The organism is Bacillus coahuilensis m4-4, assembly GCF_000171615.1.
Lineage (GTDB): Bacteria > Bacillota > Bacilli > Bacillales > Bacillaceae_K > Bacillus_T > Bacillus_T coahuilensis.
Genome location: NZ_ABFU01000028.3, coordinates 1 through 115,343 on the forward strand (window position 1 = coordinate 1; position 115,343 = coordinate 115,343).

Consider the following 115,343-nt stretch of genomic DNA (forward strand, 5'->3'; position numbering starts at 1 on the left):
GGGAGGCAATTTGCCTCCCCTTTCCATATATGTTGTGTATTATAGTTTAACTACATTAGCTGCTTGGGGTCCACGGCTTCCTTCTACAATTTCAAATGAAACCTCTTGACCTTCTTCTAAAGATTTGTATCCTTCGCCCTCAATAGCAGAGAAATGAACAAATACATCTTCAGCTCCCTCAATTTCAATAAAACCAAAACCTTTTTCATTATTAAACCATTTTACTTTACCGTTTTGCATAGTCTCAAAATCCTCCTAAATCGTTAGAGCAAATGCTGCTCGGAAAAATAGTATTAAAGAACAAAAGCCTGTCCTTTAATGGTTTTAATATACAACTTTTACAATATAGAGTCAAGAAAGGGCTACCAATTTTTTGATTATAGTAAAAATTGAATTATTTACAAAAAGGATTGACTAAATATTAGATTAGGCTATAAAATTTGCATTAAGGAAACTTTTATTCATCAAAACAAAAGAGAGGGTGTCGAATTGATTTAGTTGACAGATTGTTTTCCTAGGCTTTAAAATTTGCACAAAGGAAACTTTTATTTATCTAGTCAAAAAAATATTTTGTTTTTTAATAGGACATTTCACCTTTTTAGAGCAAATTACATAGTAAAGTAAAGTAATGTTTCTCATATGAAACAATTTAGCCATAATAAAAGATTATAGGAGGGTTACACAGATGCAAATGAAACACTTGCGTAAGCTGTTTTTAATGATGATGATGTTGGTTGGAATGATAGTAGTAGCTGCATGTGGATCGGACGAAATTACAACGGATAATGGAGAAGAAAAAATTGTAGTAGTCACAACAATTGCTCAGATCGCTGACGGAGTTAAAAATATTGGTGGAGACCAAGTTGAAGTAGTCAGCTTAATGGGACCAGGAGTAGATCCTCATCTTTATAAGGCAACTCAAAGCGATATGAAGAAATTAGAACAAGCAGATATGATATTCTATAATGGTCTTCATTTAGAAGGAAAATGTTAGAAATCTTTGAGAAAATGAATGAAACAAAACCAACTTATGCAATTGCAGAAGGGATTGATCCCTCATTTTTACGAGATGATATGGCGGATGCAACGATTATTGATCCTCATATTTGGTTTAATATTGATATTTGGCAGGATGCGTTACACGAAATAACAGTAGGTTTAAGTGAATATGATTCTGAGAACAAAGAACTATATGAAGAGAATGAGAAAAAGTATTTTGCTGAATTAACAGAGTTAAAAGAATATGCGGCTTCAAAGATTCAAGAAGTTCCTGAAGAGTCTAGAGTTTTAGTGACAGCACATGATGCGTTTAACTATTTCGGTGCTGCCTATAATATGGAAGTAATGGGACTACAAGGGTTAAGTACAGATGCAGAATACGGGCTTGGAGATGTACAAGAGCTTGTTAACGTACTCGTTGAGCGTGAAATAGGAGCGGTATTTGTAGAAAGTAGTATTTCAGAAAAGTCAATCAATGCTGTTATTGAAGGTTCAAAAGATAAGGGTCACGAAGTTGTAATTGGAGGAGAATTGTTCTCTGATGCAATGGGAGAAGAAGGGACGGAAGAGGGAACATATATAGGCATGTATCGTCACAACGTAGATACTATTGTAGAAGCACTAAAGTAGGAGGTTTTATAAATGTCTGCAATCGATGTAAAAGACTTAACTGTAGCCTATCACAAAAAGCCCGTATTGATGGATGTTGCTTTCTCTACTCCTAAGGGGAAGCTAATGGGGATTGTAGGGCCAAATGGAGCGGGGAAATCTACTTTAATAAAAGCTGTTCTTGGATTGATTCCAAAAGCATCTGGTAACGTTAAGATTTTAGGTGAAGGCTACTCACCAAAAAATAAAAAAGTTGGGTATGTTCCACAAAGAGGAAGTGTGGATTGGGATTTTCCGACGAATGCTTTAGATGTAGTATTAATGGGGAGATACGGTCATGTCGGTTGGTTCAAAAGACCAAGTAAAAAGATGTTGAGATAGCTTTAGACTGCCTTGATAAAGTAGGGATGAAAGAATATAGCGATCGTCAAATTAGTCAATTATCTGGTGGACAACAGCAAAGAGTATTTCTAGCAAGAGCATTAGCTCAGGATGCAGAAGTTTATTTTATGGATGAACCTTTCGTTGGTGTTGATGCAGCAACTGAAAAAGCTATTATTGCATTATTAAACGAGCTTAAAGAAGCAGGGAAAACAGTTCTAGTTGTACATCATGATTTACAAACCGTAAAAGAATATTTTGATTGGTTACTTCTATTAAATAAAAAGACAATCGCAGTTGGTCCAACAGAAGAAGTCTTTACTTCTGAATTATTACAAAAAACATATGGTGGTAAGCTAACTTTCTTAGACCAATCCACCATTGTTACCCAATAAGGGGGAGAAACGATGCAGCAGATCATACAATCCGTATTGACTGATGCAAATACACAGTGGGTTCTTCTTAGTACTCTCCTATTAGGAATTGCAAGTGGAGTACTTGGAAGCTTTGCCCTATTAAGAAAACAAAGTCTAATTGGAGATGCGGTAGCACATGCCGCTCTTCCTGGTATTTGCATCGCTTTTTTATTAATAGGAGAGAAGGATTTTATCAGTTTACTAATCGGAGCCACATTCACCGGTCTATTAGCAGCCTATTTAATCCAATTTATTACAAGTCAATCTAGAATCAAAGAAGATACTTCTATTGGACTTGTCCTTTCTGTTTTCTTTGGTGCGGGGATTATGTTACTAACGAAAGTAGCTCAAAGTCCATCAGGAAATAAAAGCGGATTAGATGATTTTATATTCGGGCAAGCAGCATCCTTAGTCGGTTTGGATGTTCAAATTATGATGGTCACTGCCTTAGCCTTAATCGTTGTGACATTTGCACTATTTAAAGAGTTCAAGCTTTCAACGTTTGATCCGGAATTTGCAAGAGGGATTGGTTTACCAGTAGGTTTCTTAAACTTTCTATTCTTATCTCTTTTAGTAATAACTGTTGTGATAGGAATCCAAGCTGTTGGTGTTATTATGATGGCAGCTTTACTCATAACTCCTGCAATAGCGGCGAGATTTTGGACGGATTCTTTAGGAATAATGGTTATAGTTGCAGGATTAGTAGGTGCTTTTTCAGGTATAGCAGGAACAAGTATAAGCACACTTCAGCGAGGGTTATCAACCGGGCCCCTGATTGTACTAGTAGCAACTGTTGTGTTTGTATTATCCATGCTTTTTGCTCCTAAGCGAGGGCTTGTGTCTATATGGCTAAAAAGATGGAAAAATGATCAACTATTAACTGAAAAAGGTTTACTCATCAGAATGTATGAATTTGAATTAGAAAATAACCTATCAACTGAGAAGTTACATTCATCATCATCGTTAAGTGTTAAGAAAAGGGAAAAGTTAATACATGGATACGAGCTAAAAGGATGGATAGAATCTAATGATATTGGCTGGAATCTTACGGAGCAAGGAAAAGAAATTGCTATACAACAATTGGTGATTGACCGACTTGCAGAACTGAAAGAAATGTACCCGAATCAATTAACAGATGTTAATATTCAAGAGTACCTAGATCAACCATTAGATCTAGTCAATCAGAAAGATTCAAAATTTTTAATGAATCGATTATTAGATATTCAATCGCAATATGACCTTCAACCAATCTTTCGGGAAAGAGAGGGGGGTAACAAATGGGTTATGAAGCGTGGATTCTTATAACAGGTAGTTTAGTTGGAGTCACTTGTGGCGTTGTAGGTTCCTTTCTACTGCTTAGAAAAATGTCAATGCTTGCTGATGCCATTAGTCATTCAGTCCTCTTAGGGATTGTGTTGGCCTTTTTAATCTCACAATCACTAAACGGGCTATATATGCTGATAGGAGCTGCAATAGCAGGAATTGTTACGGCTTTCTTTGTTCAATTGTTTCAGTCTAAAGGGATACAGGAGGATGCGAGTATTGGAGTAGTGTTTACTTCTATGTTTGCTCTTGGTGTAATCTTAGTATCTTTGTATGCTTCTGATGTTCATTTAGATGTCGAACACGTTTTAATGGGAGAGATTGCATTTGTTCCGTGGAATACAGTTGACCTAGCGTTGTTTGGTGAAGTACCAAAATCATTTGTTCTTCTAGTTGTTGTGCTTTTACTTGATGCTTTGTTAATCTTTTTATTGTATAAGGAATTTAAGATTACAAGCTTTGACGAAAGTATGGCTGCAGCATTAGGGATACCTGTTCTATTCATTCATTATATATTAATGGGTATGGTCTCGATTACGACTGTAGCTGCATTTGATGCAGTAGGTGCGATTTTAGTCGTAGCCTTCCTCATTGCGCCAGGTGCTAGTGCTTATTTGTTAACCGATAAGTTTATTGTCATGCTTGTTTTAGCTGCCATTATTGGGTGTGTTGATGCTGTGACGGGGTATTACCTGGCATATTTCTTAGATGTCTCAATTGCAGGAGCGATGGCTGTAATGGCTGGAGTTATCTTTGCTCTATGCTTTATATTTGGCCCTCAACATGGATTATTGTCCAAGTGGTTACGAAAACGAAAGGTTGCCGAGTCAACGATATAGAAATCCTTGTTATATTACCGGCCGTATAGTAAACTTTTAGTAGAATTGAGTTTGGAGGGACCGGTATGCCAACACCTAGTATGGAAGACTATATTGAACAAATTTATCTCTTAATTGAGAATAAAGGATATGCAAGAGTATCTGATATCGCAGAATCTCTTTCCGTGCATCCCTCATCCGTTACGAAGATGGTACAAAAGCTTGATAAAGATAATTACTTAGTTTATGAACGATATAGAGGACTTAGCTTAACTGCTAAAGGTCAAAAAGTTGGTAAACGATTAGTTTATCGCCATGATTTATTAGAGCAATTCCTAAAGTTGATTGGAGTTAAAGATGAGCATATTTACGAAGATGTAGAGGGAATAGAGCATCATCTAAGTTGGGATGCGATCGACCGCATCGGTGATGTTGTTCAGTTCCTAGATGAGGATAAAACACGTTTAAAACGACTAAAGGAAATCCAAGAAGAAAATAACGGAGAAAATTAAAACCGCCACCGGCGGTTTTTTATTTTGGTATTAGTATAGAATATGGTTGATTTTTGTATATTTCCGGCTGTTTATTGAAGCAAAATGATAATGCCCCCGTAAGTACTAAAGCACGTTCTTCGTAGAGAGTCTGTTTAATAATTCTATTCTATATCATGAGTGGAATAGTATGAATATGCCGTATTTCATAATGACGAGTGGTGTTCAAAAGGCATTATACTTGAATGAAATTCCACATTTCCTGGAGAGAGGCTCCCTGCTTGAGTTTCATAAATAGCCTTTTTATAAGAAATAATCCTGCCATTGCTTGTTTCAATATTCATTATWCTTCCATCCGAATACGTATAGACTTTTTTCATTTCTTCCATATAATCACTCCTTTTTAACCATTATTTCCGATACAATAAATAATATAACAATGTCTAGGGGGACTTATGGAAAATTGGATTTCTTTGTCAAAAGTAAAATGGGATAAGCAAGCGGAAAATTGGCATCAGCGATCAAAATCTATGTGGAAGAATGGAAGTAGAAGTAAGATTATTCCGTTTTTTATGAAACATGTTTCAATAGGATCTACCATTGTAGATTTAGGATGCGGGGATGGTTATGGAACTTATCTACTCAGAAGTCAAGGATATGTTGCTACTGGAATGGACTTTTCAGATGAGATGATTATGATTGCTAAATCACAAGAGGGAGAAGGTCTGTCCTATCTTACAGGAGATTTGATGAACCTACCCCTTAAAAAAGGGGGAATTTCATGCGGCATTAACAGTCAACTCATTAGAGTGGACTCCTGACCCTCTTGTTGCTATAGGGAATGTACGTGAAATACTTAAAGACAATGGATACTACTTAGCGAGTATACTAGGACCAACTGCTTCACCTAGAAAAAATAGTTTTGATCGTCTGGTTGGGAAAACGGCTGTCTGTCATACCATGATGCCATGGGAATTTAGAGAACTAATGCAAATGAATGGGTTTACATTAATTGATCAAGATTATGTGTGGAAACAAGATTTTAATGAGAAATTATCCGTTTCATTGCCAGTAGACTTGAAGGAAGCCCTATCATTTTCAACGATTTATTTGTTTCAAAAATCTTAGAATTATTTAAAAGGAGAGGGAAGAATGGAAAGAAAGTATTCAATTGAGCAGTTTATAGAGAATACACAAGAGCGTGACAAAGGCCAGGGGTTATTTGAATTAGAAACAGAAAGACTACTTGAAATCAATTTAGAGGATGCTATTCTTGCTAAAGCAGGGGCAATGGTTGCTTATAAAGGACATGTAAAATTTGAACGTCAAGGGGTTTTAGAGCAAGGGATTGGAAAGCTATTCAAAAAGGCATTAACAGGAGAGGGAACTTCATTAATGTATGCTAGGGGACATGGAAAGCTATATTTAGCAGATCAAGGAAAAAAGATTTCTATCCTTGAGTTAAGTCAAGATTCATTATATGTTAATGGTAACGATATCTTGGCGTTCGAATCTAATATACAATGGGATATTAAGTTTATGAGAAAAGTGGCGGGTATATTATCAGGAGGATTGTTTCATGTGAAATTAGAGGGAAGTGGTTTGGTAGCGATTACTTCACATTACGAACCTCTAACGTTAAAGGTAACGCAAAATGAACCCGTATTTACAGACCCGAACGCTACAGTTGCATGGTCTGGAAACTTAACACCTGAGTTTGTTACCGATATTTCGTTAAAAACATTTATCGGAAGATCTAGTGGAGAGTCAGTTCAAATGAAATTTCAAGGGGACGGTTTTGTTGTTGTTCAACCCTTTGAAGAAGTATATATGAACCAACAAAATGGTTAAGTATAGAGCAGGATTCAACACTAAGATTAGGTTGGATAAAAAGAAGTGGGATTTATCCTCTTTACCAAGTTCTACGACGTTCATAATGGAGTGAAAAGGGCATAGTTGGATATCTGTGTTTCAAAGTAGTAGATGGTTAGAAGTCTACTATATCTATTAAACCACATAGAATTAAAGGCAGTGTGGACGTATTTGGTTTAAAATTACTTCGAATGATACGAAAGCGACAGACGCACTGAATGAAAACGAACAAGTTAGTCCACATCCTGATCTTGTAGTTTTTTTGTCTTCTATTTTGAATGAAGGTGACTCAAAAAGGTACGTTAAAAAACGATTTTTTGAGTCACCTCTTTTCTATTTCTTTATTTTAGAAATTTCACATCTGTTCATGTTGATTAAGTTGATTCTCGCTGCAAATGCGAGACTCCCTAGGGAAATAGCGGAAAAGGTGAGACCCCAAAGGGCTTAGCCCAAGGACACTGAATAGGCTTTCTCGTGTGTCACCGCCCAAATTAAATGCGTGGAATTTTATGAAGATGATCACCTCTGCCCCTGAGAATAGAGTACTTTTCGCGGAAATCAACGGAGTTATTTAAAGATAATCTTTTATTGAAAAGGATCTGTTAAAGAATAATGTTGATTTTTGCTGATTACTAGCTGTTGATTGGAGCTAAATGGCGAAGACTCCCGCGGAAAGCGAAGTCATTTGGAGGAAATCAACAGCGTTGTTTAACAGAGCCATTGAAAAAGAATATAGTGTACCCAATAAATTATACTTTTGGTACCCTCTTCTTTAAATTGATGATATCATCCTAACTCATTCCCTGAGCACATATCTTATCACAGTAAAAACTTTTCCTAATACTGAGAGGTATAGTATATGAACGCTATGAAAGGAGGAACGGAAGTGAATGAACGAAATCTAATCACACAAATGAAACAAGGTAATACAGATGCTTTTAAGATTCTATATGAAGAACATGTAGAATACGCACTAAGAATTGCTTCAACCATCATGAAAGATCATGCTGCTGCACCTGACGTTGTTCAAGAGTCATTTATTAAAGTGTATAAAAATATCCATCAATTTGAAGTGGATAGGCCATTTAAGCCTTGGTTTTATCAAATACTTCTGAATGAATGTAGGCGGCATATGAAGAAACATAAAAGAGTAATTCCAACAGAATTAAATGAAAATAGAGATTTACCCCAATGTATGGATCGGTACTATGTAGAAGAATATGAGAGTCTATATCAAGCGGTTCAACAACTTGCAGATCATCAAAGAATTCCCATTATTTTAAAATATATAGAAGACCTTACAGAAAAACAAATTGCTGAAATACTGGAGCTAAATATCAATACCATTAAATCTAGACTCTTTAAGGGAAGGAAGAAGTTAAAATATCTACTGTCACAAAGGAGGGATCATGATGAAACGCAATCTTTTTGATGAGGAAATTAGAAACCGTCTCAAAAGCGGTTCAGAAGTTACTAATTTTAATAAGCTAAAAGATGAGATGTGGAAAAACATTGAGGCAGAAATTCAGTCAGAACCTTCTTCTAAACCATATAGTACTTTTAAAGTGCGTAAAGTTTTTTTCCGTTAGTTCTATTGTTTTAGTTTCCATTGTTATACTTTTTTTCACTATTCATGACGAAGGTCAAGCACTTGTTTCAAAAGTGAAGGATTGGTTAGTACCAGAAAAAGAAGTAACAACAGAGTTAGAAGGTCAATCAGAACAGGGGATGGTTCAACTTCAAAAGTCAAATGAAGAGTACATTATATATTTTGATGAATCAAGATATAAATTATTAGAGGGTGAGGAAAAAGACCAAATTGTATTAAAAGAACCCTTACCTGATGAGTACCCTAAAGTACTAATGGAGATTCAAACAATGACTACTTCTCTTGAAGATACAATTGAAACTTTGTATGAAGAAGCAATAATCTCCTATGAGGAAGTATCCCCAATATCTGATATTGAGGAGCCTTAAAAGGAAAAGAATTTAGAAGTACTGGCGGATCAGGTGGTCAGGAATGGGATGATCCAGTCATAAAAAACAATTGTTGTACCAAACCCAAATGGTGGTACTTTTGTTTTTACTCAGTATTATTTTCTTGAAGCTGCAGAAGGACACGGTGCGCGCTTTACTCAAATGTTATCAGAATTTCAACCAGTTACTAGACCCTAATAAGGATACACACGTAAAAAGGCTCAGTAACTTACTGAGCTTTTTTGTATGGGGTGATTACTGTTACTATTCTTTGAACTAATTAACATCATTTCATTTAGTCTTTTTTTTATAATGAAATGGTGTATGAAACCATCCTGAATAACTAATAGGTTGTTGGCCATGTGGGAAATAGGTTAAACCCATAAAAGGGAAGAAACGCCCTTTTCTAAATCGAGTATCTATCCATCTTACTTCCCATCCGTTTTTTCTACTAACAAGCTGTGGCATAAACTTTGCACAACTGTTTAAAAAGTTTGAAATCTCCCCATGTTCTTTACTCAACATAAAATATTGAGAAGTTTCATGTTTTTTTATTGCAGTCACAATGATTAATCGATTAAATGAATATGATCCAAAAAGAAAATCATCTTCTGTTTCAATGGTTATCTTCCATGCCCATAACACTCTGCTAGGAAGTACATTTATATATTTTGAGTTAACGAAATGGCTTTCTAAATTGCTCAAAATACGACGATGAAAATAGAAACGAACAATATAATAAACAACAATAATAGGATATATAATGGCAAAAGGCTGCCAAACTGGAATAGTTGGAACTATAGAGAAACCAATCCCTATAATATGCAATAGAAAAATAAAACTATCAAATAAAGGAATGGCTTCTAAAGCAATCCACTTATTTGTGAAAGGCCTTAAAGCTTGGGTGCCATGAATATTAAATACATCTGAAACCACATGTATACAAACAGCTAATACAGTCCATAGAAATAAATGACTGGCAACTTGAAGCGTAGTAAAAGGAAGGAGACAAATAGTAATAAGTAAAGCCAATAAAGGTAACATTGGCAAAGAGTGAGTAAATCCTCGGTGAATAGAATAGAAAGCAGACTTTTTCTTTAATTTAGTAATATAATCAACGTCTGGAGCATTAGAACCTAAAATCGTTGCAGTATAGACTAAGGTAGCGCTGTCTGCAGCAGAAATGACAGGATCAATAAAGCTTAATGTTCCTAAGCCAATTCCTACAATGATGTGAGTACTTGTATCCACTCTATAAGCCTCCTCCAGTCAGAATCTGATTGGTCATCGTAATGTGGAGAATTTCTTCTACTATTCGGTCCTTTGACTTCGTTTTTGAGATACTCATTAAATTCTCCTTCATCTTATTTGATACTTCTGATGATAGGATGACCCGTTCTACTTGAGAAATGATTTCGGCTTCAGATTGGGCTAGTAAGGCAGCCCCTTTTTCGATAAAGTATTTTGCATTCTCTTTTTCTTGGCCAGGATTTGGCTTATAAATGACTAATGGAAGAGAAGTAGCAGCCGCTTCAGTAAGTGAAATAGCCCCAGGCTTAGATACTAAACAATCGCTAATCAAAAATAGCTCGTGAATGTCATCGATATATCCAACTAAGTGCACTTGGCCAGGGTATAAAAAGGCAAGAGGTCTCAGCATATCTTCCATCTCTTTATTCTTTCCACACACAATGACAAGTTGAATTTGTTTATTCTTTGATAGTTGATGTATAATATTCTTCATGTTTGGGAGGATTCCAAGCCCTCCGCCAACGAATAGAATGGTTTTTTTTCTAGGATGTAAACCATACTTCATTTTTAAACGATAGGAGAAATTGTGTTGATTAAACCCGTCACGAATAGGAATTCCGCTTACTGAAATGGAATGATGGTTTATTCCGTAATCCATTAATGCTTCTTTGACCTCATCAGTAGCAACAAAGTAGCGGTGGATCATAGGGTGTAACCATAGTGGGTGAACACAATAGTCAGTAATAACTGTATAGGTTGGAATATCTACCCGTTCTTTACTTTTCAAATACGGAGCTGCTTGTAAAGGAAAAGTTGTAAGTATAACTGTAGGACGATATAACTCAATTAATTCAATTAATCGTTTTTTTCCCGCATGCTGATAAAAATAGGCTAAGCCTTTCGACGATAATTTATCTGTTCCATAGTAAAACATTTTATATAAGGGAGCGCCAAACTTCGAAAAGCTTTTTCGTAAAAGCTCTTTTGCAAAAGCATCTATTCCTGGGTAGGCTTCTCCGTACAAATCACATATATATACTTGGTCTATGCCCTTTTGCAGAAAGCCAGTTTTTAGAGTTTGTGCCGTTTGATAATGACCGTTTCCATATTGTGCTGTTAATATGAGAACAGTAGGTTGTCTATTCACACACCTTCCCCCTTCATACTGATTAATATAAGAATACTGTTTAATTGTTAAATGGATTTTAACTATTTAAAGAAATTTTGTAAATATTTCTTTTTAGTGTACAGGACATTTGCTAGGAAGTTTGTAGCTTTCGAACTCTTTATTTCGACATAGCCTGAGTATTGATGCTGTATTCTGTGATTTTTTGTGGAATTTGATAGACTAAAAGAAGGAATGTGCTTGTAAAGGAGAGTATATATGTTTGATCCAACTGCCTTTGATAATTTGAAAGTTGTATTAGAAGGAGCTATTTACGAGGAAGATTTACTTGGGAGAATTCAGGTTGTAAACCGCCAAGATTTAATTGACCTAGCATCTTTAAATCGAACATATCGAATAGAAGTTCTATATGCATCGATCAGATTAACCATCACTCTTTCCTCTTCTTTAGAGCTACTAAGTAATGAAATATTAGAGGTAAATGGACCGACCGGGATATATTTAACGATACAATACCACTCACCTAACCACATGGCCCATATAGTGGAGGAACGGATTGTACATAATTGGTCAACAAGAAAATTCACGAAAAAAATTTGTATAGAAAATCAAAATACAGAAGTGACGTGGTCCTATTCATTCAAGGAAATCATAGAAGAACATATGAGTGATGAACTGATTAATATTTTTCACTTTTCTCTAGAAGTTGTGAAAATAAGATAGGAGTATATGATGGAAAAGTATCAACATATTTACCAAAACGTTAAGAACTATTTTGATGGAGAGGGAACTGGTCATGGCTTCGATCATATCGAACGAGTCAATCGGTTAGCTATAGAGATTTCAAAGCGAGAAGAAAGTGGAAATCTAAAAGTCATTTCATATGCTTCCCTTTTACATGATGTAACAGATGATAAAATTCGTAAGGAAGATAGTGAGAATTTTTTAAATCAATGTCTAGTAGAAAGTGATCTAACCAATGTTGAGATAAGAGTTGTAAGAGAAATCATCTCCAGTATCTCTTATAAAGGTGGAAATGGACCTAGTTTAAGGTCGATGGAAGCAATGATCGTACAAGACGCTGACAGATTAGATGCCATGGGAGCCATAGGAGTTGCACGGGCGTTCACATACGGTGGAAGTAAAGGAAGACCTCTTTTTAAAGAAGACGAAAGGCCAAGGGAGTATATGACACTAGAGGAGTATAGGAACGGAAATACATCCACCGTTCTACATTTTTATGAAAAGTTACTTTTATTAAAAAACAAGATGAATACAGAGACGGGTAAAAGGATGGCAGAGGAACGTCACCAGTTTATGGAACATTTTTTAAACGTATTTATTAGAGAATGGAAGGGCGAAGTATGAAAACAATTAGTATAGAGAACGTTTCTAAAACATATGGAGAAAAGCAGCTATTTCAGAAATTATCGTTAACAATCCAAGAAGGAGAAAAGATTGGCTTAATAGGTATAAATGGTACAGGAAAATCTACCTTGCTTAAAATTATCTCTGGTATTGAAGAGCCTGATGAAGGAACATTTGATCACTCAAAAGATTACCGGATAACTTATCTTTCCCAAAATCCATCTCTTGAACAGAATCTCACGATATTAGAACAGGTATATAAAAGTGATGCAGAAATCATGCGTGTGATTAGGGAGTATGAAAAATGCTTATTACAGCTTCAACAGATGCCAGAAAATGAAAGAGTACAAGAAACTCTTTTTACACTACAGCGTGATATGGACCGGTTGAATGCATGGGATGCTAATGCTACAGCAAAGACGGTTTTATCAAAACTAGGGATCTCAAATGTAACAACAAAAAATCAGTGAATTAAGTGGTGGACAAAAAAGAGGGTAGCTCTTGCTCAATGTCTGATAGAGAAGCCTGATTTGCTAATTCTTGATGAGCCTACCAATCACTTAGATTATGCTACTATAACATGGCTTCAAGAGTTTTTAATCCGTTATCAACAAAGCGTCTTATTTGTTACACATGACAGATATTTTCTTGATGCAGTAACGAATAGAATTATTGAACTAGATAAAGGAAGACTTTTCTCCTATAAAGGGAACTATGAAACGTTTATTGAATCGAAAACGATTCGTGAAGTAAATGAACAAGCTTCAATGGCCAAGGCTTATAATTTATATCGTAACGAACTAAAGTGGATGAGAAGGGGAGCAAAGGCAAGAACAACAAAGCAGAAAGCTAGGATTGATCGATTCCAAGACCTTGAAGGATCCCTTGATAACCGTACTGATGAAAATTTAGAACTAAATGTGAAAGGAGCAAGACTGGGAAAGAAAGTATTTGAATTACAAAGCGTTACAAAAAAATTCGACTCCAACATCATATTAGATGATTTTAGTTTCCTTTTTAAAAAAGGTGATAGAATTGGAATCGTAGGTGAAAATGGTGCTGGAAAAACTACTTTCCTAAATATATTAGCAGGCTTAGAAAAAGTGAATTCAGGTGAAATAGAACGTGGTCAAACAGTGAAATTAGCCTATTATACTCAAGAATCTGAGGAGATTCCTGGAGAAATGCGGATGATTGATTATTTGAGGGAAACTGCTGAGGTTGTTACTCTTGATAATGGGGATGTTGTTTCTGTTTCAAATATGCTTGAACGTTTTCTTTTTCCTATGTCAACTCATGGTACTTTGATAAGAAAGCTATCTGGTGGTGAAAGAAGAAGACTTTTTCTTTTAAAATTGTTAATGGAGAATCCCAATGTATTATTGTTAGATGAACCTACAAATGATTTAGATACACAAACCTTGACCATTTTAGAAGACTATCTACATGTGTTCCCAGGAGTTGTTATTACAGTTAGTCACGATCGATATTTCTTAGATAAAATCACCACCCAACTTTTCGTATTCAAAGGGATTGGGGCTGTAGCTTCTTATTATGGAACGTATTCGGAATTTCTTGAAAGTGAAAAAGATGAAGAAAAGCAAAAGCCAAAAGAACTAGAAATAGATCAATCCGTCACGGTAACACCTAATAAGGAACAAAAGAAAAAGATGACGTATAAAAGAAAAAATAAGAATGGGAAACCATTGAAGCAAAGATTGAAGAAGCTGAAGTGATGTTAAAGGAGAAAGAAGAAGAGTTAAACGGGGTGGGATCTGACTTTGAAAGAGCGAATACAGTAATGTCTGAGATTTCACAATTAAATGAAGAGTTGGAGGTATTAATGGAACGCTGGGAATATTTATCTGCATTTCAATAACGGATAATGGGATTACGTAAAGATGTAGAATCTTTTTCATATGTGTGGTCGTATGATAAACTTAATATGTAGCTATAGGAGGGGATCGGTTATGAAAATCGTGGCAATAGAACCAACACCAAGTCCAAATACGATGAAGGTGTTACTTGACCATGAACTCCCATCAGGAAATCGTAATAATTATACAAAGGACCAATCAGACGTAGCACCAGAAGAAATACAATCCATTTTAGCTATTGAAGGTATAAAAGGTGTGTATCATGTTTCTGATTTTTTAGCGGTAGAAAGAAATGCAAAATATGATTGGGAATCCTTGTTAATACAAGTTCGTAAAATTTTTGGAGAAGATACTCACGATAAAAGTACAAATACAAAAATAAATGATCATTTTGGCGAAGTCCAAGTTTTCGTTCAGCAGTTTAAAAACATACCGATGCAAATTAAATTAACCGATGGTATGACTGAGAAACGATATTCAATGCCAGATCGATTCCTAAAAGCCTTAAATGAAGCGCAATCAAGCCAGGATAATGTAGTTTTGCAGCGTGATTGGAAAGAGTACGGTATTCGTTACGGGGAATTTGATGAAGTAGCAGCTATTCTTATTGAAGAATTAGAGGCGACGTATTCTAAAGAGCAGCTTCAAGATATTGTTATTGGGAAACAAAAGAAAGACGAGAATATGGAAACCTATATAAATACAGAGCAATTTCTAGGTATGAGCTTTGAAGAAAGGTTTCGTTATTTAGAATCACTGAAAGAGATATCAGAAGAACACATACCATTATTAAATTCTGCTCTTGCAGATGATAAAGTTGCAATAAGAAGACTTGCTGTTGTTTATCTTGGAATGATAGAAGATGAGAAGGTGTTGCCCTATCTTTACAAAGCGTTAAAAGATAAAAATGGATCGGTTAGAAGAACGGCAGGTGACTGCTTATCAGATTTAGGTTTCTCTGCTGCTATGGTAGAAATGGCGGAGGCTTTAAAAGATCGCAACAAACTTGTAAGATGGAGAGCGGCGATGTTCTTATACGAGGAAGGTGACGAGAGCATACTCTCTCAGCTTAAAGAAGCCGAAAACGATCCTGAATTTGAAGTGAAAATGCAGGTGAAAATGGCCATTGAACGCATTGAAGGTGGAGTAGAAGCAAAAGGATCCGTTTGGAAACAAATGACCGAAGCACGTACAAAAGAAGGAGGAGTGTAAACATGTCAATGGCATATGAAGAATACATGAAACAAATCATCAAGCCAATGAGGACCGAACTAACAAGAGCAGGTTTTCAAGAATTTACATCAGAAGATCAGGTTGAGGAATTTTTTGAAAATGAAACAGATTATTCCTTTGTGGTAGTAAACTCTGTTTGTGGATGTGCAGCGGGTTTAGCTAGACCTGCGGCCACTCAAGCTGTACTTCAGACTGAAGAATCGCCGAAACATTTAATTACCGTATTTGCAGGTCAAGACAAAGAAGCAACCGCAAAGTTTAGAGAATATCTTTCGGATTTTGAACCATCATCGCCGTCTATGGCCATTTTGAAAGGGAAAGAAGTCGTTCATTTCATTCCACGAGAGCAAATAGAGGATCACACCATTGAAGAAATTATTCAAAACATACAAACTGGTTTTGAGAAAATGTAAACAAAGAGGACTTTAGTTCCTTCTTTTTTTTTAGATAAGGAGCAGTAATTATGTTAGTTACAACAGCAGGTAGAGTTAAGGATAGCACTATAAAGAATGCTTTACACCTATCTAAAGAGTTGGGGAGTACTTATATAAATAGAAATAAACAATCAGTAGAAAAACTTCATGAGTCTTACCAACAAGATATTCTTGTCGTCGGAATTGAGAGGATAGAACTTTACCCTTTAAAAGGGGACACTTATTTTTTCACCCTAATCTTGCCATGCTAAGAATAAAACGACTTCTTCAACAACATAAAGATGCTTTTTTGGAGGCAACACAACTAAATGCGGGTGACAGTTTCCTAGATTGTACTCTAGGACTAGGTTCAGATAGTATAGTAGCTAGCTATGCAACTACTGCTTCTGGAAAGTTGTTGCATTAGAAGTTGATAAAAGAATATCTACGGTGGTGGAGCATGGGTTAAATTATTGGGAGAGTTCTTTACCAGATTTAACTGAAGCGATGAGAAGAATTGAAGTAGTCAATGCACATCACCTGGCCTATTTAAAGAGTCAGCCCAGTAATGCTTTTGAAGTGATATACTTTGATCCAATGTTTGATGAAAGTATTTCTGGATCTAATGGTATCTCAGCTATTAAAATGCTGGCTCACTATGAGTCATTAGATTTAGAAACAATTAAAGAAGCAAGACGAGTAGCGAAAAAGCGTGTGGTATTGAAGGATCACTTTCGATCGTTACGTTTTAAATACTTAGGATTTACCCAACTAAAGAGAAAATCAGCTGAATTTCATTATGGATATATTGATCTAATTTGAACTTTTCTATTTTTATCTATAAAAAGAGGTGAATCATGAAAATTCACCTCTTACCTTTATGTACAGTAAGTTAGTCTGTAAACGTTAGAGAAGTCATATAAGCTAGTAGTAAAAGAAAACCAATTGATATCATCACATCCACTGACACGGGAACACCTCCATTTAGTATTCTTTACCTTTCATTAAAAAAATGAAACAAAGCCTCTAAATCTTTCTAAAATATAGTATACTATATTTTAGAAAGATAAGCATGGGAGAGAGTATTATGCCAACTTGGATGAAAAAATCACTAATTATATTGATTTCAATTGCAACATTTGGACTCGTTACCCCTTCAGACTTTAATTTTGACAAACTAACCGACAATTCATCTAAGGAAAAAAGTAGTATACAAGATGTTCAAAAAGATCTTCATGCTACCAATTTTGACACGTTTGAAAATCAACAAAGTGTAATAGAACCGGAAAAGGCAGTAGATGCTTTATTAGAACAAGGAATATCAACGGCTTACAATAAGTTTGGAGAAAAAATCTTACCAAAAATTGATCGAGAATTTCATGAAGTCATTTTACCAAAACTTGAAGAAGCTATTCAAGAAACCTTAAAGGATTTGCCGGCGGAGTCTATGACTACATTATCGGTATCAAACCTTTCGACTAATAAGCATTCTGAAAAAATCTTTCATATTTTTAACGAGGAAACGGGTGAAGATGTTATTCGTTTTCATGTACGAAAAGACCGTCCTCCATTAGATGGGTATTACTTTAACTTCCATTATCATACGTATCATGATCAGTTTCAAAGTCATCATGAATTAGGATCTATCTATTGGAGTAAAAATACCCCTCCAAACTGGAACACGATGTTATCTTAAATAAATATAGGTAATCTAGTAAAAGGATGCATTCAAGTGCATCCTTTTTGGTAGAATAGATGAGGTATAGGGAGGTTATTGAATGAAGCAGTATCTGCATTTATGTGAAGAAATACTTAAAAATGGTGTGAAAAAGGAAGACCGTACGGGAACAGGAACAATTAGTACGTTCGGATACCAAATGCGCTATAATTTACAAGATGGATTTCCTCTTGTGACCACAAAGAAACTACACATACGTTCGATCATTCATGAATTGTTATGGTTTCTAAAAGGAGACACAAATATTAAATACCTACAAGATAATGGAGTAAGAATTTGGAATGAATGGGCAGATGAAAATGGAGAATTAGGACCTGTTTATGGTCATCAATGGAGATCTTGGACAGGTTCCAATGGTGAGACAATTGATCAAATCTCACAATTGATAGATCAAATTAAACAGAATCCTAACTCAAGAAGGTTAATTGTCAGTGCCTGGAATGTTGCAGATGTAAATCATATGGCATTGCCACCATGTCACTGTTTATTCCAGTTTTATGTAGCTGAAGGAAAGTTATCTTGTCAGTTATACCAAAGATCTGCAGATGTATTTTTAGGTGTTCCATTTAATATTGCTTCTTACGCCTTATTAACGTTAATGATTGCACAAGTATGTGATTTGGAGCCGGGTGACTTTATTCATACACTAGGTGATGCTCATATATACTCTAACCATGTTGAACAAGTAGAATTACAGCTTACAAGAGAAGTGAAAGATCTACCTAAAATGAAATTGAACCCAGAAATTAAAGATATTTTTAACTTTACATTTGAGGATTTTAGTTTAGAAGGATATGATCCCCATCCACATATTAAAGGAATCGTCAGCGTATGATTACACTCATTTGGGCAATGGACGAGAACGGTTTAATTGGTAAGGATAATAGTATGCCATGGCATCTTCCGAAAGATCTCAAGCATTTTAAAACGAAGACCACAGGAAGAACCATCATAATGGGAAGAAAAACCTTTGAATCTTTAGGAAAACCCCTACCAAATCGAAAGAATATTGTACTTACAAGAAATCAACACAGTCATATAGAAGGATGCGAGACCGTTCATTCTATAGAAGACATCATAAGGATGAATCAACAATCTTCTGAAGAATACATGGTAATTGGAGGCTCACAAATTTATAAAGAGTTTTTACCTTTCGCTGATAAATTAGAGGTAACTCTTATCCATGATACGTTTGAAGGCGATACATATTTTCCTACCATTGATTGGGATATGTTTAAATTGATAGAACAAGTTCAGGGAGAGAGGGACAAACATAACCCTTACTCATTTGAATTTCGTACCTATATAACGAAATAAGGATAGAAACAGGAGGACCATAGGTGCCTATAGTACGAATCATATTATTTTTTCTTATATTTAAGTATTTCATTAATTTTAAGTACACCAACATTACGCAATGTGAAAAAATTAGACCACTCATTACCGGTGGCTGAATTGGATAGGAAAAGGCAAGAGTTACCTAAAAATTGGGCTAAGGGGTTTTACGTTCTGTTTCCGCAAAGGTCATGGTGGAAGGTGAAGAAAATATTCCTAGTGGTGGTGTTTTGTTTGTAAGTAACCACGTAGGTAATTTTGACATTCCTACTCTGATGGCAAGTATAGAAAAGCCATTTGGATTCCTTTCAAAAGTAGAAGTGAAAAAGCTACCGCTAATTCGTGATTGGATGGAAGAAATGAACTGTGTATTTATTGATAGGTCAGATAGAAGACAATCTGTAAAAGCAATAAGAGAATGTGGTGCGTTATTAAAAGATGGTCACTCCTTATTAATTTTTCCCGAAGGTACTAGAAGTAAAGGAAGAGACGTGGCTCCTTTTAAAGCGGGATCATTAAGATTAGCTAAAGATGGTCAGGTTCCCATCGTTCCAATAGCCATTACTGGAACAGCGGATTTGTTGGAAAAAAATAAATGGGGAATTAGACCAGGCACCGTTCAAGTACGTATTTTACCACACATACCTGTTTCAGAAGTATTAGAGTTAGAAAGTAAAGAATTAGCTGAATTGTTGCAGAAAAGGATTTCTTTAAATATCCAAAATATGACAACTGTTTGAAATACGTTTTAATTCTCCTTATTGTGGAATATACATAATATCTTACAAAAGAGGTGGATAAAATGGAACATAATATGACTAATCAAAACAGTAGAGTAGAAAACAAAGTGGAAGATCGTATGGAAAACTTATCAGAAAACAAAAAAGAAAGAAATCTTACAGAATTTCGATGAGTTTAAAAGCTATCTAGGTGATAAGGTTTCCAAAGCTGAAAAGTTAGGTCTTAATGAAGAGCAGCTTGCAAAATCCGCACAAAAAGTAGGAGATTATTTAGCAAAGCATGAAGAGCCTAAAAACAGAGAAGAAAAGTTACTGCAAGAACTATGGAAAGTAGGAAATGAAGAAGAAAAACATATGCTTTCTCATATGCTAGTTAAGCTAGTATCATAATCAAAAAAAGAGCCGAAAGGCTCTTTTTTATTATACATACAGTAAAATAACAAAAATACATAAAGCTACTTCCAGCGATAACAAATAGATGCCAAATGGCATGATTGTAAGGTAATTTTTCCCATATATAAAATATGGCCCCAAAAGAATAGAGGATTCCGCCGATCAGAAGTAATGTAAATCCGGTTCCAGTTATACTTTCGTACAATGGCTTTATAGCAATAATGATCATCCACCCCATTAAAATATAGAATAAAGTGGAGATTAAATTAAACCGATCAACGAATATAAATTTAAATACAATTCCTCCAATTGCAAGTCCCCATATAATTCCGAACAAAGTCCAGCCTAAAGCCCCGCGTATACTAACCAAAAGAAACGGTGTATAGGTCCCTGCTATTAGTAAATAGATAGCAGAATGATCTAGGATGGCAAAGAAACGCTTTGCTTTAGACGGTCTGAAACTATGAAGCATGGTGGAAAAAAAGTATAGAATGATCATCGTTGTTCCAAAAATAGTAAAACTTACAACATGCCAAGCAGTCCCTCTTTGTACCGCGAATAAGATAAGCAGTACTAATGCTGGAATACTTAGTAAAAAACCTATACCGTGGGTGATAGCATTAGCAATTTCTTTCTTTTTTGTCTATTTTATCGTAATGGGTCAACTACATTTCCTCCTTGAAGAAACTTCTACTGTAAGTTTAATCCGAAAAAGAAGGGATTTCAATGAGGATTAATAAATTTGATGTAAAGAAATCCAAAGTCGTTTATGATGATGGATCATTAAGCTGATTTGCTTCTGACAAAAAAGAATTAAATTGGTGTGGTTTTAAAAATTGATTTTTTTCATAATGACTTTGGAACCAAGCTACTAGTTCAGCAGAAGAATTAAAAACTTCTCCACTCGTATCCTCTTTCCTTACTGTATAAATTCCATTATCAGGATCTATTGTTATGGCAACGGGACTATTACTATCATTCGTATACAATTCATATTCCATGTTACTTCCTCCTTTATGGTCTATACTAATAATATAAACAAATGATGACTAGGAGATTACAAAATGTGTGGAAGATTTACGATGACACGATCAAAAGAGGATATTTCAGAATGGTTACCGATTACCAAGTGGGAATTGGATTTGTTACCAAATTATAATACAAGTCCAGGTGAGAAGGTTTACGGGGCTATTTTGGATCAGGGAAATTTTCGAGCCGGAGATATTCATTGGGGCATAAAACCTAGCTGGTCAAATTCTTTGTTAATTAACGCAAGAAGTGAAACCTTAGATAAGAAGAATACATTTAAAAAGCTACTTCATCGCAGAATGATAATATTTGCTGACAGTTTCTTTGAATGGAAAAAGACAAATGAAGGAAAATACCCTTTCGATTCCAATTAAAAAATGAACAACCTTTTGCCTTCCCAGCACTTTGGGATAAGGGTAATATTCATTCTGGAGCGATCATATTAACCACAGGAGCGAATTCTCTTGTTCAGGACGTTCATGAAAGAATGCCTGTCATGTTTACGAGTAAAGAAGAGATTGCCATGTGGTGTAATCCTAGTGAATACTCGTTTAATTCAGTTCAATCACTTTTAATTCCAATAAAAAGTAGCTTAATGAAGAGGTATCAAGTTTCAAGTAAAGTAAACTCTTCACGAAATAAGACGATTGAATGTATCAATAGTATATAAGGTAAAAAAATACCTGGCGGGCAACATTTCACTCAAAAATAAGGTATAATATAGAAAAAGGAATAAAAAAGAGGATTGATATCTTGATAACCAAAAGCCTAGAGTATACAACACATACTAAAAAACAGGTAAAGGTTTGCGACATTCCGGTGTTAGATAAAGATCATCCATTAAATTTTGTAGTTACAACGAGATTGCAGTTATTCTTATTAAAAATTGAGCGAGACTCTTGTTCTGGATCTTTTTCATTTAAAGAGTATTTAAAAAAGAATATGAAATGGAAAGATTATGAAGAATTATTTGAATTGAATCAATTGAAGTATAATGCATGAGCGTTTTGGCGCTCTTTTTTCCTTTCTTTTAATGCTTATCATTTAACCTTCGTGAAAAAATCGATATAATAATAGTGAAATGTAGGATAGGAAGTGTTTACATGACAAAAAATAAAAAATTGTGACGGATTCTACAGCTGATTTAACACAAAAAGAAATAGAATCCTACCAACTTAACGTTGTACCTCTTTCCATTTCAATAAATGGAGAAAATTATTTAGATGGACAAGACATAACTCCTGAAGAATTTATGACGGTAATGGCTAATTCAAATGAATTACCAAAAAGCTCACAACCGCCAGCTGGTACTTTTTTAGAGCTTTATGATGAATTAGGTAAGGATGGCAGTATCATTTTATCCATACATATGACAGGGAATATGAGCGGAACTGTTCGTTCGGCGGAAAGCGCAGCGGAAATGAGTAAAAGCAAAGTCTTTGTAGTAGATTCAAAGTTTATTTCAAGAGGACTTGCCTTCCAGGTTTTAGAGGCTGCTAAAATGGCTCATAACAATCAAAGTATAGAAGAAATCCTCACCCGTCTAAACGAAGTTCAAGAGTCGACTCGCTTATTTGTCGTAGTGAACACTCTTGATAATCTTGTAAAAGGCGGAAGAATTGGAAAAGGAAAGGCCTTAATTGGTTCTTTACTTAATATTAAGCCTATTGCGGATTTATCTGGTGGAGAATATACTCCTGTTGCAAATGTCCGAAGCCATTCTCAGGTGGTGAAGTTTTTGGTAAAAGAAATGTTGAAAGATACGGCAAATAAGACGATTAAATATGTTGGTCTTTCTGAGGCAGACGGTATGGAACTAGCGCAACGTTTAAAAGAGCAAGTAAGTAAACAAACTGGCTTTTCAGATTTCCACATTGGAGCAACAACGCCAATTGTTTCAACACATACAGGTCCTGGAGCGATAGGTTTTATGTACATGGCTGAATAATTGTTATGGAATAAAGGTTTGACTTTCTTATAAGTTGTTAATAGAAAGAATTATACTTTGTGTATTTTTCTACTAACTACTTAAGAAAGTCAATTTTTTTTGTATTATGATAATCGTCCAATTGTATTACATCATATAATACAATAAAACATGGTATAATGTATTTTTAACTGCATAGGCAGGGAGTGAATCAATGTGAAGAGTACAGCTGTCATTATACTTACATCTATCATTCTATTATTATCTGGTTGTTCAGATGAACTTGAAGGTCACACATCCGTAACATCTAGATCCATGACAATGTTAGAGCATCATGCGATTCCCAGTACCTTTTATCCAGAAGACATTATCATTGCTTCTATCGGCGATTCTTTAACCGAAGGAGTTGGCGATTCGAAGAACCAAGGAGGCTATATACCATATTTAGATAGCCAATTAGAGGAGTTACGCTCCATTGGGGATGTAACGTTTCATAATCTAGGAAAAAAAGGAAGAACGACTTCAAGCATGCTAAAAAAGCTTGATGATCAAGAATATATAGGAACTTTGTCCCAATCCCAATTAATCATTGTAACAGTAGGCGGCAACGATATGATGAAAGTTCTTGAGCGAAATTTTCAAAATTTATCTGTAGCAGTATTTCAAAGAGAAATTGACTTGTACAAGAACAACCTAGAAAAGAACATTGTAAGATTACGAGAAATTAATCCTGACGCAGGGATTGTGCTTGTGGGAATTTACAATCCTTTTCTATCTTTTATTACAAATATTCAAGAAGTGGACGAAGTACTTACCCTTTGGAATAAGGCAAGTGAGGATGTTATTTCTCAGTACGATAAAACATTGTTTGTTGATATATCTGAATTATTCATTGAGAATGGAGAGGAATCAATTCTAGCAGAAGATTATTTCCATCCTAATGATGTTGGATATGAGAGGATGGCAAACCAGTTATTTTTAGCATTAAATGAACAAGAGAAGTGGAAGGAATTAGCAATTTTTCCTTGAGAGGAGTTAAATAGATCCACATGAAAAAGAATAAATGGAAAGCTGCTTTTTTTACATTATTACTTACCGTTTTATCATTCTGTACCGTTTTTATTCTTCTTTTAACAGTCTCTTTTGATGAACCTGTAGAAAGAGAAATAGTACAGAGTTATGATGCTAAAATACCCGTAGAAATCCAATTAACCAAAGATAGTTTGAATCAAATTATTCAAAAATATTTAGAAGATGAAGGATTGACTGAGACGTTTCAGTATAATGTTTCTGTAGAAGATCAGTTACTACTTGAAGGTGATATTGCTATTTTATCTTCCACCATTCCGTTTCAATTAAAATTTGAACCCACTGTAACGGAAGATGGAGATATTCAGTTAATCAATCCTTCCATCATTGTAGGAAACATATCTTTACCAGAGGAATATGTATTAAGATTTATTGCGAGGTCTTATGATCTACCAGAGTTCGTGAATATTGATTATAAAAATGAGACCGTCAACTTGTATGTAACAAGCATGAATATTCAAAACAATATTTCGGTTAAAGCGAATCAATTTGACTTAGCCACGAATAATATTTCATTTACTTTATATTTGCCATCCGAAAATGAGTAAGATAGCATGAAAAAGGTCGCCTTTAATGGGCGACCTTTTTCTAATTTTTATCCTTTTAAAAGGATGGATTCTAGAATGGGCTCTTTTTCTAAAAAACCTACTGCTACAATGGTATAACTCTCATTTGGTTTAAAAGTTAAATTAGGTAACGGAAGGGCAACTTTCTTTGAACCAGCTATTCTAACTTCTAAATCCACTGTCATTGGAGAGAGAGGTAAATAATTTGTCGCTTGTTTATATGAAATAGTAGGGAATATAACATCTCCATTTTTAACGGCAATGTCTACTGTAGGGCTAGTGGGAGACAAATGAATAAATTTTACTTTGGTTTCATTCGCTGGAACAGAAGGTTGGTCCAAATATGCTTTTAATTGAAGAGTAGGGGTTTCTCCAATTGCAGCCAGTGTGTAAACCATTCCTGGTGTAGTGACGATTTTTTTTGAAATAACAGAATCTGTTTGATTACCTGTTGGATAGATATCAATATGATAAGACCCACCTGGTAGGGTGATATAATTACTAACTCCCTTATAGGGTACATTCGTTAAAACCTTCTGGCTATTGATAAACACGTCAACATTTGAAGTAGTGGGTGCGGCATGTAAAATACGTATATAAGCTGGCTGCTTGGCACGTTCATTTTCTGCCCATTTATCTTTCATCATTTGATGAATAGACTCTAAATGTTTTTGATAATAGAAAATATGTTTTGTCGGATCTGTGTATTTGTAATACTTTGCAAGTACATCATAATGGATAGCTAGCTGCAAAAAGTTTGATTCATTCATCATGATTCCTCCGATCATCTTTCACTCTTAGCTACCATATTCTTTGGACTAGTAAATGGTGATATGTCCTAATGAAAAACCCAAGAATGATCCTCTAAATGCCCGTTATTATTGATAGGGTAGCTTAGTATACAAATAAGTGTTTAGTATACATTAAGTTTAGGATATGGGGATTTGGGAATTGATTAGTGTAGTAGTTTTCAACTAAGGAATAGTGTATCTGGTAGGATGACTTCCAACTAGAACCAACATGATTGGTTTTTTTGAACCATTTGGTAAGAATTGTGCGAAGTTAATGGGAATACTCCTATATATTTAGTAAAGGATGATGAATATGTTTAAGAAGCTATTCGGTAAAGAGGAACCAGTTTCACCAACAGTAGAAGTTGTAGCTCCAATTACAGGGAAAATAGTTTCTTTAGAAGAAGTACCTGATCCAGTATTTTCTCAAAAAATGATGGGTGATGGTTTAGCCATTGAACCCACTGTTGGGAAAGTGAAATCCCCCATAAAAGGAGAGGTGATACAACTGTTTCCAACGAAGCATGCTGTTGGTCTAAGAGCATTAAATGGTGCTGAAATTTTAATACATATTGGGCTGGAAACAGTATCAATGGATGGAGAAGGATTTGAGAGTTATGTAAATCAAGGAGATAAAGTGGAAGTAGGTCAAGATTTAATTTCTTTCGATATCAATTTAATTAAAGAAAAAGCGAAGAGTACTCTTACTCCCATTATCGTGACTAATTCCGATGAGATGAACGAAATTGATCAGCAATTAAACGGTGAAGTAAATGGCGGTACGGATGTTGTGTTAAAAATTACTAAGCAGAATTAAAATTGAAAGATTGATTTAGGCGAATGCACAAAACATGACCAGGCTATCATCATATGGTGTAGAGAAAGAAAAACATTATATGAGGAGTGAAATGTTATGTATCACGGTGCAGACTATTGTTACTACGACCAACCAACATATGCATATCCAGCATACACTGGGTCTAATCCAAATACGTTCGCGTTAATTGTTGTGCTTTTTATCTTGTTAATCATAATTGGTGCAGTTTGTTATTACCCTCGCCCATGCTAATAAAATAGCTAATATGTAGTAGTTAAAAAAACAGAATGAGAAGACAGCGTCTTTTCATTCTTGTTTTTTCTTGTTACATATTAAAGTTTGAGATTAATTCTCGAAGTTGTTCAGCTTGTTTTGATAGCTCAGATGAAGACGCGGTAACTTGTTGCATTGCGGCAGAACCTTCTTCTGAAGCTGCTGCTGTCATTTCAGTGCTTTCAGCTGTGTGAATGGCAATTCGATTAATTAAATCAAATGACTCTTCGACAGTATTATTTAATTCAAAGGTAGATTCAATATGTTGTACCATTTCATCTATGACGTGTAATGTGTCAACAGAATTCGTTTGAATCTCTTTTAGGGAAGTAACGGTTTCCTTCGATATCTTTACACCATTATTTACCTCAATAACAGCTTCTTTTATTTTGATCCACTATTAATTGTACTTCTTCTTGAATCATGTAGACAATCGCGGCAATTTCTTTCGTTGCACCTTGAGATTGTTCAGCTAATTTCCTTACTTCATCAGCTACAACAGCAAAGCCTTTTCCGTGCTCACCAGCCCTAGCCGCTTCAATTGCTGCATTTAATGCTAGAAGATTGGTTTGTTCAGCAATATCGGTGATGGTTTTAATAATACTGGTAATATTCTCTGATTTTTTTCCTAAAGACTTAACGGTTTCGCTGGATTGTAAGATCGCTCTTTCAATATTATTCATTTTCTGCTCGGTTAGTTGAACAAATTCTGTGCCCTTATTTGTAACATTTAAGGTCGCTGATGCAGCATCTCTTACCTGTTTAGATTGAGTGGTAAGAGTGAGAGAGGAGTCTTTTAATTCCTTCATAAACGATAAGCTTTCATCCATTTTTTCCTTTCGTTTGCTCACTTCCTGCTGCAATTTCAGAGGAAGACTCGCTAATGGATACAATGGTTCGTGAAGTTTCTTCAGCTGATGCATATAATTGTTCGGAACTTGCTGATACACTTTCAGACATTAATGCAACTTGTCTCACAAGATTTGTGATACCATCCATTAATTTATTTGTATCAGCTGCAAGCATTCCAAGCTCATCTTTTGATTTAATTTGAATTCGTTTCGTTAAATCTCCACCTGCGTTAGCCATTTCAGTTAAAGATGAAGAAATTACTTTAACATTTCGTTTAATAGAGAAAATCATCATGAATCCAAATACTATGGCTAACAAAATGGCAACGGCAGATAAAGTAAAGATGATCATTCTAGAAATGGCTAAGTCCATTGATAGTGCTTCAATACGATTAGATGTTGACATGATTTGGTCTTCTTTCATCATTTGTACATATTCAGCAATACTATCCATATATTTTTTTCCGTAACCATCTGATTCAATTTGTTGAGCTCGTTCTACATCACCTTTATCTCTGGTTTCAACAATCCAGTCAATATTTTTAATCCAAAGGGCATAAGTTTGTTCAATTTTAATAAAGCGCTCAAGCTGTGTTTCATCTGTAGCGAGGAGAGTTTTTAATTCTGTAAAATACTGAGAAATTGACTCTTTTCCTGTCGTGTAAGAACTAAGAAAATCCTTGTTTCCTGTAATGACGTAACCTCTTTCTCCTGTTTCAATCATTAGTAATGCAGAATTCATTTCTTCAATAGTATTTCTTACTGCAAGCTCTTGATCAACTAAATAGTCAATTTCTTTTTGTAAATTACTAAATTCTTGATGTGCACTAAAAGCAATAAACAGAAGTACTAAAGAAAGAATGGAAAAAGAGAGAATGAGCTTTCCTCTAATCGTTTGGAATAGCTTCATTCCAGGAAATATTATTGAAGGGATGTTTATACGTTTTGGAACTCTCATCTTTGAAGCATTTTTTTTTCATCATTGTCCCCCTATTTAAAAAATTATGTAATATTAAAATTATTGTAACATTTAATTTAGATTATTCTACAAATTTCTGCATAATTAATGAAATATTTCGCAAATTCGAAAATATGGAAATATCTATAAAACTTACTTTATAACAAAATATGATAGAAAAATTTAAGAGCAGTTGGCATATATATTAAGAAGGTTGAAATTATTTAGGTAAGAAACATTCAATAAAAAGAATAAATAATATATAAAGCGCTTACAAAATTATAGCAGTTTGGAGGACCCCCTAATGTCCAATTCCTTTCTTATCAAGCCTTTATTAGGATACGATTACCCCACTATAGAATATGGAAAAGGTATTTTTCTTTACGATAGTGATGGAAAAGAGTATGTAGATGGTTGTTCAGGTGCAGTTACCGCCAATATAGGACATGGAATGGAAGGGATTATACAAAAAATGACGATACAAGGAGAGAGAATTTCCTTTGTGTATCGTTCACAATTTACAAACGAACCAGCCGAGGAATTAGCACAATATCTAGGGAATGAAGTGCCATATGCTCCTTGGTGCTTTTTTGTAAATAGCGGTTCTGAGGCTGTTGAAACGGCCATTAAGATTGCGATTCAATATTGGCAAGAGAAAAAAGAATGTCAAAAACAAATTATTCTTTCTAGATGGATAAGTTACCACGGCATTACATTAGGTGCTCTAGGTCTGTCTGGACACGGAGGTAGAAGAGAAAGGTTTGAACGTTCTCTATTAGATAGGCCTTTACTTGAACCTCCATATTGTTCATCTTGTCCTTTTGAAAAAACATATCCCTCTTGCCAATTATTATGTGCGAGACAATTGGAGACAGTTATTAAAAGGTTAGGAGCTGGAAATATTGCGGCTTTTATTGCAGAACCGATTATCGGTGCAGCAGGAGGGTGCATCGATGCCCTATAGGTTACTATGAAGAGATCAAAAGAATATGTGACAAATACGGAATATTATTCATTGCTGATGAAGTTATGACAGGCTGCGGAAGAACAGGAAGATTTTTAGCTCTAGAACATTGGGGAGTCAAGGCAGATATTATTACATTAGGTAAAGGACTAAGTGCTGGATACTCTCCTCTCGCCGCCACTCTAGTAAGTGAAAAAATTATACAAACAATTGAAAATGGATCAGGCGTGATTATGAGTGGTCATACGTATAGTGGGAATCCGCTTTCTTGCTCAGCCGCACTTGCAGTACAGAATTTTATAAAAGATAGAAATTTATTAGTCAATATCAGCACACTATCACCTATTCTGTTTGAAAAGCTAAACGAACTGGTATCTCTCTATCCTTTTATAAATGAGGTTAGAGGTAAGGGATATTTAATTGGAATAGAATGTACTCCTCCAGAGCAATCAAGTGCTGAAGCATTTACAAATTTAATGATCCAGTCATGTAAGGAGGAAGGTTTATTAGTTTATCCCGCAGGTAGTGGCATTGATGGTCGAAGCTTGTCTGCCATTATTATTGCTCCTCCCTTTACCATCACACTTGATGAAATTGACCTGTTACTAGAACGTTTAAAAAGGGCCTTAACCGTATAAAAGGAGAATAGTACGATGAATAGGTGGAAAAAGATTGTTCATGAAGATAGGATTATGAAGTTGTTCTTTGATGGGATGATACTCATGTACGGTGGATTTGGTGGTATTGGCACTCCACCAACATTAGTCTCGTTAGTCACAAAAAATAAACAATAAGGATTTAACATTGATTGGAAATGATGCTGGATTTCCAACGATTGGGATTGGACCTTTAATCGTTCAAAAAAGAAGTAAAAAAAATAATCACTTCACATATAGGTTCTAATCCAGTTGCGGGAAAACAAAAAGAAGAAGGGATAGTTGAAGTCGACCTTGTACCTCAAGGAATACTAGCAGAAAAAATTCGAGCTGGTGGTGTTGGTCTTGGGGGCTTTTTATCTGATATAGGAGTAGAGGATCCTTTAATTAATAAAGATAAAAGGATACTTGAATTAAATGAGAAATTGTATTTACTTGAAACATCATTAGTTAGCGACATTTCCATTGTTTATGCAAAAATAGCGGATGAATTTGGCAATGTTATATATGAAAAGAGTGCGAGAAATATAAACCCTTTAGTTGCAATGGCAGGGAAATTACTATTGTAGAGGCGGAACAAATCGTCAAAGCAGGTGAATTAAATCCGAATGACATTCATACGTCTGGGGTTTTCGTTGACTATATCCTTCAATCTAAAGGAGTTGATTGGAAGTGGGTATGGGAATGACATGGAAAGAGAAAATTGCCTATCGAGCTGCAAAGGAAATAAAGCAAGGAATGATTGTAAATTTAGGAATTGGAATCCCCTCACTTATCTCAAACTATGTTTCAAAAGAAGACCTCGTCACGTTTCATAGTGAAAACGGAATAATAGGGATGGGAGAGGCACCTCAAAGAGGAGAAGAGGACCCTCTCATATGTCATGCTGGTGGATACCCTGTTAGTACAGTACCTTGGACTTCTTATACGGATTCTACCACAGCATTTGCCATTATTAGAAAGGGTCTGATAGATATTACATTTTTAGGTGGACTTGAAGTTAATGTAAATGGTGATTTAGCTAATTGGATTATTCCAGGTAAAAGGTTACCAGGAATGGGTGGAGCTACTGAACTTGCAGCCAAAAGTAAAAATGTTATCGTATTAATGTCACAATTTGATAAAAATGGGAATTGCAAGCTTGTGAAAGAATGTACCATTCCCAAAACAGCTAGTGCTTGTGTTCAGCAAATTTTTACAGAGAGAGGAAAATTTTTAGTGAAAGATGATCATTTTCTATTTGTTGAGGCCTTTTCTAAAGAAGCATTAGAAGTAACATTACGTGAAAAAGTTGAATGCATTCGAGTATCTCATGATATATTCATCACAGAGTAAGGAGGGAAGATAGGTGGAGTTTTTAATCAACGAACTAATTCAAAAGAAAAGAGAAAAGACGATTGCTTTCTTACAGCGATTAATACGGGAAGACAGCACGAGAGGCAATGAATCTAACGCTCAGGCGATCATCATTGAGAAATGTAGAAAGCTAGGCTTACAGTTAGATATATTTGATATTGATCATGATTGTGTAAAACACCATCCTTTTTATTCTTGTGATAGAGAAAATTTTTCAGGAAACCCAAATGTAGTGGCGACACTAAAAGGGTATGGACAAAATGGTAGGAGTATTTTGCTCAATTCACATATTGATGTTGTCCCAACGGGTAATGAGAAAGAATGGACAATGGCTTCACCTTTTAGTGGAGAAAGAAAAAATGGAAAAGTATATGGAAGGGGTACTTCTGATATGAAAGGCGGTACCGTTTCCCTTTTATTAGCACTCGAGGTAATCAAGGAACTTCCCGTTACATTACTAGGAGATTGTGTATTTCAAAGTGTGATAGAAGAAGAAAGTGGAGGAACTGGAACCCTATCTTGTTTACTCAATGGATATACGGCAGATGCAGCCATTATTCCAGAACCGACTAATATGAAATTATTTCCCAAACAACAAGGTTCCATGTGGTTCAGGTTGACCGTTAATGGGAAAGGGGCTCATGGCGGCACCAGATACAATGGAAAGAATGCTATTCTCCTAAGCAGGAAAGTCATTGATTCTCTATTACTTCTAGAACAAATTCGTAATAACAGAATAGTAGACCCTTTATATGAGAGCGTTAACATTCCGATCCCCATTAATATAGGAAGAATAATAGGTGGGGATTGGCCTTCTTCTGTGCCTGATAAAGTCATAATGGAAGGAAGATATGGAGTGGCTCCGGAAGAATCGATGGAAGATGCTCAAAGAGAGCTACAACAACTAATTAGTAGACTAAACGACGCAGAGGAATGGTTTAATCAACACCCAATTAAATTAGAGTGGTTCGGTGGTAAATGGCAATCCAGCACTCTTTCATTAGATCATCCAATATTGTCTGTAATTAAACAAAAAGTAAAAGAAGTAAGTGGAAAGGAGGCTATACTTGAAGCTTCACCTTGGGGTACGGATGGTGGAATTCTTTCAAAAGGAGGAGATATTCCAGTAGTTATCTTTGGACCTGGAGAAACGAGTCTTGCTCATCAAGCAAATGAATGGATCTTAGAGGAGTCCATTTTTTCTCATTGTGAAATCATTGTTCGGACTATATTAGAATGGTGCGGGTATGTTAAAAAAGAATAAATCTGTTCTTAATGGAGGAGGAACTAAAACATGAAGCATTTATGGATCAATGGTCAAAGCGTTCCAACAGAACACTACCAAGTAATTACATCACCATTTTCAAATAATGAATTAGATAAAGTCTCGGAGGCAACTATTCAAGATGTTCATCACGCGATAAGCGTGGCGAAACAAGCTTTTTTAACATACAAAAAAACACCAGCACACAAACGGGCAGAAATATTAATGAATGTCGTTCACCTACTACGAGAGAATCATGAGGAATGCTCTAAACTCATAACTCTAGAATCTGGTAAAGCCATTAAAGATGCGAGAAAAGAAATGGACCGTACCATTATGACTTATACATTTGCTGCGGAAGAAGCACGGAGATTAACGGGTCAAACTATTCCTTTAGATGCTGCACCTGGAGGAGAGAACCGAGTGGCTTACACAGTTAGAGAACCATTAGGAGTAATAGGCGCTATTACACCCTTTAATTTCCCTATGAACTTAGTTGCCCATAAGGTTGGCCCTGCTATCGCGAGTGGCAACACGGTCGTATTAAAGCCAGCAAGCCAAACTCCTTTATCTTCATATAAATTAGCTGAACTTTTACAACAGGCTGGACTTCCAGACGGTGTCTTAAATGTTGTTACAGGTAAAGGGAATATTGTTGGGAATGCGTTAGTGGAATCCAAGGATGTGAAAATGATTACGTTTACAGGTAGTCCTTTAGTCGGTAAAGCGATTAGAGAAAAGGCTGGTCTTAAAAAAGTCACATTAGAACTTGGTTCAAATTCAGCTCTCATAATTGATAAAGATGTTTCTATTTCTCCAGTTATTAAACGAATTGTAACAGGAGCATTTAGTTATCAAGGTCAAGTTTGTATTTCTATTCAACAAATATTTGTTCACGAAAATGTTTATGAGGAATTCTTGAACCTATTTCAACTTGCTACAAAGGATTTGATACTAGGGGACCCATTGAATGAAGATACTGATTTAAGTTGTATGATTTCACCTGAAGAAACAGAGCGAATCCTTAATTGGGTTAGAGAGGCAGTAGGAGATGGAGCTACTATTGTTGCGGGTGGAGAGGTAATGGATGGAATAATGACTCCTACGATTTTAACAGATGTTCCTAGAAATGCTAAGATATCCTGTCAAGAAGCGTTTGCACCTGTTGTTGCGATATATAAAATTTCAGATTTAAATGAAGCAATAGATCGAGTAAATGAATCGCCATATGGTCTTCAGGCTGGGGTGTATACAAACAATCTGCAATCGAGTTTTAAAGCATGTCAGGAACTTCACGTAGGTGGAGTCATGATTAATGATATTCCAACCTTCAGAGTGGACCAAATGCCCTATGGAGGAGTCAAGGAAAGTGGTACAGGTAGAGAAGGAATTCCTTATAGTATAGAAGAGATGACTGAAATAAAATTAGTGACCTTTAACCTAAATTCATAAGGCTTTAATCGAAGTTTTTTGACTTAGGCTGATTAAAGTAATGATAGCAGCAAATAGGTTTAAGCCCCTTCGGTCGTTTAAAAACACCGGAGGGAAGCCTGGGGGATTTGAATAATCTTTCTTTTACCATTACCGTACCAAGGAAGAGAGCACCATCTCTCAAGGGGCGTTGGCAATGTTCCGTGTTAGGGACATAAATTTGCAATGGATTAATAAAGCCAAGAAGAGAGGAAAGCTGCTTATGGGGTATAAAGAAGTCTTATTAAAAGAGAATGCAACATTATATTGTGATCCGTATAATAAGCGAATCCGAGTAGATACCTATTCGAATTCCTTATCAGAACTATTTCCCACTCTATTAACGAAGGCTTCAAAAATAAATGCAGACAAAATCATCGTCAAAGCACGTACGGATCAAGTTAAGGATTGTTTGCGTTTAGGCTTCAATAACGAGGGGATTATCAATAACTATTTCAACGGAGAAGATGCATGGTTTTTTTCCTTATTTTTTAACACGAGAAAGGAGAGAATCTCACTTTCATATTGAAGAAACCACTATTTTACGAGACTTAGATACAGTACATGCTAAACCAATTTCTTCGCTTCCCACACAATATCAAATAAGAAAAGCTACCCTATCTGATAGTTCGTCCCTTGCAGTACTCTACCAAAATACCTTTCCAATATATCCAGTACCCATTCATCATGAACGTTACATTTCAGAATCCATGAAAGATACCGTCTATTATTGCATAGAGATAGAAGGAGACATGATTAGTGCTGCATCAGCAGAGATTAATAGAGTGGATTGTAACGCGGAGATTACGGATTGTGCTACCTTGAAGAAGTATCGTTCATTAGGACTCTTAAAAAACATTTTGAATGAACTTGAGGAAGAACTAAAGGGTATGAACATACCTGTCGTTTACAGCTTAGCAAGAGCTTTAAGTCTTGGTATGAACAAAAGTTTGAAACAGCTAGGGTATGAATACCATGGGAAGCTTGTTAATAATTGCTATATTTATGACAAGCTTGAAAGCATGAACATCTGGTCCAAGTGCTTATAGATTTCTATGAAATTGGGGGAATAATGATGAAGATGGACTTATATGAACCTAGTGTACATTGGAAGGACATTGTATTGTGGAAAGATGTGACGGAGGAGCAGTGGAATGATTGGTTATGGCAATTAACCAATACAATTCGAACGTTAGATGACTTAAAAAAGGTGATTAATTTAACACCAGAAGAGGAAGAAGGTGTAAAGATATCAACCAAAACAATTCCGTTAAACATTACCCCCTACTATGCCTGGTTGATGAATAAAAATGACCCAAGATGTCCTATACGAATGCAGTCAGTACCACTTGGACAAGAAATCCATAAAACTAAATACGATTTGGAAGACCCTTTGCATGAGGATGAAGATTCGCCTGTACCAGGTCTAACTCATCGTTATCCTGACCGAGTATTATTTTTAGTAACAAATCAATGCTCTATGTATTGTCGATATTGCACGAGAAGACGTTTCTCAGGTCAGATTGGAATGGGAGTACCTAAAAAGCAAATCGACAGAGCCATACAGTATATTAAAGACAATGATGGAATACGAGATGTGTTGTTATCAGGCGGTGACGCACTATTAATTAACGACCAAGTATTAGAATATATCATCAAATCATTAAGAGAAATTCCTCATATTGAAATCATAAGACTAGGAACAAGGGCTCCAGTTGTATTTCCTCAAAGAATAACAGATAAACTAGTGGGGATATTAAAAAAATATCATCCGGTATGGTTAAACACTCATTTTAATACTTCTATTGAAATAACAAAAGAAGCAAAAGAGGCTTGTGAAAAACTAGTAAATGCTGGTGTTCCAGTAGGGAATCAAGCAGTTATATTAGCAGGAATAAATGATTCAGTTTCCATAATGAAAAAGCTCATGCATGATTTAGTGAAAATACGCGTTCGTCCATATTATATTTATCAGTGTGATCTATCAGAAGGAATTGGTCATTTTAGAGCACCAATTTCTAAAGGTTTAGAGATTATAGAAGGATTAAGAGGACATACTTCTGGATACGCAGTACCAGCATTTGTCGTAGATGCTCCCGGTGGAGGAGGGAAAATTACTCTTCAACCTAATTATTTATTAGCACAAGGAAGTAAGCATGTAGTTCTTCGGAATTTTGAAGGTGTCATCACAACCTACCCAGAACCTGAACGGTATACTCCAGGTACAGGAGAAGATTATTTCTTCTCTATTTATAGCCGAACGAATGACTCATCGGATACTGTTGGAATATCTGCCCTCTTACAGGATAATGGGCGAACTATTACCCCTGAAAATTTATCAAGATATGAAAGGCGAGAAACGTATCAAGTAGATCCAAGTCATGAGTCTTTAAAGAACTTTAGAGAAAAACGAGATCAATTAAAAAGAAAAAAAAATAATCAAGCAGTTCTAAAAAAAATAGGAAACGGAAACGCCAGATGAAGAAGTGTGAATGGTGTAAAAACGGCCCACTTGCTGATATCTTTGAAACAGTATTTTGGGAGTTGCCAGATGGTTCAGGCGCCATTGAGATTAACTTAGTCCCTTCAACATACTGTCCCTATTGTTCTATGAAACAGCTCCAAGAGGCTACAACAAATGAGATAGAAGACCAATTACTTTTAATAGACAGGGAGAAACTATCTTCTCCCCTTTCGTTTGAAGAATTATTGAGCATACCAAGATTTTTAAAAAAGAATTATTTTAGATTTGACTAGAATAACTTTGTCTCTTACCATAAGAGTATCTTTTTGGTAAGGAGAATACTATGAGAAAATCCTTTTATCATTTTTTAATGAGATATAGAGGCGGACGTCCAGGGGATGACATCTCAGAGTTTGCAGAGGCCGCTTTTTTAGATCATGGCTTCCCAAAAGCTACTGAAGATTATCATGAGATTTGTCATTATCTTGAACTAAATGGCCATTATTTATCGAGTATGACTACGTTTGATAAAGTATATGAAGAATATTTAATTTGGGAGAAGTAGACTATCTAATTTGATAGTCTACTTTTTATACCTTTATACACTTGATTCAAATTGTCAGTGTGCGATTAAAGGCTTTAAAGAATAAAAATCAGAGAACCTATCAGGCATATTCCTGCATATAGTATAGAAAAGGGATAAGGAGATGGGAGGCTATGACAAAACCACAAAAACCAAAATTTAGAATCGGTGAGACCATTGTAATAGGTTTTTTAGGAACTGTCGGTAAAGTCACTGGAATTAAACGGTTAGAAGGCAAAATTTTATACGAAGTGAATAACCGTGAAGGATTATTTCAGGAGGATGCTCTCTTTTATATAGAAGAATTTGAAGGAAATATTACAAAATATGAAAAAGTAGAAATTGCTTACAAGTTCATGATTGGTGATATTGTAAAAGTTAGAGGATTTAAACATGATTTATTTAAAGTAATAGGATACCGTACTGAGATTTGGAGATATTATCAGGACGGTTGGGAAGAAACAGTTTATGAATTATATCGAATAAAAAGATGCTGAGTGGCTAGAAGCAGATGAGGAAGATTTAGAGTTAATCGGAGATGAAGGACATACAGCTCAGTCTGCCTCATATGAATTACAGTCTCCTGTCAGAAGGACAACCAAAAATAAACAAGAAAATAGAATGAATGAACTTCTCGATCGATACAACGATTATAAATATTTGTATTCAGAATTTAAGGATGCATATTAATAAAAAAAAGATGGATGAAACAGTAAAATTGTTAATGCAACTCCATCAAAACGAATCACAATAAGAACAAGGTGAATGAAAAAATAGAAATGCTTCCAATAAATAAAATAAACAGTAGTTTTAGGAAATGTTCAAGAGATGTAAGAATCCAACCTTCTTCACTAATTGCCTGATCAAACTTACTTTCCCACGTTACATTTTTCATAAAGAATACCCTCCTTTTTACTATAGTTCATCCTATGCTTGTCTAAAAAAAACATTCGAAGTTTTTGTTTAGTTTCTGCATATCAAGGTATAGAATTTCATAGATTTGTAACTAAAGGAGGGGATACCATGCGTGAGATGGAAGTAGTGATTGACACGGAAGAGATTGCAGAATTCTTCTATCATGAATTGGTTGCTAGAGGATATTATCCTGGGAAAGAAGAGCTAGAAGAAATCGCTGATATAACCTTCGAATACTTAATTTCTAAATGCATCATTGATGAGGAATTGGATCCAATTGATTAATACGAAAAATAAATAAAGAAGGTACGAATGGACAAGGGCGAGTAATTATCGCCCTATTTGTTTTGATAAAAATAGCGCTTGATGAAGAATTTTTAGCCCTTTAGTATAGTGAATTAAATATTTTGTTTGATCTACCCAGTCCATTTTATCCAGTTCAAATAAATGTTTGGATGGGGAATGTTTCGAATACCAGTCTAGTTTCACCGGATGGTGGTGATGATAATTGGACCAAGCCTCCACAAGTTTTGGAGAGTGCAACTTAGTGGAATCTTGGATAGTAGAATAGACCTCTGGCCAGTAATCATGACGTGAACCTGTATGGGGAGTAGAGTGTGCAAATCGAAGAAATGAGTTTGAATACTTGGATTGATATAAAAGGGAATATAAACTTTTTCCAATGTTCACTCGCTGCTGGGGCTCTTGAAAATGATGAAGGTTTATCCCATATAAAGGAGGGTGTTTCTTATTTGATACAGTTGGAAATATACAATAAGACAGCTTTATTCGATCTTGTAAAAAAATATAATCTTTTGGATGTTTGTAAAATAGTTAAATGGCTTAATCACATTTTCTTCTAACATAAGTTGTTCATTTTGAATTAACGCATACGTTATTCTTTTTGTAATTTTTTGTTTGATAAAAATGTTTCCACTGAGAAATCATAAAAGTTGAAACAGAAAATTCTTCTAATCTGTCAAAATAGTCTTTATTTAATTTTTTACATGTTTCATATAACAGTAATTGTGGGTATGCATCTTGAAAGATAAAATAGTTAGCTTGTTACTAAAAAAAGGTAAAATGGGAATACTTCCTTTTCAGTGACCAATTCCCTTATGAGAAAAGATTGAAGATCACACATCGTGTACCCACCATTTCTCGAAACCATATGAGCCAAAAAAGCCCAGTGGACTTCTGGGTGTTTCTTTACGAAGTTCAAATAGGCTGAAGTCCTCGTCACATTGTTCTTATTCGTCTTTTTTTGTTTTTGATAGGATAGAGGATAGTAGGTCTTCAGATCGTGATGTTTCCCTTGAAATTGGATTCATTTTTTCTCCTTTCTAATGAAACTTTTACTCAACAAGAACGTAAATAAACAAAGAATTATTTTGTTTAATTTGCACACTAAAACGGCATTACCACTCTATGATGGAGTAGTTGAATGTATGCCGTATGAAGAAAATATTATAGGTCAATGGAGGAATGAATATGTCAATCGTCAAGAAAGCATTAGCCACAATGGGTATTGGAGCAGCAACAGTTGATACGGTCCTTGATAAAACATCTTATCAAGCAGGTGAGAGAATTAATGGAGTGGTTTATATTAAAGGAGGAAAGGTGGAGCAATTTGTAGATGCCATTTACTTGGCTTTGCATACTTCCTTTATTAAGGTAAGTGATGATCGAAAGTATACAAACACAGCTACAATTGTCCAAGAAAGATTAAATGAACCATTTACTATTAAGGAAGGGGAAAAGATTGAACTCCCTTTTACCATTGTGATTCCACACGATGCACCATTAACTATTAGCAATACACGTGTTTGGGTGACAACAGGAATGGATATTAAGAATGCAGTGGACCCAACTGATTTGGACTATATAGAAGTACAACCTAACTCGCTTACGAATGCAATATTAACTTCTATTGAATCTCTAGGGTTTAGACTAAGAGAAGTAGAATGTGAAGCTGCTTCTAATGCATATGGACAAAGGTATCCATTTCTACAAGAGTTTGAATTTGTTCCAACTTCAGGTGAATTTAGAGGAAAGTTAGATGAACTAGAATTAACGTTTTTAAATCAAAATGAAACAAATGCGGAAATCTTATTCCAGGTTGATCGCAGTGCTCGCGGTTTAAGAGGATTGCTATCTGAAGCTTTAGAAATGGATGAATCCTTTATTCGAATGACGATAACTGAACATGATCGTCTAGTATTAGGAGAAAAGATAGGTACATTAATTCGAAGGTTCATATAAGTCTTATCGACAAAACTAGTGGTACTTCATCAAAGGAATCGACACTCGGTGTGTTGTAAGTAGTGGTAAACATAACGAGAGGTGATGAAGTGTTAAAAGTGATGTGGGAAAAGGTCGCGCAGAAAACATTCTTTGAATATGAACTAACCCTTTATCAAACAGAACAGTTTGGTGATAAAAAGGGCTATCAGCTTGTTCACCGAGATACTATTTTTGGTTCTACTCATGATTTTGCCCTTGAAGTATTGTATAAAATGTTAAATGTACAAGACTCAATACCAGTAGATTACAAAGGAAGATATGTTTCCACGGGTGATATTGTGCAAATTGATGAGGGACGAAAAGGTTCATCCTTTTATAGACTTGAAGTTGGCGGCTGGAATAGGATTAATCGTATTCATTTAAGATAACTGAAAAAATACAAGAGATTTAAAAAGAGGCTGTCTACAAAAGCGTAACTTTTGGACATCCTCTTTTTTTATCTATAAACGGATCATTACTCTATATGATTACCAGGACCATTTTTTCTTTTCTCCCCACTCCATTCTTTTGCATGGGCATTATGTTCACTTTCTAAAACATCTTTTGAAATATGATTATTTTTCTTTTGACCATTAATTCGATTACGATGTTTTTTTCCCAATTAAGAAACCCCCTTAATTTTATAAAATCTTTTGGTCACTTTTAGAAGAGTTAGGTTTTGTCTTCTTTTTTGAAGTGGGATTTGTTTCGTTTGCATGCTGCACGGCTTGCTGAATTTTTTTACTGTCGCCCATCATACCCCTCCTTTTTCATAAAGGTTAGTAGTAGTGTTTACGTTAAAAGGGTATAATACTCCATGAATAATGATTGAAACGAAGAAGTAAAACGTTTACAATGAAGTTAGAGGTCAGACCTTTATACCGAAATGGAGGATATGAATATGAGTATACATATTGGTGCAAAAGAAGGACAAATCGCAGAAACGGTGTTATTACCGGGAGATCCACTTCGAGCAAAATATATTGCTGAAACCTTTTTAGAAAATGCAGAATGTTACAATGAAGTACGTAATATGTTTGGGTACACTGGAACGTATAAGGGCAAACGAGTTTCTGTACAGGGAACAGGAATGGGAATCCCATCAATCTCCATTTATATTAATGAATTGATGCAATCTTATAATGTACAAAACTTAATTCGAGTAGGAACATGTGGAGCTATTCAAAAAGACGTAAAGGTTCGCGATGTGATCCTGGCAATGAGTTCTTCTACAGATTCTAGAATGAACCAAATTTTATTTGATGGAATTGATTTTGCTCCAACTGCTAACTTTGATTTATTAAAGAAAGCCTATGACGCAGGAGTTGAAAAAGGGTTAAACTTAAAAGTGGGAAATGTCTTTACAGCCGATATGTTCTATAATGACAAAGCAGATCATGAAAAATGGGCTCAGTACGGTATCCTAGCTTTAGAAATGGAAACAACAGCCCTTTATACACTTGCTTCTAAGTATGGTAGAAATGCACTTTCTGTACTAACTGTAAGTGATCATATTTTAACAGGTGAAGAAACAACAGCAGAAGAAAGACAGCTTACGTTTAACGATATGATTGAAGTCGCTTTGGAAGCGGCATTAACAGAAGAATAAAAGGTTTAATCGCTACTGACTGGTAGCGGTTTTTTGTACAACTTTTTAATGTTCATGCTACTTTTGCCTAGCTTGTACATATACATGTAGTAAATGGGTAAAAGTAGGTGTATAGAGTGATAAAGACAATTTTCCGGTTTCTTTTAGGGAGTATACTTGTAGGAATAGGTATAAATTTTTTCTTTTTTACCTCATCATCTATTGGATGGAGGCATGATAGGTATAGGACTCATTTCTTTTTTATTGGCTAGGTATTAAGCCAGGGCTCGCTATAATTGTTCTGAGCATACCGCTATATATCATTAGCTTCTTTCATAACAGGCAACTATTTTTTAATAGTATTCATGGTCTGTGGTTAACCTCTTTTTGTATCGATGTCTTCCATTTAGTTAATCTCCCTTTACATATTCCTGTCTGGATTAGCATCTTTTTAGGAGGAATAACGGTAGGTGGTGGCATTGGTTTTATTGATTCAAGAAAGGTCAGCAACTGGGGGTATTGATTTAATTGCCCAAGTTATTTGTGATTCTACTAAGTGGAATGTAGGTATTTTCATTTTAGTCATTGATATTGTCATCATATTAATAGGTGCATCCATCATTGAGGCAACTTCATTTTTATATTCTTTACTTGCCGTAGTGATTGTTGGATTAAGTGTTGCAGCCATGTCAAGGTCTAGGAATGATGAGGAAATTTATTAATTCTTTAATAATTTCTGCAAAACTGATAAAATAGAGAAAGTTATCACGGTGGGTAGTATAACAATAAAACAGTCATACATAAGATATGAAAGTGGTGGAAATGTAAGTGGAGGAACAGAATGAGAATAGAGGCTATTTCAAAATAAAAAAATTCCAACTAATAATATTAACCATTTTGCTCGTAGTATTTACAGCAGGTATTACGACGTTTGCTTTAACGTTTGGAGATGAAAAGGCAGTAGAGGTAGGTATACCTCCTAGACTTGAATTTGACAAGCTTTATGAAGCGTATGATCAGCTTCAAAATGAATACTATACAGATGTTAATCAAGAAGAATTAGTAAATGGCGCAATTAATGGAATGTTAGATGCTCTTGAAGACCCTTATTCTGATTATATGTCAGTTTCGGAAGCTGAACAGTTTAATCAAGTCATTTCTTCCTCATTTGAAGGAATAGGGGCAGAGATTCAAGAAAAAGATGGCTATATTATTGTTGTCTCTCCTATTAAAGGTTCACCAGCTGAACAAGCCGGTCTGCTACCTAACGATAAGATTCTAGAAGTAGATGGCGAAAGTATTCAAGGTATGAGTTCAACAGAAGCCGTCATGCTGATCCGCGGTGAAAAGGGTTCTGACGTTTCTTTAACCATTGAAAGACCAGGTACTTCTGAAAATCTTACAATTACAATTACGCGAGATGAAATCCCAATTCAAACAGTCTACTCTGAGATGAAGGATTCCACAGCGATTATTCAAATCACAAGCTTCTCAGAAAATACGTATAGTGAGTTACTTGAAGCTCTAGATCAAGCGGAATCTGAAGGAATGGAAAAGCTAATTATTGATGTTCGCCAAAATCCAGGAGGATTATTAGACCAAGCTATTGAAATTGCTAATTTGTTTATTCCAGAAGGCCAAAACATCTTGCAAATTGAAGATAGAGATGGTGTGAAACACCAGTTGTAGCAGAAGACGGTCGTAAAGTAACTGTGCCAACTGTTATGTTAATTGACGAAGGTAGTGCCTCTGCTTCTGAAATATTAGCTGGAGCAGCCAAAGAGTCTGGTGCTATCGAATTAGTAGGTGTCAAAACATTTGGTAAAGGAACGGTTCAAACAACAAAAGGCTTTAATGATGGAAGCAATATGAAATATACAACGTCTAAATGGCTAACACCTGATGGAAATTGGATACATGAAACAGGAATAGAACCAGACCATGTAGCTGAGTTACCTAATTATGCTTCGTTGTCTTATATTAACCCAGATGAAGTATTCAAAGAAGGTGACGTGGAAGAAGAAATTAAGGTGGCAGAAGAAGTTCTAACCATTCTAGGATATGAACCTGGAGATATTGATGGCTTATTCTCAGCTGAGACGACAGATAGCTTATTGAAGTTCCAGTCAGAAAACAGCCTTGAAGAAACTGGTGTGCTAGAAGGGGAAACTACTTATCAGTTAATGACAGCTCTTCGTAGTAAGTTAAAAGAAGATGACCCACAAATAAATAAAGCTAGAGAACTTTTGGGTGACACTGTTCAGTTTCCTGAACAAGAAAAGTCAGAAAACGAATAAAAGAGAGTTCAAAATGAGGAGAAATTTCCTTATTTTGAACTCTTTTTTGTTTTTATTTCGAAATGAACCTTTTAGCTGACAGTTTAATAAATTCTTGAATAGATTCAGAGTCACTGCATGTTTGAATAATATGCAACAATGCTTGTCCAGCTTCCATAAATGTTTTCCATTTATACCCTTTGTTTATAAGAGATAATGTTAGTTCTGGAGTAATTCCAACTAAATATGCTTCTGAACCAACAAGGCGTATTGTATCTACTAATTGATATAGATAGTGAATGGAAACTTCATCCATTGTATTGAGAGAGGATAAATCTAGCAATATATGTTCTGCCCTATCTTTTATAATTCGATTTAGTGCAACCTCTACTAACTTTTTTGACCGCTCTTCATTTAACGACCCGACAATGGGGAAGACTAATATCCCGTCCCAAAGCTTAAGGATAGGTGTAGAAAGCTCATCAATTAACTTCGTCTGCTTTTGTTTTTGATTTTCCTCTTTAGTAACATCCAAAAGCATGAGAATGTAGCCTTCAATAGTTGATGTATCGGAAATATAAATGGGAGAAATAACAGTCTCTGCAACATACTGTTCTTTTATAGTGATTCTTGTTCTGTAGGATGAAGAAAGTCTTTTCATAATCTCTTGTTGATTTGTAGGGTTACTATGAAAAAAGTTCATATGTAAACCAATTGCTTGATCAGCTGAATCTAAATTATATAAGGTGAAAAGTGGTTGCAGTTTTGTCTTTGCTGCATCATTTAACCAAATAATTTCAAAATCCTTGTTTGCAAGAATAATAGTTTCTGAAATATTTTTTAATACATCTTCGCATTGAAAGTTTTTTGGAATTGATCCTAACATAACATTTTCCTCCATTGTTTCTACGGATTGGTTTTAGTGTACAATTATTATTTTATAGAAAGTAATCGTATTAAGCAAAAATTTAGTGTATTGTGATTGTCGGTTGTTTGAGAAACTATTCTACAAACATAATATATTTGATGATATAGTTAAAAGGGCAGCTCTTAAGGATGGTGTTATTAGATGAAAAAAGAAGTATACATACTAGGTGGTTTTTTAGGTAGTGGTAAAACAACTTTATTAAAAAATTATTAATCCATTTAAAAGAAGCTGGTAAAAAACCTGCGGTATTAATGAATGAATTAGGAAAGGTCTCTATTGATTCTAGTGAAGTAGACAGTGATACTCCACTTAAAGAATTATTGGATGGCTGTATTTGTTGCACAATACAAGAGAAGCTAGAAGCTCAACTCCAAGAGCTATTATATGAAAAAGATTGGGATGTTCTTGTTATTGAAACAACGGGTGCTGCACACCCAGTTGAGGTAATGGACAGCGTTCTCAGTCCTTTATTTGCTGACCAGTTTCTTTTTAAAGGCATTATTACAACCGTTGATGCAAAAAGATGGCTAAATAGAAGCGAATTATCTCCACAGATTCTTCATTTATTAAGAGAACAAGTGAAGTATGCTTCTTTACTCGTTGTCAATAAAACTGATGAAATTAAGGAGTTGGACAAAGGGAATATTTCATATGAACTTTCAAGTTTGAATCCATCTGCAACCATTTTGTTAACAACATATTCCTCTGTCCCCAGTCATCTTATTACTGAACTTTCAACTAGTGAGGAAGGGATTAATCTCGCTCTAACTACAAGAGAAAGCACTTCATCTCCTCTTCGTTCTTACGTATATTCTTTCAAGGGGAGTATAAAAAGAGAGAAGTTCATGGCTTGGCTAGAATCATTGCCTTCATCTGTATTTAGAATTAAAGGGTTTGTTCCTTTCCAAGAAACAACGTATCCGGAGCTATTTCAATATTCATTTGGAATGCCAATTTTTCTTTCAGAAGACATGAGAATGCCAACCAATCTTGTTATTATTGGTCAAAATCTTTCTATAGAGGATATTTCAACACAGCTAAAGACAATAGATGAAGTAGATGGTTAAAGGGAAACAAAATAAACGTATAAAATTCAAAAATCGTTGTTTTTAATGAAGAGTCGTGAGGTTGATCTTCAAAATGATTGAATCGCATGATGATACGTTCATCGCACGAAGTTGTACGGAATACCAATTGCAAAAATCAACCCCACGATATTTATATGAATCTTTATCTTGTTGCAAATTTATGAAATATTCGTTCGTCTTCTATCAACCCACAAGCAGCACATTGAATTCGTATTGAAGGTCCAGAATACATCATATGAAAGGGATTTGTACATTTTGATCGTATTCCTCTACAATATCCCCTGTTTGTGGGTTAATTTTCACCCCATGGGAAATTTGTTCAATAATATTAAATCGACTTCTATTCGTTTTACAGCCTGGACAACAATATGGTTTGGACATAAGTGTCTTCCTTTCCGCTTTTTAATATAGTATTTCCGATAGGACGTGTTTTTATTGAAAGATTTACTGACTGCCTATTCATCACTGTGGAATGACCGGCATTATAATTCAAATGAAGATAACATTCTAAAGGAATTAATCAAAAGAGAATTACTAGATGAAAACTCTCATCCAAGAGTTAGAAAATCGCCACACCAAAAATTTTATTTGAGTATGATACGAATAAATGAATCTAAGTTGCCTTCTGATGTACAAACTAAGCTTATTAGCGAGTATATCTCTGTCATGAAAGAGCTTGCCTAAAAAGAGTGAAGCTTACACAAGTGGGAGGTCAAATATGGTTAGAATCGAAAGGAAAGAAGAGGATTTACCCGTAATATTAGAGATAGTGGAAGATACAGTTGCCATTATGGACTCTAATGGAAATGATCAGTGGACGGATGAATATCCTGTTGCAAAAGATTTTATTGATGATATCGAAAGTGAAAACCTATATGTAGCCGTTAATGAGCAGGATAAACCGATCGGAATGATAACGGTAGATCAAGAGCAAGCAGAAGAATATGAAGGTGTAAAAGAATGGAGAAAAGATGTAACTCGTCCTTTCGTCTTTCATAGAATTGCTGTTGATTTAAGTACAAGAGGAGCTGGTATTGCCTCTAAGCTTATTGCTCATGCCGAACATGTGGCTAAAGAAGCAGGTGTGTATTATATGAGAACCGATACATACATAAAGAATAAAAAGGCACAAAAGTTGTTTGAAAAAAATGGCTATAAAAAAGTAGGGATGATTCCTACCTTATTAGGGAAAGATCACCCTTTTTATGCATACGATAAGCTCTTAGATGAATAGTAGCCGTAAGATTAACCGGTATTTTATGACCGCATTCCATTCACAGGTGAGATTCATTTTATTTTAAATCAACATAGTAATTTACAATAGAAACAAGTAATGTACTAAAGAAGAGGGCGTACCAAAACTTATTCATTTGGTACGCCCTTTTTTTCTATGATTAGTGATAGGCGCTTACGTTGGATAATATGTAATCGAGTTGACAACGTAATGGCTCCTGCTGTTAATCCCGCAATTAAACCAATCCAATAACCAAAAGGTCCTAGTGATGTTTCACTAGCCAAAACATATCCAAGAGGAAGTCCGATCACCCAATACGAAATTAAGGTCATGATAAACGTAACATTTACATCTTTGTATCCTCTCAATGCTCCTTGTACTGGGGCTTGAATGGCATCGGATAGCTGGAAAAAAGCTGCATAGAGTAAAAATTGTGAGGTCAAAGCAACTACTTCTGTATTTCGACTATATAATAAAGAAATAGAATCTTTTCCAATGTATAAGATAATTCCAGAAATGAAGGCAAATAACACGGCAGTTACAATTCCCATTCGCGCATAACTTCTCGCATCCTGTATTCTATTCGCTCCTACTTCGAATCCTACTACGATTGTTAGCGCAAATGACACGCTTAGGGGGATCATATATAAAAAGGAAGCAAAGTTTAAGGCTGCTTGGTGTGCTGCAATGACAGTATCGCCAAAATCATCCATTAAAAGAGTAACAGCAGAGAAAATACTTGTTTCAAAAAAATAGATAAACCAATTGGTATTCCAATGATTAAAATTTCTTTTATTTTTACAAATGAAGGAGGCGGGAACCCTGTGAAAATTCTGTAGGGTCTAAAGCGCTCTCCATTTTTAATGATGAAAATGGTAATAATGAGTATGAACCAATAGGTAAGACTTGTGGCAATGCCTGCTCCAATTCCACCAAAAGCTGGAAGACCAAAGGGGCCAAAGATAAATACAAAATTAAATGCAATATTTAGAGGCAAGGCTATTAATGTAATGAACATACTTACTCTCGTTAAACCAAGAGCATCGATAAAAGACCGTAGGACAGTGTAAAGAAAGAGGGAAAGATACCCAGGGATAATGCAAGCAAATAGTTCTTACTGATATATCGGGTTTCATCTGACACATCTAAAGCTTGTAGGAACGGATCTAATCCTATAAATCCAAGACCATATACAAGAATGGAAAGAATGAAACCGGTGTAAATTCCTTGAAAAACTGAAAAGGATACATTTTGTTGATCTTTTGCTCCGATACTTTGTGAGATAATAGGTGTAATGGCAAACAATATTCCACTCAGTCCTGTATACACAGGTACCCATAAAGATGATCCTATAGCTACTCCAGCTAAATCAATATAATGAAACTGTCCACTCATCATCGTATCAAAAAATGTCATAGAAAACATGGCAAGCTGGGTAATTAATATGGGGACAAGAATCATTAAAAATTGTGACATTCGTCCCTTTCGTGTAAATGTTTGATTCATATGGTTCCTCCGACGTCATAATGAGGAAGATTATAACATATCCCGATGGATGTAGCACAACAAATGAGCTTTAAATTTTTAATATATTACTAAAGTCTTTTATACTGAGAGAAGATAGTTTAGGAGGGAATATTTGTGGAGTCTATTGGAAAGAAGATATGGACATTTTTTATTATCTGGTACATATGTGGTGTAATTCTAGTAGCGTTTGACCTATTGCCACCATGGTTAGAGTGGGCTAATAGCGTGTTTTTATACGTTTCAGGACTAATAGTCATTTTGTATTTACTCAATTCGCTCGAAAAAAATTCTATGCTGTCATCATCTCACTCTTCATTATAGTATTAACTATATTCGCAGAACACTTAGGTGTAGAATATGGATTAATTTTTGGAGAATACCATTATGAGAAGGATTTTGGCATTCAGTTTTTAGGAGTTCCTGTGACAATAGGATTTGCATGGTTACTTGTAGTTGGGAGTAGTATGGTCTATTTTTTACATATTAAAAATGCTTTTCTATATGCGATATTGACAAGCATCTTAGCTGTTAATATGGATCTAATAATTGATCCTGTCTCATTTGTTGTCAAGGAATATTGGATTTGGGAAGGGACGGGTTTTTATTATGGTATCCCTAATCAAAATTTTATTGGATGGTTTTCCGTTTCTTTTGTTATTCAATTGGGTCTTTTTTACCTTAAACAGTGGAAAGGATTTTCATCTGACCCTATATGGGAAGCTCGTTTAAGAGTATTATATTTTCTTGTTATGTTTATGTTTGTTTTAACGGCAATGATGAATGGATTATGGGTTGGACCCGTGTTGGTTTTAACCATTTTTACTGTTATGGCCACATTTAGTGTAAGGGGGAGAAGTGCTTGAATGATTACAAGAGTGGTATCTTTCAAATGTTTTTCCATAGGTATCTTACCCTTCTCTTAAAAAGGAACTTCTATCATATCTATATAGAAGATTTAAGGCGTAATAAGACATCAAAAGGTATCTATATGTTTAATCACTCTTCTTGGTGGGACGGATTATTAGTATTTTACTTAAATTACACCTATTTAAAAGAAGATGCCTATGCGTTTATGAGCGAAGACGGGCTAAGTAAGTTTCCGTTTTTTAAAAAATTAGGGGCATTTCCAGTAAATTCTCATTCATATAAAAGTGTAGTCAAGGCACTTCAATTTGGCGTCGATCGTATAAAGGAAGGAAAAACCGTTTTTATTTTCCCTCAAGGCAAGGAAGAACACCTTGAAAAAAGGCCTCTACAGTTTATGAGTGGTCTAAGTTATATGATTGAAAAAACACCTAATGTAAAGATTATCCCTGTTACCTTCTATTACACGTTTAGACATGACCAAAAGCCTGAATTATTTATCCGAATTGGAGAAGAATGGGATGAAACAGAAGAGGTTGTGGACCGTAAAGGTTTAACATACAAACTTGAACAATTAATGGAGCACGAGATTGATCAAGTGAAAAACGTTATTATTCAGGAAGATGTAAAGCACTATACGTCGTTGGTAAGAGGCAGATTAACGGTAAGTGAATGGATGACAGTGTTAAAAAACCGTTCAATAGGGGTGGAAAATAATGGTTTTAGCTAGTAGCATTTTATTTATTTTTCCTTATACTTTTTACCTTATGGAACGGAATAAGTATGCCAAAGTTAAAAGGTAAGCATACGGATGGTAGGCTTGTATCTGTACTTGTTCCAATGAGGGACGAAGAGAAAAATGTTCCTGGATTAATCTCCTCTTTAAAAACTATTACTTATGAGAATGTTGAAATCATTCTATTAGATGATGGATCATCAGATTGTACGAATCATGTCGCTAGTGAACTAATTAAAGATGATCAAAGATTTACATTAATAAAAGGAATTCAACTACCTGAAGGGTGGGTTGGGAAGGTTCATGCATGCCATCTCCTGAGTAAGGAAGCAAAAGGGGATTTTTTGTTTTTTTCTTGATGCTGATGTAAGGATTTCGAAAAGTGTAATCGAAGAATGCTTTTATTTAATGAAAAAATATCAATCCGCATTAATTTCAGGTTTTGCCCATTTTCCAACCAAGCCTATTCTTGCAAAATTGTTAGTTCCATTCCAACATTATTTCGTTTTTGGGCTTTTACCTGTTCATTTTGCTAACCATACTACGTGGAAAAATTTCACTGCTGCGCACGGTGGTTTTATGTTTTTTAATCGAAATGTCTACGAACAAGTAGGGGGGCACGAATCAGTAAAAGAGAATTTGGTCGAAGATATTACCTTTGCTAAAAGATTAAAGAAATTTGGATATAGGGTAACATTAGCTAATATCTCAAATAAGGTTACGTGTAATATGTACAGTACAAATAAGGATGTATGGCAAGGATTTTTAAAAAATATATATTTGGGTATGGGAAAAAATCCGTTCGTAGTGATAGGTTTCACCTTATTTTATTCTCTATTATATGTCGTACCAGTCCCGCTTTTTATCATTGGACTTATCACAAAATCTGTTGATTTTTTAGTACCTCTTTGTTTAGTTTTCATTCAAAGCATCTTAATTGACCGGTTTACAAAAGGTGAGTTCTTACATTTTCTGCTTACCCCGATTGCGACGATATGTATGCTCATTCTATTATGGTCAAGTATGATAAAGAACGTAAAGGGAAAAGCATATGAATGGAAAGGACGTAACTATATATGAAGACAGTAGTTATTGTAGGAGCCGGGTTAGGTGGTTTGGCTGCTGGCATCTTATTACAATCTAAAGGGTTTCAAGTAACTATTATAGAAAAGAACCAACATGCTGGTGGAAAAATGAGGGAGTATAAGGAGCAAGGCTATTCATTTGACTTTGGTCCAAATACTATTACGATGCCACATGTATTTACTAATGTAATAAATGAAGCGGGATTTAATGCTCAAGATTATTTACAATTTATTCGATTAGAAAATCACACAATGAATGAATGGGAAGACGGAACCAGATTATTACAAAGTTCTAATACAAAAAAAAATAGATAGAAGAGCTTAAGAAAATTGATTCTTACGGTGCTAAACAGTATCCTTCTTACCTAAAAGCTGTTGAAAAGTTATATAAAGACGCCAATACACAATTCTTCTACCGTACGTTTCAATCGTTTCGAGATTATTTATCTCCGAGTCTTTCAAAAGCGTTCATGAAAGTAAAACCGTTTAGAAGGATGAATGATTTTCACGAGAAATATTTTAAAGATCCTCATGTTCTGATGGTGTTTAACCGATATGCCACGTATATTGGCTCGAGTCCATATAAGTCACCAGCAACATTTTCACTAATTGGTCATTTAGAAATGAATGATGGAGTATTCTATACAAAAGGTGGAAACACGCAAATTGCTCAAAGCTTTCTAAAGGTGTTTAAAGAATTAGGAGGTTGTATTAAGTTTAATACGGTTGTTAAAAAAATGATGGTGAAAGATAAAAGGGTTTTGGGTGTTCAGACAGATAAAGGAGAAGTAATCTACGGTGATGAAGTGATCATAAATGGAGACTTTATTACTTCAACCAAACATTTACTAAATGAATCTGAACGACCGAGTTATAAGGATAGTAAATTAGATCAATATGACCCTTCCATCTCAGCATTTGTTATTTTAGCAGGGGTAAGGGAGTTTAACCCCAATGTCCATCATCATCATGTATATTTTACAAGCGATTATAAAAAAGAATTCTATCAATTATTTGAAGAAAATACTTTACCTGACGATCCGACCATCTACATAAGTCATTCAGCTAAAACAGATAGAGAACGGACAAAAGGGAGTAACTTTTTTATTTTAGTGAATTCACCAGCGACTCACATATCAGAGGAAGAAAAGTTACTGTATAAAGAGAAAGTATATGATAAACTAGAACGAATGGGCGTTTCAATTCGCCCATATTTAGAATACGAAAAGGTGATTACGGCCTCTTCTATTCAAAAAGATTATTTTGCCTATAAGGGTTCTCTTTACGGTATATCTTCTCACCGTATGAAGGATAGTTTTTTACGACCATATAACCGAAACCAAGATATCGATAATATATATTACGTTGGCGGCACAACCCACCCAGGAGGAGGGTCTCCAATGGTCACGATATCAGGAGTTAATGTAGCGAAAGAAATCATTAAAAAGTATAAATTGTAAGAATAGAATGGAGAGAATAACATGTCTCGAACAATTGTATTTACAGGTGGAGGAAGTGCAGGGCATGTAACTGTGAATACCGCTCTTATTCCATTTTTTAAAGAAAAAGGCTGGGAAATTGCTTACATTGGATCTAAAGATGGTATTGAAAAGACTATGATTCAAGAGCAATTTCTGGATATTCCATATTATGAAATATCAAGCGGGAAGCTAAGAAGGTATTTTTCTTGGAAAAATTTCTCTGATCCATTTAAAGTTGGAAAAGGAGTGTGGGACGCTTATCGAGCTATCCGAAAAATAAAGCCCGATATTGTTTTTTCTAAAGGTGGATTTGTAACAGTACCTGTTATAATGGCAAGTAAAATGGCAGGTGTTCCTACGCTGATCCATGAGTCCGACTATACACCTGGACTTGCAAATAAAATGGCCACCCCATTTGCATCCAGGATTTATACAACTTTTCCAGAAGCCATCAATCATTTACCATCAGAAAAATCAGAGTATATTGGAGCTATTATCCGTGAAGAGCTTTTTAAAGGAGATCCATCAGAAGGGAGACGTTTATTAGGCTTTCATGAGCAAAAACCTATCTTACTCATAATGGGAGGAAGTTTAGGAGCTCAAAAAATAAATGAAGCAATTCGTCACAATCTACATAAGCTCCTTGAAGAGTATCAAATTGTACATATTTGTGGGAAAGGCAACATTGATTCTACCCTCAATGACAAGGGATACAAGCAATTCGAGTTTGTACAATCCGAATTAGCACACTATATTTCAGCGAGTGATCATGTCATTAGTCGAGCGGGGTCTAACTCTATATTTGAATTCTTGGCTCTTCGTAAACCAATGATATTAATTCCTCTTTCAAGACAAGCAAGTAGAGGTGATCAGATATTAAATGCCGATTCTTTTGAGAAGCAAGGGTTTGCGATTAAACTCGAAGAAGAAAATTTATCAGATGAATCTCTTTTACTCGCTTTACAAAAACTGATGGACAGTCAAAAGAGTATGATTGAAAAAATGAAAGTTTCAAAAGCTGCGCTATCTGTTCCAGAGATGTACAAAAAGATAGACTCACATAATAAGCAGTAGGTGATTCCGATAGGAATCACCTTTTTTCAAAATAGCGAAGAAAACTTTAAAGGAAAGGGTGGTGATAGTTCGAATCATGAAGCTTTTGTACAAACCATACTGGATCAATATAACTGAGGGCATTTGACATAAAAATGTAATCATTCCATAAAAAAACTACGAGGATCTCATCCTCGAGTTTTGTTTATGCTTCAAGCGCTGTTTCTTCTGTATGTTCTTCTTTTCTATAAAGGTAAAGAGTATAAAGATCTTTTGAGATTTCATAAAGGTCATATACAGGACCATTTGCATTTAATGCTTCATAAATGGATGGGCGAGTTTCATTAGCTTTTACGACATATGGAAGTTTCTCTGCTGCTTTTTGTGAGCGTACATTTTCTTTACGAATACGCATGAAATAGTATGAATATTTAATTCAAAAAATAATTCGTTAAAAAATGCTTCCTTAGCTACTGAATTGTAGCCTTTTCCGTGATATGGCTTCCCTAACCATGTTCCTAGAAACCCAGCACCCTCTTCAATATCAAATAAATTAATGGTTCCAATAGGAGTGCCCCATTCATCTAAAATTGTTCGAGAGATTAATTCTTCACGTTCTTCTGCTTCTATTGTTTTTTTAGTTAAAAAGACAAACTCATCATATGAATAAGCTTTATGGCGCACAAAAGGGAAGACCTCTGGATGCGACATAAGCTCAAAAAGGATGTGACTGTCTTGAATTTCGTCGTTTTTTGAGCATTATTTTACCCTCCAAAGAGAGCAGTCGGAGTCATAGTTAATCGACCACCCTCGAAATTTTTCATAAATTGCATAAAAAATTTCGGGGTGGGAATCGAACCCACTAGAACCAACTTTGTTGGTGGCGCACCATTTGCCTTCCCTAAATCACATGACGTAACGTACATATGTTATGTGAATAGAAATATATCTAAAAACAAGTTACTTATGTATAATACTAAAAATAAGTGAAGAAGGGAATAGGTTATTTATTTATTTTTCTAGAAAAATTTTCATCATATTATTACATGTTTCGACTTACACATTCTCCATTAATAAATGTATATAATGGTTTGGACAAATAGTGAAAAGGATGCTCATTCCAAACAACTAGGTCTGCATCTTTTCCTAACTCAATACTTCCAACTCGATGAGATACACCTAAGTTTATGGCCGGTAGAATGGTAATACCTTCTAGAGCTTTTTGGGGTGTTAATCCTTCTCGAACAGCAATACTTGCACATATATGCAAATATTGAATAGGCGTATATGGATGGTCCGTTGTGATGGACACTTCTACTCCAGCATTGGTTAAGTGTGTATAGGTGGACCAACTTTTATTCTTTAATTCAACTTTCGATCTTCTCGTTAAGGTAGGTCCAACGGTTACTTTTAAATTTCTTTCCCTTAAGTACTCAGTAATTAAGTGGCCTTCCGTACAGTGTTCGATACGTACATCTAATTGAAACTCATCTGCAAATCGAAGTGCTGATATAATATCATCTGCCCTATGAGCGTGAATCCGTACAGGGATTTCTTGATTTAATGCTTTCCGAATGGCTAGTGATCGAAAATCGTCTGATTGTTTAGTTTTCACATCAAAAAATGCCTCTCTTAACATACCCATAATTCCCATTCTAGTAATAGAATCGTTTCTTCCATTACTATGAATACGCTTCGGGTTTTCACCAAGAGCAATTTTTAATCCAGATTCTTTTTTTTATTAATCATATCATCTATTTTTTTTCCATAAGTTTTGATAACAGATGTGATTCCCCCGATCACGTTAGAACTTCCTGGCATAATGTTCACTGTAGTCACTCCGTACCTTATAGCATCAGAAAAAGCTGTATCTAATGGATATACACCATCTAACGCTCTAATATGTGGAGTTAGTGGTTCAATACTTTCGTTCGCATCGTTACCTGCCCACCCCGTACCTTCGTCATATAGGCCAAGGTGAGTGTGAGCATCTATTAACCCTGGAAGAATATGAAGATCTGTACAATCAAATATTTCACAGCCAGGGGGTATTTCTGTGATGTTACCGATTCTTATAATCTTTTTCTTATAGAGTAGAACATCTATTTTAGAGAATGTACCATTTGTCACAGTATGCACAGTGCCGTTCTTTAGTAATATCATAGTGATTCCCCTTTATTTTGAAGATCGATGATTGATCCATAATAAGATGCTACCAGAAATAACAGAAAATAGAATAATTGGCAGTATATATGGCTTTGCTACTTCTTCAATCCTTGGCCAGTAGGTACCGAGTTCCATCCCAAGCAGTAGGAATAATATTGTCCAAGGAATCATGGCTCCAACAGTATAGAGTGTAAATATTCCAATTGGCATCTTACTCACACCAGCAGGTATGGAAATGGCATGTCGGATTACAGGAATAAATCGTGCAAAAAATACGACAAAATGCCCGTGTTTTCAAACCACTCTTCTGATTGGCATAAATGCTTTTCTGATATAAGAAAAAATTTACCATAATGAATAAAAAATGGCCGACCGACCAGTCTGCCCAACAAATATACGATGATTTGAGCAAGGGTACCTCCAATGATTCCAGCAATTAACGCGCCTAAAAAGCTAATCTTTCCAATTCCAATTAAATATCCACCGTAAGCTAACACCAATTCACTTGGTATAATTTCAAGAGTTAGCCCGAGAAAAATCCCAAAATAACCCAATTGTTCAAGAGACAGCAGAAAGGATTCTATCCAGTTCACACTATGTTCTCCTTTCAAATATATTGAAGACAGGCTATAGTCTGTTATAATTTATGGGCTGGATAAAGTAAAAAAGAACTGAAACTATTTGTTCTATTCATTCGTATAATCTTATATAGAAGGGAGGAGAAATAAATGAAGCCAAACAACGATGAAAGATTATTTGCCGCACTAATATATGTTATAAGTTTTTTCACTGCATTTATAGGTCCAATTATCCTGTGGATTGTAAAGAAGGATAGTAGTTCATTTGTTGATTATCATGGTCGTCAATATTTGAACTTCTTAATTTCGTACACTATATATACGGTAATATCGGGTGTATTAACGTTTATTTTAATTGGATTCGCATTGCTCGCAGTCGTATCAATTGCAGGATTTATCTTTACTATAATTGCTGCGATAAAGGCATATGAAGGAGAAGAATATCGTATTCCAGCTATATTTAGGATCGTTTAGTACCTAGTGAAAAAGGGAGTCTTAGACTTCCTTTTTTAGTTCATCTACAATATGAAATAGAGTAAAAGAGTTTACTCTTGCAGATGAGGTATTTTAAAATGATCACATTACATACATAAATTGGAGGTTCAATATGTTAGAACAAACTGGTTTGGTGCTTGAAGGTGGAGGTATGAGAGGGGTTTATACTGCTGGAGTATTAGAAGTTTTACTAGAGAATAATATAGAATTCCCTTATGTTATAGGAGTTTCGGCAGGTGCATGTAATGCAGCGTCTTTTCTGTCTCGTCAGCATGGAAGAAACAAAAAAGTCAATATAGAGTACGCCGCCCACCCAGAGTATTTGTCCTTTCGAAATTACATAAAGAAAAAAGAGTTATTTGGTATGGATTTTGTTTTTGGAACGATTCCAAATGAGTTAGTTCCATATGATTACGCAGCCTTTCACCAAAATCCAACAGAATTTATGATTGGAACAACAGACTGCCATACAGGGAAGCCTTTGTATTTGAGTCGTAATGATTACAAGGAGGACTTGTTACTTGCACTAAGAGCTTCCTCATCCTTACCGCTTATTTCTCCGATGGTCATGTTTAATGGTAAGGAGTTAATGGACGGTGGTATAACAGATTCCATTCCTTTAAAGCAAGCCGAAAAAGATGGGTTCGATAAGAATGTTGTCATCCTAACGAGAAATGAAGGATATTATAAGAAACCATCTAAATTTACCAGCGTCATTCATTATAAATATGGAAGATTCTATCCTAATTTAGTTCAAGCTATAGAAAATCGGTACGATCATTATAACCAAGCAATTAAGGAAATCGAACGAAAAGAAAAAGCAGGCGAAATATTTGTCATTCGGCCAACTCTTCCACTAAAGGTAGGAAGAGTAGAAAAAAATACAAAAGAAATTAAAAAGATCTTTATATGAAAGGGTATAACGATGGCAAAAAAGCACTACCTACACTATTAAAATGGTCAGAAAAAAATAATGTACCATCGTAGCTCTCCTCTTGTAGAAGAGCTATTTTTTTCCTTTTAGATAAACTATTAATTTTTTTGAATAGCATACTAAATTGCTATTATTCATAGGATAATGAAGAAGGTTAATCAAAAGGGGAATGATTATGACGTTACTAGATTTATACAAATTAGAATGTAGACGAATCTACACTACTTTACTTCTACTATTAGGTGGAATGATTAGTAGCCTAACTCTGTCATTTTTTTTAGGATATAGTGTATTATTTTGTCTCTTTATTATTTATTTTTTTCAGTTGCAGCTCACTCAAAGAAAAATGGATGAAATCCATATAACAACTACAAGCCAAAGCAATCGAATCCTTATTGTTGATCCATCATTATCAAAGAAAATGATCGCATTTATGAATTCCAACGGAGCCATCCTCTATAGTTGTTCGATTAGAAAAGATACATTTAAAATGGTAGATTTTATTCAAAATAAAACAAAGAGTTTTCAAATACGAGCAACTCAACAATCCACTAGAAAATTTATCAAGCGATCATCCATTTCAAATAATATTTTTATTCAATTTGAAAATGTCCATATTACTTGCAAAAAAGGATATTTACCACTGTCCTTACAAGAAAAGTTTGAACCTACGGTGTATTCAATCGAATTTAACCCTACTATTCACCCGCCGGAACTATTAGTCCTTTTTTGTTACTATTTAAAAATAGAAAAAAAATACTTTTGTGACAATAAAAAGAAAGGGAAATGGGGGACACTTCTTCTAGAGGTGATGGTGTTGAATCAACAATATAAACCGGCATTACAAGCTTTGTTAGATGTAGTAGAAGCAAGTCAAGTATGCTATCATGCTGCCTTAAAAAGAAAAAAACTTAGGAAAAAGTTATTGAGGCTTCAGTGGAATTATCCTCTATTTGCACGTATTCATCTTTAGCAATTAGTCGCTCTAGTGAATATATGGAAATGATAGTAAAGCTGACTTATGACGTAATCAAGAAGTGTTGTGAAGTGATAAAATCATTTGATTATCCTTTTTGTAAACACTGCTACGAAGCTTGTATAAGGGCTTTAAAAGTACAGTACTCTGAAATAGAGTAAATATAATGTAAGTTCCATTAATATTATGATATAGTATAAGTAATTTAATAATCCTTCGGGGCAGGGTGTAATTCCCTACCGGCGGTGATGAGCTTTGTGCTTTTAGTCCGTGAGCGAAACGTTTTAACGTCTTGTTGATTTGGTGAAAATCCAAAACCGACAGTGAAAGTCTGGATGGGAGAAGGAAAATTGTATTTGTATGAAATGTTAGGTTTTCATGCTTATTTACTTGTGCTAAAAAGCCCTGAGTTCACTAATGACTCAGGGCTATTCTTATGATGTACACGGTTGCGAAATCTGTGTAGGTTATAAGTTTTTTAGCGAATCCTCATATTTCCTTTCTGCTCATCACTATTTTCAAAAATATACTGAAAAGTAGGTGATGCTTTGTTTACGGGTATAATTGAAGAAATTGGAACCATACAATCCATTTCAAGGTCCTCAAAATCGTTACAATTAACCATTCAATGTCAACATATCTTAGATGATATACATATCGGAGATAGTATTAGTGTTAATGGTGTCTGTTTAACCGTTACATATTATTCAACGAGCTCATTCCAAGCAGACGTTATTCCTGAAACGTTCTCCCATACGTCTTTAAAGCAATTAACACTTGGATCTAGGGTGAATCTAGAAAGAGCTATGAGTGCGAGAGGTCGTTTGGAGGTCATATAGTTTCAGGTCATGTAGATGGAATCGGCAAAATTGTTAAGAAACAAAAGGTGGATATTGCCGAATATGTAGAAATAGAAATCTCACATTATATGCTTCCCTTTTTCATAGATAAAGGATCCATCGCTGTGGATGGCACGAGTCTCACTGTATTCCAAGTGGATGATTTGCATTCGACAGTTACTATATCATTAATTCCTCAAACTCAATCAGATACAATACTGAATGATAAAAGAATAGGTGATGAAGTCAATATTGAGTGCGATATGTTAGCGAAATATATCTTTCGTTTCAATCAAATAGGCAATAAAAAAAATAACGATCACGCTAGATTATTTATCTCAGCATGGATTTATGTAAGAGGGGGATTGGATGTTTCATACAGTGGAAGAAGCTATTGAAGAATTGAAAAATGGGAAGATCGTCATGGTAGTAGATGATGAAGACAGAGAAAATGAAGGAGACTTTATCGTCCTATCAGAATATGCTACACCTGAAGCGATTAATTTTATGATAAAAGAAGGTAGGGGGCTTGTGTGTGTCCCTATTACAGAAGAACGAGCAAAAGAATTGAAATTAGAGCCAATGACTACTTCGAATACAGATAGTCATGGAACAGCCTTTACAATAAGTGTAGATCATATAAATACACATACAGGGATAAGTGCTTTTGAACGATCTACAACGATTAAGGCATTAATCGATGAACGTGCTAGTTCCATAGATTTTAAAAAACCTGGGCACATCTTCCCTTTAGTGGCTAAAGATGGGGTGTATTAAGGCGTGCTGGTCATACTGAAGCGGCAGTCGATTTGGCAAGACTTTCTGGATCGTATCCTTCTGGTGTTATTTGTGAAATTATTAAAGAAGATGGAACGATGGCAAGAGTTCCAGACCTTATCCAGCTATCTCAAAAGTATGATATGAAATTAATTACGATACAAGATTTAATATCCTATAGAAGGAAAAATGAAAAGATTATTGAGAAAACTTCTGAGCAAAGGCTTGTAATTCAAGGTGACACCTTTGAACTCATAACTTATCAAGATATTTTTACCGGATTAGAGCATTTGGCCTTAATTAAAGGGAAACCTTCTGATGAAACAACCTATGTCCGAGTACATGCTGAATCACTTATAAAAGAACTAACTGGGGATTCTTCAGTAAAGCAAGGAATAGAGCAGATGAAGAACAAGGAACATGGTGTTTTTCTATACATTCGTAGTACCAAAACAATACATGAACAAATAAGCGAAGAAGAACTTGGTGAAGATGAATCACTGAAAGATTATGGAATTGGGGCGCAAATACTACAGGACATTGGGATAAAGAAAATGATATGGATAACAGATCACCCAAAAAAATATCCGGCTTAAAAGGGCATGGATTAGAAATTATTGAAACGATATCGCTAACTTAAGAGGAGGAAGTAACATGACTAAAATATATGAAGGTAATTTAGTAGGAACTAGTTTAACTATTGGAATTGTAGTGGGAAGATTTAACGAGTTTATTACAAGTAAGCTATTAAGCGGGGCAGAAGATGCATTGATTAGGCATGGTGTAGATAAAGGGAATATTAGTGTAGCTTGGGTACCAGGTGCCTTTGAAATACCCGTTGTTGCTAAGAAGATGGCAACATCCGGTAAATACGATGCCATCATTACTTTGGGGACCGTGATCCGAGGATCAACACCTCACTTTGAATATGTAAGTGGAGAAGTTGCAAAAGGTGTTGCGAATATTAATCTTTCCGAGGGAATTCCCGTTATTTTTGGCGTATTAACAACAGATTCGATCGAGCAAGCAATCGAGCGTGCTGGTACAAAAGCAGGAAATAAAGGGTGGGAAGCAGCTGCATCTGCAATAGAAATGGCAAATTTATTTAAAGCGATGGATTAATGAACGTAACTTTAAGTCTGCATCGCATGATATTATCCAATGGATTTTAGGATCATCTTGTATAGAAAGGCTATTTTCCAGCAGTTGTTAGAGCCTTAGAATCCTACGGGTGCTCCACCAAATCCAATCAAAAAGTAAAGATGTTTTGCTATTAACAGTGAGAGTAGTATACAGCAGAGAACCATATAAAAACAGGAAAGAGGACATCTTTTCCTTGTTTTTTTCGTTCAAAGGAATTGGCAAATATTCTAGAGTTTGCTAAACTAATTATCTGTGGCTTACACATTAGTAAGCGGGTAGGGAGAGGGCTATTTCTGAAGGACAGAAATAATTATGAAAACTAATGGAGGAATTTTTAAGCTAAAAGAACATGAAACATCAGTTAAAACAGAACTATTTGCAGGGGTTATTGGGTTTGCAACACTAGCCTATATTATTATTGTTAATTCGTTAATATTAACTGAAGCTGGAATCCCTTATGAAGGAGCAGTTATTGCTACCATTCTAACATCTGCTATAGGTTCTTATATGATGGCCTTTTGGGCTAATGCACCCATATTACTCGTACCAGGTATGGGAATCAATGCAATGTTTACTTACACTCTGGTTGGAACGATGGGTTTTAGTTGGCAAGAAGCATTGGTTGTGGTGGTTATCTCAGGGGTGCTGTTTTCAATCGTTGCATTTACAAAACTAGCAACCGTAATAAATTCAAGTATTCCTAAAACGTTAAAAGAGGCTATTACAGTAGGATTGGGGTTCTTTCTTTTACTTATTGGGCTTGAAAAAGGTGGAATTGTAGTAAAGGGTGATTCTTCTATAGTCGCAATTGGTGATTTTAGTGAATTGACCGTTTTGCTCACAATAATAACGTTTATTGTAGCGATTTTGTTGTTCTTACGTAATGTACCGGGAAATTTCTTATGGAGTATATTGTTTGGTACATCTCTTGCATTGATATTTGGTATTCGACCTGATGAAACGGAATCTTCCATTCATATTAGTGATTATATCAAGGTTTTTGGTCAGTTATCTTTTGAATCTTTTTTAAGTATTCCAATGCTAGCAGGTGTATTCTCATTATCTATGGTTTTAATTTTTGAGAATATCGGTCTTGTAAACGTGCACGTCGATATGTTAGGTCAACAGCACAAGTATAAAAAAGCCCTTCAAGCCAATGCTGTATCAGCATTTCTATCTGGAATTTTTGGAACAAGTCCAACTGTTTCTTCTGTTGAAAGCTCATCAGCCATTTCAAGCGGTGGTAAGACAGGGTTAACAGCTTTTGTAACGGGTTCATTATTTATACTATCGATTCTTTTTATTTCTTATATTAAATGGATCCCTGATTTGGCAATCGCACCAGTTTTGATGATTATAGGATTACTAATGATTCAAAATATTCGTCATATGGAATTGTCTGATTTGTCAGAAGCTATTCCTGCATTACTTATTATCTGTATGATTCCTTTTACATACAGTATTGTAGATGGTATTGCAATTGGATTCATCTTGTATCCACTTTTAAAAATCACGTTAGGGAAAGGGAAAGATGTTTCCGTTCCACTTTATATTATTGCCACTCTATTTTTAGTTAATTTAGTCGTGTCAGTACATTAATTATAGGCTTAACTAAGGAGGAGCATGAATTCATGTTCCTCCTGTTTTATTATTCATAAGTACCCACTTCTAAATAGTTTTTTTGTGATTTGATATATCTTTTCGCTTCATATCCAATTTGTTTATACAGGGATGGGGGAATTGTACTAGTTTTAAAATCTTGAAATTGAGGAAATATTCCTACCTGGTTAAATTTTACTCTTAATTCTCCAGTAAAATGAATGATTTTTTGCTCTTTTACGCTATATTGTACGATCGCAATGCGATCATCTTTTACTTTTCCTTCCTCTACAGCCTTCAATGTAAAAACTACTCGAAAATTTTCATACAAAACAATCACCTCTTTAGTTGCGTAGAAGAGATAAATATGGCAATCTATTATTATTGTTTAATAAAAGGGGGAAAAAACGTGAACATACCTTTTATCAAATGCCACGGGTCTTCTAATGATTTTTTAATTATTGATGAATGGTCAAATGCTTTAGAGTTAACGGAAGAATTACGAATCTCTTTAGCAGCTACACTTTGTGATCGAAAAGTATTAGGTGCAGATGGGATTCTATATATATCGAAGAGTAACAGAGCTGATGCCAAAATGCGAGTTATAAATGCAGATGGATCAGAAGCTTCTATGTGCGGAAATGGACTTCGTTGTGTTGCAAGATATGTGTGTGAAAAATTAAGTGTGGAGAATGCCATCATTGAAACAATGAAGGCTATACTCTCTGTTCAAAAGGAAGCTGATATTTTTCAAGATGTGTTGACATATGGAGTGGAAATTGCTCCGGTATCATTTGATGTCCAATCCCCTCCCAATGAATGTAAATGGACCGACGTTTCACAATGAAGCCTTACCTGGTTTACCTCCTGAGAGGTTATTTACAGCAGTTTCGGTGCCGAATCCTCATTTAATTACCATTGTGGATAAAGAAGTATTTCTTTCAAACGAACAATTTGAGATTTCAACCTATTTAAACTCACCGAATCCTATTTGCCCAGATGGAGTAAATGTATCATATGTTCATTCAATAGAAAAGGGAAAGATATTTGTACGTACATATGAAAGAGGTGTAGGTTTCACTAATGCTTGTGGGACAGCAATGAGTGCCTCTACATTGGTGTCAGCTATACAAGGTCTCCAACAACTGGAGCAGGTAGTCGATGTATACAATCCAGGTGGCCGGGTGCAATGTGTTGTCCACCAAAATGATGAAGGCTACTCAATGGATTTAATTGGGAATGCAACTTTTAGTTACTATGGAGAGGTATATGTAGAAGAAAATACCATTACATGGGCTAAAAAAGAAGAGACAGATGAAGAACTGAAATATGAAAAATTGAAAGAAAATGTTAATCAATTCTTATCCGTATAAAGGAACCAATGAAGGTTCCTTTATTTTTTTTGTTGTTTGAAGAAAGAATATTATTTCTTTTAAATATGGCTGCTCCCTGTTCATTTCATAATCGTAAAATGGATCGCCGTTCTCTAAAATCCTTTCTTCAATGGTATTAATTGAAAAGTCTAAAGGTGATAAGTCCTTTTTTTTAAGTTTCATGCCAAAATAATGGTGCTGATACGAGTGCGTGGTCATTTGCACGCAAAGAATATGGAGCAATAATAGTTTTTCCTTTGCTATGTTGTACTTCATCGATGTATAATCTTTCATTTCTTTTACTTTTTAGTCTCTCTGTTGTAAAAAGAGAAGGGGATGCTTCTAGTAAATACTCTGTGAGGAACTTGGTAAACAGTTTTGTCTGTTTCCATGTAAAGCTACCGTTAGTAGGGATAAATACTTGAAGTCCTTTATTCCCTGATGTTTTAACATAAGAGTGAACATGTAAATCGTTTAACATTTGATTGAGCATCATTGCAGCTTCAACAGCGAGAGAAAATGTTGGTAGTGAGGGAGGATCTAAATCTATCACAATATCGTAGGGATTTTCATTATGATGTAATGTAAACGGTATATGATATTCAATAGCCCCTTGATTACAATACCAGATAAGAGCTTGTAGTGAATGGCAACTTAATTTTTTACGTAAATGGATAAAGTCTGGTGCATAATCTGGTGTGTTTTTTTGATAAAATGTTTCATGGTCTATACCTTCGGGACAGCGAATGAGTGTAAGATCTCTCTGTTTCAAATAAGGTAAAAGGTATGGTGCAAGTTTACGGTAATACATTAAAACATCTAATTTTGTGATCTTTTTGGCTCCATACATAATCTTATTTGTATTAGTTAAAGTGATTTCGTCAGGAAACTGAACTCTCATAATGCCCATTTTCTTTTTGTGTACATTCTTCTACTGTATGATGTAAAAGAAAAGTAGAAAAAGTGGGTTCTCTTAACGTATTTTCAGATAGTGTCTGTAAATAGTTTAGTTCAATACAAATTGAAGGTTCAATTGTATAGGTTTGATTTCTTTTCACCCCGTTGGACCGTATCGCTTCGATTAATGCATTTCTTTCTTCTCTTGTAAAACCATTTTTAACTTGCCCGATTTTAATAACCTTATCTTTGCCCATAATACCGCAAGTAAAATAATCATTCTCACTGTTCCAACTCGTCACAATGCAATGTACTTTCCTCCAATTCTTCACCTTAATCCAATCTGTCGATCGCTTACCTGGAGCATAGGCGCTCTTTCTATTTTTAGCAAGGAGTCCTTCACCAAAATGTAAAAATATTTCACCAAGGATTTCATTTGGTTGATTAAAATAGGGAACCGGAACAATGTTGATTGGGTGGCTGAAAACTATGGTACTAAAAAGGGTGGAAAGTATTGATTTTCTTTCGTCTAATGGTGTATTCAAAAGATCTATTTCTTTATACCTTAAAATATCGAAAGCTATAAAGGTTGATGGAAATTGATTACTCAGTTTAGTGATAGTGGATGCAGATATAGCTCGTCCCCTTTTTTGTACATGTAAAAAGTTACTACAATATTTACTAGTTAGGCATGTAATTTCCCCGTCTAAAATCAAGGGTAGATTCTTACTAATTACAAAATCTTTAGTACTTTTAATGATTTCTGGGAATTGCGTTGTTAAATCTGTACCATGTCTACTTATGAGAGTACTATGTGATTCACCAATGGTTAGTATTCCTCTAAAACCATCATATTTTGGCTCGTACACCCATTCATTAGATGATGGAAGGCTTGTTTGAAGAGTTGGTAACATTGGTTTCAGTGGGATCACATCCTTGTTCATTAGTATGTTCTAGAACATTTCTGCTATGAATGAATTTGTAAAAACAACTAACACTAAGAAAGAAAAGGAGTGACTATAATGCACACAATCTGGAAGGGTAGTATAAGCTTTGGATTAGTCAACATACCCATTAAATTACATGCCGCAACAGAGGATCGTGATGTGAAATTAAGAAATTTACATCGTGACTGTCATACACCAATAAAGTATGAAAAAGTTTGTCCATCATGTCAGGTGGAAATAAAACAAGAAGAGATGGTGAAAGGATATGAAATATCAAAAGGAAAATTCGTTGTCATTGAGCAGGATGAGTTAGCCGCTTTAAGAGAAGAGATAGAGGATAAAAGTGTTGAAATTGTGGATTTCATTAAAATAGAAGAAATCGATCCCATCTATTTTGATAAGAGCTATTTTTTGTCACCTAATGAAGGTGGGAAAAAAGCGTATAGTTTATTACGAAGTGCTTTAAGGGAATCTAATAAGACAGGACTAGCCAAAATTTCAATAAGAAGTAAAGAACAACTTGCCGTAATTAGGGTATTTAAAGAAGCGTTATTAATGGAAACTATTCATTTTCCTGATGAGGTTAGAAAAGTAGAGGATGTACCCTATGTAACATCTGAAAGTAGTATCTCTAAAAAAGAGTTAGATACTGCTTTATTGTTGATTGACCAATTAACTACTGTTTTTGATCCTGAAAAGTATCATGATGAGTACCGTAGTAAATTGCTTGATCTTATTCATTCTAGAGAATCCGGTGCAACGGTCGTAACATCTAAAGAGACAGCCACTACAAATGTGACAGACTTAATGGCAGCGCTACAAGCGTCTATCGATTCTACTAAACCTAAAAGAAAGAAAAGAACTAACAAAAAAAGACAACGAAAGTACAATAACAAGGTATGAGGAGAGGGGAAAGTATGCAAAGAGAAAAACTGCTACTATATATGCTTGGTATAGGATTATTTGGTTTGTTTGTATGGGGATTTGTAGAAATCATTGAGGAATGGAAAGAGAACGAAATTAAACAATTTGACGACACTGCTTTCCATATTATCCATTCAACCAGAACAGGAAATGTGACAGAGTTTATGAGTGATTTAACACAGCTTGGGGGGATTACCTGGATTGTACTCATGGTGATCATAGTGGCCATGGGTTTTACTTTATTAAAGGAATGGAAATCCTCTTTGTTTATTCTATTGACCAATGGATTAGGGGGGGCGTTCAATTGGTTGTTAAAAGAATGGTTTAAAGAGATAGACCAGCACTTGAGCAGATCGTAGAACAGGGAGGCTATAGTTTTCCAAGTGGACACACGATGGGTAGCACGATTTTATATGGTAGCATTGCGTATGTATTTTATAGAATCCTTAAAAACAAATGGGCAAAGGTAGGGATTGTCTTTTTTTCTATTATCCTATTTTTAATGGTTGGAGTAAGTAGAATATATCTAGGAGTACACTTTGCCAGTGATGTGATTGGTGGAATTACAGCGGGTGGATCTTGGCTATTGTTTTCAATATTCCTTTTTAACGTATTAGAATGGCGTAAAAAATATAATAGACTAGTTTTAAAAGGATAATATAATAAAAGACTGAGGAAAATATACTCCTCAGTCTTCAGCTCTTTATTCAAAAATGAATTAATATAAATTAAATAAATAGGGTCCAATGGTAACTAAGAATAGTAACACATACATCCCCATAAAATAGAAAGTTCCAGCAAAGACTCCCCAATCTTCATCTCTGTTTAATTTGTATATAACGAAGGTAAGCAGCGTTAATAAAAGATGAATGATAAGACTGCTTCCAGAGAAGGTTAAATAATCGGGTGCCATCTCTAGAAAATAGTCTGTTTTCCTTTTGTATAATAGAAAGCTGGCAAAATTAAAAAGATTGCAATTGCAATATACTCTACAATCCTTTCATAGCTTCCTTCTATCCACTGAGATTTAAACATATACAGCAATATCAGCAAGGCTAGGGATGGAAAAAACCAATAACTTGCAGTGATTAAAGCAACCAGACTACTAAAAGCCATAATAATCGATTGATAGAGTGCTTGTTTATAGTCCTCATTTGTAGGATTCTGACTTTCAATTTTTATTGTCCTCATGTGAGCTCGAAGCATACACATTGGTTACGGTACCTTTCACATCATACCAAGTAATGGCGTTAAGGGAAGGGATATAGACCGGACCATTAGAAGAATTTCTTGTTTTTGAAACAAGAGAACTATTTACACTATTGTTTTCCACTGTACCAATATAGACGCTCTGAGTGAATTCATTTTCTATTTGAATATCTTCTGCTACATACAATACTTCTAGTTTCCCGTTAGATTCTCTTGTTTGCAATTCTCTTGGTGAGTAAAGGGTAACATCTCTATTTTTCTCTTTAAACACTAAAGGAGAGGGAGAGATTTTGGTAGGTAAATCTTCTAATAGAAAATTTAATGTATGAACTCTGTTAGAAATGGCTCCTTGTGATCTTGCCTCAACTTCAACTAATAGCTGATATTGTTCTTCTACGATAATACCGTTAACATCTTTAATTCTTTCCTGAGAGTTATTAGACATCGTGGTCATCAAGGTTAACTTATTATTTGTTGGTGTATATACATACATATTTGACTTTTGTCCCTGATTATCAACATTGTCTAACACTACAAGGGCTTGATCCTCAATAGTTGATAATTGAATTAATTCAAAATCAAACGTTGAAACAGACTCGATTTCATTTGAGGATAGGGGAGATTTATATAGTTCATTAGCTGAAATAAAGAATATGTATTCTTGTAACTCTACAAATTGTGTTACATCTTCAAACACAATGGAAGTTTTATCTTCTGTATAAACCATTAAGTTTTTGTCTTGAATGAAATAGGTATAAGTTCCATTTGTCCAATAGGTTGCTCCTAAAGGAAAGGTTACAGGTATCTTTTCTTGTGAAACGATTTTTAGTCCAGAATCTAATGTTGTATGAATGATACCATTAGAACTAGGAGTGAAAATATTATTATCATCAACTAGTATCTGCTCTTTTTTATCTATTTCAGTTTGAAGTGAAATAGAACGACTCCAATTTTCAGATGGTAATGTTAAGTTTGATTGCAGTTGTTGAAAATAAAGCAAACCTAAAAATAGGAGAACAAGGAATGTAGGAATTCCAATCTTATATATCTTTCTCTTCATTTTTTTCACCCAATTCAAATTATTTTAAACTCTCTGTATGTTACCATAATTTAACTCTGTTGAACACATGAAATATTAAATATATTACAACTTATTTACAGAATTTACACATACTTTATAGTGTAAAATCATCTTAGTAGTATAATAGTAAAAGAGACTAAATAGACTAGTAGGGGAGATATTGCATGTTTTCACCAAGTACTATGAAGACGTTTCAGTTGTTTTCAACTTCTCATTTAGCGGTTATAGGGATATTTACACTTATATTTATTCTATTTTTATTGAGTAAAAATTTTTTTGCACATTCTAAAAAACATAGTAGTGTTGGTTACATCTTGCTGATGATTCTTATCTTTTCTGAGGTCTCTTATCAAATTTGGGCACTCTCGGTAGGGGCTTGGACTATGGAAAAATTTATTCCAATCCATCTTTGTTCATTTGCTACATTTCTTGGCATTTTTCTATTCTTTAAGAAAAATGAAAAGCTATTCTCATTTTATTTTTATTTAGGAATAATTCCTCCAATGTTAGCGATTATTACACCCGATTTGGTTTATGAATTTCCACATTATCGATTTATTAAATTCTTTATCCATCATGCAACTATTCCTTTGATGGTCATCTACATAAAGTACACTAAACAGTACACGATCCACTTTCCGTCTGTGTTTTATGGTTTTCTTTGGTTAAATATTTTAGCAGTTCCTATCTTCCTATTTAACAGAGTGTTCAGCACTAATTATTTTTTCCTCGGTGAAGCACCGGAAGAAAAGACGGCATTAAGCTTTTTTGGTGAAGGATACGCATATTATCTGAATTTAGAAATAGCTGCATTCGGAGTATTTCTATTAACTTATTTACTGAGTAGAATCCCATTCGTGTATTCTTATGTCGGGGACATGATTGTAAATAAAAAGATGAGAGAACATAGAACAGGTTAAACTTCCTGTTCTATTTTTTTATTGTTTTATATGAAATACAGGGTAGTTTAAGAAGGAGGTGGTGAAGTTCATGAGGGTAATTGTCGTTTCAGATACACATATACCTAAAGGTAGAAGAGTATTACCAAAGAAATTAATTCGCGATATACAAACCTGTCAATTGGTTATTCATTGTGGAGACTTCCATACAATAGAAACGTTTGAACGTATGAAACTATATGCAGATTTATTGGCGGTATATGGAAATGTAGATGACAGTCAAATTGTAGAAGTTCTGTCTTTTAAAGAAATCGTTGAACTGGAGGGGGTCAAAGTAGGAGTTACTCATGGGCACGGTAAAGGCAAGACAACACTAAAGAGGGTTATGGATTTGTTTACAAATCAAGACGTAGACTTAGTCTTATTTGGTCATTTCCATATCCCATTTCATGAAAAAATTGATGAGAAGACGTATTTTAATCCTGGGTCACCTACGGATAAAAGAAGGGAAAAGTATTTTTCATATGGTATTTTAACTATACAAGATAACTTATTTACTATTCGACATGAATGGATAGAAGAATAGGCTAAATCAAAACGTTTATCCCATCGTCCTATAAAGAAGAGCGTATGCCAAAATATTTACTATCGGCATACCCTCTTTGTTATATAGATACGATTGGAAATTTTGAAGATAATAATGTTTCAAATTCATTAGCAGGTAGAGGTCGACTAAATACATAGCCTTGTAGCATATCACAATTGACCTCGCCAAGTTTAGAAAGTTGTGACGTCGTTTCAACACCCTCAGCTATAACAAGCATTCCTAAACTATGTGCAACCTCAATTAATGCTCGAACAATGGTAAAATCATTTTTATCTATATCAATATCTTGAATAAAAGATCTGTCAATTTTTAAAATATCGACTGGAAGGTTTTTAAGATAGTTTAAAGAAGAATATCCTGTACCAAAATCATCTAATGCAAATTCTATGTTTAGTTCCTTTAATCTTAATAATATCTCACGAACAAGCTCTGGTTCTGACATTGCAACTGTTTCAGTAATTTCAAGTTTAAGAAAAGAAGGATTTAGGCTACTTTTATTTAATGCATGATTGACTGATTGAATCAAGGTAGGGTTCATAAACTGAATCATAGAAATGTTAACACTCATTGTCAATTCAGAGTACCCCATATCATGCCATACCTTTGCTTGTTTTGCAGCAGTCTCTAGAATCCAATTCCCTATTTCCATTATCATCCCACTATCTTCAGCAATTGGAATGAAAGTAGCAGGAGAGACAAAGCCTAATGTAGGACTCATCCAACGAATTAAAGCTTCTACACCTTCTATTTTCCCTGTTTGAATATTCACTTGAGGCTGATAATGCAATTCTAGTTCATTTCTTTCAATTGCATGTCTTAATTCTTGTTCAATTTGAACTTTAGAAACAATTTTTTCTTTAATGGCATCATCAAAGAACTGATAGTTATTTTTTCCTCTTTCTTTTGCAGAATACATGGCAATATCAGCATTTTTAATTAGTGTTTGAATGTCATCACCATCCTGTGGGAAGACACTTATTCCGACACTTGCTGTGATATAGTATTCTCCACCTTTTAATTTATAGGGAAGAGAGAGTGTATTAATAATATTTTGAGCTAAAATAAGAACATCATCCATATGTCGTATTTTAGGAACAAGTATGATAAATTCATCTCCTCCTAAGCGGCCAATCACATTTTCTTCCTTACAAACATTCATAAGTCTTTCAGCAACACCTTTTAACACCGTATCTCCTTCTAGGTGTCCAAGCATATCATTAATAATTTTGAATCGATCTAAATCAATAAATAACAGAGCCATTTCATCCTTATCATCTGCATAAAAAACGAAATCCTTAAATTTATCAATAAAATAATTTCGGTTATATACATTTGTTAAAGGGTCAAAATGAGCTAAATATTCTAGATCGGTTTGCACCTTAAGTAATTCTACAATCATCTTTCTTAACTTATTTTCAGTATTTTTGAAGTTATGAATGATATTTGATATTTCTCTAATCCCGACAACCGGCCATTCGATGTGTTGATTACTTGAGATTTTATCTGGGAGATTCGTTGTTACACTGGCGACTCTCGTTAACATTTTTGAAGGTGAAAGCTTAAATAGTATGAAAATAGTAGAGCAATCCCAGAAAAAATGAAAACAAAGATAAATAGATTAATATAGGTTTGATATAAGTTGTTCTTATATGGCTTTACAGGTACCTGAACCGTAATGTCCCATGGAATATTATCGGGTGTTCAAACGTTTTTGTATAAATTTTATTTGTCCATTCTTGAAGCGTGATTACATCTTCATCTGACCCATATTGAAGGGGGATTACATTTTCATTTTGATCTTCGTATTGCTTACTAAAGTAGATTTTACGACCATTTTGATCGGTGATTTGATAATTTATATCATCTGTAGTGAAATCATCAAGTTCTTTCAGATCTTTTCTTAAATAAACAATAGGAAAGACTGCACCTGTATATCCTACAATATTTGTAATTGAATCGCCCGTTGTAACTGGCACTATAATGGACATAAGTTCTTTATTGTTATAATGGATAACATCCGTTACATAATGATTTCTAAGAGAGGATACATCTAAGTAAAGGATATCTCTAAAATATGGATTTAGTTCTCCCTTCACAGGAAACTTTTATATGCCGTATCTGAAACTTCAAGATAAATCTTCTCATTAGGGCTACTGTAGTTAAAAGCATAAACCTTTTTAAACACCGTATACTTTTGAGCAAAATCGATGACTTCTTTTTGTTTGCATTACATTCTCGTCGTTATATAAAGCACTAGCATTTTGAAGACCTAACTTAGAGTTTTGTAATTGATTACTATATTTTTGAATATTCGTTGTTAAACCAATATAAATTTTATTATGAGCTTGTTCCATAGCTACATCTATTTTATCTTTTACCTTAATATATTCACTATTACCAATATATATCAATGAACCGAGTAGAGGGAATAAGAAGAAAATCATTAATAGATTAAACAATAACTCCTGAACAGAAAATTTCTTTTGGTTACGTTTATTACGAATCGACTCAATTAGAATTAACAGAAAATTAGCTATTAAGACATTAAAAATCATATTAACGCTTTGCTTTAGCATGATAAAAATTGTATTAGACCAATCTAAGTCTAATAATAACTTACTGGTAAAATAGATAGAGGTATGGCAATAATTGATGCAAATAACATGTCCCATAAGATTAAGTTCTTCTTATGATTATGATACATATAGCCAACAAAAAACGCTTCAATAACTAACGTGACTAACCCGTAAGGTGTTCCCCATAATAGAATGGTAGGTAGCGCTGAAAGAAAACTCACTAACACTCCCCAACGAACACCAAAATAATGAATAACGATAAATACAAAAACCGAGCTAAATAAAAAGTTTACTCCTACAAAAATTTCAATATTTAATAAGTTACCAGCAATAGCCAAAACCTCTAGTAGTAACAAAAATAATACTGGCTTTTTTAACCTTTTCATTACATTACACCCACAATACCTTTAGACTATTCGACAATTTTAGCTTCTGTTATTATTATCCTATACTATAACTGAACGAATATTGTCAGATTGTAAAGAGTTTGTAAAGTTAAAACATCTTAAATAAAAAACTGTCCAATTTAAGGGACAGTTTTGAATGAGTTTGAGCTATTTTATTTTTTAAGACTTCCTAGTTGAATAGAAGGAAAGGTCACATTTTTTTCCTTAGGGATCTTTTTAGGAGTAGAGGTTACATAGTAATAAAGAACCCCCAATAAAAAATCCTCCACCTATAATATTTCCAATAGTAACTGGAACGATATTATGAACAAATCCGGCAATCGTAATTCCACCTGGATGGGGAACTGCCAATGAAATAAAGAACAAGACAAAGTTAGCTATACTATGCTCATAACCCGACAAAAAGAATGTAAAGACTAGTAAAAACATAGAGAATATTTTTGCCATATCTTCTTTCATTTGCATAGGAATAAAGATTGATAAGCATACAATCCAGTTGCATAGAATGGCACGAAAAAATAGTTCAGATGTGCCAGTATGCATTTTCTTTTCAACTACTTCAAAAAGTAAATGGTTCATTGGAATCGATGCTAATAGGCCGGTTCCAACAATTAAACCTGTAAATAATATAGCACCTAAGACGTTTCCAGAATAGCAAAATAGCCAGTTCTTTACTAAGTCCTTGTAGGATGTCTTCCTATCTAATGTACTCATCGTGAAATACATCGTGTTACCTGTGAAAAGCTCAGCCTCTCCGTATATGATCAGTATTAATGCTATGCCAAAAAATATTGCGCTCATTAAGTAAGTGGCAGGAGAGTTGGCCACATGGAAAAATTCACCGAGCTTAAAACAAAGAATAATGGCAAATCCAATATAAACCCCTGCTAACGCAGCACGTATCATATATTGGGTCACTGAAGTTTCAAGAATTTTTTTTCTTTTTAACAGCTAGTTCTATACATTTTGTCACAGCTTCCATCATCAACACTTCTTCCTTTATATTATGTGAAAATAATCACATACTGTATAATAAAAAAATACTCCAAATCGGAGTACTCTTCAATATCTTTTTCAGCTTTTAACGAAATCGACATGTTTGAAAAAAAGAAAGCGTTTTACAGAAAAAAGTATATTGACAATAATATTAATCTCCCTTACTTAAGCTTTGTCTATGAGAGAACACATAAAATTTCATAAAGAAGAAACTTGCTAATGACGATAATCCCATGCTAAGGAATTTACTCAAGTTATGGATCATCCAATTAGGTAAGATAGTATAGTAAAGTAACTCAACACTCAGAATAAAGACAACATTGCTGATTATTAGACTAACCAGTGCTTGTGTTGTAAATGAAATCATTTGTTTCCATTCTCTTTGTCTATTCGCATTATATTTAAACGTTAATCTGGAATTCCAATAGTAACTATTACAGACGGCAAGGATATATGCGATGGTATTATACGTCACTAACCAAGCATTATCGGTAGAAGGGAATAAAATAAGCAACAGGTTAAATGTCCCTAAATCAATCCCAGCATTTATTACAGCAATCATCGTAAACGAAAAAAATTGCTTTATGCTTCTGTATCTTTGTTTAATGTCCATACAATCCCTCATTATCTTGACTTTCCATCTAACTCTACCTAAATGAATAGTAAGAATCAAGAATGAACGAAATTCACAAAGTATTTTATTAAGGGATTTTCTCTACTCAGAGTGCTGCATGCAATCCTAACTCTTTAAATGGACTATCTTTACCCCATAGTACTATGTGAGCATGTTCAACTAAATTAAAATAAATACCCCTCATTACTATGAGAGGTACAGACTTTTTATTATTTTTCTTTCCCTTTTAGGAAATAAAAACAGTGATAATAGGGTAGACAATACCGCCCCACCAAACGATATTATCCATATTGCAGACTTTCCTATTTCTTCATACTGATTCACTAACATGTTGAAAGAAATGAAAAGAACTAGTGCGAAAATAAATAAAATAATACTAAATCTCTTCAAAGACATACACCTCATATCAAATGATATTGATTATTTTATCATATTTATTATGATGAAAGGTGAGCTGTAAAAGATTATAAATAAAATTTAGACAGTTGAACTTGAATGGTATAGGATATAAAAAGAATGAAAAAGAAGATAAGGCAGTGAATGATGTGAGAACAAAAAAAATACAGAAGAAGTCAGTCAGATTAACGACTGTACAGTGGATTGTACTATTCTATTTAAGTGCAGTTTTAATTTCTACTCTATTATTATATATTCCCTTGTTTCATCAAGAAGGTGTTCAATTGAGTTTCATTGATGCTTTATTTACAGCTGTAAGTGCCATTAGTGTAACGGGGCTTACAGTAGTATCTACAGCAGATACATTTAATCAAGTGGGTTATTTTGTTTTGGCTTTTATTCTTCAATTTGGTGGCATAGGAATTATGACACTAGGAACGTTTGTATGGTTATTAATGGGGAAGAAAATAGGCCTAAAAGATCGTAAACTAATCATGACCGATCAAAATAGAAGTGTGTTTTCTGGACTTGTATTTCTTATGAAAAGAATATTAACTATCATTATGACCATTGAGCTTTTAGGTGCCTTAATTTTGGGTGTCTATTTTCTGCGTTATTTTCCTACTTGGCAAGAAGCATTTATACAAGGCTTTTTTGCATCTGTCAGCGCGACGACTAATGCGGGATTTGATATTACAGGTAACTCTCTCATTCCTTTTCAACAAGATTATTTTGTATTATTTATAAATATGGTTCTTCTAATTTTAGGAGCGATTGGATTTCCTGTATTAATTGAAGTAATCGATTATCTTAAAAGAAAGGATGGAGAGGGGAATTTCCGCTTTAGCTTATTCACAAAACTAACATCTACCACCTTCTTTTTACTCGTTATGGTAGGAACGATACTATTATTATTATTTGAAATGAATTCTTTATTTCATCAAAAATCATGGCATGAGTCATTATTTATTTCCTTGTTTCATTCCGTATCTGCAAGAAATGGGGGACTTGCCACACTCGATATGAATCAATTTAACTCCCCTTCATTATTAGTAATTAGTTTTCTTATGTTTATAGGGGCATCACCAAGTAGTGTTGGTGGAGGAATTAGAACCACTACTTTTGCAATCGTTATACTTAGCATAGTATTTTATGCAAAAGGGAAAGATAGTATTAAAATATTTGGAAGAGAAATTCATCCAGAGGATATACAAAAGTCAAATATTGTCCTATCTACAGCCATTTTATTATGTAGTAGCTCTGTCATTCTATTAATTGCTATTGAGCCTCAATTTAGCTTGATTCAAATTTTGTTTGAAGTCACATCAGCTTTTGGAACAACAGGATTGTCACTAGGTATTACTTCAGGGTTAAGCTTAGGTGGAAAACTGGTTATTATCGTATTAATGTTTATTGGTCGAATAGGGATATTTTCGTTTTTATTTATTCTTAGAGGAAATAGACCGAAGGAGAATTTTCATTATCCACATGAGAGAGTTATAATAGGTTGAAAAATGGACATATTTCTATGTCCATTTTTTCATTATCATACATCCAATCCATATGATTATTATTCATTGTGAAAGAGGAAAGCATCTATTGAATGTCAGAAGAATGCGATATTTGAGTTAAAGAATAGACTTGCTAAATAGAACATTGTGTACACATAATTTCAACAAATTTTCAATAAAAGAGTGATCAGATAATGCTGATTACCCATTTTACGGGGACATCTTGGCTTTTAACCGAATTGCCTATTAAGCTCTTAAAAAGAGAACCATAAACTTCTAGATAACTATATATTCAATAATTAATAGAAATAAATTCGAAACAAAGAATCGATGAGCAAAGGATCATACTTCTAATAAGAAATAGAAGATAAAACACAGAAAAAATTCAATAAACTATTGACATGTTAAAGGAATGAGATTATGATGATATTGAAAATCATTCTCATGTAAAAACATGTGACAATTTCATAATAGAGTTCCCCCTCATATTGTGAAGAGAGAATGGTTCATTACTACCCTTATCGTATAGCTCAAAAATAACAGGGCCAATTTGGCCCTGTTATTTTTATTTGGCTCTATTTAAGAATAATGTTGATTATTGTTGAGTAGCAACTGTTCATTAGAGCAAAATGGGGAAGACTCCTTAATAGTTCAGGGCACTTTCTAAGGGGGTAAGTGCAATGGTCGGTGGAAATCGAAGTCATTTTGCGAAAATCAGCCTGCGTTGTTTAACAAATCCCTTTATTTTTATTATGTATTATATGTATCTCGGAAGAGAGTATAAGAAAAGAGAATGATTAGTTATGAACGATATATGAACGATATTGAATCTTTTAGAATGTTTTTGATAGAAATTGATTGATTTTTGAAAACGGTACCATTATACTTACAAATAAGAAGTACTTCTCTTGGAGGTCATTATGTTAACTGAAGAACGCCAAAAAATTATTGTTGAAGCGGTGAATCAAAAAAATATGGTCAAGCTTCAAGACTTAATGGACCTGACTGGTGCATCAGAATCAACCATTCGTAGAGATTTAACCCAATTAGAACAAAGCAGATATTTAAAAAGAGTGCATGGTGGTGCAGCAAAGCTTCAAAACAAACTTGAAGAAATGACTGTTTCAGAAAAAACGGAACAAAAACGCTCATGAAAAAAAGATCATCGCTAAATATGCTGCCAACCTCGTACAACAGCGGGATTGTATATTTTTAGATGCAGGAACTACTACGAACCTTATGATTCCATATCTTAAAGAAAAGGAAATTGTGGTGGTGACGAATGGCTTAATGCATTTGAATGATCTATTAAGATTTGGAATTAAAACGTATGTAGTAGGGGGACTAGTGAAAGAATCAACAGGTGCTATCATCGGTAGCAATGCTATTACGTCATTAAAACAATATCGATTTGATAAATGCTTTATGGGAACAAATGGGGTTCATATGGAATTTGGTTTTACAACACCTGACCCAGAGGAAGCTAAAATAAAAAAAGAAGCAATGGCTCTTTCACGTGAATGTTATATTTTGGCTGATTCTACTAAATTAGGGGAAATCTCATTTTCTGCGATTGGACAATTAGATGAAGCAACGATTATTTCTAATGAAACGAACGAAGAACAATTAGAGAATCTTAGAGAGAAGACAATTTTAAAGGTGGTGTCATCATGATTTATACAGTCACTTTGAATCCATCAATTGATTACATTATGGAAGTTGAGAAAGCAAACTTAGGTCAATTAAATCGTGCAACTAACACGTATATGCTTCCTGGTGGGAAAGGGATTAATGTATCTCGAGTATTAAAATCTTTAAAAATGGAATCAACGGCTACAGGGTTTATTGGAGGTTTTACGGGGGATTTTGTATCGAATTCTTTATTTAACGAAAATATTCAAAGGGAATTTATTGAGGTAGATGGACAAACTCGCATTAACGTGAAAATTAGTTCATCACATGAATCCGAAATAAATGCAAAAGGGCCGGTAGTGACAAATGAACAGCAAGAGTCACTGAAAACAGTAATTAAAGGGCTTTCAAGTGAAGATTTAGTAGTGTTAGCAGGAAGTATACCTAGCTCAATATCCCAAAATATCTATAAAGAGATAGCTGAGATCTGTAACGATAGAAATATACCCTTTGTTGTAGACGCAGAAAGAAATTTATTACTTAAAGCGCTACCGTATAAACCCTTATTAATAAAGCCAAATCAGCATGAATTAGAAGAGATATTTTCTGTTCAAATCTCTTCTCACGAGGATGCTCTTCTTTATGCAAAGATGCTTGTTGAAATGGGAGCTAAATACGTTCTAGTATCTATGGGAGCAAAGGGTGCCGTTATGGCATCAAAAGAAGAACAGTATAAGGGTTCAGTCCCTTCTGGGAAAGTAGTCAGTACTGTAGGTTCTGGAGATTCAACGGTAGCAGGCTTTATTGCAGGTATGATAACAACAAAAAATTTAGAGGATGCATTTCGCTTAGGTCTTGCATGTGGGACTGCTTCAGCCTTCACTGAAGGACTGGCTGGATATAAAGAGATTGTCGCAATTCAAGAAAAAATAATGATTACAAAAATGTAAGAGGAGGGATTCACCATGAAAATCACTGAATTATTGAAACAAGATACTATTTTATTAGATGTAAAGTCCACTACTAAAACAGATGTGATTCATGAGTTGGTAGATGTTTTAGAAAAAGGGAAGTATGTGAATGACTCAAAAGCATTTACAAAGGCTATCTTTGATCGTGAAGAACAGAGTACAACAGGGATAGGTGAGGGGGTTGCTATTCCACATGCAAAAACAAGTGCTGTAATCACACCAACCATCGTCTTTGGAAGATCTGTTCAAGGTGTAGACTATGAATCTCTTGACGGACAACCTGCTCATTTATTTTTTATGATTGCAGCAACAGATGGCGCAAACTCATTACATCTTGACGCTTTAAGTCGATTATCTACTATTCTTATGAACGAAGAAGCCAGACAAGCATTACGAAATGCTTCAACAAAAGAAGAGGTTATAAAGGTTATAGATTCATATGAAGAGGCAAAAGCGAAAGAAGAAAATGAGACCATATCATCATCTGCTACTAGCAATAAAAGGTAAAATTCTGGCCGTTACTGCTTGTCCTACTGGTATTGCTCACACTTACATGGCTGCTGATTCCCTTAAAAATAAAGCAAAAGATCTTGGAATCGATTTTAAAGTTGAAACCAATGGTTCTGGTGGAGCCAAGAACATTCTTACGCAGGAAGAAATTGAAAGCGCTACAGCCATTATTGTTGCCGCTGATACAAAAGTTGAAATGGAACGATTTGCAGGGAAACATGTGATTCAAGTTCCCGTTTCTGATGGTATTAAAAAACCAGCGGAATTGATTGAAAGAGCAATGAAACAAGATGCTCCTGTTTATCAAGGTAGCCAATCAGGACACTTCGAAAGTTCTTCAGAAGGTGAAAATAAGGCTGGACTGGGAATTTACAAACACTTGATGAGTGGGGTTTCCAATATGCTTCCATTTGTCGTAGGTGGAGGAATCTTGATTGCTTTATCCTTTATGTTTGGAATTCAAGCATTCGACCCTGAGCATGAAACATATAATCAATTTGCTGATATTTTAATGACAATAGGTGGCGGTAATGCCTTTACATTAATTGTCCCTGTATTAGCCGGATTCATTGCTATGAGCATTGCAGATCGTCCTGGTTTTGCTCCTGGTATGGTTGGTGGATTAATGGCAGCCAATGGAAATGCAGGCTTCTTAGGAGGAATTATTGCAGGTTTCTTGGCAGGGTATATCGTTGTTGGTTTAAAATATTTATTAAACCGACTTCCGCAAACATTAGAAGGTATTAAGCCTGTATTACTGTATCCATTGCTTGGAATTTTTGCGACTGGACTTATTATGTATTATCTTGTTGGGCCATTAAGTGATGTGAATTTAGGGATTCAAGATTGGCTTTCTGGATTAGGTACTGGTAATTTAGTCGTACTAGGTTTAATTTTAGGTGGGATGATGGCAGTTGATATGGGTGGTCCTATCAATAAAGCTGCCTATACTTTTGGAATTGCTATGATTGAAGGTGGTAACATTGGACCACACGCTGCTATTATGGCTGGTGGAATGGTACCTCCACTTGGAATTGCTTTAGCTACTACATTATTTAGAAGTAAATTTACTGATTCTGAGAGAAAGGCTGGGATAACCAATTATATTATGGGAGCCTCTTTTATTACTGAAGGTGCTATTCCATTTGCAGCCGCTGATCCACTACGAGTAATTCCTTCTGCTATTGCTGGCTCAGCAGTTGCAGGGGCATTGAGTATGGTGTTTGGTATCGGACTTCCAGCTCCCCACGGCGGACTGTTTGTCTTCCCAATCGTTGAAGGTAACCCCTTCTTATATTTACTAGCGATTGCAATTGGGACAGTTGTATCAGCTCTACTCATTGGCTTCTTAAAGAAACCAGTACTAAAGTAAACTAACAAAAAAGCGATCCTTTGTGGGTCGCTTTTTAATTTGTTGTTAACATCTTTTGCATATACGCTTCATCATAATAGATATCATTAATTTTCATTGCATTTTTTTCTATTCCAATTTGTTTAAATCCAGCTCGTTGATATAAACATATAGCTTTTTGATTATTGGCTTCTACGGTAAGGAGCAGTTGTTCAATATTTTTTGTTTTGGCTACCTTCATTAATTTTTGTAGTAAATGATAGCCTATTGATCTTCCTCGCTGAGTGGGAGACACATATACTGCATATATTTCTGCTTTATGTTTTAATTTCGATTGTTCATGTATCACCATGGTCGCAACGCCAACTAGTTGGTCATCCTGAAAGGCTCCTACGGTAAAGGCAGAATCTTTCATTAAGTTATTCTTTACTCTCTGAATACGATCCTTACGATTTACATATTCTTCATAGTCCGTTGCAAAAGCCGTGGGTGAGTCTTGAAGTGCTTCTAATCGAAGTTTGTCATAGAGTGTGGCATGAGAATCATTAAGAAGGAGTATTTTATCCATTATTCCCCAACCTTTTTCTCTATCATAGTCAATACTTCTGTATAATACAATAAAAAAATCAAATAGTAAGAAGAGAAAGGGGGAATAAATATGACGAAACGTAATAGAAAAACAAAATCGGGACTACAAACAGCTAAAGCATTAGAGACAGAATTCTCATCTGAATTAACACAAAAAGAAAATCAGACCAAAGAAAAAACTAGACCATCCACAAACTAATACATAATTTTATTATGTAAACTAATTGCGCYRTAGCGAGGCTGACTCAAAAGGTCGTTAAAAGACGATTTTTTTTGAGGCAGCTCTTTTTTATTATTATTTTAGAATTTTCACATCTGTTCATTTTGATTAGGTTGATTCTCGCTGCAGGTGCGAGACTCCCGAGGGAAATAGCGGAAAAGGTGAGACCCCACAGGGCTTGCCCGAGGACTCTGAATAGGCTTCCTCGAGTTTTCACCGCACATATGAAATGCGCAGCATTTTATGAGGAGGCTCACCTCCGCCCCGGAGAATGGAGTACCTTTCGCGGAAATCAACTGGGCTTATTACAAAGATGATCTTTTGTTGAAAATAAGAAGAGGGTGTTCCCAATAGTTTATACTTTTGGGACCCCCTCTATTTTTAATGGCTCTGTTAAAGGGTAGTGTTGAAATTTGCAAATTCTAGCTGTCAATATGAGCAGAATGACGAAGAGTGCTAAAGTGCAAGAGAACTTAGGACTATTTTCTTAAAATCTCACTCCACGATGGAAATGCGTAGGATTTTCAAGGAGGTTCCACAAGCCTCAAATGCAAAGTCATTTTCCGTTTAGCGTTTATTAACAGAGACTTTTTTAAAAATATATAAAAGTGGTAATTTTCTGGTATAATAATAAAAATTTAAACAAAAAAGGGGAATGGGTCAATGAAAACAACGTTACATACCATACACGATTTTAAAGAAACTGCATATGACTGGTTAGTAAAAGAAGAATCTATTAACAATTTATTATTAGGACTGATTCATAGAATCATAGATGAAAACAGATATCCTGATGTAGTATGTTTAACAGTAAAGTCCGAAGAATCTTTGAAGGCTGCTGCTATTATGACACCGCCTCACAATTTAGTGGTAGGCATAAGAAGTGATGAAGAGGATCTTGATAAAATAGGAGAGTCTTTGTTCAATTTTTTGATAGAACAAAATATCGAATTTCCAGGAATCATTGGAGTAAAACAGTCTACCGTTCAGCTTGCTGAAATCTGGACGAATAAAACGGGAGATACATTTAAAATAGGTATGGACCAAGGGATTTATGAGTGTAGAGAAGTGGTAAACCGCAAGTTTAGTGAAGGGTATGTAGCTGTGGCTGGTGAAAAATATATAAACCTTCTTTCCGATTGGATGATCGCTTTTTGTAAAGAGTCAAGAATACCAATGGTAACAAAGGAAGAAGCGGTTACTAGAATGAGAGATTCGGTGCAGTCCAAATCTATGTATGTTTGGTTTGTAGAGGGTAAGCCCGTGTCAATGGCAATGAGGGGGAGGAAATCGAAGAACGGAGAAACAGTGTCCCTAGTCTATACACCGGTAGAATTTCGAAAGAACGGCTATGGATCCTCTGTTGTAGCAGAAGTTAGTAAGCGAATATTAGCAGAACGAGAGTTGTGTAACTTATATACTGATATTACAAATCCAACTTCTAATAAAATTTATCAGGAGATAGGATACAATTTTTTGTGTAAATCCATCATGTTAGAAAAGGATAAAGTTTCTTCTTGACATTCTTTTCATGAAAGGTTTATTATGTGAGTAACAAATTGAATGGCAAGCGATGAAGAAGAAGAGTAACTTATACAAATTCTTAAGAGAGCTAATGGTTGGTGAGAATTAGTGCTGATGTATAAGTGAATGGGCTTCTGAGCACCAAACCGAACGTTTTTACTAGTAGGCTTTGGCGATATGTCTCATCGTTACAAGAGACAGATATTAACGGAAAAAATTCCCTGATATCTTAGAGTGAGGTTTTTAAAACTTCTGAAAAAAGGTGGCACCACGGTCCCTCGTCCTTTGTTGACGGGGGATTTTTGTGTTTTGTAATTTAGTTTAATATTCCAAATCTATGATCAAGAGTAGTAAGCTTATTTGATACTTTACAGAGAATTAGGTAGTGGTGAGAGCCTAATAGGATAGAATAAGTTGAATGGACTTGAGAGAGGCTTTTTGAACGTTAGGAGTAGGAAAGCCCGGGTTTCCACCGTTATCAGGATAGAATATCGGAAATGCTCCTGTATTCGAAAAGAGAGAGTGACACGTCACTCTAATCAGAGGTGGTACCGCGGATTATACAATTCGTCCTCCAGAAACATGTATGACATGTTTTTGGGGGTACTTTTTATTTAAAAAACCTGGGAGGAAATAGTATGAAAAGTGCTGTTCATTATCGAATGAAAGAGTTAAAAGGAGATGTCTATACTCCAATATCGATCTTTAGTTCATTAAAAGGTACTAAAAAGTTTTTGTTAGAAAGTTCTCTAAAGCATAGTGATCAAGGGAGATACTCTTTTATCGGTGTAAATCCATATGAAGAATTTAAAGGGTCTGGAGGGATGATTGAAATGATGAAAGGAGACACCATAACACACTCATCGGGAAGTTTGATTAAAGGGTTACAGAAGCATCTGCAAAATCAAGAATTTCCTGATATTCCGTTTCCTTTTAAAGGGGGAGCCATTGGATATGTAGGATATGATGTGATACGACAAATTGAAAAATAGGTGTGATTCCAGAAGATTCCTTGCATTTGCCAGACGTTCATTTTATGTTATACGACACCTTTATTTATTTTTGATCATCTAAAAGATCTTGTCACCATACTAGTTATAGATCCTTATAGAGAAAAATCACTGGACGACTTAGAGAACGAACTTAGTGATCTAGTAAATCAGATTTCAGAGCATTCATTAACTAACCATCATCATAATATTCCCAATCTTCAGTTTTCACTATTAGAAAGTAAGGAGAATTTTATCAAAAATGTTGAAATAGCCCAAAAACATATTGTAAAAGGAGATATTTTTCAAATGGTACTAAGTCAACGCGCAGTTGCGGAAATGACGGCTAAACCATTTGATTATTATCGGTCTTTAAGGAGTGCCAATCCATCTCCATATATGTTCTATATCGACTTTAATGACTATATCCTTTTAGGGGCATCGCCCGAGAGTCTATTAAAAGTTCAAGGTAAAACTGTAGTCTCCAATCCGATAGCAGGCACTAGACCTAGATCTGACCAAAATGATTTGGATCACCTACTAGAAATGGAATTAATGGCAGATCAAAAAAGAACTGGCTGAGCACAAGATGTTAGTGGATCTAGCTAGAAATGATGTAGGGAAAATTTGTCATTCTGTTCGAGTAGATAAATACATGCAGGTTGAAAGGTATGAGCACGTCATGCATCTTGTTTCAGAGGTCAAGGGGGATTTAAGAGAGGGTTTTCGGGTTTTGATGCTTTAGAGGCATGTCTACCTGCAGGAACCGTTTCAGGTGCTCCAAAAATTAGGGCCATGCAAATAATCAATGATTTAGAACGTTTAAAAGAGGTCCTTATAGTGGGGCTGTTGGATATATAAGCGGAAACGGTGAAATGGATCTGGCCCTCTCTATTAGGATGATACTGGTGAAAAATGATAGAGCGTATATACAAGCAGGGGCAGGGATTGTTTTTGATTCTGTCCCGGAAAAGGAATACGAAGAAACGTTGCACAAAATGAAATCCTTAATGGAGGTAGGAAAATGATTGTTCTACTAGATAATTACGATTCTTTCACCTATAACATCTATCAATATTTACTTGAGCTTGAACAAGAGGTTATGGTCATTCGAAATGATGAGAAAATAGCAAGTGAAATTGAAGAGTTGAGTCCTTCTGCTATTGTGATTTCTCCTGGACCAGGAAATCCAGAAGATGCTGGTGTAAGCAAAGAGGTTATTGAACATTTTACAGGCAAATGTCCTATTCTAGGAATCTGCTTAGGGCATCAATGTATCGGTGAGGTTTTCGGAGCGAGAATAACAGGGGCAAAACAAATTAAACATGGCAAAACATCCATGATTAAACACAGTGGAAATGGCTTGTTTGACTATTTATCTTCTCCATTAGAAGTGATGAGGTATCACTCCCTGGTGGTTGATGGTGATTCAGTGGGGTCACCACTAAGAATCATAGCTACAAGTATGGAAGATGGGGAGATTATGGCAATCCAGCACGAATACGAAAAGATATACGGAATCCAATTTCATCCAGAAAGTATAGGCACAACTGCTGGTAAAAAAATTCTAGAAAACTTTGTGAATCAAATGAAGAAGGAGGCTATAACGTCATGAAATCATTTTTACAGAAAGTAGTGAATAAAGAAAACCTTACATTTGAAGAAATGCAGGAGGTTTCAGAAGGGTTACTAATGAAGGATGTAGCACCGGAACTAAAAGCTGGATTGCTAACAGCTCTAAAGGTGAAAGGTGAGACTACAGAAGAAATGGCTGCACTGGTATCGACATTAAAAAATGCTGCAGTACCTTTCCCACATATTCAAGATGCCATGGATATATGTGGTACCGGAGGAGATGGGAGTCAGAGCTTTAACATTAGTACAACAAGTGCATTTGTACTAGCAGCAGCTGGAATTAAAATAGCCAAGCACGGAAATCGAAGTGTATCTAGTAAAACGGGGAGTTCAGATTTGCTTTTTGCACTTGGTGTACCCATGGAAATGTCACCAGCGGAACATGTGAATATGCTTGATGAATGTGGGATTACTTTTTTATTTGCCCCCCATGTTCATCCAAAATTAAAAAATATTATGTCAATAAGAAAAGAGCTGTCTATTCCGACAATCTTTAATCATATAGGTCCTTTAGCAAACCCTATTCATCTTTCCAGTCAACTTATTGGTGTTTATCATAAGGACTTGCTCCCTGTCTTTGCAAATGTTGTGAAACGGTTGGGTCGAACCATGTCATGATTCTACATGGAGCTGGAGGGATGGATGAAGCTAGTTTGATTGGACGAAATGAATATATGTTGATTAGAGATGGAGAAGTGAAAACAGGATGTTTTACACCAGATGAAATTGGTTTGCCGACGTATACGGCAGAAGATATACGAGGTGGTGAAGTAAACAAAAATGTAGACATTACTCTTGAGGTATTAAAAGGTAAAGAAGGACCGTACCTTGATACAGTATTGCTCAACGTTGCCTGCAGTTTATTTGCATCTCAGCGAGTAAAATCGATTGCGGAAGGCGTTCATATTGGCCGAGAGGTTATAAAAAGCGGAAAAGCGTTGGAAAAGTTAAAACAAGTACAATCATTTGAAATTCCATTGCAAAAAGGTGTCGTACTATGAACTTACTCCATCAAATTATCGAAACCAAAAAGAAAGAAATAGAAGCTATTCCTATAGTAAAAACAGACAGAGGGGTATAAACAAATTTCTACCTCGCATTTTAGAAAATGATTTTTCAATTATAGCTGAATTTAAAAGAGCTTCACCTTCAAAAGGCGTGATTAATGAAAAGCAGACCCTATCGATCAAGCAAGATATTATCTGGAACACGGTGCAACAGGGATGTCAATCTTAACGGACTCTCGCTATTTTAAGGGAAGTTTTGATGATCTTAAAATGGTTGCAGACAACACAGCTATACCTCTTCTTTGTAAAGACTTTATCATTGACAAAAAACAGATTGAACAAGCCTATAGCGCTGGTGCTGATATGATTCTGTTAATTGTGGCAGCCTTGTCAGACAGAGAGTTAAACGAATTGTTCACATATAGTAAGGGTCTAAATTTAGATGTTCTTATCGAGGTTCACAATAGAAAAGAACTAGAAAGAGCCTTAGAAATTTCTCCTGACTTGATTGGAATTAATAATCGGAATTTAGAAACCTTTAGTGTAAATCTAGAAGTAACAGAACAGCTTGGGCCAATTATTCATAAAAGAGGGATACCGTTTATAAGTGAAAGTGGTATCGCTTCACTTGATGATGTGAAACGTGTCCATAAAGCAGGAGCAAGAGGGATACTAGTCGGAGAATCACTTATGAGGAACCGTGATCTTCTGAGAGAATTCCAAAGGGGAATACTGGAATGAAGGTGAAAATTTGCGGATTAACAACAGAATCAGCGGTAAAAGCAGCAGTCAAATATGGAGCAGACGCTATAGGGTTTGTATTTGCCCCGAGTAAAAGAAGAATCCTTAAAGAAGAAGCCATGCTACTCTCTCGGTTTGTACCGAAAAATGTATTAAAAGTAGGAGTATTTGTCAATGAAACAAAAGACATCATTGAAGAAATAGCGCGTGATGTATCGTTAGACATCATTCAGTTACATGGAGATGAGTCTCCAGCATTTTTACATTCTCTCTCAAGGCCTGCCATTAAAGCATTTTCTGTTTCCTCTGTTGAAGATGTAAGAGCAGCTATTAATTATCCAGCTGATACAATTTTACTGGATGCAAAAGGGGGTAAGTATCGAGGAGGACATGGAACGGTGTTTGACTGGAATATCCTTCATTCATTGAAAGGGCAACGATTTATTTTAGCGGGTGGATTATCAGTTGAAAATATAGAACAGGCAAAAAAGGAAGTAGATCCATATTGGGTAGATGTTTCTAGCGGTGTAGAAACAAATGGAATTAAAGATAGTCAAAAAATCAGACAATTTTTACAATTAGCAAAGGGAGGGTGTCATGATGAAAAGTAGACTATACACATTACCAACTGATACAGGTCATTTTGGGCCGTATGGTGGAAGGTTTATACCTGAAACCCTAATGGAGGCTGTAATTGAATTAAATTTGGCTTATGAAGAAGCGAAAAATGATGAAAGCTTTTTGAAAGAGTACCAGTATTTTCTGAGAGAATACGTTGGTCGAGAAAATCCTCTATATTATGCAGAAAATCTTACGAACCATTTAGGTGGAGCAAAGATTTTTTGAAGCGTGAGGACTTAAATCATACGGGAGCGCACAAAATAAATAATACAGTTGGGCAAGGTCTCTTAGCAAAACGAATGGGTAAAAAGAAGATTGTGGCTGAAACAGGTGCAGGTCAACACGGGGTGGCAACAGCCACAATCTGCGCAAGATTAAATTTAGAGTGTGTCATTTTTATGGGAGCAGAGGATATTAGAAGGCAAAGATTAAATGTCTTTAGAATGAAGCTTTTAGGTGCAGAAGTGATAGCCGTGCATCAAGGAAGTGCGACTCTAAAGGATGCCTGCAACGAGGCTCTTCGATATTGGGTTACAAATGTGGATGACACTCATTATATCATTGGATCGGTATTAGGTCCCCATCCATTCCCAAAAATGGTCAGAGACTTTCAGAGTGTGATCGGTATAGAGACTCGTAGGCAGATAATCGATAAGGAAGGACGACTTCCTGATGAGGTGATTGCATGTGTTGGAGGGGGAAGTAACGCAATGGGAATGTTCTACCCATTTATTGAGGACGAAACAGTCAGTCTCACGGGAGTAGAAGCTGCTGGGTCAGGTTTAGATACTGGACTTCATTCCGCTTCTCTTACTTCTGGGAAAATGGGAGTTCTACATGGGTCTAGTATGTATGTTTTACAAGATGAGCATGGGCAAATTCAAGAAGCGCATAGTATATCTGCAGGACTTGATTATCCTGGTGTTGGTCCTGAACATAGTTATTTAAAAGATAGTGGTCGTGTCAACTATACATCCATAACAGATCAAGAAGCACTAGAAGCACTAGAGTTATTGTGTGTAAAAGAGGGAATCCTCCCTGCTCTTGAAAGTGCTCACGCAATTAGTTACGGTGTGAAAGTAGCTAAATCAAGAGAAAAAGATCATGTTATTGTGATTTGTTTGTCGGGCCGTGGTGATAAAGATGTAGAGACAATCATGGCTCATAAGGGGGATCTAGAAAATGAATAAGCTAACAAACTATTTCATTAAAGTGAAGGAATCTGGTAGAAAAGGTTTTGTTCCGTATATTATGGCTGGAGATGGTGGAATTCATACATTAAAAGAAAAATTAAACCTTTTAGAATCTTTAGGAGCTACCGCTATAGAAGTAGGTGTACCATTTTCTGATCCCGTAGCTGATGGTCCTAGCATACAGGAAGCAGGGGAAAGATCAAGAAATGAAGGCACAACAATTCAATCCATCTTACATGAACTAGAAACTATATCTCCTAGCATTAGTGTTCCCATCATTTTAATGAGCTATTTAAACCCAATTTATTCATTGGGAATACTAGAGTTTGCGAAAACGGCCAGGAAAGCAAATGTTAAGGGCGTAATCATTCCAGATTTATCGTTTGAAGAAAGTGGACCGTTTAAGCAAATTCTGAATCAACAGGAGATTGGACTGATTCAATTATTATCTTTAACAAGTAGTAGCAATAGAGCAAAATCTATCATACAATCTTCTGATGGTTTTATCTATGTTGTTACAGTTAAAGGGATAACAGGCGCTAGAAAGGAAATACTACAATCTGTTGAATCTTTGTTAAGTGAAGTAAATGAAATTTCTCCTGTTCCTGTATATGCTGGATTTGGGATTTCGACGAGACAGCAAGTGACACGATTTCAAGATTTGTGTGATGGAGCAATTGTAGGAAGTAAGATTGTTGACTGTTTTCATCAAGGACAGATTAATGAAATTAAAGAATTAATGGGAGTCAATTTTCCTGAGAACGTTTAAACGGAAAATAATCATTCTTAGGAATTTCTACCTATTTTTAAAATATGTTTAAAAATGAATGAATATGGAAAGAATGAACATGTACTATATCTTTGCCACTATTAGGAGGGAATTTAGAATGGAAAACATGAAGAAATCATTTTTAGCTTTCTTAATGGCGATGTCTGTACTTGGACTAGCTACAGGCTGTGCTGAAGAGGGTGGAGAAGAAGAAATGGAAGAAACAGGCGAAATGGAAGAAATGGAAGAAACAGAAGAGATGGATCAAATGGAAGAAACTGAAGAAACTACAGAATAACTTAAAAGAACCACCAGACCATGTCTGGTGGTTTTACTTTTTGTGTTAGGAGGGTCATTAAGAACATCTGTTCAAAATTTATCAACAATTATTTTGATTTTCTCCTTGAATGAGTATACCTAATAGGGTATATTATTATTGTGAAGTAAAACACAATTGAACAACTGTAAATTATTTTTTTATTTTATATAATACCCTAATAGGTATAAAGGAGAGGTTCAAATGACTAAAATTATCATTGTCGGGGGAGTAGCAGGGGGAGCAAGTACAGCTGCTCGGTTAAGAAGATTAAATGAACATGCTGAAATTATTATGTTTGATAGAGGAGAATATGTATCATTTGCGAATTGCGGTCTTCCGTACTATATAGGCGAAGTTATTCCTAAACGTGAAAGCTTACTTGTTCAAACCATTGAAGGTTTAAGCAAAAGATTCAACCTTGATATAAGAAACCTATCTGAAGTAACGACTATTGATCGTGAGAATAAGACAATCACCGTAAAAAACCTTCGAACAAATGAGGAGTACCTGGAATCATACGATAAGTTAGTGTTATCACCAGGAGCTAAGCCAATTGTACCTCCATTTAAAGGTTTGAATGAAGTAGACAATGTATTTACTTTAAGAAATATACCTGACACAGACCGTATAAAAGAATGGGTTGATGAAAAGTCTCCAAAGGAAGCGGTCGTAGTTGGTGGAGGATTTATTGGTCTTGAAATGGCAGAAAACTTGATTCATAGAGGATTAAATGTAACGGTTGTTGAACTCGGAAAACAAGTAATGGCACCTCTTGATATTGAAATGGCTGCCATTGTGCATGACCACCTTCGTGCAAAAGGTGTAAATTTAATACTTGAAGATGGCGTAGAAGAATTTAAGGAAAAAGGCAAAAAGGTTTTATTAACTAGCGGAAAAATCTTACCAAGTGATATCACCATTCTTTCGATCGGTGTTAAACCTGAAAACGAATTAGCCAAACTAGCTGGACTGGAACTTAGTGAACGTGGAGGAATTTTAGTTAATCAGCAGCTGTTAACTAGTGATCCAGATATTTATGCAATTGGAGATGCAATCTCAGTCAAAGACTACGTAACAGGTCTAGATACGATGGTCCCACTAGCATGGCCTGCAAATCGTCAAGGTAGACTGGTAGCAGATCATATTAATGGTAAAGAAATAGCCTATACGGGAACTCTTGGAACAGCTATTGCAAAAGTGTTCGACCTAACAGTTGCTGTTACAGGTAATAATGTAAAAAGACTAACTGATTCGAACATTACACATGAGGCTGTTCATGTTCATCCAAATTCAAATGCTGGTTATTATCCTGGTGGTAGCCCAGTTGCTCTTAAGCTAACGTTTGATAAAGTATCAGGGAAGATATTTGGTGCACAAGGTGTAGGAATAAAAGGAGTAGATAAAAGAATTGATGTGTTGGCTACGGCAATCAAAGGCGGGCTTACTGTTCAAGATTTGCCGGATTTAGAACTAAGTTATGCACCACCTTTCTCATCTGCTAAAGACCCAGTCAATATGCTAGGTTACGTTGCACTTAATGTAATGGAAGAAGACTTGAAGGTTGTTCAAACTACTCAAATAGATCAAATTGTTCGGGATGGCTTTACGCTAATTGATGTAAGAGAACCTATGGAAAGGGATATGGGGTATATTGAAGGATCCATCAACATCCCACTAGACCAGTTAAGAGATCGTACAAAGGAATTGCCTTCTGACCAGCCTATATATGTAACCTGTCAAGTAGGTCTTAGAGGGTATCTTGCATCAAGAATCCTTACTCAAGCAGGATTTGAAGTTTATAACCTAAGCGGTGGATACAAGACGTATAAGATGTTTCATAAAGATAAAAAGGATAGATCAAAAGAATCACAGCACAAATTAAGAAAAAAAACCAAACAATGCAGGTGGATGTGAAAATGGAAAAAACCAAATCAAGTGACAATCAGTATTAACTGTTCTGGATTACAATGCCCCGGTCCTATAACAGAAGTATATAAAAATATGAATACATTACAAGATGGCGAAGTATTAGAAGTAAGTGTGACGGACCCTGGTTTTATGACAGATATTAAAGAATGGTGTGAAAAGACTGGGAACACTTTACTACACTCTGAAACAGATGGAGTAAAAACAACTGTACAGATCGTAAAAGGATCTAAAAAAGCCGTTAGTGAAGTAACTTCAAGCAAAGATGGTACTACTCTAGTTGTATTTAATCAAGATTTAGACAAAGCAATTGCTTCTTATATCATTGCAACAGGTGCAGCTGCAATGGGGAAAAAAGTAACATTATTCCATACTTTCTGGGGTTTAAATATTTTACGTAAAAGTGATATTAATGTTAAAGACAAGCCATTTATGGAAAAAATGTTCTCAGGAATGATGCCTAAAGGTACGAAACATTTACCAATCAGCAATATGAATATGGGTGGATTAGGTAGCAAAATGATCCGTAAAGTAATGAAGGAAAAAATAGTAGATAGCATAGAAACATTAATGAAGAATGCGATGGATATGGGTGTGGAAATTGTCGCATGTTCTATGAGTATGGATGTTATGGGTATTCGAAAAGAAGAGTTAATAGATGGAGTAACCATTGGTGGTGTAGCAGCTTATTTAGGTAAAGCAGAAGACGCCAATGTGAACTTATTTATCTAATTGGGTAGGAATTTATTTAGATTAACAAATAAAGATATTCAAAAATAGAACTGACAGAGGATGAGGTCAGTTTCTTTTTTTTTGGTATGTTTTTTTATCTTCTGTTCGTAAGTAAGGGTCTTTTTAAAGCTTGTAAGTCTTCTTCCATGGTGTAATATTTTTGCTCTAGAGTTTCTAAGCTGTCAGAAACAGCTTGATTGTAGAAATAGGGACCAATTTCTATTAACATAAAGTCTAGCAAATTTTCAGCAGCAATCTCTCCCATTTCATCACCTGTTTGTTCATAATGATGAGTAATGATACGGTGAAGTATTTCATCTCTTTCTTGTTTAGGTAACTTGATTGGAATCATTCTATAGCTCCTTTCACGACTTATGTAACCATAATAACAAAAGCGGACCCACTACTGGAAGGAATGCTAGGAAAGAATAGGATAATCCTCTTCTTTTACATTCAACATAACTGAGCACTAATAGTATAAAAAAGTCTACCGTCATGACACTAACTAAATGTGATTGATTAAATGCTTCATAGTAATCAGTTAACGAAGGATTTGTTGTGATTGGTATGAAACAAATGATTGTCAATATAAAGAGAATGACGAAAAATAGGCGAGTGTTCAAAAACCTTTTTAATTTCTTTGGTGTTCGTTCTATTCGTTTATGGGAAGGAAAGAATTGATGAAGTTGATAATACAGCAAAAGTGAAAATGCTCCAAGTCCAAAGGATGCGATAATAAATGGCCATGCTGGTACTTTGCCGTTGTCATTCACTAACAGTAGCTTTGCAAATAAAAGGGGATATAACCCAAGTAATGAAAAAACCACGACTACTAATGAAGGTACAGTTTCGAATTGACCGGAAATTAAATTAATAAAGATTTGATCATCTGAACCGCTTGCTCCAGGTGCTAGAAATATAGAATAGAAAACGAATAATAACCAAATAAGTCCAGGCATAAATGTCCCTCCGTTTAATAAATATAGTTCTATTATGTAATAAAAAATCGTGTATGAAAATTAATAAGGTACTTACTATATGTTCGTGTATAATGAAAGGTATAGAAAAAGAGGTGAATAGAATGATTGAGACAGTCTATAAGCAGGAAAATGCTTTGCCGGCGGTTTTAAGAGCTTTTGCTATTAGCTTGGCGTTTGCATTATTTGGATTAATTGCAGGTGTTTTTGTTCCTCCAGCGTTGATCTTACCATTAGTTATGGTAGAGATTGGAATGTTATTGTTTGCCTTCTTCTTAAGAAGAAGAAAAAGTATTTCCTATACATTCCTATTTACGTTTACTTTTATCTCGGGAATAACCACATACCCAGTTATTTCCTATTATTTAGTGTCAATGGGAGCTAATTTAGTTTTAGCTGCTGTGGGAACTACTTTTATTGTCTTTACAGGTTTAGCCATTTATGCCACAACTACAAAAAGAGATTTTTCGTTTTTAGGCGGATTTTTAATGGCGGCTTTATTAGCTTTAATTAGTATAGGATTATTTAATTTCTTCTTTCCACTCAGCTCAGGAGGAATGTTAGCCTATTCATTTATTGGTGTGCTAGTTTTCTCAGGGTTTGTTCTGTATGACTTTAATCGAATGAAACAAATGGGTGTAAGTCCAGAAGAAGTCCCTACAATGGCACTTAATCTTTACTTAGACATACTAAACTTGTTTCTTAGCATATTACGAATTTTTGGGATCCTATCTAGTAACGATTAAAAAGGATGTGGAGGAAACTCTCCACATCCTTTTTTTAATCTAGTTTATCTAATCTGTTCTTTATTAATGTTGTCATTCGTGATAACCTAGTCAAGTATTAAATGAACTCTGTCATTTAGACAGGAGAGGTTCGAGAACTCCCTCTATAAAAAACTACAAGAAAGTGATGAGTAGGGCTTGTTTCTATTTGTTACTTTAATGTTAAAAGTTGAGTGAGATTGAACTTCTTTCTTCCTTCAGGGTTCCTTACTGAAAAGAGAGGAGAATTAAATTGAAGAAAAATTCTAAAGCAATCGTGGTATTTAGTGGAGGACAGGATAGCACGACCTGTTTGTTTGGGCAAAAAAAACATTTGAGCATGTCACAGCAGTAACCTTTGATTATGGACAACGGCATGCATTAGAGCTAGAAGTAGCAAAAAATATTACAGAAGAATTAGGTGTTCCTCATCATGTATTAGATATGAGTTTATTAAACCAGTTAGCGCCTAATGCATTAACGAGAAGTGATATAGCGATTACTCACGAAGAAGGTGAATTGCCTTCTACTTTTGTCCCAGGTAGAAACTTATTATTTTTATCCTTTGCGGCTGTTTTAGCTAAACAAATTGGTGCCAAGCATATTATTACAGGTGTTTGTGAGACGGACTTTAGTGGTTATCCAGATTGTCGAGACGTTTTCATTAAATCTTTAAACGTAACATTGAACTTATCTATGGATGAACAATTTGTTATCCACACACCCCTGATGTGGCTAGATAAAAAAAGAGACATGGGAGATGGCAGATGATCTCTGTGTATTAAATTATATAAGAGAAAAAACTCTTACTTGTTATAACGGAATGATTGGAGACGGCTGTGGTGAGTGTCCAAGCTGTAAGCTACGGTCTGCTGGGCTCTTCTCGTACTTAGAGGAAAAGGCGGGAGGTCATGGTATATGATGCAACAAATTTATCCAACTACGCCCCATCAGTATTCCTATGAGTTGAATAAAGATTTTCATTTTTCAGCTGCTCATTATGTTCCACATGAGGATGCAGGTGTTTGTCAACGCATCCACGGGCACACCTATTTCTGTAATGTTACAATAGCAGGAGATTCTTTAGACGATTCAGGCTTTTTAATCAATTTTAAAGATGTGAAAAAACTAATTCATGATCGTTTTGATCATACAATTTTAAATGATGATAACAGATTTCATGACGAAGTTTCTGATAGATTTCCTACGACTGAGGTTGTAGCGCGTGAGATTTATTTAGTAATCCAAGAGCATTTAAACTCCCTAAAGAATAAACCAACATGTATTCAAGTATTCTTAAGAGAAACTCCTACTAGCTATGTGGTTTATCGACCTAGAAGGGAAATGAATGAGATTGAATAAGTTTCCTGTTTTAGAAATATTTGGACCAACCGTTCAAGGTGAAGGTATGGTAATCGGCCAAAAAACAATGTTCATTCGAACGGCTGGATGTGATTATTCTTGTTCTTGGTGCGATTCTAGCTTTACCTGGGATGGTTCTGCAAAAGAAGATATACGTTTACTTTCTGCCGACGAGATTTGGAGTGAACTCGTTCAAGTAGGAGGAGAATGTTTTAACCACGTTACCATTTCTGGAGGTAATCCAGCTTTATTGAAGCATTTAAATGAGTTATTAGACGTGTTTCATAACCATGGGATTCAATCTGCTCTAGAAACTCAAGGGAGTAGGTGGCAAGATTGGTTCTTGGATATTGACGATCTTACCCTATCTCCTAAACCTCCAAGTTCTGGTATGACAACAGATTTTAGTATACTCGATTCTATCATTCAAAAATTATTAGTGAACAATAAAGCATTTAGTTTGAAAGTAGTCATTTTCGATGAGTTAGACTTAAGCTATGCAACTCTCGTGCATAAACGTTATCCGCAAGTGGATTTATATCTTCAAACTGGAAATCCTGAGATAACCGAAGGAGATGACAATAAACTTCTTTCTATTCTAATAGAGAGATACGCATGGCTTATTAACGAAGTCATGAAATCCTCTATACTTAAAAATGTCAGAGTTTACCTCAGTTGCATACATATGTGTGGGGGAACAAACGAGGAGTCTAAAGAAGCAATCTTTGAATTGCTTCTTTTTTAATTTGTTTTAAGTCCTACTGTTAAGAGGAAAAATATAATCTTTATACCGCAGTCAATGCCATCTATCTATGGAAACCGTAGTCAATTTTTAGAATTGAAAAGCGTAGATAACAGAAAAAATGGACACAAGAAATGTTCATCTGCAGTGGACAGAACAGTGATAATAATTTTTAATAATCGAAAAAATTGTAATAAAAATGGACGTCCCACATGGTAACTGAATAATGTAGTTAATATTTTGGTTTTTTTCTTTTGCAAGTAGTAATATGTATGGTGAGTATTGGCTAAAATGGGGGATGGTTATTCAAGTGAATGTACATTAGAATAGGATAGTATTCTAAACGTCACAAAATTTTAAGAAATTTGAATTAAATACTTTTCCAAAAGATAACACAGTGATAAAATAGCCATGAAAGCGTTTTTATTCTTTTTTAGAATAATATATTGTGCAACTTAAGAGGGAAGATTGAGAAGTTGTTCATGGCAAAAGCAAATGAACAATTGTTGGAGGTTTTTCAAATGAATTGGCAATCAGGAAACAAAGGGGGACCATGGCAATCATTTTCAGGGCCAAACCTTGGATATGTCATGGAAATGTATGAACTATTTTTACAAAATCCAGAAGAAGTAAGTCCGGAATTAAGAGAATTATTTGAGTTATATGGATCGCCAACTATTGAAGGGGATTCACCATCTGTTCCGTCAACTGGAAATTTAGGAGTAGACACTGCAAAAATTGTAGCAGCTATCCAGCTTGCAGATAATATACGTACATATGGTCATTTAGCTGCAGACATTAATCCGTTAGGTATGAGGAAATTTGACACAAAAAGAATCGAACTTGCAACCTATAACCTAACTGAACAAGATTTACGTTCCGTTCCAGTTAATTTAATTAGTAAACATGCCCCTTCTAATGTGAAGGATGGCTATGAAGCTATTTTGCATTTAAAAGATGTCTATACAAAAAAGTTAGCATTTGAATATAGTCAAGTTCACGATGAAAAAGAGCGAGACTGGCTTCAACAGAAATTAGAGTCAGGAACATCTGTTATTCAATTGTCAAATGATGAAAAAAAAGCTTTATTAAAGCGATTATCCGAAGTAGAAGGCTTTGAAACTTTTGTCCACCGAACTTTGTAGGGCAAAAACGATTTTCAATAGAAGGCCTTGATAGTATGATTCTACTTCTTGATGCAATTATACAAGACTCCATGAAAAAAGGCGCAAAACCATAAATATAGGAATGGCTCATAGAGGGCGCTTGAATGTGTTGGCACATATTCTTGGTAAGCCTTATGAAATGATATTTGCAGAATTTCAACACGCACCGAATAAACAGTTAATCCCTTCTGAAGGCTCAATAGGCATAACATACGGCTGGACTGGAGATGTGAAATACCATTTAGGTGCTAATAGAGAAGTAAATGATTCTAATGTAAAAGGCGCAAGAATTACATTAGCGAATAACCCAAGTCACCTTGAAGTCATTAGTCCAATCGTGACAGGCTATACCCGTGCTGCTCAAGAAAATAGAGATGAACCTAAATATCCTGAACAAAACGTTGAAAGCTCATATGCCATTTTAATTCACGGGGATGCAGCCTTTCCTGGTCAAGGTATTGTGGCTGAAACGTTTAATTATAGTGGTATCAAGGGATATCAAACAGGTGGAAGTATTCATGTTATCGCGAATAACTTGATTGGTTTTACGACAGAAAGCTATGATTCTCGATCAACAAAATATGCTTCAGATCCGGCTAAAGGTTTCGAAGTGCCAATTGTTCATGTTAACGCCGACGACCCTGAATCAGTTATAACTGCAGGACTTTTAGCTTATGAATATCGTCATGTATTTAAAAAAGATTTTGTCATTGATTTAATTGGTTACAGAAGATATGGCCATAATGAGATGGATGAACCTATGGTGACGAATCCACTCCTTTATAAAAAAATACAAAATCATCCAACTCCTAGAGCTTTATATGGAAGTAAGCTAGTAAACTCAGGAATTGTGAATGAAGAAACAATCAATCAATATCAAGAAGAAATTCAATCTCTCTTAAAAGAAGCGTATGAGGTAGTTCCTAAGAAAGATGAAAATCCTGATATCAAAATGAATCCACCAGAACCAGTTGCAAACGGTTTACCTAAAGTCATAACGAAAATACCTCATGACCAATTAAAAGCAATTAATGAGGAACTGTTAACATGGCCAGAAGATCTCTCCATTAATAAAAAGCTTGGAAGGATCCTAAAAAGAAGAAGTGAAGTCTTCGAGGGGAAAGGGAAAATTGACTGGGCCCATGCAGAAACTTTAGCGTTTGCTGGTATATTGAATGACGGCACTCCAATTAGGTTAACTGGTCAAGATTCAGAACGTGGAACATTTGCTCAACGTCATCTTGTACTTCATGATGAAGTTACAGGTGGGGAATATATTCCTCTTCACCATTTAAAGGATGGTAATGCGAGCTTTACTGTTCACAACAGTCCTTTAACTGAAGCGGCAGTCGTAGGGTACGAATATGGGTATAATGTGTTTGCTCCAGAGACACTTGTGTTATGGGAAGCGCAGTTTGGTGACTTTGCAAATATGGCACAGGTCATGTTCGATCAGTTCATATCATCTGGTAGGGCAAAATGGGGACAAAAATCTGGATTAGTCATGCTATTGCCTCACGGCTATGAAGGACAGGGACCTGAACATTCCTCTGGAAGAATTGAAAGATTCCTGCAATCAGCAGCTGAGAACAACTGGACCGTTGCAAATCTTTCTACAGCGGCTCAATACTTCCATATTTTAAGAAGACAAGCGGCAGTATTGCAAAAAGAAGAAATCCGACCATTAGTCATCATGACACCAAAGAGCTTGCTTCGCCATCAGCTTTCATCTGTTTCAAGTGATACCTTGACGGAAGGTGAATTTTTAAGTGTTCTTGAAGAGGAGATTACGGGGATTTCACCAGAGAAAGTAGAAAAGTTAATTCTTTGTACAGGGAAGGTAAGTATTGATTTATCAGAGGCAGTAAGTAAAATGGATGATCATTCTCATGTTCACATTGCTAGAGTAGAGGAGATTTATCCATTCCCTAAAGAGAAAATCTTAGAAATGATCTCAAAATTCCCAAATTTAAATGAAATTGTATGGGTTCAAGAAGAGCCTAAAAATATGGGAGCATGGACATTTGTTCAGCCATTATTATTAGAATTGAATGTAGAAGCTGAAATTACTTATATCGGAAGAAGAAGACGTTCTAGTCCATCAGAAGGAGAGCCAACAGTTCATAAAAAAGAACAAGAACGCATCATTACAGAAGCGCTGAAAAGAGGAGTAGGAGGACGAACAAATGGTGGAAATTAAGGTACCAGAATTAGCGGAGTCAATTACTGAGGGAACGATTGCATCATGGTTAAAGAAGCCTGGAGATCATGTAGAAAAAGGGGAATATATACTTGAACTTGAAACAGACAAGGTGAATGTTGAAGTAATTTCTGAAGAATCAGGAACTCTTAAAGAATTGAAAGCAGAAGAAGGAGATACTGTAGAAGTTGGTCAAGTCATTGCAATAGTAGAAGCTGGGAATCCGTCCACTTCTCAATCTACCCCTTCATCTAATGAAACAACGGAAGCTCAACAAGTGAAGGAAGAAGTGAAAGAGGTTCAAAATGAAGTACCATCTTCCAAATTGAATAGACCTATTGCTTCTCCAGCTGCAAGAAAGCTAGCGAGAGAAAAAGGTTTAGACTTATCGATGGTACCTACTACAGATCCATTGGGAAGAGTACGCAAGCAAGATGTTGAACACTTTAATGAGGCACCGAAGTCTCAAGCTGCTCCATCTGCACCTGTTCAACAAAAAGCTCTGTCTGTTGAAGATGCAAAGCCAGTTGAGCGCCAAAAAATGTCAAGACGTCGTCAAACCATTGCAAAAAGGTTAGTGGAAGTACAACAAAATGCGGCCATGCTCACAACGTTTAATGAAATTGATATGACTGCGGTGATGGCATTACGTAAACGTAAAAAAGATAAATTTTTTGAGAGTCACGATGTACGTCTTGGGTTTATGTCATTCTTTACAAAAGCCGTTGTCGCAGCTTTGAAAAAATACCCTTCTGTAAACGGTGAAATTGATGGAGATGAAGTTATCCTTAAAAAGTTTTATGATATTGGAGTAGCTGTTTCTACTGAAGAAGGGCTAGTAGTACCAGTCGTAAGAGATTGTGACCGTAAAAACTTCGCTGAAATTGAAGGTAATATTTTAGAATTAGCGAAAAAAGCTAGAGATAATAAGCTATCTTTAAGTGACCTACAAGGTGGAACTTTTACAATTACTAATGGTGGAGTTTTTGGTTCCTTACTTTCAACGCCAATTTTGAACGGCAATCAAGTTGGGATTTTAGGAATGCATACGATTCAAACTAGACCGGTTGCTATAGATGCTGAAAGAATGGAAAATAGACCGATGATGTATGTTGCATTATCGTATGATCACAGAATTATTGATGGAAAAGAAGCAGTGGGCTTTTTAGTTAAAGTGAAAGAGCTTCTAGAAAATCCAGAAGATTTGCTGTTAGAAGGATAAGAAAATGAGAGAAGAGGCTGACTCAAAAGGTCGTTAAAAGACGATTTTTTTGAGGCACCTCTTTTTATTTTGCCTTAAGGAAACTTTTTACATAACTGCATAAAATATAGCAGAGGTGAAAAAATATGAAAAATCGGTTAACCAAAAAAATGGTTGCATACAGTCACTTGTTTTATGCAATGGGAATTATAAGCCATGAAGATCTAGAGGTGACAAAAGAAAAAATCATCGACCAAAAACTAGAAAGCGCCTGGAACTTAATCCAAGCGCTTTTTGTTTTTTACCTTTTATTAAATGCACCCAATCCCCTTGATTTCATTTCCTTCCTTAACATTGAAACCCAAGCTTTTTCATGGCCATTCTTCTCAGCATCCCTATAAGCCGCGACTAATTGTTCATTACTCATAATACGCAAATGAAAAACCTCCTTAGGGGAATTATTGAATAGTTGAATATTCAATATTTTCAATTATTTTATCGCAAATAAGAGAAAATGAAAAGGGGTTAGCAATAATTATTATATATTTATCACTGGTAAATGTTGGAGTTAATTGGTTTTATAAGTTTGAAGTTGTGAAAGGAAGGGATAATAATAGTGTAACTTTAGAAAAAGTGGGGGGTACACATGCCTTTTCCGTTTATAGAAGAATCTATGGGATATGTTGGAATCTGGCTTGTCAGTTGGTTGATTATTTTTTGGATTCCCCCCTCCCAAATGAAATGGCTTTTGCTTATCCTGGAATGATAAGTGCATTATATTCGTACAACCAATTCTTTGCTTTTGTCATTGCTTATTCAGGATTAGTTGTTCATATCGTCGTAGGGTATTCCATAGGACGGGGATTGATTACTAGGTATCCAATTAAACGTCAACCGCAAAGTAGAGAGAAGATAATGGATATAATAAATAAGGTTGAAAAATACGGTAGGATTGGTATCTTATTTTCTTTTTTCATACCCGGTATTCGATTTATTTTTTCCTTTATGTATGTGGAACACTTAAATTAAATAGTAGAGACTATTTTTTCTTTTCTTTTATAGGTAGTCTCTTATGGTCCCTACTATTTTTTCAAGTAGGTAGAATATTTCCTACTCAATTTCCCTTCTTAATAGAAGGTCTATCACGTATTCTTCTATACATAGTTGTTATTTTCTTGGGATGTTTTAGCTTTACCTCTTTCATATATAAAAGAATAATAAAAAGAAGTAGGCTCTAGCTTACTTCTTCAACAATTGGATAATAATTTTGTAAAATTCCAAGCACTTTAATGGTTAACGTTTTCCATTTTCATTTTCATACGTTTTATCAATGGTATGAAAAACAAGTATCCTTTTTCTACATGGGAACCTGTTTCAATAAATACCGTTTCATTTCCACTACGACAAGTAAAACTACCACAAGTTAGATCGTGTTGATCCTTTAACCAAACGTAAAATGATTCTTCAGTAGGTTTATTCAAAGCGCATAGAGCGATAATGGCTATCACTAGAATATAAGGGAGAATCTTTTTCACCGAGAACATCCTTTTTACATAAGATAACATTATTCTATCATATTCTACTTGTCTTTGTTAGGACAGATTTTCTCATTCGGCTTCTTTTTAGTTGAAACATTTCTAGTGGCTATCTATACTAGAAGGAAGATAAGAAAAAGGAGTTTTCAAGATGATACATAATAGTTGGGTTGAACGAAGTACACTTAAAATGGTAACTTGTATTAATACAAACGCTAAAAAATATCAGGTTGATCATGTGTTAACCGTAGGAAAGCAATATGAAGTGAAAAATGAAACGGAAGAATATTTCTTTATTATTGATAATTCCGGTAAGATAGCGGGTTTTTATAAGGAGTATTTTACAGTTGCCTAAATTTAGTTCCTACACGCTACTAGTTAGCGTGTTTTTCATTGAATTTACCAAATTAATAAATAGATTCTTTGTAAAATATTGGTGAGTCTTGCTAATTACCAGCTGCTGATTTGAGTAAAATGACAAAGGTCCTCAAAGCTTGCTGGACATTTTAAACAACCTTCTTAGAGAATCACCAAAAAGAGGGAGTTGTACAGTATTTTTAGAGAAGGTGGCAAAGCCCACAGAGGAAAGTCATTTTACTGAGATGCATTATTGATTAACAGAACCTAAAAATAAGGAGATAGAAAATAATGACATTCACTAGAGATTCCTTACCGACTGAAATTCAACAAATGTTGAATAGAAGAGATGCCTCCACAACAGAAGACTCTTATTTAATTGGTGAAGGTGGCTATACACCTGATGACGAGTCTATTCTTGTTGATTGTGTAATAGCACTTAGTCTAGGTAAAAATGTATTACTGAAAGGACCTACGGGTTCTGGAAAAACAAAACTAGCCGAAACACTGTCTTCAATCTTTCAACAGCCAATGTATAGTGTGAACTGTTCTGTTGATATGGATGCAGAGGCACTATTAGGATTTAAAACGATTGAACAAGAAAATGGTCAATCTGGAATAAAGTTTGTAGAAGGACCAGTTATTCAATCTATGAAAAAAGGAAGATTTCTCTATATCGATGAATTAATATGGCTAAACCTGAAACTCTCCCAATTTTAAATGGTGTATTGGATTATAGAAGAATGATTACAAATCCTTTTACAAATGAAGTAGTTAAGGCGACAGAAGGTTTTGGTGTCATTGCCGCAATTAATGAAGGCTATGTCGGAACAGTTCCATTAAATGAGGCGTTAAAAAATCGTTTTGTGGTAATAGAGGTGCCTTATATTCAGGGCACGATCTTAAAGGAAGTGTTACTATCTCAATCTGCATTGAAAGATGAAAAATTTCTAGATGATTATGTGAATTTATCTGCAGATTTACTGATACAAGTTCAAAATGGTCAAGTTTCCGAAGAAGCGGCATCGATTAGAGCTTTGTTGGATGTATGTGACTTGTCTGTGTATTTACCACCGATGCGAGCAATCAAGCGAGGAATCATCGATAAGCTAGAAGATGAACGGGAAAAGGCTGCAATCCGAAACATTGCAGAAACCATTTTCGGTTAGGGGATATTTATGCACCGATTTATTCAATTTAATGATGAAACCATTGATAGCTTTTTATTTATGGAATTATTAGACTTAGCAAAAACATTAACAAAAGAACCTGAGATGGATGTTGCATATGCTCCTCATTCCTATTTAAATTTAAAGGAAAAAAAACTAATTTGTAAGCCATTTCTGGGATCATCGTTCAAAGGACGATGAAAGGGATGGATTAAAAAGTGATATTTATTTAAGGGCGCTTGGGAACTATTGGCATACTGATTTTAATGAGGTTAATCGGTATTTACGTTTTATAAAAAATCATACACTTTCCTCGTTTGGCAAACAAATTTTTAAGTTAGGCGAAGACCTTCGACTTGAGGAGATATGTAAAAAGAAAAGAAGAGGGACGGTTAAGAGTTTTCAAACAAGACGAAAGATTTATGTGAAATATTTGAAGCTCAGTTAAAGGTAAATTTAACAAAAAGCGTGCATACGGATTCGTTATTTAATTCCTTCTTTCTTATGCTTCAATCAGAAAATCTATTTCACTTTCCCTATATGAAAGAGGAAATCCAATTAGCTCTTCCTTTTTTACAACGTGAATTACAAGGTTTTTTTGAAGCAAAAACGACGAAGGAAATTGTAGAAATTTGTCTTATAGTCATGGATGTCCTTGAAGAAATCCTATCAAAAGATATGTTAAACGAATATTTTCATCTACCAGAAGAAGCCTATAAAATTGAATTCCAACGTGAGTTTGACGAGTTAAAGCGTAAAGATGCTTTAAAAAATGACGATGAAATTAATTCTGATGGAGAAGAAGAAGTTTTCGAAGAAAAAATGGAAATGTGGCACAGGGAAACTAGTGAATCATCCGAAGCATTGCTTCAGTTTGATATAGAACAAGGTTCAAAAACCAATATAGTAGGAAATAGCGCAAGAGAAGGCTACGATCAAGACCAAGCACTGGGTTCAGTTCAAGGATCAAAAAAGCAAACAAAAAGAAATGATTATCAGCAACTCGAAGTTCTAGATTCAAGAGAAGAGGAATCTTCTAGTAATGGTGCCTACGGTGCAGAAAATCGACATGCCATCCCATTATTCCTTCAAGCGAGTCCAATTACCAATGAACAACGGATTGCATATGATGAATTGAAAAAAGAAGTGGCGCCTTACCGAAAAAAACTAACAAAAAATGATAGAAAAAACATTGGAACAAAAGAAAATACAACCGAGGTCAGATTTATTAATCGGTCGACTAAATAAGAAATTATTGAGATATTATACAGATGAGCATCCAAGATTATTCTATAAAAAACAAAATCCATCAACGGAAATAGATGCAGCTTTCTCATTATTAGTTGATTGTTCTGCCTCTATGTTTGATAAAATGGATGAAACCAAAAGAGGAATTGCGCTTTTCATGAAGCATTATCAGGAGTAAAAGTTCCTCATGAGGTAGTAGGATTTTGGGAGGATACAAATTCTGCTACAAAGAATAGGCAGCCAAATTATTTTCAAACGAGCATAGAATTTCATGAATCACTATTGCCGCAATCTGGTGCAGAAATTATGCAACTCGAGCCTCAAGAAGATAATCGGGACGGCTTGGCTATTCGTGTAATGACAGAAAGAATGTTAACTCGCTCAGAAAAGCAGAAATTTTTATTAGTCTTTTCAGACGGAGAGCCAGCAGCCTTAGGGTATGAACAAAATGGAATCGTTGATACTCATGAGGCAGTACTACTAGCAAGAAAACAAGGCATTGAGGTAATGAATATATTTTTTATCCAATGGAACGATTGCCGAATCTCAAAAAGAAATGATTAGAAATATGTATGGTCAATTTAGTATTTTTGTAACGGACGTGAGCGAGTTACCAGATGTCTTATTTCCGTTACTACGAAAGCTATTGTATAAAAGTATTTAGTCTTCATTATATTTCATCCTAATTATGGTAATAATATGTCTATTATTATTTAAAGGGTGAACTCGGATGTTACATGAAATTGATGCAAAGCTTGAAGAAGTGAAGCAATATCAAAGAGAACAAAATTCCCATGCATGGAAAAATAGTAAAATTAGAAAAAAGAAAAAGAAGCCTAAAAATTTTTAGGCTTCTTTTTTTGTAAACATACTAGCATTTTTATTAGAAATATATAGGATCGAGTGTCTCTTAAGGAAATTTTTACGACATCTAAGCTATTTATCAGGCTTTTTCTTCGTTAAGAGTAGGTTCTGCTTGATAATACTTCTTGGCAAATAATGTTTGTCCGATTACAAATACTCCTCCAACTGTCCAATAAAGTGGGAGAGCGGCGGGAGCATTTAAAGAGAAGATCAAAATCATAACAGGAGATAAGTAAGAAATGATTTTCATTTGCTGCAATTGCTCTTCAGCTATCCCGATTAATGAAACCTTTGCTTGTCCAAAATAGACAACCCCCGCAATCAAAGCCATGATGATATTTGCTTCACCTAAATTAAACCAAAGGAAAGTGTGAGTCGCAATATCAGGGGATCCAATAATCGCGTAATATAAGCCAAGTAAAATAGGCATTTGAATAATTAGAGGCAGGCATCCCATATTTAAAGGATTCACCCCATGCTTTTGGTAAAGTTGCATCATTTCTTGTTGAAGTTTTCGTTGCTCTTCAGTATCTTTTGTTTCTTTTAATTTCTTTTGTATTTCTTGCATTTCAGGTTTTAGCTTATCCATCTTTCCTTTCATTTCCTGCTGATTTTTAAACGTTTTCAGCATAAAAGGCATAAGGACAAGTCTTATGATAATCGTGATGATAATGATAGCTAGCCCAAAGTTTCCACCAAGGGTATTACCAAGCCATTCTAGTAATTTTGCAAATGGAAATACAAATGTATCATAGAAAAATCCTTCTTGATTTGTCGCTCCACAGCCTGATAATAATACCGTTGTTCCTATCAATAATAAGATAGTTGACCATTTTTTCATATTGTTTCCTCCTTCAGATGATTCAAATTAGTGTACGTTTAAAGTACAGATAGAGTCTTCATCATCTAACCGATTTCGCGTGCGAATTCGGATCAGGAGAAATTCAGTTCTGAAATGTAATCTGGAAATCCTGAAGTCGAACGGAATCTTATTATGTAAAGTATCTACTAAAACTCGTTGATTTTTTTGATAATAGCTAGGCTCTACAAAATATCTATAAGAAAATGAGAGCATGATGATTAGGAAAATGGATAAATAAATGTTAGAAAGTACATAAACGTCTGGAATTTGATCAAGTAGTAGTTGGATCATTCTTTGTTTCCTTCCGTAAGGTTTCTTGTAGAGTATAACTGAAATTACATGAGTATTCAATGAAAAGAGCAACTTACTCTCCTACAATCCAACACATATGATAAACTATTTTTAATACTTTTTACAAATTGAGGAATGAGAATGAATTTACTAGCTATTTTTTTTGGAGGTATGATTGGAAGTATAGTTCGATACGTTTTAGTAGATAGTTTTATTTCTGACTTTCCATATGGAATCCTACTAGTTAATCTTGTAGGAAGTTTTCTATTAGGAGGAAGCTCTGTTCTACTTCATAGAAAGAATATCCCAAGATCCGTACGTATAGGCTTCACCACAGGTTTAATAGGCTCGTTTACTACTTATTCAACGTTTGCAGTAGAGAATATAGAAATGATTTTAATGGGGGAGTATTTTACTTCATTCATTTACTCCTTTGTTAGTATAATAGGTGGTTACTTTATGGCCTATTTGGGGATTTCAATAGCCTTAAATACAAAAGGAGAAAGATCGTTATGAACTATCTATTGGTTTCACTTGGTGGAGGATTAGGAGCCATCTCTCGATATGCCCTATCCGTATGGATAAATAATTATTGGAACCATGACTTTCCTCTTAACACGTGGATTATCAATTGTGTAGGTTCATTTCTTTTTAGGCATCTCCCTTAATCTGTTGCAAGAACAAGGCATGCTTTTCTTAGGCGTAGGATTCTTAGGTGGATTTACAACCTTTTCTACTATGGAAGTGGAAGCAGCCACATTACTTCGTCATAAAAAGAAAGACATTTCCTTTCTTTATTTACTACTGACACTAGTATTTGGGTTAATAAGTGCATATATAGGAATTATTTTAGGAGAGTATTTAGTATAGGAGTGAAATAAATGGAGGTTTTACGGTTTACGAATTAAAAGGCGATTATGAGCCTTGGTGGTTATTTGAAGATTGGCAAACACAAATCCAAAAGGAACATCAGTTTCTTTCTAAAGATGAGGCGTTAGCTTTTTATTTTCAGTTAGCATCATTAATGGCTGGAGAATTTGATCATAAAAAAACTAAACAATGGAATGCAATTGCCTTTTGGAACTCTGATGATATAGAATTTTGTGAAGCGTGCGAGGATGATATACTTTTGTATCATGGTATAATGATAATGAAAGATAATCGTTTATTCCCAATTTCTAATCCTGAAGATATTCGACGTCTTGAAAAAATTATTCCAACTTCTATTTAACTATTTATAAAAAGGCTCTGTTAAAGAGTAATGTTGCTTTTTGCTGATCAACAGCGTTGTTTAGCAGAGCCTAAAAAAAGGAAGATGTTTATGAAACTGCTTTATTCTCAGATGAGTGACAGAGTAATTGATAACAAAGCAAAGATCGCCCAATTCATTACCAATGCACAAAATCGTAACTATCCAAAATTGCTTAAAATGGTAACAGAAGAGTTACTGCCTTTACGAATGGAATTAGTTGATTTATACGGGAAAAGCTTACGATTAACGAGTGAAGAAAGAATGCCTCTATTACAAAATTGGGGATTTGAAACCTCAAATAAATGTGTGGAACTTGGGACAACATTAGAATCTATGCTAAAGGAAGTACCTGAATACCGATTGTATATTGGTCAAGAGTTATTAGATCTTGCTAAGGAGTTGGCTATAAACATAGAGGAATATCATTCAGTTATTTCCAGGCTAGATGAAATAATGAATGAAGTTGTTTATTATTTTTGCGTTCCGTTTGTTGACTACCAAAGTAATGAACTAGAGAAAAGTCAAAAAAAAATTTTTAGAAATGTCCGCTCCTGTCATTCAAGTACATAAGGGGATAGGTGTATTACCTCTAATTGGTACAGTGGATGAAATTAGAGCTACACTGATAATGGAGAAATCCCTAGAACAGTCATCAACTTATCAACTGGATCATTTTGTAGTAGATCTCTCAGGTGTTCCTGTCATGGATACCTTCGCTGCACAAAATATATTCCAAATTATACAGGCTCTTTCTTTATTAGGAGTAAATGTGATAATTAGCGGAGTTTCCCCATCAATTGCTCAAACCGTTGTACAGCTTGGTATAGAATTTGGAGATATACCAACCTATTCAAGTTTACACATGGCACTAGAATCTATTCATAGATAAATGAAGAAAAAGTCAAAAGCAATCTACACAGCTTTTGACTTTTTTAATACTATTATATAGGTTAATCAATTACGCCTGTTTGAACAATAGTTGTATCCACTTTAACTTCAAACTTACTTGATGGGTATAGTTCCCGCCACTTCTCTTGTGTTAATTTAGAATCTTTCATGACCCTATATACTTCTCCAAATCCCACTGGATCAGATTTTGTTTCTTTGATTTCATAGAGCGTATTTTCTAAATTTTCTTTAAACTTTTTATTTAGGACCTTAGTTAATTCTTCAATCGTTTTTGGATCCCCAAGCTCTAGGCTCTTTGATAACTCTACGATTCTTACTTTTAGTTTAAGTGAAATCATAAATGTTAGTTCTTCACTTTCTTTCAATTTTATATCTTTATTGGCCTGTATATGACTTAGTGTAATGAATATGATATTCCCTTCTTGCGTTCTTTCCATTGATTCAGCTGGTTTGACAAAATGCTTTTCTAAATCATCTTTTGGCAATCCAATTTCTGTATTACCAGATTTCATATCTTCACTTAAAACATTTAAGTAAAATATTTTATCCAATGGCAATAAATACACGAGCTTGTCATTTTCAAAAAGGCCCATACTGGTAATTCCAACAAAGTCATCAGTTAATGACAAGACTGGCAGTTGAGGATCCCTTCCAACTTCCCATAGTCTAGTGAGGAAATTATGAAGAGTAGGGCTAGGGATAAAATCACCTTTATAATTTTGTTCAATTAAGTTATATAGATATGTACCGATGTTGCTATTCGCATTGGTGGGATCTTTTTTATTTTAATATTTCTTTTGTGGTGTTATCAGTAACACATAAGTAGATCATATTTCCAATTGACGGATCTCTAGATAACGTATCCACTAAATTGTATATTCCTTTTCTTGATAGCTCTTCATTATAAAGAGTAACTCGTAATTGACCGGAGACAATATTCTTACTTGTTTCCAAATTTAGCTTTTGTCTCATACCTTTACTTGTATGACTTTGGGCCGTAACTGTTCGTGAACTGTTTTCAATTTGTGGATTGAAGTTTTCTAACACAATTGTACTGGAGATTAAATCATCTTGTGCTAAATCATAACCGACTGCAGTTGTTAGTCCTAAGTTTTCTAATTCTCTACTTTGAACACAAGAAGTTAAAATCAAAAGGCTAGAAGACAGGAAAACGAAGAATTTTTTCATGATGCGTTTCTCCTTTTACGTAAAGATTTCACGATTTTAACAATGACATACAAGAGAATTGGATACAGTATGGCTAATACAATTCCCACACGAGCAGCATAGTCAGTAAACATGTTCATATCTATCCTAGACGGAATAAAATTACTTGATGCTATTGAGAGTAGAGCAATAATGATGGTGGCTTTGGTCTGCTTTAATCCAAATACTCTCTTTATACCTCTTGAGGCACACCATAAATATACACAAAGATTAGGTAAAATAATTAACATCCAAAAGGAAACTGCGATAAATTCAAACCTTTCTAAGAAAGGTAATTTCACAATTTTAAACATGGATAATACTGGCCAAATGATCCTTTTCAGTGCTTCTGGAGCAAAAAATCCAATTGAAATCGCTGTAACCAATGCAAATAATATTGTGGTAAACCATATGGACAATAAACTATGCTTTAATACTTTTTCTTTATCTTTAATAAAAGGGTAAATAAAAAACAACACTTCAAAACCTAAAATAGATAACGTAACTTTAATAATACCATTGAAGAATTCTTTCGCATTGTGATCCACCATAGGATAGAAGTGCAAAGGAGATAAGTTTTGCATGGGAGTGTAAATAATAAATACAATCCAAAATGCTAATAAAAAACCCTATGAAACACACTCCTACCACTACCCGAATTCCTCCCAAAACTCCGTATACAGAAAGAGCCATTAACATGGAAACCAATATAAAATTAGGTAATGTTTGAAATATCCATGCTTGTACTAACTCTGTGTAATTTAAAGCAATAACATTCAACATATAGATCAAATATACGATATAGATTATGTTTAAGAGATTCCCCAGCCATTTTTTAAAAATATCTACATGAATTCCGTATAAATCAGCAGATGAATATTGTCTCATAGTCATAACGATTGCAGCGACGGAAAGTGATACGACTATTCCAGACAAAAGGATAACGATCCATGAGTCTTGCTCTGTTTCGAGAAATACAACTCTCGGTAGACCAATTATTCCGACACCAGTTTGGGTAGTATGTATCACAAATAGAAGTAGATATGCTCGAAATAACAATTCTTTTCTCACATGTACATTCGTTTTCATCGTATCAACTCTTATTCATCAATATCAGCATATTGTTTTTTTTGTTTCTTTACTATTCTATTGCTATCAATAGGTTTGTTTGAAGACGCACGATTTGTTAAAAATTGTGGTGGTACTCGAAAAAGACTGTATTTCAAATCAGATAAATGAAATGGATAGACTGGAGAGAGGTATGGACGTCCAAGCGTTGTTAATCTGAGTAAGTGAAGGATTAAGAAACAGAATGCAAACATAATTCCAATTCCTCCAAACATCCCAGCAAGTATAATAATGGGAAATCGGATAAAACGAACAACCGCACCCATTACATAACTTGGAGTAGTAAAAGATCCAAGTGCACCTAAAGCTATAATAATGATCAGAATATTGCTTGTAAAACCAGCTTGAACGGCAGCCTGACCAATAACAATACCACCTACAATACCCATCGTTTGTCCTACCTTAGTTGGTAACCTAGCTCCTGCCTCTCTAAGTAGCTCTATAATAAACTCAAGTAGTAAAGCTTCCATAACAGGTGGGAAGGGGACGTTTGCTCGTGATGACCCTAAAGAAATAAGTAGGGAAGAGGGGATAACTTCATAATGATATGTTAGTACTGCTACATACGCTGGTGTTAATAGAATGGATAAGAATATCGCTACCATACGAATAAATCGTAAAAAGGATCCTAAATTCCAACGTAAATACACGTCTTCTGTGGTTTCAAAAAAACTAAAAAAACTTGATGGCCCAATAACTGCTGCTGGACTTCTTTCAACAAGTAACCCAATTTTCCCGTGCAAAAGAGCTAGAGAGACTCGATCTGGCAGCTCGGTTACTACATATTGCGGAAAAAGGGTCCAAGAATTGTCTTCTATCTGCTGAGCTAAAAGTGTACTATCGATCACACTATCCACTTCAAGATCATTAAGACGTTGTCTAAACGTTTCAACATTTGTTGGGTCTGCAATATCTTGAATATATGTAATATATACAATCGTT

120 protein-coding genes, 27 pseudogenes, 2 riboswitches and 2 other annotated features (1 of these 151 running past the window's edge) are annotated in these 115,343 nt (G+C 35.0%); of the genes and pseudogenes, 107 read left to right on the forward strand and 40 right to left on the reverse strand.

Annotated features, from left to right (window positions below; translation table 11 throughout):
* Positions 1 to 39: 39 nt before the first annotated feature.
* Complete coding sequence (gene cspD, locus M44_RS06130; protein ID WP_010171935.1) at positions 40 to 240, reverse strand: cold-shock protein CspD; 201 nt, start codon at positions 238 to 240, stop codon at positions 40 to 42.
* Positions 241 to 718: 478 nt separating this feature from the next.
* On the opposite strand from cspD, the pseudogene M44_RS20820 reads away from it, so the two are divergent.
* From M44_RS20820 to mntR, 5 genes and pseudogenes are all read left to right on the forward strand, one after another.
* Positions 719 to 1,629 (forward strand): annotated as a pseudogene (locus tag M44_RS20820) (metal ABC transporter solute-binding protein, Zn/Mn family).
* A gap of 12 nt (positions 1,630 to 1,641) precedes the next feature.
* A pseudogene (locus tag M44_RS20825) lies at positions 1,642 to 2,384 on the forward strand (metal ABC transporter ATP-binding protein).
* Positions 2,385 to 2,396: 12 nt separating this feature from the next.
* On the forward strand, positions 2,397 to 3,710 hold the full coding sequence (locus tag M44_RS06145; protein ID WP_010171941.1) for a metal ABC transporter permease: 1,314 nt from the start codon (positions 2,397 to 2,399) through the stop codon (positions 3,708 to 3,710).
* Positions 3,683 to 4,567, forward strand: coding sequence for a metal ABC transporter permease (locus M44_RS06150; RefSeq protein ID WP_029326753.1), 885 nt, complete (start codon positions 3,683 to 3,685; stop codon positions 4,565 to 4,567). The genes M44_RS06145 and M44_RS06150 overlap by 28 nt, the downstream gene beginning before the upstream one ends.
* A gap of 65 nt (positions 4,568 to 4,632) precedes the next feature.
* A complete protein-coding gene (gene mntR, locus M44_RS06155) occupies positions 4,633 to 5,058 on the forward strand; it encodes a transcriptional regulator MntR (RefSeq protein ID WP_010171946.1) in 426 nt (141 codons plus the stop codon).
* Positions 5,059 to 5,243: 185 nt separating this feature from the next.
* Here mntR and M44_RS06160 read toward each other — a convergent pair whose 3' ends face one another.
* Complete coding sequence (locus M44_RS06160) at positions 5,244 to 5,426, reverse strand: hypothetical protein (RefSeq protein WP_010171948.1); 183 nt, start codon at positions 5,424 to 5,426, stop codon at positions 5,244 to 5,246.
* Positions 5,427 to 5,492: 66 nt separating this feature from the next.
* On the opposite strand from M44_RS06160, the gene M44_RS24850 reads away from it, so the two are divergent.
* The 6 genes from M44_RS24850 (at position 5,493) to M44_RS24855 (ending at position 8,886) form a co-directional block, all read left to right on the forward strand.
* The gene (locus M44_RS24850; RefSeq protein WP_010171949.1) at positions 5,493 to 5,858 is read left to right on the forward strand and encodes a class I SAM-dependent methyltransferase; all 366 of its coding nucleotides are present in this window, start codon (positions 5,493 to 5,495) and stop codon (positions 5,856 to 5,858) included.
* A 172-nt stretch (positions 5,859 to 6,030) separates the two neighbouring features.
* Complete coding sequence (locus M44_RS28745; protein WP_272941179.1) at positions 6,031 to 6,165, forward strand: hypothetical protein; 135 nt, start codon at positions 6,031 to 6,033, stop codon at positions 6,163 to 6,165.
* Between the two features lie 24 nt (positions 6,166 to 6,189).
* Positions 6,190 to 6,888, forward strand: a complete 699-nt coding sequence (locus tag M44_RS06170; protein ID WP_010171953.1) for an AIM24 family protein — start codon at positions 6,190 to 6,192, stop codon at positions 6,886 to 6,888.
* An 880-nt stretch (positions 6,889 to 7,768) separates the two neighbouring features.
* Complete coding sequence (locus M44_RS06175) at positions 7,769 to 8,341, forward strand: RNA polymerase sigma factor (protein WP_010171954.1); 573 nt, start codon at positions 7,769 to 7,771, stop codon at positions 8,339 to 8,341.
* Entirely contained in the window at positions 8,319 to 8,498 is a 180-nt protein-coding gene (locus tag M44_RS26840; protein ID WP_162013648.1) for a hypothetical protein, read from the forward strand. Before M44_RS06175 ends, M44_RS26840 begins: the two co-directional genes overlap by 23 nt.
* 73 nt (positions 8,499 to 8,571) lie before the next feature.
* The gene (locus M44_RS24855) at positions 8,572 to 8,886 is read left to right on the forward strand and encodes a hypothetical protein (protein ID WP_010171958.1); all 315 of its coding nucleotides are present in this window, start codon (positions 8,572 to 8,574) and stop codon (positions 8,884 to 8,886) included.
* 291 nt (positions 8,887 to 9,177) lie between these two features.
* On the opposite strand, the gene M44_RS06190 is transcribed toward M44_RS24855, so the two are convergent.
* Both M44_RS06190 and M44_RS06195 read right to left on the reverse strand, forming a co-directional pair.
* Positions 9,178 to 10,137, reverse strand: a complete 960-nt coding sequence (locus tag M44_RS06190; protein ID WP_010171960.1) for a metal-dependent hydrolase — start codon at positions 10,135 to 10,137, stop codon at positions 9,178 to 9,180.
* A gap of 1 nt (position 10,138) precedes the next feature.
* Positions 10,139 to 11,284 (reverse strand): MGDG synthase family glycosyltransferase, encoded by a 1,146-nt coding sequence (locus tag M44_RS06195; protein WP_010171962.1) that lies wholly within the window; start codon positions 11,282 to 11,284, stop codon positions 10,139 to 10,141.
* A 237-nt stretch (positions 11,285 to 11,521) separates the two neighbouring features.
* Here M44_RS06195 and M44_RS24860 point away from each other — a divergent pair, with 237 nt between their 5' ends.
* The 12 genes and pseudogenes from M44_RS24860 to M44_RS25970 all read left to right on the forward strand — a co-directional run bounded on the left by M44_RS24860 (position 11,522) and on the right by M44_RS25970 (position 20,357).
* Positions 11,522 to 11,986, forward strand: coding sequence for a hypothetical protein (locus M44_RS24860; protein ID WP_010171964.1), 465 nt, complete (start codon positions 11,522 to 11,524; stop codon positions 11,984 to 11,986).
* Between the two features lie 9 nt (positions 11,987 to 11,995).
* A complete protein-coding gene (locus tag M44_RS06205) occupies positions 11,996 to 12,631 on the forward strand; it encodes an HD domain-containing protein (protein ID WP_010171966.1) in 636 nt (211 codons plus the stop codon).
* Positions 12,628 to 14,510 (forward strand): annotated as a pseudogene (locus M44_RS20845) (ABC-F family ATP-binding cassette domain-containing protein). The gene M44_RS06205 and the pseudogene M44_RS20845 overlap by 4 nt, the downstream one beginning before the upstream one ends.
* Positions 14,511 to 14,601: 91 nt before the next feature.
* Positions 14,602 to 15,720: a conserved virulence factor C family protein gene (locus tag M44_RS06215; protein WP_010171971.1), complete on the forward strand. Its 1,119-nt coding sequence runs from the start codon at positions 14,602 to 14,604 to the stop codon at positions 15,718 to 15,720.
* A gap of 2 nt (positions 15,721 to 15,722) precedes the next feature.
* Positions 15,723 to 16,154, forward strand: a complete 432-nt coding sequence (locus M44_RS06220) for a BrxA/BrxB family bacilliredoxin (protein ID WP_010171973.1) — start codon at positions 15,723 to 15,725, stop codon at positions 16,152 to 16,154.
* A gap of 50 nt (positions 16,155 to 16,204) precedes the next feature.
* Positions 16,205 to 16,426, forward strand: coding sequence for a hypothetical protein (locus M44_RS27895; RefSeq protein ID WP_237705216.1), 222 nt, complete (start codon positions 16,205 to 16,207; stop codon positions 16,424 to 16,426).
* Between the two features lie 178 nt (positions 16,427 to 16,604).
* On the forward strand, positions 16,605 to 16,976 hold the full coding sequence (locus M44_RS27900) for a hypothetical protein (RefSeq protein ID WP_237705217.1): 372 nt from the start codon (positions 16,605 to 16,607) through the stop codon (positions 16,974 to 16,976).
* Positions 16,977 to 17,241: 265 nt separating this feature from the next.
* On the forward strand, positions 17,242 to 17,850 hold the full coding sequence (locus M44_RS06230) for a YpjP family protein (protein ID WP_010171975.1): 609 nt from the start codon (positions 17,242 to 17,244) through the stop codon (positions 17,848 to 17,850).
* Between the two features lie 82 nt (positions 17,851 to 17,932).
* Entirely contained in the window at positions 17,933 to 18,727 is a 795-nt protein-coding gene (locus M44_RS06235; RefSeq protein ID WP_010171977.1) for a thymidylate synthase, read from the forward strand.
* Positions 18,724 to 19,209 (forward strand): dihydrofolate reductase, encoded by a 486-nt coding sequence (locus M44_RS06240; protein WP_010171979.1) that lies wholly within the window; start codon positions 18,724 to 18,726, stop codon positions 19,207 to 19,209. Before M44_RS06235 ends, M44_RS06240 begins: the two co-directional genes overlap by 4 nt.
* Positions 19,210 to 19,418: 209 nt before the next feature.
* Positions 19,419 to 19,967 carry a lysophospholipid acyltransferase family protein gene (locus tag M44_RS20855; RefSeq protein WP_010171981.1) on the forward strand — a complete coding sequence of 183 codons (549 nt, stop codon included), beginning with the start codon at positions 19,419 to 19,421 and terminating at the stop codon, positions 19,965 to 19,967.
* A 74-nt stretch (positions 19,968 to 20,041) separates the two neighbouring features.
* Positions 20,042 to 20,357 (forward strand): annotated as a pseudogene (locus M44_RS25970) (DUF3243 family protein).
* On the opposite strand, the gene trhA reads toward M44_RS25970, so the two are convergent.
* Both trhA and M44_RS06265 read right to left on the reverse strand, forming a co-directional pair.
* Positions 20,341 to 20,988, reverse strand: coding sequence for a PAQR family membrane homeostasis protein TrhA (gene trhA / locus M44_RS20860; RefSeq protein WP_081447425.1), 648 nt, complete (start codon positions 20,986 to 20,988; stop codon positions 20,341 to 20,343). The pseudogene M44_RS25970 and the gene trhA sit on opposite strands and share 17 nt — an antisense overlap.
* A 139-nt stretch (positions 20,989 to 21,127) precedes the next feature.
* Complete coding sequence (locus tag M44_RS06265) at positions 21,128 to 21,361, reverse strand: hypothetical protein (RefSeq protein ID WP_010171990.1); 234 nt, start codon at positions 21,359 to 21,361, stop codon at positions 21,128 to 21,130.
* Positions 21,362 to 21,442: 81 nt separating this feature from the next.
* Between M44_RS06265 and M44_RS27905 the strand changes: the two are divergent.
* From M44_RS27905 to M44_RS06290, 5 genes and pseudogenes are all read left to right on the forward strand, one after another.
* Positions 21,443 to 22,059, forward strand: a pseudogene (locus tag M44_RS27905) (SOS response-associated peptidase).
* Positions 22,060 to 22,142: 83 nt separating this feature from the next.
* The gene (locus M44_RS06275; RefSeq protein ID WP_010171995.1) at positions 22,143 to 22,391 is read left to right on the forward strand and encodes a DUF2535 family protein; all 249 of its coding nucleotides are present in this window, start codon (positions 22,143 to 22,145) and stop codon (positions 22,389 to 22,391) included.
* Positions 22,392 to 22,509: 118 nt separating this feature from the next.
* Complete coding sequence (locus M44_RS06280; RefSeq protein ID WP_155814914.1) at positions 22,510 to 23,337, forward strand: DegV family protein; 828 nt, start codon at positions 22,510 to 22,512, stop codon at positions 23,335 to 23,337.
* A 195-nt stretch (positions 23,338 to 23,532) separates the two neighbouring features.
* Positions 23,533 to 24,345, forward strand: a complete 813-nt coding sequence (locus M44_RS06285; protein ID WP_010171999.1) for an SGNH/GDSL hydrolase family protein — start codon at positions 23,533 to 23,535, stop codon at positions 24,343 to 24,345.
* Positions 24,346 to 24,365: 20 nt separating this feature from the next.
* Complete coding sequence (locus tag M44_RS06290) at positions 24,366 to 24,953, forward strand: YpmS family protein (protein ID WP_010172001.1); 588 nt, start codon at positions 24,366 to 24,368, stop codon at positions 24,951 to 24,953.
* Positions 24,954 to 25,000: 47 nt separating this feature from the next.
* Here the strand turns inward: M44_RS06290 and M44_RS06295 are convergent, their stop codons facing one another.
* Complete coding sequence (locus tag M44_RS06295) at positions 25,001 to 25,744, reverse strand: DUF4397 domain-containing protein (protein WP_029326756.1); 744 nt, start codon at positions 25,742 to 25,744, stop codon at positions 25,001 to 25,003.
* Between the two features lie 331 nt (positions 25,745 to 26,075).
* Between M44_RS06295 and M44_RS06300 the strand changes: the two genes are divergently transcribed.
* Positions 26,076 to 26,579 (forward strand): PTS sugar transporter subunit IIA, encoded by a 504-nt coding sequence (locus M44_RS06300; RefSeq protein WP_010172005.1) that lies wholly within the window; start codon positions 26,076 to 26,078, stop codon positions 26,577 to 26,579.
* Positions 26,580 to 26,675: 96 nt separating this feature from the next.
* Positions 26,676 to 26,831, forward strand: a complete 156-nt coding sequence (locus tag M44_RS25980; RefSeq protein WP_081447428.1) for a YjcZ family sporulation protein — start codon at positions 26,676 to 26,678, stop codon at positions 26,829 to 26,831.
* 73 nt (positions 26,832 to 26,904) lie between these two features.
* Here the strand turns inward: M44_RS25980 and M44_RS24870 are convergent, their stop codons facing one another.
* From M44_RS24870 to M44_RS24880, 3 genes are all read right to left on the reverse strand, one after another.
* The gene (locus M44_RS24870) at positions 26,905 to 27,126 is read right to left on the reverse strand and encodes a hypothetical protein (RefSeq protein ID WP_010172007.1); all 222 of its coding nucleotides are present in this window, start codon (positions 27,124 to 27,126) and stop codon (positions 26,905 to 26,907) included.
* A gap of 94 nt (positions 27,127 to 27,220) precedes the next feature.
* The gene (locus M44_RS24875; RefSeq protein ID WP_081447429.1) at positions 27,221 to 27,775 is read right to left on the reverse strand and encodes a methyl-accepting chemotaxis protein; all 555 of its coding nucleotides are present in this window, start codon (positions 27,773 to 27,775) and stop codon (positions 27,221 to 27,223) included.
* A complete protein-coding gene (locus M44_RS24880) occupies positions 27,675 to 28,661 on the reverse strand; it encodes a CHASE3 domain-containing protein (RefSeq protein WP_010172011.1) in 987 nt (328 codons plus the stop codon). The genes M44_RS24875 and M44_RS24880 overlap by 101 nt, the downstream gene beginning before the upstream one ends.
* A 304-nt stretch (positions 28,662 to 28,965) precedes the next feature.
* Here M44_RS24880 and M44_RS20875 point away from each other — a divergent pair.
* The 11 genes and pseudogenes from M44_RS20875 to M44_RS20895 all read left to right on the forward strand — a co-directional run bounded on the left by M44_RS20875 (position 28,966) and on the right by M44_RS20895 (position 37,915).
* A pseudogene (locus M44_RS20875) lies at positions 28,966 to 30,263 on the forward strand (aspartate aminotransferase family protein).
* A 15-nt stretch (positions 30,264 to 30,278) separates the two neighbouring features.
* Positions 30,279 to 30,969 (forward strand): annotated as a pseudogene (locus M44_RS20880) (3-oxoacid CoA-transferase subunit A).
* Positions 30,954 to 31,616, forward strand: a complete 663-nt coding sequence (locus tag M44_RS20885) for an acyl CoA:acetate/3-ketoacid CoA transferase subunit beta (RefSeq protein WP_010172019.1) — start codon at positions 30,954 to 30,956, stop codon at positions 31,614 to 31,616. The pseudogene M44_RS20880 and the gene M44_RS20885 overlap by 16 nt, the downstream one beginning before the upstream one ends.
* A gap of 13 nt (positions 31,617 to 31,629) precedes the next feature.
* Complete coding sequence (locus M44_RS06325) at positions 31,630 to 32,901, forward strand: peptidase (RefSeq protein WP_010172021.1); 1,272 nt, start codon at positions 31,630 to 31,632, stop codon at positions 32,899 to 32,901.
* A 30-nt stretch (positions 32,902 to 32,931) separates the two neighbouring features.
* A complete protein-coding gene (locus M44_RS06330) occupies positions 32,932 to 34,353 on the forward strand; it encodes an aldehyde dehydrogenase family protein (protein WP_010172024.1) in 1,422 nt (473 codons plus the stop codon).
* 175 nt (positions 34,354 to 34,528) lie between these two features.
* Positions 34,529 to 34,900, forward strand: coding sequence for a hypothetical protein (locus tag M44_RS24885; RefSeq protein WP_050770924.1), 372 nt, complete (start codon positions 34,529 to 34,531; stop codon positions 34,898 to 34,900).
* On the forward strand, positions 34,839 to 35,420 hold the full coding sequence (gene ablB, locus M44_RS20890) for a putative beta-lysine N-acetyltransferase (RefSeq protein ID WP_050770925.1): 582 nt from the start codon (positions 34,839 to 34,841) through the stop codon (positions 35,418 to 35,420). Before M44_RS24885 ends, ablB begins: the two co-directional genes overlap by 62 nt.
* Before the next feature lie 26 nt (positions 35,421 to 35,446).
* Positions 35,447 to 36,853, forward strand: a complete 1,407-nt coding sequence (gene kamA / locus M44_RS06340; protein WP_010172025.1) for a lysine 2,3-aminomutase — start codon at positions 35,447 to 35,449, stop codon at positions 36,851 to 36,853.
* Positions 36,850 to 37,128: a YokU family protein gene (locus tag M44_RS06345; protein WP_010172028.1), complete on the forward strand. Its 279-nt coding sequence runs from the start codon at positions 36,850 to 36,852 to the stop codon at positions 37,126 to 37,128. The genes kamA and M44_RS06345 overlap by 4 nt, the downstream gene beginning before the upstream one ends.
* A gap of 50 nt (positions 37,129 to 37,178) precedes the next feature.
* The gene (locus M44_RS06350) at positions 37,179 to 37,400 is read left to right on the forward strand and encodes a YozE family protein (RefSeq protein ID WP_010172029.1); all 222 of its coding nucleotides are present in this window, start codon (positions 37,179 to 37,181) and stop codon (positions 37,398 to 37,400) included.
* Positions 37,401 to 37,552: 152 nt separating this feature from the next.
* The gene (locus M44_RS20895) at positions 37,553 to 37,915 is read left to right on the forward strand and encodes a hypothetical protein (protein ID WP_010172031.1); all 363 of its coding nucleotides are present in this window, start codon (positions 37,553 to 37,555) and stop codon (positions 37,913 to 37,915) included.
* Between the two features lie 248 nt (positions 37,916 to 38,163).
* On the opposite strand, the gene M44_RS26845 is transcribed toward M44_RS20895, so the two are convergent.
* Positions 38,164 to 38,313 carry a hypothetical protein gene (locus M44_RS26845; protein ID WP_010172033.1) on the reverse strand — a complete coding sequence of 50 codons (150 nt, stop codon included), beginning with the start codon at positions 38,311 to 38,313 and terminating at the stop codon, positions 38,164 to 38,166.
* A 128-nt stretch (positions 38,314 to 38,441) separates the two neighbouring features.
* On the opposite strand from M44_RS26845, the gene M44_RS25985 reads away from it, so the two are divergent.
* On the forward strand, positions 38,442 to 38,618 hold the full coding sequence (locus M44_RS25985; protein WP_010172035.1) for a YozD family protein: 177 nt from the start codon (positions 38,442 to 38,444) through the stop codon (positions 38,616 to 38,618).
* Between the two features lie 45 nt (positions 38,619 to 38,663).
* Here M44_RS25985 and M44_RS29820 read toward each other — a convergent pair.
* Both M44_RS29820 and M44_RS29825 read right to left on the reverse strand, forming a co-directional pair.
* A pseudogene (locus tag M44_RS29820) lies at positions 38,664 to 39,383 on the reverse strand (DUF2515 family protein).
* A gap of 7 nt (positions 39,384 to 39,390) precedes the next feature.
* Positions 39,391 to 39,660, reverse strand: a complete 270-nt coding sequence (locus M44_RS29825; protein ID WP_081447431.1) for a DUF2515 family protein — start codon at positions 39,658 to 39,660, stop codon at positions 39,391 to 39,393.
* 164 nt (positions 39,661 to 39,824) lie between these two features.
* On the opposite strand from M44_RS29825, the gene M44_RS06380 reads away from it, so the two are divergent.
* Together M44_RS06380 and M44_RS06385 are read left to right on the forward strand one after the other, a co-directional pair.
* Positions 39,825 to 40,595: a sporulation protein gene (locus M44_RS06380; RefSeq protein WP_010172039.1), complete on the forward strand. Its 771-nt coding sequence runs from the start codon at positions 39,825 to 39,827 to the stop codon at positions 40,593 to 40,595.
* Positions 40,596 to 40,684: 89 nt separating this feature from the next.
* A complete protein-coding gene (locus M44_RS06385) occupies positions 40,685 to 41,005 on the forward strand; it encodes a YodL domain-containing protein (RefSeq protein WP_010172041.1) in 321 nt (106 codons plus the stop codon).
* 86 nt (positions 41,006 to 41,091) lie between these two features.
* Here the strand turns inward: M44_RS06385 and M44_RS27495 are convergent, their stop codons facing one another.
* Positions 41,092 to 41,238 carry a hypothetical protein gene (locus tag M44_RS27495; RefSeq protein ID WP_010172043.1) on the reverse strand — a complete coding sequence of 49 codons (147 nt, stop codon included), beginning with the start codon at positions 41,236 to 41,238 and terminating at the stop codon, positions 41,092 to 41,094.
* 279 nt (positions 41,239 to 41,517) lie between these two features.
* Here M44_RS27495 and deoD point away from each other — a divergent pair, with 279 nt between their 5' ends.
* From deoD to M44_RS29335, 5 genes are all read left to right on the forward strand, one after another.
* A complete protein-coding gene (deoD, locus tag M44_RS06400; protein WP_010172048.1) occupies positions 41,518 to 42,225 on the forward strand; it encodes a purine-nucleoside phosphorylase in 708 nt (235 codons plus the stop codon).
* Positions 42,226 to 42,523: 298 nt separating this feature from the next.
* Positions 42,524 to 42,727 (forward strand): hypothetical protein, encoded by a 204-nt coding sequence (locus tag M44_RS28750; RefSeq protein WP_272941182.1) that lies wholly within the window; start codon positions 42,524 to 42,526, stop codon positions 42,725 to 42,727.
* Positions 42,675 to 42,926, forward strand: a complete 252-nt coding sequence (locus M44_RS28755) for a YitT family protein (protein ID WP_010172050.1) — start codon at positions 42,675 to 42,677, stop codon at positions 42,924 to 42,926. The genes M44_RS28750 and M44_RS28755 overlap by 53 nt, the downstream gene beginning before the upstream one ends.
* Before the next feature lie 106 nt (positions 42,927 to 43,032).
* A complete protein-coding gene (locus M44_RS29330) occupies positions 43,033 to 43,893 on the forward strand; it encodes a S41 family peptidase (protein WP_337444042.1) in 861 nt (286 codons plus the stop codon).
* Positions 43,894 to 43,916: 23 nt separating this feature from the next.
* On the forward strand, positions 43,917 to 44,501 hold the full coding sequence (locus M44_RS29335; protein ID WP_337444043.1) for a S41 family peptidase: 585 nt from the start codon (positions 43,917 to 43,919) through the stop codon (positions 44,499 to 44,501).
* A 52-nt stretch (positions 44,502 to 44,553) separates the two neighbouring features.
* On the opposite strand, the gene M44_RS20910 is transcribed toward M44_RS29335, so the two are convergent.
* Entirely contained in the window at positions 44,554 to 45,366 is an 813-nt protein-coding gene (locus M44_RS20910; protein WP_010172052.1) for an STAS domain-containing protein, read from the reverse strand.
* A 254-nt stretch (positions 45,367 to 45,620) separates the two neighbouring features.
* Between M44_RS20910 and M44_RS20915 the strand changes: the two genes are divergently transcribed.
* A complete protein-coding gene (locus M44_RS20915) occupies positions 45,621 to 46,475 on the forward strand; it encodes a CobW family GTP-binding protein (RefSeq protein ID WP_337444050.1) in 855 nt (284 codons plus the stop codon).
* 163 nt (positions 46,476 to 46,638) lie between these two features.
* On the opposite strand, the pseudogene M44_RS20920 reads toward M44_RS20915, so the two are convergent.
* Positions 46,639 to 46,877: pseudogene (locus M44_RS20920) on the reverse strand (DNA alkylation repair protein).
* Positions 46,878 to 46,922: 45 nt separating this feature from the next.
* Between M44_RS20920 and M44_RS26010 the strand changes: the two are divergent.
* Positions 46,923 to 47,180 carry a hypothetical protein gene (locus tag M44_RS26010; protein ID WP_420167097.1) on the forward strand — a complete coding sequence of 86 codons (258 nt, stop codon included), beginning with the start codon at positions 46,923 to 46,925 and terminating at the stop codon, positions 47,178 to 47,180.
* A gap of 34 nt (positions 47,181 to 47,214) precedes the next feature.
* Positions 47,215 to 47,730, forward strand: coding sequence for a GNAT family N-acetyltransferase (locus M44_RS06435; protein WP_010172062.1), 516 nt, complete (start codon positions 47,215 to 47,217; stop codon positions 47,728 to 47,730).
* 128 nt (positions 47,731 to 47,858) lie between these two features.
* Here M44_RS06435 and M44_RS20925 read toward each other — a convergent pair.
* Positions 47,859 to 49,236, reverse strand: a pseudogene (locus M44_RS20925) (MATE family efflux transporter).
* Positions 49,237 to 49,586: 350 nt separating this feature from the next.
* On the opposite strand from M44_RS20925, the gene M44_RS26015 reads away from it, so the two are divergent.
* From M44_RS26015 to M44_RS06465, 7 genes are read left to right on the forward strand one after another with little or no spacing between them, the layout of a single operon-like run.
* Positions 49,587 to 50,120: a carotenoid biosynthesis protein gene (locus tag M44_RS26015; RefSeq protein ID WP_237705232.1), complete on the forward strand. Its 534-nt coding sequence runs from the start codon at positions 49,587 to 49,589 to the stop codon at positions 50,118 to 50,120.
* Positions 50,117 to 50,851 (forward strand): lysophospholipid acyltransferase family protein, encoded by a 735-nt coding sequence (locus M44_RS06450; RefSeq protein ID WP_010172071.1) that lies wholly within the window; start codon positions 50,117 to 50,119, stop codon positions 50,849 to 50,851. Before M44_RS26015 ends, M44_RS06450 begins: the two co-directional genes overlap by 4 nt.
* 53 nt (positions 50,852 to 50,904) lie before the next feature.
* On the forward strand, positions 50,905 to 51,216 hold the full coding sequence (locus tag M44_RS24905; protein WP_010172073.1) for a glycosyltransferase family 2 protein: 312 nt from the start codon (positions 50,905 to 50,907) through the stop codon (positions 51,214 to 51,216).
* 49 nt (positions 51,217 to 51,265) lie between these two features.
* Positions 51,266 to 51,937, forward strand: a complete 672-nt coding sequence (locus M44_RS24910) for a glycosyltransferase family 2 protein (protein WP_010172075.1) — start codon at positions 51,266 to 51,268, stop codon at positions 51,935 to 51,937.
* Positions 51,934 to 52,257 carry an NAD(P)-binding protein gene (locus M44_RS27915; protein WP_237705218.1) on the forward strand — a complete coding sequence of 108 codons (324 nt, stop codon included), beginning with the start codon at positions 51,934 to 51,936 and terminating at the stop codon, positions 52,255 to 52,257. The genes M44_RS24910 and M44_RS27915 overlap by 4 nt, the downstream gene beginning before the upstream one ends.
* Positions 52,258 to 52,271: 14 nt before the next feature.
* Entirely contained in the window at positions 52,272 to 53,402 is a 1,131-nt protein-coding gene (locus M44_RS20940; RefSeq protein WP_237705233.1) for a phytoene desaturase family protein, read from the forward strand.
* A gap of 21 nt (positions 53,403 to 53,423) precedes the next feature.
* Positions 53,424 to 54,497, forward strand: coding sequence for an undecaprenyldiphospho-muramoylpentapeptide beta-N-acetylglucosaminyltransferase (locus M44_RS06465; RefSeq protein ID WP_010172077.1), 1,074 nt, complete (start codon positions 53,424 to 53,426; stop codon positions 54,495 to 54,497).
* Between the two features lie 184 nt (positions 54,498 to 54,681).
* Here M44_RS06465 and M44_RS20945 read toward each other — a convergent pair.
* The 3 pseudogenes from M44_RS20945 to M44_RS20955 form a co-directional block, all read right to left on the reverse strand.
* A pseudogene (locus M44_RS20945) lies at positions 54,682 to 55,236 on the reverse strand (GNAT family N-acetyltransferase).
* A gap of 282 nt (positions 55,237 to 55,518) precedes the next feature.
* Positions 55,519 to 56,645 (reverse strand): annotated as a pseudogene (locus M44_RS20950) (amidohydrolase).
* A gap of 6 nt (positions 56,646 to 56,651) precedes the next feature.
* Positions 56,652 to 57,235, reverse strand: a pseudogene (locus tag M44_RS20955) (DedA family protein).
* Positions 57,236 to 57,370: 135 nt separating this feature from the next.
* On the opposite strand from M44_RS20955, the gene M44_RS06485 reads away from it, so the two are divergent.
* The 9 genes and pseudogenes from M44_RS06485 (at position 57,371) to M44_RS06515 (ending at position 63,983) form a co-directional block, all read left to right on the forward strand.
* Positions 57,371 to 57,694, forward strand: a complete 324-nt coding sequence (locus M44_RS06485; RefSeq protein WP_010172087.1) for a DUF4870 domain-containing protein — start codon at positions 57,371 to 57,373, stop codon at positions 57,692 to 57,694.
* A 133-nt stretch (positions 57,695 to 57,827) separates the two neighbouring features.
* Positions 57,828 to 58,628 carry a patatin-like phospholipase family protein gene (locus M44_RS20960; protein WP_010172089.1) on the forward strand — a complete coding sequence of 267 codons (801 nt, stop codon included), beginning with the start codon at positions 57,828 to 57,830 and terminating at the stop codon, positions 58,626 to 58,628.
* A 196-nt stretch (positions 58,629 to 58,824) separates the two neighbouring features.
* Complete coding sequence (locus tag M44_RS06495; protein ID WP_010172091.1) at positions 58,825 to 59,622, forward strand: hypothetical protein; 798 nt, start codon at positions 58,825 to 58,827, stop codon at positions 59,620 to 59,622.
* Positions 59,586 to 59,786, forward strand: coding sequence for a four-helix bundle copper-binding protein (locus tag M44_RS30195; RefSeq protein WP_474371647.1), 201 nt, complete (start codon positions 59,586 to 59,588; stop codon positions 59,784 to 59,786). The genes M44_RS06495 and M44_RS30195 overlap by 37 nt, the downstream gene beginning before the upstream one ends.
* Before the next feature lie 47 nt (positions 59,787 to 59,833).
* Positions 59,834 to 59,976: riboswitch (FMN riboswitch) on the forward strand.
* Between the two features lie 239 nt (positions 59,977 to 60,215).
* Positions 60,216 to 60,821: pseudogene (gene ribE / locus M44_RS20965) on the forward strand (riboflavin synthase).
* A 66-nt stretch (positions 60,822 to 60,887) separates the two neighbouring features.
* Positions 60,888 to 61,360 (forward strand): annotated as a pseudogene (ribB, locus tag M44_RS27920) (3,4-dihydroxy-2-butanone-4-phosphate synthase); the annotation flags it as partial.
* A gap of 24 nt (positions 61,361 to 61,384) precedes the next feature.
* On the forward strand, positions 61,385 to 61,837 hold the full coding sequence (locus M44_RS27925; protein WP_237705234.1) for a bifunctional 3,4-dihydroxy-2-butanone-4-phosphate synthase/GTP cyclohydrolase II: 453 nt from the start codon (positions 61,385 to 61,387) through the stop codon (positions 61,835 to 61,837).
* A 58-nt stretch (positions 61,838 to 61,895) separates the two neighbouring features.
* The gene (gene ribH, locus M44_RS06510) at positions 61,896 to 62,363 is read left to right on the forward strand and encodes a 6,7-dimethyl-8-ribityllumazine synthase (protein WP_010172100.1); all 468 of its coding nucleotides are present in this window, start codon (positions 61,896 to 61,898) and stop codon (positions 62,361 to 62,363) included.
* A gap of 333 nt (positions 62,364 to 62,696) precedes the next feature.
* Positions 62,697 to 63,983 carry an NCS2 family permease gene (locus M44_RS06515; protein WP_010172102.1) on the forward strand — a complete coding sequence of 429 codons (1,287 nt, stop codon included), beginning with the start codon at positions 62,697 to 62,699 and terminating at the stop codon, positions 63,981 to 63,983.
* Positions 63,984 to 64,032: 49 nt separating this feature from the next.
* Here M44_RS06515 and M44_RS06520 read toward each other — a convergent pair whose 3' ends face one another.
* On the reverse strand, positions 64,033 to 64,314 hold the full coding sequence (locus M44_RS06520) for a hypothetical protein (protein ID WP_010172104.1): 282 nt from the start codon (positions 64,312 to 64,314) through the stop codon (positions 64,033 to 64,035).
* Between the two features lie 78 nt (positions 64,315 to 64,392).
* On the opposite strand from M44_RS06520, the gene M44_RS29340 reads away from it, so the two are divergent.
* Complete coding sequence (locus M44_RS29340; RefSeq protein ID WP_337444044.1) at positions 64,393 to 64,830, forward strand: diaminopimelate epimerase; 438 nt, start codon at positions 64,393 to 64,395, stop codon at positions 64,828 to 64,830.
* Positions 64,763 to 65,356: a diaminopimelate epimerase gene (locus M44_RS29345; RefSeq protein WP_337444045.1), complete on the forward strand. Its 594-nt coding sequence runs from the start codon at positions 64,763 to 64,765 to the stop codon at positions 65,354 to 65,356. Before M44_RS29340 ends, M44_RS29345 begins: the two co-directional genes overlap by 68 nt.
* 172 nt (positions 65,357 to 65,528) lie before the next feature.
* On the opposite strand, the gene ligD is transcribed toward M44_RS29345, so the two are convergent.
* The gene (gene ligD, locus M44_RS24920; RefSeq protein WP_050770926.1) at positions 65,529 to 66,257 is read right to left on the reverse strand and encodes a non-homologous end-joining DNA ligase; all 729 of its coding nucleotides are present in this window, start codon (positions 66,255 to 66,257) and stop codon (positions 65,529 to 65,531) included.
* Complete coding sequence (locus M44_RS24925) at positions 66,238 to 67,197, reverse strand: ATP-dependent DNA ligase (protein WP_050770927.1); 960 nt, start codon at positions 67,195 to 67,197, stop codon at positions 66,238 to 66,240. Before M44_RS24925 ends, ligD begins: the two co-directional genes overlap by 20 nt.
* Positions 67,198 to 67,275: 78 nt before the next feature.
* Between M44_RS24925 and ku the strand changes: the two genes are divergently transcribed.
* The 3 genes from ku to M44_RS24935 are packed head-to-tail and all read left to right on the forward strand — an operon-like array spanning position 67,276 to position 68,782.
* Positions 67,276 to 68,103, forward strand: coding sequence for a non-homologous end joining protein Ku (gene ku, locus M44_RS06535; RefSeq protein ID WP_010172107.1), 828 nt, complete (start codon positions 67,276 to 67,278; stop codon positions 68,101 to 68,103).
* A 14-nt stretch (positions 68,104 to 68,117) separates the two neighbouring features.
* Positions 68,118 to 68,483 (forward strand): hypothetical protein, encoded by a 366-nt coding sequence (locus M44_RS24930; RefSeq protein ID WP_010172109.1) that lies wholly within the window; start codon positions 68,118 to 68,120, stop codon positions 68,481 to 68,483.
* Positions 68,477 to 68,782 (forward strand): phosphatase PAP2 family protein, encoded by a 306-nt coding sequence (locus M44_RS24935; RefSeq protein ID WP_081447435.1) that lies wholly within the window; start codon positions 68,477 to 68,479, stop codon positions 68,780 to 68,782. Before M44_RS24930 ends, M44_RS24935 begins: the two co-directional genes overlap by 7 nt.
* A 257-nt stretch (positions 68,783 to 69,039) precedes the next feature.
* Here M44_RS24935 and M44_RS06545 read toward each other — a convergent pair whose 3' ends face one another.
* On the reverse strand, positions 69,040 to 69,315 hold the full coding sequence (locus tag M44_RS06545; protein WP_010172113.1) for a hypothetical protein: 276 nt from the start codon (positions 69,313 to 69,315) through the stop codon (positions 69,040 to 69,042).
* A complete protein-coding gene (locus tag M44_RS06550) occupies positions 69,296 to 70,393 on the reverse strand; it encodes a hypothetical protein (RefSeq protein ID WP_010172115.1) in 1,098 nt (365 codons plus the stop codon). The genes M44_RS06545 and M44_RS06550 overlap by 20 nt, the downstream gene beginning before the upstream one ends.
* A gap of 203 nt (positions 70,394 to 70,596) precedes the next feature.
* On the opposite strand from M44_RS06550, the gene M44_RS20995 reads away from it, so the two are divergent.
* Together M44_RS20995 and M44_RS06560 are read left to right on the forward strand one after the other, a co-directional pair.
* Positions 70,597 to 71,334: a YwaF family protein gene (locus M44_RS20995; RefSeq protein ID WP_237705235.1), complete on the forward strand. Its 738-nt coding sequence runs from the start codon at positions 70,597 to 70,599 to the stop codon at positions 71,332 to 71,334.
* 70 nt (positions 71,335 to 71,404) lie between these two features.
* On the forward strand, positions 71,405 to 71,899 hold the full coding sequence (locus M44_RS06560; RefSeq protein ID WP_010172119.1) for a metallophosphoesterase family protein: 495 nt from the start codon (positions 71,405 to 71,407) through the stop codon (positions 71,897 to 71,899).
* 79 nt (positions 71,900 to 71,978) lie between these two features.
* Here M44_RS06560 and M44_RS21000 read toward each other — a convergent pair whose 3' ends face one another.
* The 6 genes from M44_RS21000 to M44_RS06590 all read right to left on the reverse strand — a co-directional run bounded on the left by M44_RS21000 (position 71,979) and on the right by M44_RS06590 (position 76,512).
* Positions 71,979 to 73,463 carry a putative bifunctional diguanylate cyclase/phosphodiesterase gene (locus M44_RS21000; protein ID WP_237705219.1) on the reverse strand — a complete coding sequence of 495 codons (1,485 nt, stop codon included), beginning with the start codon at positions 73,461 to 73,463 and terminating at the stop codon, positions 71,979 to 71,981.
* Positions 73,464 to 73,575: 112 nt separating this feature from the next.
* Complete coding sequence (locus tag M44_RS06570; RefSeq protein WP_010172123.1) at positions 73,576 to 74,016, reverse strand: hypothetical protein; 441 nt, start codon at positions 74,014 to 74,016, stop codon at positions 73,576 to 73,578.
* A gap of 81 nt (positions 74,017 to 74,097) precedes the next feature.
* The gene (locus M44_RS06575; protein ID WP_155814916.1) at positions 74,098 to 74,496 is read right to left on the reverse strand and encodes a hypothetical protein; all 399 of its coding nucleotides are present in this window, start codon (positions 74,494 to 74,496) and stop codon (positions 74,098 to 74,100) included.
* 29 nt (positions 74,497 to 74,525) lie between these two features.
* A complete protein-coding gene (locus tag M44_RS06580; protein WP_010172127.1) occupies positions 74,526 to 74,882 on the reverse strand; it encodes a hypothetical protein in 357 nt (118 codons plus the stop codon).
* A gap of 237 nt (positions 74,883 to 75,119) precedes the next feature.
* Positions 75,120 to 75,809, reverse strand: coding sequence for a formate/nitrite transporter family protein (locus M44_RS21005; protein ID WP_010172129.1), 690 nt, complete (start codon positions 75,807 to 75,809; stop codon positions 75,120 to 75,122).
* Positions 75,810 to 76,050: 241 nt separating this feature from the next.
* A complete protein-coding gene (locus tag M44_RS06590; protein WP_010172131.1) occupies positions 76,051 to 76,512 on the reverse strand; it encodes a GtrA family protein in 462 nt (153 codons plus the stop codon).
* Positions 76,513 to 77,069: 557 nt separating this feature from the next.
* Between M44_RS06590 and M44_RS06595 the strand changes: the two genes are divergently transcribed.
* The 4 genes and pseudogenes from M44_RS06595 to M44_RS21015 all read left to right on the forward strand — a co-directional run bounded on the left by M44_RS06595 (position 77,070) and on the right by M44_RS21015 (position 82,925).
* Positions 77,070 to 78,440 carry a TrkH family potassium uptake protein gene (locus M44_RS06595; RefSeq protein ID WP_155814923.1) on the forward strand — a complete coding sequence of 457 codons (1,371 nt, stop codon included), beginning with the start codon at positions 77,070 to 77,072 and terminating at the stop codon, positions 78,438 to 78,440.
* Between the two features lie 920 nt (positions 78,441 to 79,360).
* Positions 79,361 to 80,114: pseudogene (locus tag M44_RS21010) on the forward strand (DeoR/GlpR family DNA-binding transcription regulator).
* Positions 80,111 to 81,022, forward strand: a complete 912-nt coding sequence (pfkB, locus tag M44_RS06610; RefSeq protein ID WP_010172140.1) for a 1-phosphofructokinase — start codon at positions 80,111 to 80,113, stop codon at positions 81,020 to 81,022. The pseudogene M44_RS21010 and the gene pfkB overlap by 4 nt, the downstream one beginning before the upstream one ends.
* 15 nt (positions 81,023 to 81,037) lie before the next feature.
* Positions 81,038 to 82,925: pseudogene (locus tag M44_RS21015) on the forward strand (PTS fructose transporter subunit IIABC).
* 34 nt (positions 82,926 to 82,959) lie between these two features.
* Here the strand turns inward: M44_RS21015 and M44_RS06620 are convergent.
* Positions 82,960 to 83,472 (reverse strand): GNAT family N-acetyltransferase, encoded by a 513-nt coding sequence (locus tag M44_RS06620; RefSeq protein WP_010172141.1) that lies wholly within the window; start codon positions 83,470 to 83,472, stop codon positions 82,960 to 82,962.
* A 90-nt stretch (positions 83,473 to 83,562) separates the two neighbouring features.
* Between M44_RS06620 and M44_RS28760 the strand changes: the two genes are divergently transcribed.
* The 11 genes and pseudogenes from M44_RS28760 (at position 83,563) to M44_RS21040 (ending at position 95,168) form a co-directional block, all read left to right on the forward strand.
* A complete protein-coding gene (locus M44_RS28760; protein WP_010172143.1) occupies positions 83,563 to 83,691 on the forward strand; it encodes a hypothetical protein in 129 nt (42 codons plus the stop codon).
* 684 nt (positions 83,692 to 84,375) lie between these two features.
* Entirely contained in the window at positions 84,376 to 85,233 is an 858-nt protein-coding gene (locus M44_RS06630) for a GNAT family N-acetyltransferase (RefSeq protein WP_010172145.1), read from the forward strand.
* A gap of 43 nt (positions 85,234 to 85,276) precedes the next feature.
* Positions 85,277 to 85,525 (forward strand) — a binding site (T-box leader).
* Between the two features lie 39 nt (positions 85,526 to 85,564).
* Positions 85,565 to 85,814: a binding site (T-box leader), on the forward strand.
* A 60-nt stretch (positions 85,815 to 85,874) separates the two neighbouring features.
* Positions 85,875 to 87,253, forward strand: a pseudogene (gene trpE / locus M44_RS21020) (anthranilate synthase component I).
* On the forward strand, positions 87,250 to 87,840 hold the full coding sequence (locus tag M44_RS06650) for an anthranilate synthase component II (protein ID WP_010172157.1): 591 nt from the start codon (positions 87,250 to 87,252) through the stop codon (positions 87,838 to 87,840). Before trpE ends, M44_RS06650 begins: the two are co-directional and overlap by 4 nt.
* Positions 87,841 to 87,890: 50 nt before the next feature.
* Positions 87,891 to 88,741, forward strand: a pseudogene (gene trpD, locus M44_RS21025) (anthranilate phosphoribosyltransferase); the annotation flags it as partial.
* 342 nt (positions 88,742 to 89,083) lie between these two features.
* Entirely contained in the window at positions 89,084 to 89,608 is a 525-nt protein-coding gene (locus tag M44_RS21030) for an indole-3-glycerol phosphate synthase TrpC (RefSeq protein WP_337444046.1), read from the forward strand.
* Positions 89,605 to 90,219 carry a phosphoribosylanthranilate isomerase gene (locus M44_RS06665; RefSeq protein WP_010172164.1) on the forward strand — a complete coding sequence of 205 codons (615 nt, stop codon included), beginning with the start codon at positions 89,605 to 89,607 and terminating at the stop codon, positions 90,217 to 90,219. Before M44_RS21030 ends, M44_RS06665 begins: the two co-directional genes overlap by 4 nt.
* Positions 90,209 to 91,419, forward strand: a pseudogene (trpB, locus tag M44_RS21035) (tryptophan synthase subunit beta). Before M44_RS06665 ends, trpB begins: the two are co-directional and overlap by 11 nt.
* Complete coding sequence (gene trpA, locus M44_RS06675) at positions 91,412 to 92,191, forward strand: tryptophan synthase subunit alpha (protein ID WP_010172166.1); 780 nt, start codon at positions 91,412 to 91,414, stop codon at positions 92,189 to 92,191. Before trpB ends, trpA begins: the two are co-directional and overlap by 8 nt.
* Positions 92,192 to 92,309: 118 nt before the next feature.
* A complete protein-coding gene (locus M44_RS06680) occupies positions 92,310 to 92,489 on the forward strand; it encodes a hypothetical protein (protein WP_010172168.1) in 180 nt (59 codons plus the stop codon).
* Between the two features lie 222 nt (positions 92,490 to 92,711).
* Positions 92,712 to 95,168, forward strand: a pseudogene (locus M44_RS21040) (CoA-disulfide reductase).
* A gap of 94 nt (positions 95,169 to 95,262) precedes the next feature.
* On the opposite strand, the gene M44_RS06695 reads toward M44_RS21040, so the two are convergent.
* Together M44_RS06695 and M44_RS06700 are read right to left on the reverse strand one after the other, a co-directional pair.
* A complete protein-coding gene (locus M44_RS06695) occupies positions 95,263 to 95,520 on the reverse strand; it encodes a DUF2164 domain-containing protein (protein WP_010172175.1) in 258 nt (85 codons plus the stop codon).
* A 13-nt stretch (positions 95,521 to 95,533) separates the two neighbouring features.
* On the reverse strand, positions 95,534 to 96,127 hold the full coding sequence (locus M44_RS06700; protein WP_010172176.1) for a hypothetical protein: 594 nt from the start codon (positions 96,125 to 96,127) through the stop codon (positions 95,534 to 95,536).
* A 122-nt stretch (positions 96,128 to 96,249) separates the two neighbouring features.
* On the opposite strand from M44_RS06700, the gene M44_RS06705 reads away from it, so the two are divergent.
* From M44_RS06705 to M44_RS06740, 8 genes and pseudogenes are all read left to right on the forward strand, one after another.
* On the forward strand, positions 96,250 to 96,891 hold the full coding sequence (locus tag M44_RS06705) for a Bax inhibitor-1/YccA family protein (RefSeq protein ID WP_010172178.1): 642 nt from the start codon (positions 96,250 to 96,252) through the stop codon (positions 96,889 to 96,891).
* Positions 96,892 to 97,010: 119 nt separating this feature from the next.
* A riboswitch (PreQ1 riboswitch) is annotated at positions 97,011 to 97,054 on the forward strand.
* A 108-nt stretch (positions 97,055 to 97,162) separates the two neighbouring features.
* Positions 97,163 to 97,831, forward strand: a pseudogene (gene queC / locus M44_RS21045) (7-cyano-7-deazaguanine synthase QueC).
* Complete coding sequence (queD, locus tag M44_RS06715) at positions 97,828 to 98,271, forward strand: 6-carboxytetrahydropterin synthase QueD (protein WP_010172185.1); 444 nt, start codon at positions 97,828 to 97,830, stop codon at positions 98,269 to 98,271. The pseudogene queC and the gene queD overlap by 4 nt, the downstream one beginning before the upstream one ends.
* Positions 98,258 to 98,985 (forward strand): annotated as a pseudogene (queE, locus tag M44_RS21050) (7-carboxy-7-deazaguanine synthase QueE). The gene queD and the pseudogene queE overlap by 14 nt, the downstream one beginning before the upstream one ends.
* 549 nt (positions 98,986 to 99,534) lie before the next feature.
* Positions 99,535 to 102,379: pseudogene (locus tag M44_RS21055) on the forward strand (2-oxoglutarate dehydrogenase E1 component).
* Positions 102,366 to 103,601 carry a 2-oxoglutarate dehydrogenase complex dihydrolipoyllysine-residue succinyltransferase gene (gene odhB, locus M44_RS06730; protein WP_010172189.1) on the forward strand — a complete coding sequence of 412 codons (1,236 nt, stop codon included), beginning with the start codon at positions 102,366 to 102,368 and terminating at the stop codon, positions 103,599 to 103,601. The pseudogene M44_RS21055 and the gene odhB overlap by 14 nt, the downstream one beginning before the upstream one ends.
* A gap of 125 nt (positions 103,602 to 103,726) precedes the next feature.
* Positions 103,727 to 103,981, forward strand: a complete 255-nt coding sequence (locus M44_RS27930; protein ID WP_010172191.1) for a hypothetical protein — start codon at positions 103,727 to 103,729, stop codon at positions 103,979 to 103,981.
* A gap of 193 nt (positions 103,982 to 104,174) precedes the next feature.
* A complete protein-coding gene (locus tag M44_RS06740) occupies positions 104,175 to 104,609 on the forward strand; it encodes an SNARE-associated domain-containing protein (RefSeq protein ID WP_010172193.1) in 435 nt (144 codons plus the stop codon).
* Between the two features lie 257 nt (positions 104,610 to 104,866).
* Here the strand turns inward: M44_RS06740 and M44_RS06745 are convergent, their stop codons facing one another.
* A complete protein-coding gene (locus M44_RS06745; protein ID WP_010172195.1) occupies positions 104,867 to 105,115 on the reverse strand; it encodes a hypothetical protein in 249 nt (82 codons plus the stop codon).
* Positions 105,116 to 105,266: 151 nt separating this feature from the next.
* Between M44_RS06745 and M44_RS06750 the strand changes: the two genes are divergently transcribed.
* From M44_RS06750 to M44_RS21065, 3 genes and pseudogenes are all read left to right on the forward strand, one after another.
* The gene (locus M44_RS06750; RefSeq protein ID WP_010172197.1) at positions 105,267 to 105,470 is read left to right on the forward strand and encodes a DUF6501 family protein; all 204 of its coding nucleotides are present in this window, start codon (positions 105,267 to 105,269) and stop codon (positions 105,468 to 105,470) included.
* A 293-nt stretch (positions 105,471 to 105,763) separates the two neighbouring features.
* Positions 105,764 to 106,641, forward strand: a pseudogene (locus M44_RS21060) (ATP-binding protein).
* A 9-nt stretch (positions 106,642 to 106,650) separates the two neighbouring features.
* Positions 106,651 to 108,553, forward strand: a pseudogene (locus M44_RS21065) (vWA domain-containing protein).
* A gap of 279 nt (positions 108,554 to 108,832) precedes the next feature.
* On the opposite strand, the gene yidC reads toward M44_RS21065, so the two are convergent.
* The gene (yidC, locus tag M44_RS06770) at positions 108,833 to 109,594 is read right to left on the reverse strand and encodes a membrane protein insertase YidC (RefSeq protein ID WP_010172200.1); all 762 of its coding nucleotides are present in this window, start codon (positions 109,592 to 109,594) and stop codon (positions 108,833 to 108,835) included.
* A 453-nt stretch (positions 109,595 to 110,047) separates the two neighbouring features.
* Here yidC and crcB point away from each other — a divergent pair, with 453 nt between their 5' ends.
* From crcB to M44_RS21080, 6 genes are all read left to right on the forward strand, one after another.
* Positions 110,048 to 110,422: a fluoride efflux transporter CrcB gene (crcB, locus tag M44_RS06775; protein ID WP_010172204.1), complete on the forward strand. Its 375-nt coding sequence runs from the start codon at positions 110,048 to 110,050 to the stop codon at positions 110,420 to 110,422.
* Positions 110,419 to 110,574, forward strand: coding sequence for a fluoride efflux transporter FluC (locus M44_RS26870; protein WP_010172206.1), 156 nt, complete (start codon positions 110,419 to 110,421; stop codon positions 110,572 to 110,574). Before crcB ends, M44_RS26870 begins: the two co-directional genes overlap by 4 nt.
* A gap of 19 nt (positions 110,575 to 110,593) precedes the next feature.
* Positions 110,594 to 110,776, forward strand: coding sequence for a fluoride efflux transporter FluC (locus M44_RS24940; protein WP_010172209.1), 183 nt, complete (start codon positions 110,594 to 110,596; stop codon positions 110,774 to 110,776).
* Between the two features lie 7 nt (positions 110,777 to 110,783).
* Positions 110,784 to 111,137: a DUF1033 family protein gene (locus M44_RS26040; protein WP_081447436.1), complete on the forward strand. Its 354-nt coding sequence runs from the start codon at positions 110,784 to 110,786 to the stop codon at positions 111,135 to 111,137.
* Positions 111,138 to 111,227: 90 nt separating this feature from the next.
* A complete protein-coding gene (locus M44_RS24950) occupies positions 111,228 to 111,728 on the forward strand; it encodes a hypothetical protein (RefSeq protein WP_010172212.1) in 501 nt (166 codons plus the stop codon).
* Positions 111,700 to 112,047 carry an STAS domain-containing protein gene (locus tag M44_RS21080; RefSeq protein WP_010172214.1) on the forward strand — a complete coding sequence of 116 codons (348 nt, stop codon included), beginning with the start codon at positions 111,700 to 111,702 and terminating at the stop codon, positions 112,045 to 112,047. The genes M44_RS24950 and M44_RS21080 overlap by 29 nt, the downstream gene beginning before the upstream one ends.
* Before the next feature lie 61 nt (positions 112,048 to 112,108).
* On the opposite strand, the gene M44_RS06800 is transcribed toward M44_RS21080, so the two are convergent.
* The 4 genes and pseudogenes from M44_RS06800 to M44_RS21090 all read right to left on the reverse strand — a co-directional run.
* Positions 112,109 to 112,660 (reverse strand): Ger(x)C family spore germination C-terminal domain-containing protein, encoded by a 552-nt coding sequence (locus tag M44_RS06800; RefSeq protein ID WP_029326762.1) that lies wholly within the window; start codon positions 112,658 to 112,660, stop codon positions 112,109 to 112,111.
* Positions 112,661 to 112,847: 187 nt separating this feature from the next.
* Positions 112,848 to 113,255, reverse strand: a complete 408-nt coding sequence (locus tag M44_RS06805; RefSeq protein WP_010172217.1) for a Ger(x)C family spore germination protein — start codon at positions 113,253 to 113,255, stop codon at positions 112,848 to 112,850.
* Positions 113,252 to 114,362: pseudogene (locus M44_RS29830) on the reverse strand (GerAB/ArcD/ProY family transporter). Before M44_RS29830 ends, M44_RS06805 begins: the two are co-directional and overlap by 4 nt.
* 11 nt (positions 114,363 to 114,373) lie before the next feature.
* Positions 114,374 to 115,343 carry the 3' portion of a spore germination protein gene (locus tag M44_RS21090; protein WP_010172220.1) on the reverse strand. Its footprint extends 356 nt past the window's final position, so the window shows 970 of its 1,326 coding nt (coding positions 357-1,326); its start codon lies beyond the right edge, outside the window — the gene reads right to left on this strand; the stop codon is at positions 114,374 to 114,376.

Excerpts from the sequence above, each read along its gene's own strand:
- cspD (WP_010171935.1), bottom strand. The coding sequence starts at position 240 with ATGCAAAACGGTAAAGTAAAATGGTTTAATAATGAAAAAGGTTTTGGT.
- M44_RS06145 (WP_010171941.1), top strand. The coding sequence starts at position 2,397 with ATGCAGCAGATCATACAATCCGTATTGACTGATGCAAATACACAGTGG.
- M44_RS06150 (WP_029326753.1), top strand. The coding sequence starts at position 3,683 with ATGGGTTATGAAGCGTGGATTCTTATAACAGGTAGTTTAGTTGGAGTC.
- mntR (WP_010171946.1), top strand. The coding sequence starts at position 4,633 with ATGCCAACACCTAGTATGGAAGACTATATTGAACAAATTTATCTCTTA.
- M44_RS24850 (WP_010171949.1), top strand. The coding sequence starts at position 5,493 with ATGGAAAATTGGATTTCTTTGTCAAAAGTAAAATGGGATAAGCAAGCG.
- M44_RS28745 (WP_272941179.1), top strand. The coding sequence starts at position 6,031 with ATGAATGGGTTTACATTAATTGATCAAGATTATGTGTGGAAACAAGAT.
- M44_RS06170 (WP_010171953.1), top strand. The coding sequence starts at position 6,190 with ATGGAAAGAAAGTATTCAATTGAGCAGTTTATAGAGAATACACAAGAG.
- M44_RS06175 (WP_010171954.1), top strand. The coding sequence starts at position 7,769 with ATGAACGCTATGAAAGGAGGAACGGAAGTGAATGAACGAAATCTAATC.
- M44_RS26840 (WP_162013648.1), top strand. The coding sequence starts at position 8,319 with ATGATGAAACGCAATCTTTTTGATGAGGAAATTAGAAACCGTCTCAAA.
- M44_RS24860 (WP_010171964.1), top strand. The coding sequence starts at position 11,522 with ATGTTTGATCCAACTGCCTTTGATAATTTGAAAGTTGTATTAGAAGGA.
- M44_RS06205 (WP_010171966.1), top strand. The coding sequence starts at position 11,996 with ATGGAAAAGTATCAACATATTTACCAAAACGTTAAGAACTATTTTGAT.
- M44_RS06215 (WP_010171971.1), top strand. The coding sequence starts at position 14,602 with ATGAAAATCGTGGCAATAGAACCAACACCAAGTCCAAATACGATGAAG.
- M44_RS06220 (WP_010171973.1), top strand. The coding sequence starts at position 15,723 with ATGTCAATGGCATATGAAGAATACATGAAACAAATCATCAAGCCAATG.
- M44_RS27895 (WP_237705216.1), top strand. The coding sequence starts at position 16,205 with ATGTTAGTTACAACAGCAGGTAGAGTTAAGGATAGCACTATAAAGAAT.
- M44_RS06230 (WP_010171975.1), top strand. The coding sequence starts at position 17,242 with ATGCCAACTTGGATGAAAAAATCACTAATTATATTGATTTCAATTGCA.
- M44_RS06235 (WP_010171977.1), top strand. The coding sequence starts at position 17,933 with ATGAAGCAGTATCTGCATTTATGTGAAGAAATACTTAAAAATGGTGTG.
- M44_RS06240 (WP_010171979.1), top strand. The coding sequence starts at position 18,724 with ATGATTACACTCATTTGGGCAATGGACGAGAACGGTTTAATTGGTAAG.
- M44_RS20855 (WP_010171981.1), top strand. The coding sequence starts at position 19,419 with ATGGTGGAAGGTGAAGAAAATATTCCTAGTGGTGGTGTTTTGTTTGTA.
- M44_RS06265 (WP_010171990.1), bottom strand. The coding sequence starts at position 21,361 with ATGGAATATGAATTGTATACGAATGATAGTAATAGTCCCGTTGCCATA.
- M44_RS06290 (WP_010172001.1), top strand. The coding sequence starts at position 24,366 with ATGAAAAAGAATAAATGGAAAGCTGCTTTTTTTACATTATTACTTACC.
- M44_RS06295 (WP_029326756.1), bottom strand. The coding sequence starts at position 25,744 with ATGATGAATGAATCAAACTTTTTGCAGCTAGCTATCCATTATGATGTA.
- M44_RS06300 (WP_010172005.1), top strand. The coding sequence starts at position 26,076 with ATGTTTAAGAAGCTATTCGGTAAAGAGGAACCAGTTTCACCAACAGTA.
- M44_RS25980 (WP_081447428.1), top strand. The coding sequence starts at position 26,676 with ATGTATCACGGTGCAGACTATTGTTACTACGACCAACCAACATATGCA.
- M44_RS24870 (WP_010172007.1), bottom strand. The coding sequence starts at position 27,126 with ATGGTACAACATATTGAATCTACCTTTGAATTAAATAATACTGTCGAA.
- M44_RS24875 (WP_081447429.1), bottom strand. The coding sequence starts at position 27,775 with ATGCATCAGCTGAAGAAACTTCACGAACCATTGTATCCATTAGCGAGT.
- M44_RS24880 (WP_010172011.1), bottom strand. The coding sequence starts at position 28,661 with ATGAGAGTTCCAAAACGTATAAACATCCCTTCAATAATATTTCCTGGA.
- M44_RS06330 (WP_010172024.1), top strand. The coding sequence starts at position 32,932 with ATGAAGCATTTATGGATCAATGGTCAAAGCGTTCCAACAGAACACTAC.
- M44_RS24885 (WP_050770924.1), top strand. The coding sequence starts at position 34,529 with ATGTTCCGTGTTAGGGACATAAATTTGCAATGGATTAATAAAGCCAAG.
- ablB (WP_050770925.1), top strand. The coding sequence starts at position 34,839 with ATGCATGGTTTTTTTCCTTATTTTTTAACACGAGAAAGGAGAGAATCT.
- kamA (WP_010172025.1), top strand. The coding sequence starts at position 35,447 with ATGAAGATGGACTTATATGAACCTAGTGTACATTGGAAGGACATTGTA.
- M44_RS06345 (WP_010172028.1), top strand. The coding sequence starts at position 36,850 with ATGAAGAAGTGTGAATGGTGTAAAAACGGCCCACTTGCTGATATCTTT.
- M44_RS06350 (WP_010172029.1), top strand. The coding sequence starts at position 37,179 with ATGAGAAAATCCTTTTATCATTTTTTAATGAGATATAGAGGCGGACGT.
- M44_RS20895 (WP_010172031.1), top strand. The coding sequence starts at position 37,553 with ATGACAAAACCACAAAAACCAAAATTTAGAATCGGTGAGACCATTGTA.
- M44_RS26845 (WP_010172033.1), bottom strand. The coding sequence starts at position 38,313 with ATGAAAAATGTAACGTGGGAAAGTAAGTTTGATCAGGCAATTAGTGAA.
- M44_RS25985 (WP_010172035.1), top strand. The coding sequence starts at position 38,442 with ATGCGTGAGATGGAAGTAGTGATTGACACGGAAGAGATTGCAGAATTC.
- M44_RS06380 (WP_010172039.1), top strand. The coding sequence starts at position 39,825 with ATGTCAATCGTCAAGAAAGCATTAGCCACAATGGGTATTGGAGCAGCA.
- deoD (WP_010172048.1), top strand. The coding sequence starts at position 41,518 with ATGAGTATACATATTGGTGCAAAAGAAGGACAAATCGCAGAAACGGTG.
- M44_RS20910 (WP_010172052.1), bottom strand. The coding sequence starts at position 45,366 with ATGTTAGGATCAATTCCAAAAAACTTTCAATGCGAAGATGTATTAAAA.
- M44_RS06435 (WP_010172062.1), top strand. The coding sequence starts at position 47,215 with ATGGTTAGAATCGAAAGGAAAGAAGAGGATTTACCCGTAATATTAGAG.
- M44_RS24905 (WP_010172073.1), top strand. The coding sequence starts at position 50,905 with ATGCCAAAGTTAAAAGGTAAGCATACGGATGGTAGGCTTGTATCTGTA.
- M44_RS24910 (WP_010172075.1), top strand. The coding sequence starts at position 51,266 with ATGAAAAAATATCAATCCGCATTAATTTCAGGTTTTGCCCATTTTCCA.
- M44_RS27915 (WP_237705218.1), top strand. The coding sequence starts at position 51,934 with ATGAAGACAGTAGTTATTGTAGGAGCCGGGTTAGGTGGTTTGGCTGCT.
- M44_RS06465 (WP_010172077.1), top strand. The coding sequence starts at position 53,424 with ATGTCTCGAACAATTGTATTTACAGGTGGAGGAAGTGCAGGGCATGTA.
- M44_RS06485 (WP_010172087.1), top strand. The coding sequence starts at position 57,371 with ATGAAGCCAAACAACGATGAAAGATTATTTGCCGCACTAATATATGTT.
- M44_RS20960 (WP_010172089.1), top strand. The coding sequence starts at position 57,828 with ATGTTAGAACAAACTGGTTTGGTGCTTGAAGGTGGAGGTATGAGAGGG.
- M44_RS06495 (WP_010172091.1), top strand. The coding sequence starts at position 58,825 with ATGACGTTACTAGATTTATACAAATTAGAATGTAGACGAATCTACACT.
- M44_RS27925 (WP_237705234.1), top strand. The coding sequence starts at position 61,385 with ATGAAATTAATTACGATACAAGATTTAATATCCTATAGAAGGAAAAAT.
- ribH (WP_010172100.1), top strand. The coding sequence starts at position 61,896 with ATGACTAAAATATATGAAGGTAATTTAGTAGGAACTAGTTTAACTATT.
- M44_RS06515 (WP_010172102.1), top strand. The coding sequence starts at position 62,697 with ATGAAAACTAATGGAGGAATTTTTAAGCTAAAAGAACATGAAACATCA.
- ligD (WP_050770926.1), bottom strand. The coding sequence starts at position 66,257 with ATGAGAGTTCAGTTTCCTGACGAAATCACTTTAACTAATACAAATAAG.
- M44_RS24925 (WP_050770927.1), bottom strand. The coding sequence starts at position 67,197 with ATGAACAAGGATGTGATCCCACTGAAACCAATGTTACCAACTCTTCAA.
- ku (WP_010172107.1), top strand. The coding sequence starts at position 67,276 with ATGCACACAATCTGGAAGGGTAGTATAAGCTTTGGATTAGTCAACATA.
- M44_RS24930 (WP_010172109.1), top strand. The coding sequence starts at position 68,118 with ATGCAAAGAGAAAAACTGCTACTATATATGCTTGGTATAGGATTATTT.
- M44_RS06545 (WP_010172113.1), bottom strand. The coding sequence starts at position 69,315 with ATGAGGACAATAAAAATTGAAAGTCAGAATCCTACAAATGAGGACTAT.
- M44_RS06550 (WP_010172115.1), bottom strand. The coding sequence starts at position 70,393 with ATGAAGAGAAAGATATATAAGATTGGAATTCCTACATTCCTTGTTCTC.
- M44_RS20995 (WP_237705235.1), top strand. The coding sequence starts at position 70,597 with ATGAAGACGTTTCAGTTGTTTTCAACTTCTCATTTAGCGGTTATAGGG.
- M44_RS06560 (WP_010172119.1), top strand. The coding sequence starts at position 71,405 with ATGAGGGTAATTGTCGTTTCAGATACACATATACCTAAAGGTAGAAGA.
- M44_RS21000 (WP_237705219.1), bottom strand. The coding sequence starts at position 73,463 with ATGTTAACGAGAGTCGCCAGTGTAACAACGAATCTCCCAGATAAAATC.
- M44_RS06575 (WP_155814916.1), bottom strand. The coding sequence starts at position 74,496 with ATGCTAAAGCAAAGCGTTAATATGATTTTTAATGTCTTAATAGCTAAT.
- M44_RS06580 (WP_010172127.1), bottom strand. The coding sequence starts at position 74,882 with ATGAAAAGGTTAAAAAAGCCAGTATTATTTTTGTTACTACTAGAGGTT.
- M44_RS21005 (WP_010172129.1), bottom strand. The coding sequence starts at position 75,809 with ATGATACGTGCTGCGTTAGCAGGGGTTTATATTGGATTTGCCATTATT.
- M44_RS06590 (WP_010172131.1), bottom strand. The coding sequence starts at position 76,512 with ATGGACATTAAACAAAGATACAGAAGCATAAAGCAATTTTTTTCGTTT.
- pfkB (WP_010172140.1), top strand. The coding sequence starts at position 80,111 with ATGATTTATACAGTCACTTTGAATCCATCAATTGATTACATTATGGAA.
- M44_RS06620 (WP_010172141.1), bottom strand. The coding sequence starts at position 83,472 with ATGGATAAAATACTCCTTCTTAATGATTCTCATGCCACACTCTATGAC.
- M44_RS28760 (WP_010172143.1), top strand. The coding sequence starts at position 83,563 with ATGACGAAACGTAATAGAAAAACAAAATCGGGACTACAAACAGCTAAA.
- M44_RS06630 (WP_010172145.1), top strand. The coding sequence starts at position 84,376 with ATGAAAACAACGTTACATACCATACACGATTTTAAAGAAACTGCATAT.
- M44_RS06650 (WP_010172157.1), top strand. The coding sequence starts at position 87,250 with ATGATTGTTCTACTAGATAATTACGATTCTTTCACCTATAACATCTAT.
- M44_RS21030 (WP_337444046.1), top strand. The coding sequence starts at position 89,084 with ATGTCAATCTTAACGGACTCTCGCTATTTTAAGGGAAGTTTTGATGAT.
- M44_RS06665 (WP_010172164.1), top strand. The coding sequence starts at position 89,605 with ATGAAGGTGAAAATTTGCGGATTAACAACAGAATCAGCGGTAAAAGCA.
- trpA (WP_010172166.1), top strand. The coding sequence starts at position 91,412 with ATGAATAAGCTAACAAACTATTTCATTAAAGTGAAGGAATCTGGTAGA.
- M44_RS06680 (WP_010172168.1), top strand. The coding sequence starts at position 92,310 with ATGGAAAACATGAAGAAATCATTTTTAGCTTTCTTAATGGCGATGTCT.
- M44_RS06695 (WP_010172175.1), bottom strand. The coding sequence starts at position 95,520 with ATGATTCCAATCAAGTTACCTAAACAAGAAAGAGATGAAATACTTCAC.
- M44_RS06700 (WP_010172176.1), bottom strand. The coding sequence starts at position 96,127 with ATGCCTGGACTTATTTGGTTATTATTCGTTTTCTATTCTATATTTCTA.
- M44_RS06705 (WP_010172178.1), top strand. The coding sequence starts at position 96,250 with ATGATTGAGACAGTCTATAAGCAGGAAAATGCTTTGCCGGCGGTTTTA.
- queD (WP_010172185.1), top strand. The coding sequence starts at position 97,828 with ATGATGCAACAAATTTATCCAACTACGCCCCATCAGTATTCCTATGAG.
- odhB (WP_010172189.1), top strand. The coding sequence starts at position 102,366 with ATGGTGGAAATTAAGGTACCAGAATTAGCGGAGTCAATTACTGAGGGA.
- M44_RS27930 (WP_010172191.1), top strand. The coding sequence starts at position 103,727 with ATGAAAAATCGGTTAACCAAAAAAATGGTTGCATACAGTCACTTGTTT.
- M44_RS06750 (WP_010172197.1), top strand. The coding sequence starts at position 105,267 with ATGATACATAATAGTTGGGTTGAACGAAGTACACTTAAAATGGTAACT.
- yidC (WP_010172200.1), bottom strand. The coding sequence starts at position 109,594 with ATGAAAAAATGGTCAACTATCTTATTATTGATAGGAACAACGGTATTA.
- crcB (WP_010172204.1), top strand. The coding sequence starts at position 110,048 with ATGAATTTACTAGCTATTTTTTTTGGAGGTATGATTGGAAGTATAGTT.
- M44_RS26870 (WP_010172206.1), top strand. The coding sequence starts at position 110,419 with ATGAACTATCTATTGGTTTCACTTGGTGGAGGATTAGGAGCCATCTCT.
- M44_RS24940 (WP_010172209.1), top strand. The coding sequence starts at position 110,594 with ATGCTTTTCTTAGGCGTAGGATTCTTAGGTGGATTTACAACCTTTTCT.
- M44_RS24950 (WP_010172212.1), top strand. The coding sequence starts at position 111,228 with ATGAAACTGCTTTATTCTCAGATGAGTGACAGAGTAATTGATAACAAA.
- M44_RS21080 (WP_010172214.1), top strand. The coding sequence starts at position 111,700 with ATGTCCGCTCCTGTCATTCAAGTACATAAGGGGATAGGTGTATTACCT.
- M44_RS06800 (WP_029326762.1), bottom strand. The coding sequence starts at position 112,660 with ATGGGCCTTTTTGAAAATGACAAGCTCGTGTATTTATTGCCATTGGAT.
- M44_RS06805 (WP_010172217.1), bottom strand. The coding sequence starts at position 113,255 with ATGAAAAAATTCTTCGTTTTCCTGTCTTCTAGCCTTTTGATTTTAACT.